The following is a 115343-nucleotide window of genomic DNA, read 5'->3' as shown; positions in this document are numbered from 1 at the left end:
ATGACGAAGCCTGGCCGGCTTTCAACGCTGGTGGCCTCACCCTCAAAATCTGGGCGCTGTACAAGAAGCATTTCGTCACCTCGCAACACTTTCGCGAGTCCTTGGTGCAGATGGCCGAGCTGTTTGAGCGGATGCTCGACATCGATGACCACGATATCCGGCCCTACATGAATATCGACGAGTTCATGGGATACCTCGGCGCCTGCGGCATTTACGGGACAGTGGTCGGGCCACGGCATAAAGAAATGGCCGAGTGGGTTGTCAGGTACTGGGACTATTTCAACCTCTCCACACAGCGAGCCGTGACGCTTCAGTTCAAAGTTGTGAAGGAAGTAGATGAGACCTTAACGATCTGCGGTTTTGGCCCGCCCCCCTCCGTGTAACCCCTCCCCCAACTCAACAGCCTGCCGGTGTACGGCGGGCGAGGAATCCCCATGCTCGCAACAAAGCTTTTCGCCCTCCTCATGGGCGTACTGACCTACCTGGTCCTATCCGTACTCTGGTTCGTTCGGGCAGCGCCCTGGCTCTTTACCGAGGGCTCCGAGGCATCCCTATTCATCTTCGTCGTTGGCATGGCCATCTGGCTCATCTTCACGGCCTGCTTGTTCATTCACCTCATTCAGAAAGTGCGGCCGGCGTAGAGCTTCCGCTTTATTTCCCCTTCTGCCGCAACGCGCGGCATGGAGCATCACCGCCCAGTCCGGGCAGAGGTAACCGCAATGCCTGGAGAGCCGCAATTTTCATATGCGCCAGACCCCGACAAATTGACCGAGAAACAAATGGCGGAACGCCTGGGTACGACAGTAAAAGCCCTGCAAAGCCGAAGAAGCCGAAACCAAATTCCAGAGGGTGTTTGGAACAAGTTCGGGCATCACATCATGTACAGCGTAAGGAGATACGACGAATGGCTGGAAAGTCTGTGGGTTTGCCCGCCGGGATGGAAATCAGAGGCGACACAATCCGCATCCGTTTTAGTTGGGAGGGTAAGCGTCGATCAGAAACACTCACGCTTCCCACCACGAAAGCGGGGATCCAGGCTGCCACCCGCCTTAGAGATCAAGTAATCAGCCTGATAAAACACGGACTTCTCGACGAGGCCAAATATGCGGAGTTGTTCCCGGGGTCGGTCTTGTCCGGGGGCAAAGAGGTGTTGTTTGGGGAATATGCTCAAGCGTGGCTGAGCGGGAGGGAAATCGAGGAAGGCACGTACCTGAATTACAAAAGCGCGTTGAACCTGTACTGGATGCCGCACCTCGTACTGACTCGCCTGAGCGCAATCAGCACCATGATGTTGCGCAGGATCGTCGCAGAGGTCGAGTGGTCGTCACCTGGGGTGAAGCGCAACGCCCTGGTGCGCCTGAGCACTATTCTGGATGACGCTGTACGCGAGGAGCTCATCCCAAAGAATCCGGCTGAGCTATTGGACGCGCCGAAGCGCAAGAAGGGAGAGCCAGACCCATTCAGCCTGGATGAAGCGAACGAGATCATCGCCGAGCTTTATAAGACGGATCACTGGCCAAGCGGAATCTATGCAGCGTTTTTCGAGTTTGCTTTCTTCACCGGCATGCGCCCGCAGGAGATCATCGCCCTTCGCTGGGATGAGGTGGATCTCAAGAAACGCCAGGCGCATGTCTGTCGCGCCATTGCCCAGGGCGTTATCAAAGAACGCACCAAAACGAAGAAAAACCGCCACGTGCTGCTGAATGACAGAGCACTGCACGCGCTGGAGTTTGCCGCTCAGTACGCGAAACGCAGGAAAGCAGGCACCAGCTCAATCAAGGAATACCCCTACGTATTCCCTCCCTCCAAGATGAGCCAGCACATCAGGCAGACCTCTGACCTGCACAAACAATGGGGCCCGGCCCTGGAGAAGTTGGGAACACGTTATCGGCCGCCGTACAACTGCCGTCATACTTATGCGACAATATGCATAATGTCTGGCATGAATCCCGCCTTTATTGCCCAACAGCTTGGACACAGCGTCCAGATGCTGCTCTCGACTTATGCGCGCTGGTTGAACTCAAGCGGCGACTGGGGAGAGATGGAAAAGCTGCAAAATGCCCCAGGAATGGCCCAAGTGCCAAATGTGCGGCTCGCAACCCATTGATAGGTAAAGTAATTGATCTCCACAGCAAATATCACGATGCAGTTCGGCGCCAAGCCGTTATTCGAGAACGTTTCGGTCAAATTCGGCGCGGGCAACCGCTACGGCCTGATCGGCGCCAATGGTTGCGGCAAGTCGACCTTCATGAAAATCCTCGGTGGTGATCTTGATCCGTCCGGCGGCCAGGTCATGCTTGAGCCGAACGTGCGTCTGGGTAAATTGCGCCAGGACCAGTTCGCCTACGAAGAATTCAGCGTCATCGACACCGTGATCATGGGTCACGAAGAGCTGTGGAAGGTCAAGGCCGAGCGCGACCGCATCTACTCGCTGCCGGAAATGACCGAAGAAGACGGCATGGCTGTGGCTGAGCTGGAAACCGAGTTCGCTGAAATGGACGGCTACACCGCCGAATCCCGTGCCGGCGAGTTGTTGCTGGGCCTGGGTATCGGCATCGAGCAGCACTTCGGTCCGATGAGCGAAGTGTCGCCAGGCTGGAAACTGCGCGTGTTGCTGGCTCAGGCTCTGTTCTCCGATCCGGAAGTGCTGTTGCTCGACGAACCGACCAACCACCTGGACATCAACACCATCCGCTGGCTGGAAAACATTCTGACCCAGCGCTCCAGCCTGATGATCATCATCTCTCACGACCGTCACTTCCTGAACAGCGTGTGCACCCACATGGCTGACCTGGATTACGGCGAATTACGTCTGTTCCCGGGCAACTACGACGAGTACATGACCGTGGCGACTCAGTCCCGCGAGCAACTGCTGTCGGACAACGCCAAGAAAAAAGCACAGATTTCCGAGCTGCAATCGTTCGTCAGCCGCTTCTCGGCCAACGCCTCGAAAGCCAAGCAGGCCACTTCCCGCGCCAAGGCTATCGACAAGATCCAGTTGGCCGAGGTCAAGCCTTCAAGCCGCGTCAGCCCGTTCATCCGTTTCGAACAAAACAAGAAATTGCACCGCCAGGCAGTCATCATCGAGCGCATGGCCAAGGGCTTCGACGGCAAGCCGCTGTTCAAGGACTTCAGCTTCCAGGTTGAAGCTGGCGAGCGCGTGGCGATCATCGGCCCTAACGGCATTGGTAAAACCACCCTGCTGCGTACGCTGGTTAACGAACTGACTCCGGATGCCGGTAGCATCAAGTGGACCGACGCCGCAGAATTGGGCTACTACGCCCAGGATCACGCTCACGACTTCGAAGACGACGTCACGCTGTTCGACTGGATGGGTCAGTGGACTCAGGGCGAGCAAATGATTCGCGGTACGCTGGGCCGCATGCTGTTCTCCAACGACGAGATCCTCAAGTCGGTCAAAGTCATCTCCGGTGGCGAGCAAGGTCGCATGCTGTTCGGCAAGCTGATCCTGCAAAAGCCGAACGTCCTGATAATGGACGAACCGACCAACCACTTGGACATGGAATCGATCGAAGCGCTGAACCTGGCGCTGGAAAACTACCCGGGCACGCTGATCTTCGTCAGCCACGACCGTGAGTTCGTATCATCCCTGGCCACGCGCATCATCGAGCTGAGCCCGGACGGCGTGACCGACTTCAGCGGCACCTATGACGACTACCTGCGTAGTCAGGGTGTGGTGTTCTAAGCACTGCTGCAACATGAAAAAGCCCTGTCCTGTGACGGGGCTTTTTGCATTTCATGGCCCGCATTCTGGATGAGGCTGATACCTTCGCAAGCAGGCTCGCTCCCACAGGGGGATGCATTTCAAATGTGGGAGCGAGCCTGCTCGCGAAGACGCCAGAACTATCACCACAAATCCCGACAAAGAAATCGTTAGCCTGCTTCCTTTTATTCCCCACCCACGCCATGATGCGCTTCTCCCACCGCCGCCCGCGAATGAGCCCTCATGTCTGCGCAGCAATTGCCCCCGCAAAGCTCCATGGCGATCACCCTGCAGATCGTTTCCATTGTTTTCTACACCTTCATTGCCTTCCTGTGCATCGGCCTGCCGATTGCGGTGTTGCCGGGGTATGTCCATGAACAGTTGGGGTTCAGCGCGATTGTTGCGGGGCTGACCATCGGCAGCCAATACCTCGCCACCCTGCTCAGCCGCCCCATGGCCGGGCGGATGTCAGACACCGTGGGCACCAAACAGGCGATTGTTTACGGTTTGTCGGGAATTGTCTTGAGTGGCGCGCTGACGTTGCTGTCCACCCTGCTGCAAGCGTTTCCCCTGCTGAGCCTGGTGATCCTGATCGTTGGCCGGTTGCTGCTGGGGATCGCTCAGGGCCTGATTGGCGTGGGTACGATCAGTTGGTGCATGGGCCAGGTCGGCGCCCAGCACACCGCTCGCTCGATTTCGTGGAACGGTATCGCCTCGTACGGCGCCATTGCCATCGGGGCCCCGTTGGGGGTGGTGATGGTTGATGCCTGTGGCTTCGCCAGCCTGGGGATTACCCTTTCGGTACTGGCCATGGCGGCACTGCTGTTGATTCGCAACAAGCCATCGGTACCGGTGATTCGCGGCGAGCGCCTGCCGTTCTGGGCGGTCTTCGGGCGTATTGCGCCCTTTGGCGCGAGCCTGAGTCTGGCCTCGATCGGCTACGGCACGCTGACCACGTTCATTACGTTGTATTACTTGAATCGTGGCTGGAGCGGTGCCGCGTACTGCCTGACAGTGTTCGGAATCTGTTTCATTGTGTCGCGGCTGCTGTTCATTTCCGCCATCGGCCGGTTCGGCGGTTTCACCTCGGCGATTGCCTGCATGACCATCGAAACCGTGGGCCTGGCACTGTTGTGGCTGGCGCCGACCACCGGTTATGCGCTGCTTGGCGCTGGCCTGACGGGGTTCGGCCTGTCGCTGGTGTACCCGGCGCTGGGAGTCGAGGCGATCAAGCAGGTGCCCAACTCCAGCCGCGGCGCGGGGTTGAGTGCCTATGCGGTGTTCTTTGATCTGGCGCTGGCGATTGCCGGGCCGTTAATGGGGGCGGTGGCGCTGAATCTGGGGTATTCGTGGATATTCTTTTGCGCAGCGTTGTTGTCTGTCACGGCACTGGGCCTGACCTTATTGCTGAAACGCCGCGCATTGTCCTGATATCCATATCCCCAGGAGCTGCCGCAGCCTGCGGCAGCTCCTGGGAGGATCGGGGGCACGGGATAAAATCGACAAGGTCCTTACTGATCGGCCGTCTGCATTCCCGCCCGGCTCGGCTTGTCCAGGGTGCGTGAGAAGAAGCGCCCGGCTTCGGAGATCAGGTTGCGGTGGATGTCTTCACGGTCAACACCGTCCGCATCCGTGCAAATCGCCGGCATCGCGGCAATCTGCTCCTGCGTGCACGGCGCCATGAACACGAAGTGCCCTGCTCCCGCCAGCAACTTGAAGTCCGGCGCCACCGGCAGTTTGCGCGCCAGAGCAGCGGCGTTCTTGTCGAAGGCCACCAGTTTGTCGCCATCACCGCTGTACAGCAGCACCGGCACATGCACGCCCGCAAGGGTGTGGCGACCGAACTTCAGGCTCAGCGGTGCCATCAGCATCAACGCATGCACGCGCGGGTCGGCCACCGGCTGCAAATCATCTCGATCAACAATCAGCTCACCCTGGGTGTTGCAGGCATCGCGGTCATCAGGACGCTCCTGGCAATAACGACGCAGGCGATCCAGATCCGGGGTCGCCCCTGAGAGAATCAACGCCGTTTCACCGCCGGCCGAATAGCCAATCACGCCGACCTGATCGGGATTGACGAACGGCGCAAGCATGGGGTCGCCCAGGGTTGCAGTAATGGCTTCGGATATCTGGATCGGCCGCCCATACAGGTTGCTCAAAGTGCCGAGGCGGCTGTGATCCTTGTAGTTGTCACCGGGATGGAACACCGCCACCACCACAAACCCCTTGCGCGCCAGTGAAGTGACCAGGTCATGCAACGCCAGCGGCGTACCGGTGTTGCCATGGGACAGCATCAATATGGGGAAACGACCCATGGCGATTTTGCTGTCTTCACCCGCCGCAACGGTGTAGCCCTCCAGATTACTGCTGTGGTCGATGTCACTGGAGGGATAAAAGGCGATGGCACGCATGGGTTGCAAGTCCAGCGGATCGAGGAACGTCATCTCGTGATAGCCGACGCTCCAGTGCGGGTGCGGCGCGGGCGCGGCGTGCACTGAATTCAGGCTGCTGAGCAGGCAAATCAGTAACATTGCACAAAGACGCACCATGGCGAGACCCACCTTTGCTACTGGGCTGAAAGGCCCGATCGGCGTCGACTGGCGAAGACGCGGCCTTGTGCCTGTGTTTGCGGCGATCAAGGTCGTTGCAGAGCGGGGGCGTTAACCCTCGATTGCATAACCTGGGCCACAACACGTAAAACAAAAGAAATGACCAGAAACAAAAAACTCCGTATCTGACCATTGCAATGTTCAGAATACAGAGTTTTTTGGGTATTGCCCGAGCAGTTTGACGTCTTTACCAAAGCCTTACGCAGCGGCGAACAACTGCTCGCTGATTTGCGTGTGCGCATCGCTCATCGCCTTGCTGCGCACTTCCTCGCCGTAGGCCAGGCCCTGGGCACGGACGAATTCGATGTCGGTGATGCCAAGGAAGCCAAACAGCAATTTCAAATACTCTTCATGCGCCACGCCGCTTGCCTGACCGGCATGCAAGCCGCCCGAAGTCGATACGATTACCAGCTTCTTGCCACCGCACAGGCCTTCAGGGCCGGCTTCGGTGTAGCGAAAGGTCTGACCGGCGACGGCGATGCGGTCGATCCAGGCCTTGAGCTGGGTTGGAACGGTGAAGTTGTACATCGGAGCGGCAATCACCACGGCATCAGCGGCGATGAATTCGGCCAGGGTCGAAGCGCTCAGGTCCGCTTCATGTCGTTGCGCAGCATTGCGCAGTTCGGCGGTGGTGCCGGCCGCTACCAGGGTAGTCGAGGAAAAGTGGCTGATGGCATCAGCTGCCAGGTCACGGTAAGTCACAATGGCCGACGAATCGGCAGCTTGCCAGGCCTTGACCACTTCGCTGCTCAGCTGACGGGAAGCCGAGTTGTCGCCCAGAATGCTCGAATCGATATGCAACAGTTTCATGTGGGATCTCCAGGTGAGGACCGCCACGGGGCGATCTGATGGGAGTGATCCTACGCATGAAACCAATAGCTGATTAGCCGGCAACAATGCGATAGTTTGTCTCACTGATAGAACAATCGAGTTAAACACGATGCAAGACCTGAACGATCTCTACTATTTTGCCAAAGTGGTCGAAGCCGGCGGCTTCGCGGCTGCCGGACGTTTGCTGGGAATTCCCAAGTCGCGCTTGTCCCGGCGCATCGCGGAACTGGAAGAACGCCTGGGCGCGCGTTTATTGCAACGCACCACCCGACAATTGAAGCTGACAGCGGTGGGCGAGCGCTACTTGCGCCACTGTCAGGCCATGCTGCTGGAAGCCGAAATGGCCGACGAAGCAGTGGCGAGCATGTCCAGCGAGCCACGAGGTCGATTGCGGGTGTCCTGCCCAGTGGGACTGGCCCATGAAATTCTGCCGATGGCAATCAGCGACTTCCTGTCGAAATTTCCCCAGGTGCAACTGGAGGTCATGTTGTTGAACCGCCGGGTTGATCTGGTGACTGAGGGCATCGACGTCGCCCTGCGAGTTCGTGAACTCGGTGATGAAGACCCCTTGCTGGTAACCCGGCGCCTGCGTCAGGCGCAGACCGCTTTGGTGGCCAGCCCTGAATTCCTTCGCGAGCGAAATATCCAGACCCCGGACGACCTGAAGAACGTACCGGTCCTCGGCGCGCTGGAAGCCGACCGAATGGTCCATCTGCGTATGCTCGACGCCAACGGCAAGGCTTGTGACATGAGCCTCGAAGCGCGGCTGGGGATTGACGACTTTATCGTGCGCAAGGCCTGCACCCTATCGGGCCTGGGCTTTACGGTATTACCAATGATGTATTGCGAACAGGAACTGGCCAACGGCACACTGGTGCAACTGCTGCCGGACTGGTCATTGCCCGGCGGCTGGCTGCAAGCGGTCTATCCGCATCGGCGCGGCGTGATGCCGGCAGTGCGGGCGTGGATCGACCATTTGGTGGAATCATTCGAGGCGTGCGGGAATCGTTTGTTATGAAAGCAGGACGCATGAGCGAAGCGCAGGTCGCGCAATTTTGCCTGGCACTGCCAGGAGCGCGCGAGGACTATAAATGGGGCGGCGTGCGGGTGTTCTCTATCGCCGGCAACAAGATGTTTGCCGTGCAGAATCTGCGCGGAGATTCGCTGGCGTTCAAGGTCGACAAGGACCTGTTTCTCGGCCATTGCGACCGACCCGGCGTTCACCCGGCGCCCTATCTGGCCAGGGCACAATGGATCATCATGAACACGCCCTACCCATTGGGTGCCGAGGAGTTGCAAGCGTTGTTACAACGCTCGCATCAACTGGTGGTGAGCAAGCTACCCAAGCGTACTCAGGTCGGTTTGTTGCTCTAGAACAGCGGCAGCAGGTGAGCACCCAGGAACAGTTGATCGACCCAAAACACCTGATGTACTGCCACGATCAGCCAGAACACCAGTTGGAACGAGACTTTGCGGGTCTTGTGCCGAAACACCTGCTGGGCAATCAAGGCCCCCGGCCAGCCACCGGCCAACTCCAGCGCATGCAGGACGTTTTCCGGCGTGCGCCAGGCGTCTGCGCGAGCCTTGCGCTTGTCGCTCCAATACAGGAAAAACGCCAGCACGCTGACGATCCCGTAAGCCGCCAAAGGCAGCCACGACACCCCACGCAGCCACAGTGACAACGCGCCGTACAGCGGCAGCGCGCACAGCGCAGCCAACACCAGCAACTTCGAGCGCAGGTGCTGGACTTCACTCCCTGACTTTCGTCCTGAGCGCTGCCGACTGTCGGCCTCACTCATGGCTTGACTGCCGCCCAGTCAACCCAACCAAACTGCCAGGTGGCCAGAATCAGCAGGCCAAACGCGATGCGGTACCAGGCAAACGCCGCATAACTGTGAGTGGCGATGAACTTGAGCAATGCCTTGACCGCGATCATCGCAAAGATGAAGGCAGTCACAAAGCCGATGGCAAACACCGGAACGTCTGCCGGTACGAACAGATGACGGTATTTGAACCCCGAATACACTGCCGCCGCGACCATGGTTGGCATGGCCAGAAAGAACGAGAACTCGGTCGCGGTTTTGCGCGACAACCCGAACAGCAGGCCACCAATGATCGTCGAACCGGAACGCGAGGTTCCCGGAATCATCGCCAGGCACTGGGCGAAACCGACTTTCAGCGCGTCTTTCCAGGTGATTTCATCGACGGTTTCGGCATGCACTTCGTGTTGGCGCTTCTCGGCCCACAACATGATGACCCCGCCCACCACCAGCGCAGTTGCGACGGTAATCGGATTGAACAGATATTCGTGGATAAGATCGGAAAAAATCACCCCCAGCACCACTGCCGGCATGAAGGCGATCAGCAGATTCGCGGTAAAGCGACGAGCGCCCGGCTGGGTTGGCAAACCGGTGACCACATCGAGAATCTTGCGGCGAAACTCCCAGACCACCGCCAGAATTGCCCCCAACTGAATGATGATGTTGAAGGCGATGGCGCGCTCGCCACCAAAGTTGAGCAAATCGGCGACTATGATCTGGTGGCCGGTACTTGAAATGGGCAAGAACTCCGTCAGCCCCTCCACAACGCCAAGAATTACTGCCTGAAAGGCGGTCCAAAAATCCATCCATCCCCCAAAAAGCGGTGCCCTCGACACCGTTCAGTCAAACCTCGAACCCTGTGGGAGCGGGCTTGAATGACCGGCCTCAAGGCCTGCCCGTTTATATTCTTTTAAATGTTCACTGACGCTCAGCCTGGCTGAACCACCGCGCACAGAATCCACACGAAACGGTAAAAATTCCGTGAAAAATCAACTTGAATTCAGGTTTTTGCGCGCGCGGCCGAAATCTTATCAGACATGCCTGATTAACGCCGCCGCGTAATTGGACTTGCGTCGCATAGGCCCGGCCGCGAAAGCATGGTTGGATGCTGGCGATCGTTTATTACAAGAAAAAGAAACCGGAGTGAAAGCGTTATGAACAGCTTGCGCAGTGTGTCGATCAGCCGACGCTTGTGGCTCATCTTGATTGTGGCGGTGGTGATGTTGCTGACGCTGGGCGTATTGATGCTCAAGCAGATACACGACGATCTTTATCATGCCAAGGCGCAGAAGACCCAGCATGTGGTGCAGGCCGCCAGCGGCATCCTCAGCTACTACCACGACCTGGAAACTGCCGGCACCCTGACCCGCGAAGCCGCGCAGAAACAGGCGCTGACCGTGGTGCGCGGGCTGCGTTATGACCAGAGCGACTATTTCTGGATCAACGACCTGACACCGGTGATGGTCATGCACCCGGCCAACCCGAAACTTGAAGGCCAGAACCTCTCGTCCATCCGCGATCCGGACGGTTTTGCGGTGTTCAACGAGATGGTTGCCATCGCCAAGGCCAAAGGCGCCGGCATGGTCGACTACCGCTGGCCGAAACCTGGCGCCAGCGCGCCGGTGCAGAAAACGTCCTACGTCAAACTGTTCGAGCCTTGGGGCTGGGTCATCGGCTCAGGTGTGTATATCGATGACATGCAGGCCGAGTTCTACGGCCAGGTCTGGGAAGCCTCGTTTATAGGCTTGGCGATTGCACTGATCATGGCGCTGCTGGTGATCATGATCGCCCGCAGCATCGTGCGCCCGTTGCAGGAAACCGTGAACGCCATGGCGAACATTGCCAGCGGTGAAAGCGACCTGACCCGCAGCCTCGATACTCACGGCCAGGACGAAGTCACGCAACTGGCACGGCACTTCAACGCCTTTACCGCCAAGTTGCGGCTGGTCGTGGGGCAGTTGCAGGTTTCGGCCAGTGCCCTCGGCCAATCGTCCAGCGAGCTGGGCAACGATGCCGCACAAGCCCAGCAACGCAGCCAGCAGCAGTCCCAGCAAATGGAACTGGTGGCCACCGCTATCAACGAAGTGACATACGGTGTACAGGACGTGGCCAAGAACGCCGAGCACGCCGCCAGCGAAATGCGCGACGCCGAATCCCAGGCGCAACAGGGGCAGATCAACATCGATGGCAGCTTGCAGCAGATCGACAAGCTGTCCGGCACCATTGATCAGGCGGTGGAAGTGATCCGCACCCTGGCCACCGAAAGCACCCAGATTGGCGGCGTGCTGGAGGTGATTCGCTCGATTGCCGAGCAAACCAACCTGCTGGCCCTCAACGCCGCCATTGAGGCCGCCCGTGCCGGCGAGCAAGGTCGGGGGTTTGCGGTGGTGGCCGATGAAGTACGCCTGCTGGCCCAGCGCACCCAGAAGTCCACGGCAGAGATCCAGTCGATGATCGAACGCCTGCAAAACCACTCCGAAGCCGCCGTGAAAGTGATCGGCGACAGCAGCAAGGCGTCGCAACTGACCATTGAACAGGCTGGCCTGGCGGGTGCCAGCCTGAGCGCCATCGGTCAGGCCTTGCGCAACCTGAACGGGCTGAACGCCTCGATTGCCAGCGCCACGTTGCAACAGGCGCAGGTGGTGGAGGACATCAACCAGAACGTCACTCAGGCAGCCGGCTTGTCTCACAGCACGGCGCTGGCGGCGGAGCAATCGAGCCTGGCCAGCGTTCACCTCAAGGAATTGAGCGAGCAGTTGAACGGGTTGCTCAGGCAGTTCCGGGTCTGAGAGCAACATAAAGAACCCTGTGGGAGCGAGCCTGCTCGCTCCCACAGGGTTTGGTGTTTGACTCACAGGTTTTGCGCAAGCCCCTTCGCAGCAATCTGAGTACAATCCGCTCCCTCTTTCGACTTTCAAAGGAACCACCATGTCCGGGCTTGAACTGTTTGCTGCCGCCCTCGGTGTGATTGCGGTCTGGCTGACGGTCAAACAGAACCCCTGGTGCTGGCCTATCGGGCTGGTCATGGTGCTGCTCTATAGCTGGATCTTTTATGGCGTGAAGTTGTATTCGGACATGTTGCTGCAGGTGATCTACGCTGCGCTGCAAGTCTACGGCTGGTGGCAATGGACCCGTGCCGGCGCCGCCCGTGAAGGTCGCCAGGTGTCCTCGCTCAATACCCGTTCGATCGTCGAAGGCCTGGCCATCGGCGCTGTCGGCAGCGTGCTGCTGGGCGCCGCAATGGCCCACTGGACCGACGCCGCACAACCCTGGCTGGATGCCGCCCTGACCGGTTTCAGCCTGGTGGCGCAATGGTGGATGGCGCAAAAGCGCGTGCAGTGCTGGCCATTGTGGATTGCTTTGGATGTGATTTTCGTCGGGCTGTTCGTCTACAAAGACCTGTACCTGACAGCCGCCCTGTACGGGCTGTTCACCCTGCTGGCCGTGCAGGGCTTTCGTGAATGGCGCGCCGATCCGGCCTTGCGCACATGAAAGTTCTGGTACTGACCGGCCCCGAATCCAGCGGCAAGAGCTGGTTGGCCGCGGCCTTGAAAGAGCGTTTCGGCGGCGAACTGGTGGATGAGTACGTGCGCGGATTCATCGAGCGCAATCCCCGGGACACCTGCCTGGCGGACATTCCCGAAATCGCCCGTGGGCAACTGCAATGGGAGGACGAAGCGCGGACGCGACAGCCACGGCTGTTGATCCTCGACACTCATTTGCTGAGCAATATTCTGTGGAGTCAGACCCTGTTCGGCGATTGCCCGCCCTGGATTGAGCAGGCCCTGCTGAGCCGCCACTACGACTTGCACTTGCTGCTTTCCCCCGAGCAGGTGGACTGGACAGATGATGGCCAACGCTGCCAGCCGGATCTTGATGAGCGCCGGGCATTTTTCAATGCAACCCAGGCCTGGCTTGAACAGCACCGACAACCGTTTCAAGTGCTGCAAGGGGATTGGGCCGCACGCCGAGAGCAGGCACTGGAAGCGGTGACGCAACTGCTCACGTCCTGACAAGCGCCGCATGACGCTGTAGGAGCTGCCGCAGGCTGCGATATTTTGATCTTGTGTAGAAATCCCAAAAACGCAACATCAAAAAATCGCAGCCTGCGGCAGCCCCTACGCGAAATAGTCGATATTCAGGCCTCCTGCGCCTGGGATTCGGGGCAAAGTGTCCAATCCTGTTACACCCGCCTCCCACGAGACATGCCGTTTCAAGGCCCTTGGCCGTTCCCTTACACGGGTTGTTAAGGGAATGAAACACATCGCCGCAAACCCTTGATCCAGAGCTTTGCAACCACTCAGGCCCATTGATGGCCAGGGTGACTGTTTCAGTCGTGAAACAGATTAATGTTCAACCTCCCCACCATTTTTTCCAACCTGTTGAATTAACACGACAATTCAAAACAGGCACGCCTCCTGCTCTCTCCTTCACAACGCTGACAGAAGCCAGCCCACAAGAAGAAGGAATTGCTGCCGTGGGAACTTTCAATAGAAGTTTGACGAATGTACTGCTGATCGGGTGTGCCGTCAGCGCCCTGACCAGTCTGCCCGTCATGGCCGATGGCAATGGTGTGATTGTTCTTGAACGTCAGGTTCAGCCTATCCCGATCGGGCGTAACGGTGGCAAAGACCCCTACCCGACCGCCGTCAGTGCCAACCCTTCAGCAAATGTAGTCCAGGCGACACGCAACGGGGAACTCAGCGACAGTGATTTTGCGGGTGTCGCCAGCGGTTCCTCAATCAGCAACATGATCAACTTCAACGGTGCAGGTCCACAGGGCCTGAACGTTGTAAGCGGTTCCAACGGCATACCCGGTGTGGGCGGAGGCAGCGGTGCCACGGCCGGTGCCGGTGCCGGGGCGTCAATCTCCGGAACCATCAACCGCTCCCTCAGCACCGGTCTCGCCCCGCTGACCAACCTGGGAGGGGCAATGAAATGAAACGCTCCCTGATCTTCATCGCCCTGCTGGCCAGTACCGGCGCCATGGCCGATTCCACTGTGCCAGTGACGGATAACGCCAGCATTCTGAATTCCGGCGCCCAGTACAGCGGCAACATCGGTGTCAACCAGGCAGCCGGCGATCAATCACAGCAAACCAACGCTCGGGTCATCGCCATTGGCAAGAACGCCTCGGCGAGTACCCGCGTGAATCAGAACATCAATACACCCGCCAATTCGCGGATGAATGCAACCGCCAGCATCAGTGGCAACGCTTTCAGCAATGGCAGCGGCGTACTGGGCGTCAACCAGTCGGCCGGCGCCAACAACCAGATGGCCAACGTGATGCGCATCAGCGTCAGCACCGGCCCGCAAAGTATCGACGACAGCGTCCTTTCCCAACAGAACGTGACGCCGTCAACCAGCTCAGGAGCAACTGACGCTTCTAACGGCAGCCGCCAGGTCACGACCAGTGACCAGGCCTTCACCGGCAGCCGCGGAGTGATTCAGGTGAACCAGAGTGCCGGGGTGGGAAACCAGATAGCTAACACCCTGAGCATCCGGGTCGCGAACTGACCCAATTGCAGTGCAGTAGACGTACCAACACTTAACCAACTAATGAGCACGGAGAAATACCATGAAACCTACAATGGCTCTTAAACCACTGGTTTTCGCTCTGGCAGCAGTGATGGCAATGGCAGCACAAGCAGGTGGCGGCGGTAATCAGGGCGGCGACCACGGTCACAACCCTCCACCTCCACCACAAATCATCGCAGGCGCCAGTGCCGCTGCGGTTGACTCACAGGATAGCGACAGCAATGTCGTGAATAACCAGGCTACCCAAAACACCACGATGATGGGCAGTTCGCTGAACGGTTCTAGCGGCAACATGGGCGCCAACGTTGCAGCCGGTGATGGTAACCAACAAGACAACGCCGCCGCGATTGCCTCGGACGAAGCCTTTATCTTCGGCTCGAGCAACGGTGCAAGTTCCTTGTCTACCGTGTCCCAGGTCAACAACAACAACTATGTGAATAACAACTCGACGGCCAACGTTTCCTCGATCAACACCTCAGGTAACGGCAGCTCCGGCAACATCGGCCTGAACTCGACCTCCGGCGACTTCAACCAACAGAAAAACAACATGGCAATTTCCTCGGGCACCAATGGCCAGTCTCAGGCCATCTCGGCATCCACCCAGTCCTCTACTGGCCTGGTGGTGGAAAACCAAGGCGTTCAGACCTTCAAGAAAGACACCCTCACCGGTACTTTCGAAGGTGCGGGTAGCTTCGTGGCAACAGGCATCGCCAAAACCAAAACCGACAGCGATCATGGCAGCCACGGCGGTTATGGCAATAACAACCGTGGTGGCAGCGGCGACAGCACCTCCGGCTTCGTTGCAGTGGGCGCTTTCGACTTGGGTGGCGTGACGACCCAACAAGTGTTGACCCCAACTGGCTGGACAGCGCCTGTAACCAACAGTGCCTACATCTACAACTCGCTAAACGGCTCCTCTGGCAACATGGGCGCCAACTCCTCGGCGGGTGTCGGCAACCAACAAGCCAACAGCCTGTCGATCTCGTCGGTCAGCCACTGATCACGACCGTCTACAAAGCCCCGGCAACGGGGCTTTTCCACACTCCGGAAATAGGCGTATCGATCATGCGTATGGCCGCCCTCACCGTCCTGCTGTGTCTGTGTGGTGTCTCTCAAGCTGCCCAGATGCCGGTCGCCGCGCTTCCTGGCGGCATGCTGGTCTACAAGCATGTGCAGAGCATTCGTGAGCGCAAGTTCAGCGACATTGTCGAGCAAAAAACCGATTTCAGTTGCGGCGCCGCCGCACTGGCGACCGTGTTACGCCAAGCCTATTGGCTCGACGTTGATGAGGACCACATCATCAAAGGCATGCTGGTCAACGCAGACCAGAACCTGGTTCGTACCCAGGGTTTCTCCATGCTGGACATGAAGCACTATGTGGAAAGCATCGGCATGCGCGCCAGGGGTTACAAGATCCCGCCTGAAAAGCTGGGTTCCGTGTCGATTCCGGTCGTGGTCCTGATGGACATTCGGGGCTACAAGCACTTCGTGGTGTTGCAGCGGGCAGACAAGGATTGGGTCTACATCGGCGACCCGGTACTTGGCCATAAACGCTATGCCCACGATGATTTTGTCAAAGGCTGGAACGGCATCGTTTTCGCCATCGTCGGCCCTGGTTACGACAAAGCCAATGTTTTGCTTGATCCTCCGGCACCCCTGACGGCCAAGAACAAACTCGATGAGTTCAGTCCGGTCAGAGATGCGGAACTGATGGATTTCGGTTTTATTCAGAGCGACTTCTTTTAGCGCCTAATAATGAAAAAAAGGGGCTGGATGCCCCGGGAGCATCAGATGAAAACCTCATACTGGCTGGCCGCCGCCTGCCTGGTGGCAAGCGCGTCAAGCTTTGCCAATGAAGGATTCAAACCCATCGCCGTGAGCGACCAGGAGCTCGGTGAGCTACGCGGTCGTTTCGTCATGCCGGGGCGTATCATCAGCTTCGGCATCGTCATGAGCAGCACCTGGCGCAACGCCAGTGGCGACCTGATCGGGGCTGCCACCTCGATGCAGATCCAGTCTTCAACCGTCCAACCCCAATTCTATGTGTCCACCATCAAGCAGACAGGTAGCGGCAATACGCCGACACAAGGCACCGGCACCGTGACCGGTGGCGCCGGCCTCAGCACCACCCAGGGCGTCACCCAGAGCGTACGTGCAGCGGGCGACAGCAACACGGCCAATAACAATGTCGGGATCAATGTCACTCAATCCAGCACCGCGCCAGTATTGGCTACGCCCCAGGGCCAGGTGTTGACGAGTGGTCAAACCATCAGCAGCAGCAATGCCGCCGGCAGTGTCGCCGTATCCGCCATCAGTGGCGGCGTACAACTGGCCATTCAGGCCAGCAACAATCAGGGCACAGCCCTGCAACAGGTAGCGCAAAGCGGTCTACTGCAAAACACCACCTTGCTGGGCAACAGCAACCTGGTCAGCAACCAGACGTTGCTCAATGTGGTGCTTAACAACAACATCAACCCGGCTGCCGGCGCCTCACAGTCGCTCAGTCAACTCAAGGGGCTACGTAATTAAGGAACAGCACTAACAGACTACGCAATTTGGAATATTGAACTACGCTGACCTTCGATCATTGGGCTTAAAGGGACGGCTTTTTCATGTATCGATCGGCATCGCTGCGCGCAGTCGTATGTTTGAGCACACTTTTTCCGGCCGCCGTGTTGCAAGCAGCACCGGATGCGGATGTCCAAGCGTTGAAGCAGGAGCTTCTCGACTTGAAACAACGCTACGAAACACAGCAAAAGGCGCTGGCCGTACTCGAACAACGGGTGCGCCAGGTCGAGGAACAACCGGCCACGCCACAGCCCAAGCGCCTGGCCAAATCGCCAGCGGATCTCAAAGGCAATACGCAGGTCGCCAACCGTGGCACCGGTGCGGCTGCGGCGTCGGGGGGCGCGGCCGGGGGCAGCGGCGCTTCGTACGGTCAATCACTGACTGATGATTCCCAACCGGCACAGAGCGTCACCAACCTGTACGACGAGGCCAGCGGCTTCTTCGGTGGCGGCAAATTCAGCTTCGAAACCGGTGTCACCTATTCGCACTACGACACCCGGCAACTGACCCTCAACGGTTTCCTGGCGCTGGATTCGATCTTCCTTGGCAACATCAACCTGGACCGAATCAAGGCAGACACCTATACCGTGGACCTCACCGGTCGTTACAACTACAACAATCGCTGGCAGTTCGACCTGAACGTGCCCGTGGTCTATCGCGACTCGACCTACCAGTCCGGCGGTGGCAACAACGGGGCAGCAAACGTGACTAGCGAGGGCGACGTCAGTCAGGATCCGACCATCGGCGATATCAACGCCGGGGTGGCCTACAAGTTCCTCGACGAATCGGCCAATCTGCCGGATGCCGTGTTTACCTTTCGCGTCAAGGCACCGACCGGCAAGGACCCGTTCGGGATCAAGCTCGTGCAGTCGCCGACCAACACCAACCTGTTCGTGCCTGAAAGCCTGCCAACCGGTAACGGCGTCTGGTCGATCACACCAGGTATCTCGCTGGTCAAGACCTTCGACCCGGCGGTGCTGTTTGGCACTCTCTCCTACACCCATAACCTGGAGGAGTCTTTCAGCGATATCAGCTCCACGGTCAACCAGACCACCCCAGGCAGAGTCAAGATCGGCGACAGCTTCCAGGTCGGCATGGGCGTAGCCTTTGCATTGAACGAAAAGATGAGTATGTCGTTTTCGATGTCTGACCTGATTCAGCGCAGAAGCTCGCTCAAGCCAGACGGTGGGGATTGGCAGTCGGTTGTCTCCAGTGACGCCAACGCCGGCTACTTCAACATCGGCATGACCATCGCGGCCACACCTAACCTGACCATCGTGCCCAACTTGTCCCTGGGCATGACACCCGATGCGCCGGACTTCACCTTCAGCCTGAAATTCCCGTACTACTTCTGATCCAGGCAAGCAAAAGCCCCGTCGCGACTTCAATTGCGGCGGGGCTTTTTGCACTCTCAGGATCACAGGATCGCAGCCTGCGATTTTTTGATCTTATCGAATCTGGTGTTTATGCAGTAACCGGTAGAACGTGGGCCGTGAAACACCCAGCACTCGGGCGGCGATGCTCAGGTTATCGCTGTGCCGATTCAGCACATCGCACAACGCCTGGCGCTCGGCACGGGTCTTGTAGTCTTCCAGCGTGCCCATGGGCGTCACGATTGCCTGCTGGCTGATCAATCCGAGATCCCGTGCTTCGATCTGACGGCCTTCGGCCAGCACCAGTCCGCGACGCACGCGGTTAGCCAGCTCGCGAACGTTGCCCGGCCAGTCGTGCTTGCCCATGGCAATCAGCGCATCTTCGCTGAAACTGCGCGGCCGACGGCCGGTTTCGTGGCTGTAGAAGTGGGAAAAGTGGTTGGCCAGCATCGACAAGTCGCCGTGGCGCTCACGCAAGGGAGCCGTGACCACTTGCAGCACGTTGAGGCGGTAGTACAGGTCTTCGCGAAAGCGTTTCTTTTCGATGGCGGCCTCAAGGTCTACGTGAGTGGCCGCCAGCACCCGCACATCCACCGGGATCGGTTGACTGCCGCCGACACGCTCGATGTGTTTCTCCTGCAGAAATCTCAGCAAATTGGCTTGCAACTCCAGTGGCAGGTCGCCAATTTCATCGAGAAACAGGGTGCCCCCGTTCGCCGCTTCGATCCGCCCGACCTTGCGCTGATGTGCACCGGTAAAGGCGCCCTTCTCATGGCCGAACAGTTCTGACTGAATCAAATGTTCGGGAATCGCCCCACAATTGATTGCCACAAATGGCTTGCCATGGCGCTGGGATTGCCGATGCAGCGTACGCGCGACCAGTTCCTTGCCGGTGCCACTTTCGCCGCGGATCAATACCGGAGACTCGGTAGGCGCCAGTTTGCTCAAGAGTTTGCGCAGCTCACGAATCGGTTTGCTGTCACCCAACAGCTCGTGCTCAGGCTGATCGATGTGAATCGTACCCTGCCCACGCAGCCGCGCCATGCCGAAGGCCCGACCCAAAGTGACCTGGACCCGGGAGACATCGAACGGCAAGGTGTGGAAGTCGAAAAACCATTCACAGACAAAGTCCCCGACATTCTGCAATCGCAGGACTTCCTGGTTGAGCACCGCAATCCATTCGGTGCCGCTGCGACTGATCAGCTCTTTGACGGCTTCTGGCCGTTCAAGATGAAAAGGCTGCAAACGCAACAGACCGACATCGCAGGTGCGCTCGGCGGCGTTCTCCAGGCTGCAGCTGTCGACGTCCCAGCCAACCGAACGCAAACCGGGCAACAGCCGGTGGCAATCGTCGCAGGGGTCCACTACCAGCAGGCGTCGTAGGGCAGGCGCTTCGATCATGACTGTTCCTTGGCGCCAAATTTAAGGAAATATTATTAGAAACAGTCATTTGGCGGACCTGGCTGTAACATTAGCAAGAATTTGACGGGACCTTGTACCGTTTGACTATAGGGGAAGTGTCTAACTAGTTATAAGAAACAACGTTGTTAGCCGGCAATTGAGCGGAACCTTTCACCAGGCTTTCAAAAAACAACGGAACACTGAGTATATGAAAGAAAGTTGAAATTTCTTCCGATTGGGTGTGACCCGCACCCCGGTTGCGGGCATCAGTACAAGTAACCAGCCGAACGGTAAGCCCAACCATCGGCACATCACTTGATTGGGCATACAGAGAGAAGACCGCCATGACTGCCCCGCTGCGTATCAACGAAGCTCTTTTGATTGCCGACCGCGCATTTAAACCCTTTCAATGCGTGGCCTGGGCGCCACAGGACGGTAACGGTGAACTCAGCCTGACCGTCATCGACCGCACCAATACCCGCATTGGCCGCACGCAGATCCCGAGCAGTGCGTACTCCGACCCGGCACAACTTGAGCTGCTGCTCAAACAGGCACGCGCCGAGTTGAGTCAGGAAGGCCACAAACTGCAATCGTGGTCCATGCCGCACTAAGCGTTTTAGCAACACGCAAAAAGATCGCAGCCTCCGGCCGCGATCTTTTTTATTTACAGGACCGTGTTAATTAGTTGGTCTGCTTGCCACTGGTTCGTAAAGACACTGTTCTGGCCGCGAATGCCGCTCCACCTGTTAGTTATGACAGTTGTGCATGTAACCATTCAGGGATTGAATGGCTCGCTCATGTAGACACCTTCCCCGGTTTCGGGGCTCGGGTCGACTGGCAAGGAGATGCGTGCATGCCTATCCAGGTCGCTACCGCTCACTCGACAAGCCTGAGCGAAGCCGGTCAACTCGACACCCGCTTTGCCGTGGGTGGCAAAACCCAGGTGTATTTCGCCGGTAGCTCGTCAAGCATGGCAAACGATGTTGCCATCGACTCGCAGGGACGGCTGTTGGTCGCGGCAAAAGTCGGGACGCCTTGGGGCAGCTGTTATGGTTTGGCGCGTCTGCTGGAGGACGGTTCGGCGGATCTGTCGTTCGGCAGCCAAGGCAGCCTGATCGGCCAATTCACCCCCGGCTTTGAAGCCATGGCCAACAAGGTACGCGTGCTGGCCGACGGCTCGCTGTTGTTGGCCGGCCTGCACTACGAAAATGCGCACCGAACACAGCCCGGCCTGGCGTTGTTCGATCCCGATGGCCGACCGGTCCCGGGTTTTGGCGATAATGGCCGACTGGTGGTGCAATTGCCCGGCAACCTGTCCCAGGGCTTGCGTGACGACTGGCTGCCGCCGGGCGTACCGGGTGCCGAAGCCTGCGATGTGTGCGTACAGGCAGATGGCCGCATTCTGCTGCTGGCCAACCATCACTTTGAATTGGCTGATCATGTCGGCCTGCTGATCCGCCTCGGCACCGACGGCACGCTGGACACCACCTTCAATGGCCGGGGCTTTGTGCTCGTCAGGCATCTATTGATGAATACATGGCTTGGCAGCGTGATGGTGCAGCGCGACGGTCGAATCATCGCAGGAGGGTCGATCAATTTCCCGGAGGAAGGACTGCTGGCGCGTTACCACCCGGATGGTACGCTGGACAGCAGTTTCGCCGTGGATGGCTTCATGACCTTCAAGGCCCGAGGACACAGCGCTCAAGTGGGCCGGATCGTTCAGCACGAAAATGATGATTTGCACTGTTTCGGCAGCAGCCGCGACCCAATGCATTGCCTGTCACTCAAAGTCCACAGCAATGGCCGTCCGGACAATCATTGCAATGGCGGCCAACCGCACCTGTTGGAAACCGGCCACAGCGGCGGCCAATGGACCGCTGCGCAGATACAGCCGGACGGTCGAATAGTGGTCGCCGGCGCGACCATCGGCGGGTTGGAAGCGGACTTTCTACTGGGCCGTTATTTGCCTGACGGGCAGCTGGATCAAGCTTTCAACCAGGACGCAGGGTGGGTGCGGACCCGCCTGGGGCGCAGCCTGGATACCGCTACGTCGCTGGCAGTGCAGGCCGACGGTGCCATTGTCGTGGGCGGCTATTCGCTGGAGGGCAACTACCGGGCGGTGGTGGCGCGGTACCTGGGCTGAACACAATCCCCTGCTCGCTCCCACAGAGGGGAGCAGTGTAGTTAGCGAAGCAGGACGTACTTCTCGATTGCCTGCGCCGCGCCATCCTCAGTATTGGCAGCCGTTACCACGTCAGCCTGACGCTTCACCGCGTCTTCAGCCTGGCCCATCGCAATCGACAACCCGGCGCGGTGAAACATCGCCGGATCATTGCCGCCATCACCCAGCGCGGCGGTCTGTTCCAGCGGTACACCGAGGTACTCCGCCAGCGTCGCCAAAGCGTCGCCCTTGTTGGCCTGCATCGCCGTCACGTCCAGATAAATCGGCTGTGAACGCGACACCTGCGCCTGGCCTTCGACCTTGGGCGACAACTGTGCTTCCAGTTCGATCAGCAACTGGGCGTTATTGCTGGTGGCAACGATCTTGTCGATCCGTTCCAGATAGGGCTCGAAACTCTCAACCACCACCGGCGGATAACCCAGACCGTGCTGCTCACGCGGTACCATCTCCCCGTTCGGGTCTTTCAACAGCCAGTCGCCGCCGCTGAATACCCAGACTTCGACACCCGGCTGATCGGCAAACAGCGCCAGCGCCGTTAATGCTGCCGTAGCTGGCAAATAATGGGCAACCAGCAAACTGCCATCTGGCTTGACGATGGTGCCGCCGTTGAACGCCGCCGTCGGCACGTCGACGCCCAAGGCTTCGATCTGCTGCAACATGGCCTTGGGCGGGCGCCCGGTGGCCAGGCTGAACAGGACGCCGGCGTCGCGTAAGGCGCGGACCGCCTCGAGGGTGCGTGGGCTCAGGCTATGATCGGGCTGTAACAGGGTGCCGTCCATGTCGCAGAGCAGAAACCGGATGGGTTGTTGCCCCGGGCCGCTCATCCGAGGCCGTGCCAGACGCGACCGTCACGCGCCAGCAGATCCAGCGCCGCCTGTGGGCCGTCCTCCCCCGCCGGATAACTTTGCACGCTCGCATCCTGCTGCCAGGCATCGAGGAATGGCTGCACGGCGCGCCAGCCATTCTCGATGTTGTCGGCGCGCTGAAACAGCGTCTGGTCGCCGGTCAGGCAGTCGTAGATCAAGGTTTCGTAGCCGGTGGAAGGCTGCATTTCGAAGAAATCCTTGTAGGCAAAACCGAGCTCGATGTTGGCCATCTTCAGCGCAGGCCCCGGCCGTTTGGCCAGCAGGTCGAACCACATGCCTTCATTGGGCTGGATCTGGATGCGCAAGTAGGTCGGTTGCAACTCGTCGACCTCGGTGTCGCGGAATTGCGCATACGGTGCCGGTTTGAAACAGATGACAATCTCGGTGTCGCGCACGCTCATGCGCTTGCCGGTACGCAGGTAGAACGGCACGCCGACCCAGCGCCAGTTGTCGATCATCACCTTCAGCGCGACATAGGTTTCAGTGCTGCTGTCGGCGGCGACGTTGTCTTCCTCGCGGTAGCCAGCCAACGGCTTGCCGTCGACTTCGCCCGCTGCGTACTGGCCGCGCACCGAGTTGGCTCGCGCTTCCTCGACGGACCAGGGACGAATCGCGCCGACGACCTTGGCCTTTTCACCGCGCACCGCGTCGGCGCCGAAAGCGGCTGGCGGCTCCATCGCCACCATCGCCAACAGTTGGAACAGGTGATTGGGCACCATGTCCCGCAGGGCGCCGGTGTGTTCGTAGAAACTGCCACGGGTTTCCACGCCGACGGTTTCGGCGGCGGTGATTTGCACGTGGTCGATGTAATGGTTGTTCCAGAAGGCCTCGAACAGGCTGTTGGAGAACCGGCTGATCAAAATGTTCTGTACCGTTTCCTTGCCCAGATAATGATCGATCCGGTAGATCTGCTTTTCCGCCATGACCTTGAGCAGACACGCGTTCAAGGCCTCGGCGGTTTGCAGGTCGGAGCCGAACGGTTTTTCGATCACCACCCTTCTGAACGCTTCGGGGCTTTCTTCCAGCAAACCGGCGCTGCCGAGTCGGCGCACCACTTCACTGAAAAAACGCGGTGCGGTGGCCAGGTAGAACACCGCATTGCCCGTGCCGCTGTCGGCGATTTTCGCCGCCAGCGCCTGATAAGTGCTGTCATCCAGGAAGTCGCCCTGGACGTAGCTGATACCGCTGGCCAGTTTGGCCCACAGCTGCGGATCAAGGGCTTCATCGCCGCCCTTGCCGACTTTGGTTGCCGCTTCAGTGCGAATGAAGTCTTCGAGCTTCTGCGCGAAGGCTTCATCGCTGATGGCGTTGTGGTCAACGCCGATGATCCGCAGTCCATCCCCGAGCAAACCGTCACGGCTCAGGTTGTACAGCGCCGGCATCAGCAGACGCTTGACCAGGTCACCGTGCGCACCGAACAGAAACAACGTGGTCGGCGGCGCGGGTTCTACCTTGGATTTCCTGCGGATCGTGTTGGTCATTTTTTCGGAGTCTCCACATGGCCGCCGAAGCCGAAGCGCTGGGCAGAAAGGATTTTGTCGCCAAAGGTGCCTTGCCCACGCGAACGGTAGCGAGAGAACAGCGAGTTCGACAGCACCGGTACGGGCACCGCTTGCTCCATGGCGGCTTCGATGGTCCAGCGACCTTCACCGCTGTCAGCCACCGAGCCGGAATAACCGTCGAGTTTCGGATCGCTGGCCAACGCATCGGCGGTCAGGTCCAGCAACCACGAGGACACCACGCTGCCACGACGCCAGACTTCGGCGATGTCGCCGACATTCAGGTCAAAGCGCTGGTCTTCAGGCAGGTTTTCGCTGGATTTGGTCTTGAGGATGTCGAAGCCTTCGGCAAAGGCCTGCATCATGCCGTACTCGATGCCGTTGTGGATCATCTTGACGAAGTGACCCGAGCCCGCAGGACCGGCGTGGATGTAGCCGCGTTCGGCACGATCGTCGTCGGACTTGCGATCCTTGGTACGCGGGATGTCGCCCAGGCCCGGGGCCAGGCTTTCGAACAGCGGGTCGAGGCGTTTGACCGTCTCGGCGTCGCCACCGATCATCATGCAGTAACCGCGCTCCAGGCCCCAGACGCCGCCCGAGGTGCCGACGTCGATGTAGTGCAGGCCTTTTTCCGACAGGGTCTTGGCCCGGCGGATGTCGTCCTTGTAGAAGGTGTTGCCGCCGTCGATGATGGTATCGCCGGTTTCGAGCAAGGTGCTCAGGGTGTCGATGGTCTCTTCGGTCGGCGCGCCGGCCGGCAGCATGACCCACACCGCACGCGGCTTGGACAGCCCGGCAACGAGGCCAGCAAGGTCGGCAACGCCAGTTGAGCCTTCAGCGGCCAGGGTGTCGACAAAAGCGGTATTGCGGTCGTAAACAACGGTGGTATGGCCGTTGAGCATCAGGCGCCGCGCAATATTGCCGCCCATGCGGCCCAGTCCAATAATCCCGAGTTGCATGTGCTGATGCTCCTTACTGCAAATAATAGGTGTCAAAGGTTATAGCCCAACGGGACCCATGTGGGTTAGTCCAGAGCGTCGGGATGAAGTTTCCGGGCATTGTGCCCGATTCACACTGATAACGTCGGGAAACGTCACGAAGACACACCGACAATGAAAAATAAAAAAGTTCCAATCAGTGAAAAAAGAAACCAAAATTGATACCGATAGTGAGGATGTCGCTTGAACGAACGACCTCCATCACAGTTGATGCATGCCATTTGCGAGGTGAGCAATGGACACAATCGTTACCGCACGTCCCCCCCAGACACTCTACGTCACGATCCGTCGTGATGAGCTTCGCCAATTGAAAGACGAGCGCGACGCCCTGAAGAAACAAGTAGCGCAGTTGCGTCAAATGTTGCAGCAAACGCAACTGGACGGGCAATCGACTCCCGCGCTAGCCGCTGCCAAGTAACGCGGCAACACACCCCAGATCACCGCCTTCCCTGTGGGAGCGAGCCTGCTCGCGAGCTGGTTTGCACATTCAATGTCGATATTGAATGGCAGGTCGCCTTCGCGAGCAGGCTCGCTCCCACATTGATTACTGGCAGCTGTACCCTCCTGTTGCGCACCCGCTCATTCCTGTCGGCTTCCTGAACGAAACTCACAAAGTTTTCACATTCGTCTGGCGATACTCCCGATCCTTGTGGCTGTCCGGTTCTCGGACAGTGATTCCTTGTGTGGGTTCGCTTGATGACACTGGTGACTGTGTAACGCCGGTGGGAGTAGCTAATTGATGGCAGTGTTCAAACGCAGCAAAACGCCTGCGAAAGGCTTCGATTTGGCCGGGTTTATCTGGCTGTTTGTGTTCTTCTGGTATTTTTCCGGCATCACCCAACTGCTGATCCAGTTGACGGGCACCTCCGGATTTTCCGGCTTTCGCCAAGCTTTTGTGATGAGCGCCATCTGGCTCGCCCCCATGCTGATGTTCCCTCGCCAGACACGCTTGATGGCCGCCGTGATAGGCGTAGTGCTGTGGGCCTGCTCGATGGCCAGCCTGGGCTACTTCTTCATCTACCAGCAGGAATTTTCCCAGAGCGTCATCTTCATCATGTTCGAGTCGAACATCTCTGAAGCTGGCGAGTACATGACCCAGTACTTTGCCTGGTGGATGGTGCTGGCGTTCCTGGCACATACCCTGTTTGCCTATTTCCTCTGGACTCGCCTGCGCCCGGTATACCTGCCGCGCTGGCAGGCGTTCGTTGCCGCCACCGCCATTCTGGTCGCCGTGATCGGTTACCCGCTGGTCAAGCAGACCGCTCGTACCGGCAGCTTTGCCGGCGGTTTCGAGAAGTTCGAAACCCGTATCGAGCCGGCTGTGCCGTGGCAGATGGCGGTGGCTTATCACCGTTACCTGGACACCCTGGCCGGCATGCAGGACATGCTCGACAGTGCGAGCAAAATCCCGCCACTGAAAAACCTCAAGAACACGATGGCCGACCAGCCGGCGACCCTGGTGCTGGTGATTGGAGAGTCGACCAACCGTCAGCGCATGAGCCTGTACGGCTATAACCGCAACACCACCCCGGAACTGGACAAGCTCAAGGATCAACTGGCGGTCTTCAATAACGTCATCACCCCGCGCCCCTACACCATCGAGGCGCTGCAACAGGTGCTGACCTTCGCCGACGAAGACAACCCGGATCTGTACCTGAGCACGCCATCGCTGGTCAGCATGATGAAACAGGCAGGTTACAAGACCTTCTGGATCACCAACCAGCAGACCATGACCAAGCGCAATACCATGCTCACCACGTTCTCCGAACAGGCCGACGAGCAGGTTTACCTGAACAACAATCGCAACCAGAACGCCGCCCAGTACGATGGTGACGTGATCGAGCCGTTCAACAAGGCCCTGGCCGATGCGGCGCCGCACAAGTTGATCGTGGTGCACTTGCTCGGTACGCACATGAGTTACCAGTACCGCTATCCGCCGACCTTCGACAAGTTCAAGGATCGCAACGGTGTGCCGGACGGCGTGAGCGATGCTGAAGTGCCGACCTACAACAGCTACGACAACGCAGTGCTGTACAACGACTTCGTGGTGTCGAGCCTGATCAAGGACTACGCCAAGACAGATCCGAACGGCTTCCTGCTGTATCTGTCCGACCATGGCGAAGACGTCTTCGACTCGGCGGGCCACAACACCCTGGGCCGCAACGAGAACAAGCCGACGGCGCCGATGTACACCATTCCGTTCATGGCCTATGCCACGCCGAAATGGCGCGAAACTCATGACTGGAGCTTTGCCGCCGACTTGAGCCGTCCTTATGTCAGCTCACAGTTGATCCACACCTGGGCCGACCTGGCCGGCTTGAGCTTCGATGAACTGGACCGCACCAAAAGCCTGGTCAGCGACAGCTTCAAGCCACGGCCGCTGATGATCGGCAACCCGTATGAGCGCCAGCAACGGCCGCTGATCGACTTCAGCCTGATCAAACCCAAGACAGCGCCTGCTGCGCAGCCTGCGGTGGTCAAGCAGTAACCGCGCCGCCTCCCACAGTTGTCTGGTGTAAGCACAAATCTCGTGCTCACCGAAGACCTCTGTGGGAGCGGGCTTGGTCCGGGCGGCGTTCCGACGAGAGCGGTGTGTCAGCCAACACGGATTCAAGGCTGCCGGCCTCTTCGCGAGCAAACCCGCTCCCACATGTTTTTCACGCGTTAACCCCGACTTAATGACAGCTGCCGATACTGCGTCCACGACCTTGAATCACGGACGACAAGGCAACCAGACATTCTTAGTGGGACGCCTATCATGAAACGTACAACCCTTATTCTCGCCAGCCTGCTCACCTTCGCCTCTGCCAGTGCTTTTGCCGAAGGCGGCGCTGAACGCATGAATTACTACTGGGCCAACGTGCTGACCAATCAGCAACAGACGCAAAGCAAGACCGAGGCCAGCGTTGCGCTCGACAAGCACCAGAACACCCAGGCACAGGCCCAGACACCTGAAGACCAAACCGCCCAGGTCACCCGCCCCAACGCCTGATAACCGCAACACCGATGGACCTCTGACGACCCGGCTCCGGCGTCAGGGCTGACAGTTGGGCGTCCTGATGGGCGCCCTTTTTTATGGCCGCAGGTTTACAGTGGCTTGGTCCAGAACAGCATGCGCCCGTGCGCCGGGTCGAACATGCCGGCGGCGAAACCGAACTTTTCGTAGGACGCCTGGGCCACGGCATTGCCTTCCAGCACCTCAAGGGTGATCTTGCAGCAACCGCGCTGCCGGGCGATTTCCTCGACCTTGTGCAGCATCTTCTGACTCAACCCCAGACCGCGAAACTTGCTGACCACTGACACGTCGTGGACATTGACCAGCGGCCGGCAGGCGAAGGTGGAAAACCCTTCAAAGCAATTGACCAGCCCTGCCGGCTCACTGCCCACAAAGGCCAGCACGCTGAAGGCATGCGCACGCCTGGCCAGTTCACCCGGCAGTTGCTGCAGGACCTCGGCGGACAACGGCTCGCCGCCGCCCATCGGGTCTTCGGCGTAGTGGTTCAGCACCAGGCTGATGGCCTCGGCATGCACCGGATCGGTGTAGTTGGCTTGCAGTACAAGAATTTCCGCGGATTCCATTTCCATCCCCCCACACATGTCTGCCCCCAACGCGCTTCGTGCACGCTGAAAGGACACTGGACATTAGCGTGAGTGCTGCATCGGCGACAACCCGCTGCCCGTGTTCAGGTGAGACATCATCACGCTCCTGTGACCGGTCAAGGGTGGGCAAAGCGCTGCAACTGCATTTCCTGCAAACGGCTGAGAGTGCGACGAAACGGAAACTCCAGATAACCCTCGGTGTACAACTCGGCCATGGGCACCTGCGCTTCGAGGTACAGCGGCACCTTGCGGTCGTAGCACTCGTCCACCAGGGCAATGAAGCGCCGAACACCGTCATCGTGCACCGACAACTGCGGCAGTTCGCGATCACCGGCCACCACCCGCTCGACGCCGTCTTCAGTGCCCCGGGCGATGCGTCCTTCGCGTTTTTGTGCACTGAGGTTCGGTACTTCACTGAGCAGGATGGCGCTGAAGTTGTCGCACAGGGCCATGAAATCCATGGCGGAAAACGGCTCTTCACACAAGTCCGCGTACCGGCACCAAAGCACCGTGCCACTGGCGCGTACGGGGTTGACGCGACGGTAGCCGATCTCGACCGGTTCGCTGGATACCGATTGGCCGGCAGTCAGTGTCGTGAACACCGGATCGAGTGCACTCGGCTGGCCCGGCGCAGCCACCCAATAACGTTGCAACGCGGTGCCCGGATGCAGACGATGGTCTTCGCCGCCATTCACCGCAATCACCTGCATGTGCTTTTTGATCGCCGCTATCGCCGGCACAAAGCGGTCGCGATTGAAGCCGTCGGCATACAGATCATCGGGTGGCAGATTGGAGGTGCAGACCATCACCACGCCCTCCTCGAACATCACCTCGAACAGGCGTCCGAGGATAATCGCATCGCCAATGTCATTGACGAACAGTTCGTCGAAACACAGCACCCGCACTTCCTGGCTCAACTCACGGGCCAGCGCTTTCAGCGGGTCGGCAATGCCGGTCAACTGAAACGAGCGCTGGTGCACCCAGCCCATGAAGTGATGGAAATGCTGCCGCCGCGCCGGTACCCGCAGGCTCTGGTAGAACTGGTCCATCAACCAGGTCTTGCCCCGGCCAACCGGTCCCCACAGATAAACCCCGCTAATCGACTTTCGCCCCTCGTGCAGGGCTTCGTGGCACTTTTGCAAAGCCCAGACGGCATGCTCCTGGGCCTCATCCTGAACGAAGCCATCCTGTTCGATGGCGTGCTGCCAGGCACTCAAAGGGGAATCGAAAGTCATAAACACCGCACATCAGGGCACAAGACACGCAGTATGCCAGCAAAAAGCCCCTCCGATGGAGGGGCCTTTCGCGTTACACAGAGATGTCCAGCCGGGCGATCTTGCCCTGCTCGTTGAGGCGAAACATGTAGCGCAGTTCCTGCGGGCTGCCGGGAAACGTACCGGAAATCAGGTTGTGCACCAGCACCTTGCCGGTGCGCAATTGAACGTCCAGCACTTCGACCCGAGGCTGATAACGTAGCGCGGCGTCTTGCATCCACTGCGCGATGGCCTGAGTGCCAACCTGATGCTGGCCTTCATCGAATACGTTGGCATCCTCGGCGAAGAAACTGGCGACCCTGGAGGTGTCGCGGGCATTGGCGGCGGCGATGTACGCCGCAATGGCCGGGGCCAGTGAAGAGGCGGGGCTGGACATGGTTATGGCTCCTTGTTTGTCGAGACTGGAGCCATGCTAAAGCAACCGCCTGTCAATTCTTGTCAGGAGTGAAGCGCCCTGCATCATCCACTTGCATCCGCTGGTACCAGGTGCGCAACAGGTCACTGCGCCGGCCCGGATAGCGTTCGCCCTGCTCGCCGACTGCCAAAATCCGGTCGGTGCGAAAGGTACGGTAGGCGCTGCGCAACTCGCACCAGGCGACGATGATTCGCACCTCGTTGAGAAAACCCAGGGCCAACGGCCAGATCCGCCGTTGACTGGGCACTTGATTGGCGTCCGCGTAATCGATGTGCAGCTTGGCCTGATGGCGAATCGCATCGCGAAAAACATTCAACTCCACCGCATTTTGCGGATAACCATAACCCGCTGGCCCCGGCAGCACCGTCGGGTTACGCAAGGCCTCCTGAGCCGCCGGATCCAACACAGCGGAGATTTTCGCCAGTGCATTGGCCGCCGCCTTGCTGAGGAATTCATCGCCACGCTGATCGACATAACGCAAGCCCAGCACAATGGCTTCGGTTTCGTCGGCGCTGAGCATCAGGGGTGGCAGAAACAGGCCGCTGCGCAGCACATAACCCACCCCCGCCTCGCCATGGATCGGCGCGCCAAGCGCAGTCAATTCAGCAATGTCGCGATACAGTGTGCGCTCGGAAATCTCCAGCTCGCTGGCCAGCGTCGCCGCCGTCACCGGCCGGCTTTTACCTCGCAGCACTTGCAACAAGGTCAGTAAACGAGTGGTTCGCGACACGGTGGGCATGCTCCGGGACCAAGGGTGGCGCAGCTTAGCAGAGGTTATTGTCAGAAAATGGCAGGAGCGAAATGGCTGGTGACATGCCGAAAATTCCGGTCGCCTGAAAAAACATCGCGGGCAGGCCCGCGCCCACAGGGACGGCGCAATCCTGTGAGAGCGGGCTTGCCCGCGATGGGGCCATCAAATTCAACTTCCATTGTGAATCTGATGGCCTTCTGAAAAAGTTAGCGGTCGACCTTGTGCCGCGCCGCATACAGGCACAGCATCTCCATTGCCAACGTCGCCGCCGCCAACGAGGTGATGTCCGCACTGTCATACGCTGGCGCCACCTCCACCACATCCATGCCCACCAGGTTGATCCCGCGCAAGCCGCCGAGAATCTCCAGCGCCTGCACCGTGCTCAGACCGCCACACACCGGGGTGCCGGTGCCCGGGGCGAAAGCCGGGTCCAGACAATCTATGTCGAACGTCAAGTACACCGGATGATCGCCAACCCGCGCCCGAATCGCCTCGACAATTGCCTCACAACCTCGACGATGCACCCGCCGCGCATCCAGCACCTCAAACCCCATGTGATCATCATTGGTGGTGCGCAAACCGATCTGCACCGAGCGCGCCGGGTCCACCAGCCCTTCCCTCGCGGCGTGCCAGAACATCGTGCCGTGATCGACACGCTTGCCCTCCTCGTCCGGCCACGTATCGCTGTGGGCATCGAAGTGGATCAGCGACAACGGTCCATGGTGACGGGCGTGCGCCTTGAGCAGCGGATAGGTGATGAAGTGATCACCACCAAACGTCAGCATCGCACTGCCCGCGCCCAGAATCCGCTCAGCGTGAGCCTCGATGCTGTCCGGCACCGAATGGGGTGCGCCGTAATCGAAATCGCAGTCGCCATAGTCGATCACGGCCAGATGGTCGAACGGGTCAAACGTCCACGGCCAGTGCCGTTCCCAGGCGATCCCGGTGGACGCCGCGCGAATACCGCGCGGTCCGAAACGGGCGCCGGGACGGTTGCTGGTGGCGGTGTCAAACGGCACGCCGCTGACCGCCACATCAACCCCGCGCAAGTCGCGGCTGTAGCGACGGCGCATGAAACTGGTGATGCCGGCGTAGGTGCTTTCGGCCGCCGTGCCGTAAAGACTGTCGCGGGTCATCGCCTGATCGTTCTGTGCAGGGACATCCATGGTGAACTCCTTATTGTTCGCGGCTACGGAAGGTGGTCCAGAGCCGGGTGCGCTGACGCATGTCCTTGAGGCTCATGCTGCGGTCGGCGTACAGGCGCTCGCGAACATCGGCCAACGGGAAAATATCCGGATCGTTGCGCACCGCCTCGTCCACCATTGGTGTGGCAGCCTGATTGGCGGTGGCGAAAAACAGCGTGTTGGTCAGCGCCGCGACGGACTCGGGGCGCAACATGAACTCGATAAAGGCCCGGGCGGCTTCAGGGTGCGGCGCATCCTTGGGGATCGCCAGGTTGTCCTGCCACACCAGCGTGCCCTCTTGCGGAATCCGGTAGGCCACCTCGTAAGGCTTGTTGGCCTTACGCGCCTGATCCGCCGCCATGCTGGCGTCACCGTTGTAGGTCAGCGCCAGACACACACTGCCATTGGCCAGATCGCTGATCTGTCGACCCGTGGCGACGTACAGCACATTGGGCTGCAGCTGATGCAATAACGCCTCGGCGGCGGCCAGATCCTGCTGATCAGTGCTGTAGGGATTTTTACCGAGGTAATGCAGGGCCAGACCGATGACTTCTTGCGGCGAGTCGAGAATTGCGATGCCACAGTCTTTGAGCTTGCTGGCGTATTCGGGTTTGAACAGCAGGTCGAGGCTGTTGAGCGGCACATTCGGCAAGCGTTTTTGCACCGCTTCGACATTCATTCCAAGGCCCAGAGTGCCCCAGGTGTAGGGCACGCCGTAACGGTTGCCGGGATCGACGGCGGCGAGTTTGGCCAGCAGGTCCGGGTCGAGGTTGGCATAGCCCTTGAGGCCTTCGTGGGGGATTTCCTTCAATGCGCCGGCGGCCAGCCCGCGGGCCAACACGCTGGACGAAGGCACCACTACGTCATAACCACTGCCACCGGTGAGCAGCTTGGTTTCCAGCACTTCCGAGGAGTCGAACGTGTCATAGCGCACATGAATGCCGGTCTCTCGCTCGAAGCGCTGCAAGGTTTCAGGGGCCACGTAATCAGCCCAGCTATAGAGATTGACGACCTTGTCCTCGGCTTGGGCCGAGACGGCCATCGCCAGTAGCAATGCGGGAAAACTCAGCTTGAACAGAGGAGCCATGACAAACACCTGACCAGTTGGAGTGGTTGCAGCGTGCGCGCCGGGATACATTATAAAAATACAAAGCTTGTTAACCTGACTTTATTACGGAGTAATGTTTGATGCTCGGTCAACTGCACGACCCGGACCTGCAACTGCTGCGCCTGTTCGTCAGCGTGGTCGAGTGCGGCGGCTTCAGTGCGGCTCAGGGTGAACTGGGGTTGAGTCAGTCGAGCATCAGCCAGCAAATGGCCAAACTGGAAACCCGCCTCGGCTATCGCCTGTGCAGCCGTGGCAAGAGCGGCTTTCGGGTCACCGCCAAGGGTGAAGAACTGCTCAGCGCCACGCGCACGCTGTTTCAATCCATCGAACTGTTCCGGCATCAGTCCAACGGCGTGGCGGGACGGCTGATCGGCGAAGTGCGGCTGGGGCTGTCCGAAGCCCTCGATCAATCGGTGCTGCGACGGGTGGCCCAGGCCATTCGGCGTTTTCGCGAGCGGGACGAGTCGGTGCGTATCGAGTTGATCAGTGCCATGCCCGGCGAAATGGAGCGGTTGCTGCTGCAACAGCGGCTGGACCTGGCGATCGGATATTTCTCACAAGTGCAGAGCGCTTTTGACTACCGTGAACTGTTCAGCGAAACCCAGCATTTGTACTGCGCGCCCGGTCATCCACTATTTGCCAACGAGGCGCCGGACGATGAGGCACTACAGGCTTGTGACCGGGTTGATCACCCTTATCGCTTTCTGCGCAGCGACGAACCGTTTCAGGGCAAATTGTGTTCGGCGCGCTCGGAACAGGTCGAGGGCACGTTGGCGTTTATTCTGTCCGGCAAGCACGTGGGGTATTTGCCCAGTCACTTTGCCCGTAGCTGGCAGGACAAGGGCTTGCTCAGGTCAGTGCGTGCAGGTGACATGAGTTTCGAGGTGGCTTTTCACCTGGCCCGGCATCGGGCGCAAGTGCCGGGGGATGCGCATAAGGCATTTGAAGCGGATTTGCTGGCGGCGTTTTCCTGATTTCTTCGTGTTGAACGCAATCCCCCTGTGGGAGCGATGGTCTTACCCATACCATTGCTCAGCCACCATTGCCGTTGACTGACCCACCGCCTTCGCGAGCAAGCCCGCTCCCACCGGGGGATTGTGCTTTCCTGGAAGGTATCGGTGCTGCCTCCCATCACAGGTTTTGTGTGAAGCCCTTGGTTTTTCTGGCATCCTGCGCCTCCATTTTCTGACCTGGCCCCCTGGCGCTTTCCTCGTGACCTCATCCGTACGTGCAAAACCCCAACCCCGCTCCGACCTGATCTATGGTCTCAATGACCGTCCGCACCTGAGCGCGACGATCTTCGCCGCCCTGCAACACGTCCTAGCCAGCTTCGTCGGCATCATCACCCCGACCCTGATCATGGGCGGCGCCCTGGGCTTGCAGAGCGAAATCCCGTACCTGATCAGCATGGCGCTGTTCGTCTCCGGGCTCGGCACGTTTGTCCAGGCTCGGCGCTTCGGCCCCATCGGCTCCGGCCTGCTGTGCCTGCAAGGCACCAGTTTTTCGTTTATCAGCGTGATTCTCAGCGCCGGGTTCATGGTCAAGGCCCGGGGCGGTGGCACCGATGAGATTCTCTCGACGATTTTTGGTGTGTGTTTTTTTGCCGCCTTCATTGAAGTGGTGCTGAGCCAATTCATCGGCAAGCTGCGGATGCTGATCACTCCAGTGGTCACCGGCACCATCATCACCCTCATGGGCCTGTCGCTGATCAAGGTCGCCATGACCGATATCGCCGGCGGTTTTGGCGCCGCGGACCTCGGTGGCGCGAGTCATCTGGCACTCGCGGCGCTGGTATTGGGGACTATCGTGGTGTTGAACCGGGTCGATGTGCCGTTCCTGCGCCTGGGCGCCATCGTGATCGGCCTGACCCTGGGTTATGTCGTGGCCTGGCTGATCGGCGACGTCGATTTCGCCAGCCTGCCGGCGGTACCGCTGATGAGCGTACCGGTGCCGTTCAAGTACGGGTTCAACTTCGACTGGGTGGCGTTCGTGCCGATCGCGGTGATTTTCCTGGTCTCGCCGCTGGAAGCCGCCGGCGACCTGACCGCCAACTCGATGATCTCCCACCAGCCGCTCAAAGGCCCGATCTACATTCGCCGAATCAAGTCCGGGCTGCTGGCCGACGGCCTCAATTCGGCCATGGCGGCGGTGTTCAACAGCATGCCGATGGTGACTTTCGCGCAGAACAACGGGGTGATCCAGCTCACAGGCGTGGCCAGCCGTTACGTGGCGTTTTTCATTGCCGGGTTGCTGGTGTTGCTGGGCCTGTTCCCGATGATCGGCGCGGTGTTGCAACTGATGCCGAAACCAGTGCTCGGCGGTGCCGAACTGGTGATGTTCGGCACCGTGGCGGTGGCCGGGATCAAGATCCTCGCCGAAGCCGGACTGCATCGGCGCAACATGCTGATCGTGGCGATTTCCCTGGGCATGGGACTCGGTATCGCGGCGGTGCCAGAAGTACTGCGTGAATTGCCGATGGCGCTGCACAACATCTTCGAATCGCCGATCACGGTCGGTGCGTTGTGCGCCATTGTGTTGAACATCTTCTTGCCGGAGGAGTTCATGGCGCTTGAAGAAGACGATTTCGATCCCGAAGCGTCAATCCTCCAGGTCATGGAAAACCCCGATATGCCGCCCAAGGGTGAACCCGCCTCCCGCAAGGCGGTCGCATAGTTGAACCGCCAGGGCCGCACCACCGGGTGGTTCGGCCCTTTTTCAGTCGAGAGTATGTCTATGCGCAGCGTCCACGCGGTAATTCTTTCCCTTCTACTCCTCTCCCTGAGCGCCTGCGCCCTGTTCCCCAATCGCGATCCGCTGAACATCAACGTGGTCGGCATCGAGCCCCTGCAAAGCCAGGATCTGGAAGTGCGCTTTGCGGTGAAGATCCGCCTGCAAAACCCCAATGAAACCGCGATTGACTACAGCGGCGTGGCGCTGGACCTGGAAGTCAATGGACGGCCGTTGGCTTCAGGTGTCAGCGATCAATCAGGCACCATCGCACGCTTTTCCGAAGCGGTGCTGACGGTGCCGGTCAGCGTCTCGGCGTTCTCGGTACTGCGTCAGACCCTCGGCCTGAGCCAGACACAAACCCTCGACAACCTGCCCTACGTACTGCGCGGCAAACTGGCGGGCGGCGTGTTTGGGACGATGCGGTTTGTCGATACCGGCAACCTCAGTTTGCCGGGGGCGGCTGCGGGAACCTGGTAACGGCCCACCTCGATAGCGGCCCAGACTGCAAAACCTGTGGGATTGTGTTTAACCGGCTCGCATCATGCGTTAAACCGCACTCCGGGTTTCGCCCGCTCATCCACCACCAGCTCAAACACATCCGGACGCGCATAGTGACCGACCACGTCATAGTCATAACGCGCGCGGACCAACTCGTCAGTGTCGATTTCAGCCGTCAGCAACCCCGCCTCACCCCGTAGCGGACCGGCCAGAATGTCGCCCATCGGGCCGACGATGACGCTGCCACCGGCTATCAACGGTCGGTCCGCCGGCCAGTTGGCGATGTCCACGCCCAACGCCCGAGGCGAATCCTGCACCTGGCAGGCGCTGACCACGAAACAGCGACCTTCATGGGCGATATGACGCATGCTGACCTGCCACATTTCCCGCTCGTCCACGGTCGGCGCGCACCAGACTTCAACGCCTTTGGCGTACATCGCGGTGCGCAGCAGCGGCATCATGTTTTCCCAGCACACCACCGCGCCGACCTTGCCAACCTGCGTCTCGATCACCGGCAGCGTGGAACCGTCGCCCTTGCCCCAGATCAAACGCTCGGTGCCGGTTGGCATCAGTTTGCGGTGTTTGGCCACCAGCCCGGCCTGCGGGTCGAAATACAGCGCGGTGCAGTACAAGGTGCTGCCGGCACGCTCGATGACGCCGATCACCAGATTGGCCCCGGTGCGCGCCGACAACCCGGCCAACGCTTCGGTTTCGGCACCGGGTACATCAATGGCATTGGCGAAGTACCGGGCAAAGGCGTCACGGCCTTCGGGCAGCCGATAACCCAGTTGAGTACCGAAGGCCTCACCCTTTGGATAGCCGCCCAACAGCGCTTCCGGCATCACCACCAGGGCGGCACCGGCCTCGATGATCGCATTCTCCCACGACAGGATCTGTTCCAGGGTCTGCGCCTTGCCGTCGGGCGAGGTACCGATTTGCAGTGCAGCAACGATTGATTTGGGCATCGCATTGGCTCCATTCACGTCAAGTGTTGCGCATTGTCCGGCGCCACTGGATCATGAATAAAGCCCTATCCCCTGCTGAATGATATGAATCAGATGAATATCGCAACCATTGATCTCAACCTGCTCAAAGTCTTTGAAGCCCTGCACGAGGAATCCAGCGCCAGCCGGGCGGCCTTGCGCCTGGGTGTCACGCAGTCGGCGGTCAGTGCGGCGTTGCGCCGGCTGAGGGACGTGTACGGCGACCCATTATTTGTACGCACCGGTCGCGGTCTGTCGCCGACCCTCAAGGCCAATCAGTTGAAACCGGTGGTCAGCGACGCCTTGAACAAATGTCGCCAAAGCCTGGCCATGGTCGATCCGGCGACGGATAACTTTGAAGGGCGCTCGGTCACGGTGGGTTTATCGGACGATTTCGAGATCGCCTACGGCCGGCGACTGATCGAGGAAGTCGCCCGTTGCGCGCCGAAACTGCGGCTGATTTTCCGCCAGACCCACAGCCAGATCGTGGCCCAGGCATTGATGGAGCGCAGCGTCGATCTGGCGATCGCGGCAGGCGGATTTGCCGAGCGCCTGCTCAGCCGTCAGGTACTGGGCGAAGGGAGTTACCTGTGTCTGGCGGACCCGACAACCCTGGCGCCGGGCCAGCAGACCATCAGCCTTGATGAGTTTGTCGCACGCGAGCACATTCTGGTGTCATCAGGCGGCTTTATCGGGATTACCGATGAAGGGCTGGCGGCGCTGGGGCTGAGTCGGCGGGTGTGTGCCTCGACCACGCACTTTGCTGTGCTGGCGCATCTGCTCAAGGGCTCTCAGGCGGTGGCGACCATCCCGGCCCACGCTGCGCAGAGCATCGCGGCAATGACCGGCCTGACGCTGCTGCCCTGCCCTCTGGCGTTGCCGCGCTATCCGATCGAAATGGGCTGGCGCACCAGCACCCAGCTCGATCCGGTGGTACTGAAAGTACGCGAAGCGATTGTCGCGAGTTTTGCCGCTGCCGGGCCGCTTACTTGGCGGCCATCAGCCGATTGACTTCACTGCGTACCATGTTGGCAAATTCCGGAGGAGACATGCCGTCCAGCTCTGAACGCACCCATTCCGCCCATTTGCCCTTGCGCTTGGCGCGCTCGCCGAACAACCGTGCGGCTTCGCCCTTGGATTTGCCCAGGTTGCTCTGCCAGAGGTCGAACAGACGGGATTTCTCATCTTCAAGCGCGGCGCGCTCGGCAAGGGGTTTGTCGGCCAGATTGAAGCTCATGGGAATTACCTGCGGCATAAAATAGGCGACATCTTACACTGTAGGACGAAATGTCCTGCGCTGGATTTTTATTCCGGGTGCAGCGAATGCGCAAACTCGCTGCAACTTTTTCAGTCGCCGCAGACTCCATTGTTCACTCTATCCATCATCAAGGAATACGCCAATGGCCCGCAAAACCGCTGCGCAAAACGCCGAAGACCAGATCAAGGATCAAGCCTTCAGCGAACTCCAAGCGCTGATCGAAGAGTCAGACAAACTGCTGAAAAGCAGTGCATCACTGGTCGGCGAAGAAGCCGAAACCCTGCGCGGGCAAATCGCCCTGAAACTGCAACAGGCGCTGGATTCGGTCTCCAGCGTGCGCGATCGCACCAAGCCTGCGGTGGAAGCCACCGAAACCTATATCGGTGGGCACCCGTGGCAAACCGTGGCCATCTCGGCTGGCTTTGGCCTGGTGGTCGGCTTGTTGTTGGGTCGTCGCTAAACACGTCGTGACGAACACCACTATCTAGGTGAGAGCGAGCTTGCTCGCTCTCACCGTTGATCGGTGCTGCCTGTTCAGCCCCCGGCCAACTCCCGCAATTCAGCCAACACCTGGCCATCCAGCTCGATCCCCTGCTCCAGCGACCTGGCGCGCTGCTGATGACGCCGATCGCCCGGCAAACGCTTGAGCCCCACGCCGTGCATCTGGCGCACCAGTTCCTCGCTGCGTTCGGCAAAACCCTGCCCGGCCGCCTTGCTCGGGTCGATCACGATCAGCAACTGCCCGGTCCATGGGGTCTTGGCCCCCTGATGATTCGACCAATCGAATTCGAATGAAAAATTGCCGCCGGTCAACGCAGCGGCCAACAACTCCACCATCATCGACAATGCCGAACCCTTGTGCCCGCCAAACGGCAGCAGTGCACCGCCCTCCAGAATCGCCTTCGGGTCCTGGGTCGGCTGGCCGAGGCTGTCCACGCCCATGCCCACCGGCAAGCGTTCGCCCTTGCGCGCGGCAATCTGCACATCGCCGTGGGCGATGGCGCTGGTGGCCAGGTCAAACACCAACGGTTCACCACCCGCCCTCGGCGCTGCAAAGGCAATCGGATTGGTGCCAAACAGTGGCCGGTCGGCGCCGTGGGGCACGACACAGGTCATGCTGTTGACCACGCTCAACGCGACCAACCCTTCATTGGCGAACGGCTCGACGTCCGGCCAGAGCGCGGCAAAGTGATGTGAGTTGCGAATCGCCAACACCGCGATCCCGGCGCTGCGGGCCTTGTGCACCAGCAGGTCGCGGGCGGCGGCCAGTGCAGGCTGGGCAAAACCGTTGCCGGCGTCCACCCGTACAAAACCCGACGCCACATCTTCGACCACCGGCACCGCCTTGCCGTTGACCCAGCCACTCGCCAGTGTCGATACGTACCCCGGTATGCGGAACACGCCATGACTGTGGGCGCCGTCACGCTCGGCCCCGGCGCAGTTGCGGGCCAGAATGGCAGCCACCTCGGCGCTGGTGCCATTGCGTTGGAAAACCTGTTCGAGCAATACAACCAGTGAATCGAAATCGAGGGTTTGCGAACCGACGGCCATTTCGGGTGATGCGGTCATCTGAGGCTCCAGTTTTATTATTGAGATCGGGCAACAGGGCAAAACCGGGCCGCTTGGCAACCCGCAAAAGAGGCTTCGATTAAGTGCTTTTTTGCAGGCGTCCTGTCAAGCCTGCAAAGAAATATCGGCCAAGCAATATGTACCGCACCCAGGCCTCGTGACGGTCCTAAAGTTTTTTCTCACCCAATTGGTGGCGACCGCTGTCGCCGCTCTTCGAGGAAAAAACATGACCGACCTCCCCCTGCCGTACTTTTTTGACGAGGCCGAAGCCGCCTCCAGTCGCAAGCAGCCTGGTGAGCGTGAAAAGGCGCTGAATTTCACCCTTGACGACCTCAAATGGCTCAAAGCCGTGTACCTCGCGACCCACGCCGCACGCGCGGCGCACACGCCGGGCATGCGCGTCGATCGACTGGGGCTGACCCCGGCCGGGCAGTCAGCCATCCACCTTGCCGGTGCCTTTGCCATGAGCAAGCCCGACGCTGGTGAGGTGGTGCTTTACACGCCCTGGAAAGGCCTGACCAAATTTGCCGACATGGCCGACCTCAAAGCCAGCCTCAAGCAATGGCTGGGCACGCCTGCCGGGCGGCGCGAGTTGCTGTGCCACCTGTCGATCGAGCAACCCGGTGCGGTGCCGGCAGCAGCGCAGACGAGTGTTTCGACGCAGCAGATCGACGGCGCGGTGTTTCAGGATCAGGAATTCGTCCTGCAAGACAACCAACGACAGAACGCAGCATTGATGCTCGATGAATTGCTCAAGGCCCCGACACTGAACAGCCTGTTGGATGACGCGCTGAACAACGCCCTGGGCAGGCGTTATCCGACACTGGACCGGCAGCGAACCCGGCTGGAGAGTTACATCACCCTCGCCTCCAGCGATGCAGTCGGCAACCGTCGCAGCGTGTCTTCGTTGTCACTGCACGAAGCCGTTCTGTATTACTACTTGACCAACCACTGGCCCCAGGGTGATGTCAGGGAGTTCAGCCACCCCGTACAAGGCGCCAGCAGTCAGACCCACACACTGGCCTGGGAATCCGCCATCAAGGAAATCGCCCAGAGCCTCACACCGCATCTGCAAAGCCTGCTCGAAACGTTCTGGAACGGCACCATGAAACACGGGCAGTCGCGCAGCGAGTTTTTTGCCCAGTGCCTATGCGATCGCTACAGCCTTGAACTGTTGCTCAAACGCCAGCAGAACATTTTGAGCGCCGAGGAGTTCGCGACCCTGCGCAACGTCACGCTGGCTGGCACCGACAACGCTCCGGTTTCGGGTAATCCGCGGCGCATCGACAGGGTATGCATCACCGAACTCTACCGAACGGGGCTGGCGCTGGCAGGCACCTTGATGATCGACACCCACGAGAACTCGGCCTTTATATACAGCCCGACAAGGGGCATCGAAGCGAATCACGACATGGCTGCGATCAAGGCTACAGTCTCCGCGATGATGACGGCCGAGGGGCACGAGGACAACTTGCTCAATGCCCTGGCACATGAGGAGCGCGACCGGTTTCTGGCCATCCCCGCCCAGGAACAGGTGGTGGTCGCCGAGCCGATTGTCGGCTCGGTGTTCCAGCAATTGATGGCCGACATTCTCGCCAAACAGGGACAGAACCTCCGTTACGGCTTGCGCCGTTATCGTGAAAGCGAGGGGAGTCTTGATGCCTACGCATTGATCGACAATATCCTGGACGTACGCGCACTGATCGACCCAGGGTTGCTGACCGTCAATGTGCAAGGACGCTGGAGTACCCGGATGGACCAGCGCTGGCGAGCGCAACCGGCAACCGTGCGCGGGGAGTCGGCCAAACAGCAATTGGCGATCCTGACCAGCATTGATCAGGCACTGGCATCGGAAAAATACCCTGTACTGTCGGCCACCGTCACCACGGTGGCCCAGGCACAAGAAGACATCAGAGACTCGCTGGCGCTGCTGCGCCCGAAACTGACTCATACCCTGACCACCGCGCTGCAGGCGGAACTGAAGCTGCGCACTCTCGCCCGCACCCTGCAAGGCGCCGAGCAAGCTATTGTCAACGCCGTGCTGGACACCCCGGTACGCCTGCAACGGGCGGCCTTGAACGGCTTTCTGCCGGATGTCTTCTCCCTTGCACTCAAGGCCGGTAATACCGGGAAAACGATGCCCCTGGCCAGTTGTTTCGTCCTGACGGAACGAGGTGGTCTTGATCCCGCGCATTCCGGCAAAAGCATTCTGTGGACACCCGCCCTGGGGTTTGAAGCGTTTGCTTCGATACAACCGTTGCTCGCCGAACTCGACAGGCGCCTGCTGAGTGACGATGAACGCAGCGCCCTGATCGAAAACCTGCCACGCAGCCAGCGGCTCGCCGGTCAATCCCTTGCTCTCGCGCCGTTGCAACTGATCCACGAGGATTTCTTCAAACACCTGCAAGAGCCCCACGTTCGACTGGACACAGTGGCCGTTGAACGGATGCTGGACTCCCGCCTGCCCACGACCTTGCGGGCTGATCTGTCAAGCCTGGTAACGGTGGGCAAACCCAAGGCAGGCCTGCAACGGGCGATGGACATTGGCGAAGCACTGATTACCCGGGAAAAACTGCCGACCTGGCTGGCGCTGGCCTCCATTGATGATCAACGGCTACACGCCGAGTTGTTGCAGCAATACCTGAACAACGCGAAAGAAGACAAGGACTACCTGAGCGGCGTACGCACGCTGAGCCGCACCGCACACCACCTGCTGCAACAACAACTCAATACGGACGGCATCGAGGTTGATCCGGACAACGTCCAGGTACGGATCAATCAGCGCCCGACCGCTGCCGCCCTGACGCAGACCTTGACCGAGTTCGCACTGACCCACTTGCATGAACTGGACGGCTTGGCCTTCACGCTGGCATCACTTGCCGCCACCGCGTTACCCATTCAACTGGACATGACTTACGTCAAGGGTCTGATCCGTAACCTCAAACTCGGTGAACGCCAGCGAACCACGCTCAGCCTGGCGTTTGCCGAATCTCTGGCGGACGCACAATTACGCAGAAAACGCTTCGCCGCCCAAGTGCCCTGGCAACTGCTGTGCCACGCCCATTCGGAAAAACTCCAGGAGCGCTTGAGCGAAACCGGGTTCGACTTCATCCAGCAAGTCATGAACATGCCCGATGCCCTGGCCCGCGAAGCCGTGACGGGCGCCAATGCCATTGTCCGCCCGCTGGAGTTCAAGGGCCTCACTGGTGAATCGACCATCAAGGCGCCCGGGATCTACCTGATCGGGCCCAAGCCAGGCACCGAAGGGCCACAGGTCCTGCTGGCACCCTACAGCGCCACCCACGGGTTCAAGGAGTACGACAGTGAAAGCCACCTGCTCAACGAGCTGAAAGGCCACGGCGCCCTGCAAAAATGGGTGCTCGGCAGTATGAGCACGGCGGATCAGCAGCGTTGTAAAACCCGCATCGCCGCCACCGCCAGCAACTCGATCAGCCTGGCATCAACGCCACTGCGGGGAAATCTGCTGAAGACGCTGTTCAACGATAACGTGCACCTTCTGACCCGACTACTCGGCGCCCAGCCAGACGAAAACAGGCAAAGTGAATGGCACACCGTCAAACATGTCCTGGGAGAAGACCTGGATCAGGCCTCGAGCTTGCTGACGGGCAAACTCGCCTACCCCGTCACGGTGGGGCGCAGCTACCGCGAGATCAAGGCATCGGCCGAAGACCTGCAAGGACACAAATGGGGCAGCGCGCTGAAGGCGTTCATCAGCGGCATGGCGCAACTGGTGATGCTGCGCCAGTCGACCGACAGCAGCGAGGTTTCGCCTGCCTCCACGGTCGAGTCCGCAGCGCCAACACCGCCGACCCATACACAATGGAAACACATCGACATTACCGCACCCGAGCGCACGAATCTGCAGCGCCTGGAAAGCACCGGGGTGGATCTGAACTCATTGGCACTGCAACGAACGCTTGGCCTGTACAAGCACCCGACCACTGAACAGCACTACGCGCCCGTCGAAGGCAAGGTGTACCCGGTCGAGAAACGTGGCAGCCAATGGCAGATTCGCATCCCCGGCGACAATGGGCCGCAAGTGCTGCAAAACGCGGCGAAACAATGGGTTCCGACAGCCGACGCGCAGGCGCAGCGCTTCAACCTGGTCGGCAAGCTGCGAACCTGGATAGCGATCAGCGGCGGCATGAACGTTGAAGCCGACGGCATGCCTGAAATCCGCCGGCTGTTTCCGGTCAGGGCGAGACTGATCGACGAAGGCCTCGACCTGGCGACCCACTACGCCTGGAACTGCTTTCGCAACCTGGAACTGCTAAAAGCGCCGAACAGCCAGATCACCCCCGCGCACCAGTTGATCATGGACTTTCTGGATGTGCCCAACGTGCTGCCTGAACACGTCAGCCTGATTGAAAAAACCGTGAGCGATATTTTCGCGGCGCTGCTGGACCCGAGCCTGCGCCAGGAAAAGTCAAAACGCTTTGTGGTTGGACGGCTTATGGAAGACGCGGAAAATTCCTTTGCCTTCGCCATACGCTCGGACCGGCAGCAAAAAATCTATCTGGCCGAGAAGTTCTTCAAACCCGGCTTCGAGCATTACCGCAACTACATGACGGATGCCTCGTTCCCCATCAGTCCCCATGCCCGCGCCGCCACGCTGATCCACGAGCTGTCGCATATCGTCAACAAGACAGAGGACATCAGCTACCTCGACGCCACCCGACCGTTTGTAGACCTGATCGAAACCACCAGTGGCCGCGCAAGGGTGCTCAACAATACCCTGCACAATTTGCAAACGACGGCGTTATCCCACAAAACGCCGCTGAACCAGTTGTTCGCCGTGTACAACGACGACACCCAGCGGTGGGAAGACCTTGGCGACACCACCTACGAAGACACTGACACCGCGTACAGGCATGTGCTGAAAATGACCGGCGAGGCGACCTTGAGCGATGCGCGCAGACGTTTCAGGCAAGATCCGCAGAAAAGACTGGCCGTCATGCTGGGGAACGCGGATACGGTCACCTGGCTGATCACTCACCTGGGGCGTCAACTTCACACCGCCGTACCTTGATCCTTGGATCCGGGCCGCGACGAAGGACCCGGCCCGGCGTTTTTTGATCATATTTTCACGTTGCATCCGGATACTGCAGGTCATGACCTCGTTCAACCACGCGTTTTTCGGGGTTTACACCTGAAAATAAACCCACATTGATGGGCAATTGCCATGACCGATGTTCTCGCACCCTGGCCCTCGGGGTTAGAATGCAGGAAATCAGGATGAGTCAATGACTGAACACACTCTATCGGAAGCCGAATACGACGCGATCACCGATGCCGCCGCGCACTGGTGCATGCGCCTGCACGCCAGCGATTGCACGGGCGAAGAGCGCCAGGCATTCCAGCAGTGGCATGACGCTCATCCGCTGCACGCGTTCGAGTACGAAGCCATGCTGGAGATCTGGGACGTTGCAGGTGATCTGCCACACCCGCAATCACCTGCGCCTGCACCGCCCCCCTCGGTTGGGACACCAGGCAAGTATCCACGCTCATGGCGCACGCTCGGGGTCGTAGCCGCGACGTGTGCCCTGGCGCTGCCGCTGGCCGCCTACACCGGCTGGAATCTGGGTTGGGTACCCAACGCTTATCAGCACTTCGAAGCCACTGACAACCTGCGCCAGGTCACCCTCAATGACGGTACTTTGGTGGAGCTCAATCTGGGCAGCGAACTGACCTACACCCATTACAGGGATGAACGCCGCGTCACGCTGAAAAAGGGCGAAGCGTTCTTCACGGTCAGGCACGACATCACCCAACCCTTCACCGTCAAGGCGGCCGAAGGCAGGATCCGTGTGACCGGCACCCGGTTCAACGTCTGGATGTATGAAGACAAGGTGCGCGTCAACCTGATCGAAGGCTCGGTGCAAGTGACCAGCCAGGGCGACCTGACGCACAACGTTTCGTACCTGCGACCGGGCATGCAGGCCAGCTACCGACAGGGCGACTTCGCGCCTCAGGTCAGTCAGACCAGCGCCAACGACAGCGCCCTGGCCTGGCGCACCGGCAAGCTGGTACTTGATGACCTGCCGCTCAGCGATGCCCTGCCCCTGATCAATCGCTACCTGAGCGCGCCGGTGATGCTGGCCGACAGCAACACCGCCGCCATTCGCATCGGCGGTGTGTACGACACCCGGCAGGTGAAGAATCTGGTGACGTCCCTGCCACGAGTGCTGCCGGTTTACCTGACGCGCAATCAGGATGGCAACCCGGTCATCAACTCAATGCCCCTGCAACCACCAAAAAGCTGAAGGCCGCGTCCCTTGCGGGAGCGGCCTTCATGGTCTGTGCCTGTTGCTAACAGCTTACTGCGCTGCCACTTTTGCCTCTGACTCGCGAATCGTCTGCACCTGATACTGCGGATCGGCCTGGATCTGCTGCTCGGTGAACGGCAACACACTCAACTCCTTGCGCGAAAACGCCTGAGTCTGATCGCTGGCGTATTTCGACGCCGGATCGCTGGACAAGGAAAACGCCAGCACTCCGCGCGCTTGCGGGCCTTTCTCATCGAATGTCACGATTTGCAAGTAACTGGTGCCACTGACCACCTCGCGTTTGCCGTCGGTGCGCGGCTCGCTCTGAATGGCGTTGTAAATGCCCAGCGTGCCCGGCCCACCATGGATCGGTGTTTGCTGCCCGCCACTGCTGACCACCTGAATGTCACCCCAATGACTATCGGCCTTGAGCCCAAGCTTGTTGACCTGCTCAACAGACGCCAGCAATGCCTGGCCAATGGCGGCATTCACCGACGGCCGATCCAACGCCAGACCGCGTGGTGTGTGCTGCGCATCTGCCGGGTCAAACGCTACTCGCCAGAGATCAGGCAACTGCTGCAGCGACTGCATGACATTCTGGAAGTGCACAAAGCCCAGACCGCTGTCCAGATTCGCATGGCCATCCCAGGTCTTCAGGCTGGCACATACCGGTGCAAGGGTGGCGGCATCGGCACCCGCATCGGCACTGCACCATTGCAGCAGATCGGGCATCACTTGCGCGGCCTGATACACCTGATCATCCATCACCATCTGTTGCAGATCAGCCGCCGCCACCGGGCCGGCCTTGGCCAGCGCGCCCAGACGCTCCAGGGCGAAACGCGAACGCAGCCCCAGTGGCTGGCCGTCCTGGCTGATCAATGGCGAGAACCCGGTCAGCGGTTGCGCCGGGTTGGCCAGCCACGCCGAATCGTTGGAGTGCTGCACAAAATCCTTGCGCAACAATTGCGGAAGCTGATCCGACGCATAAATGCCTTTTTGCGCAGCCTTGGGGTCGATGTCCCAGGCACAGGCACTGTGGGCGCCATCGAGCACGATCATCTGCAAACCGGCGCGTGGATCGCTGCACTTGGCGAGTTTCTCGGCATTGACGTTCGGCACCACCGACAGGTTCATGTACAGCGTCTGACCCTGATCGTCGGTGGCCAATGTGTTGACCCATGGAATGCCCTGGATCGTGTGCACCGAATCCTGCAATTGCTTGAGACTGGACGCCTGGTTCATCGCGTACCACTGCTGCAGAACCCGGTCATTCTCCTGGTTGGCATCGCGCAGGCTGTAAGCGAACTGATTGTTCCAGTCCAGCTTGCCAGGCCACTGCACGATCGGGCCGAAACGCGAACTGTAGATCACATGGGAAACCGGCTTGACCTGGCCATCCGCTTGTTTGACGTTGACGGTCAGGGTCTGTTTATCCAGAGGCAGCGACTTGCCGTCGAGCAGGTAACGCGTCGAATCCTTTGGATCGAGTTGCAGGCGATACAGCGTGAAGTGTTTTGACGAGTCGACGGTGTGCGTCCAGGCCACATGCTGGTTGAACCCGATGTTGATCATCGGCAGGCCAGGCAATGCGGCCCCCATCACATCCAGCTTGCCGGGGATGGTCAGGTGCATCTGGTAAAAACGCATGCCGCCGACCCACGGAAAATGCGGGTTGGCCAGCAGCATCCCGCGCCCGTTGAACGAACGCTCGCTGCCAATTGCCACCGCATTGCTGCCGCGGTCCAGGGCGAAACGTTGCTGACGTCCGTCGGCGACCTGGAAGACCTGTGCATCATCCGCACGCCGGGTAACGGCTGCCGGTGGCGTGGCGCCGACCAGGGCCTCGGCGAACTGCCCGACCCCGCCTTCTACCAGCAGGCGCCGCGTCAGTTTTACCAGGTCCTGCGCCGCAATCGGCCGAACCCAGTCACCTGCACATTGTGCTGGCAGGCCCGTGGCCTGACGTTGCGCCAGCGAGCGGTTGTAGCCAGCGACGTAGCCGTCGATCAAGTCGCGCACCTGCGGGGTCTGCGCCTGCAGGAAAACGCCAACCGCCTGAGGCGTGTTCAGCCAGTTGAAGAACAGATCGCTGGCGAGGTTGGCGCGCTGCTCGACCGTAAACTGCTCCGGGCCGAAATAGCGCGAACGCTCGCCATTGACCGTGACGATCTCATTGGCCAGCAGGCACAGATTGTCCTGGGCATAGGCATAACCGATACCGTAACCGAGGCCGCGCTCGTTTTCGGCACGAATGTGCGGCACACCGAAACCGGTACGGCGAATATCCACCGCTGCCGACGAAGGTTCACTGCGAGCGTTCGCCGCAACGCTCAAGCCCAGCAACACACCCGCAAGGCTTAGCCTGGTTAACTGCCTGGAAATAATCACACTCGCTCCTGATCATAAGACGATTGCCAGGTGGGGGGCGCGGCGGGAAGGCAACACAGCCACACCACACCCGACCTGGAAACACACACTGCGCACTTCACGGAATGTGCCTGGCCTTAGGAACGAAAAAGGCATGAGGAAATTTAACGGACGCGAGTTTTTTTGCGCAGGCGAATCACACCGCGCTCACAGGGTTGCGACAAATTTTCCACATTAAAGTATTCATGATTTGTTCAGGTCGTTCGTCTTATTGTTGGAGAGCGCCATCACTTTTCCTGATCCGGCTCTGAAAAGGAGTTTTTGCATGTACAACTCACGACTGCCAACGGACGGTAGCGATGCGCCAACGGGTGTTTCCAGAGCGCCCGACGCCGGAGTTTTCGAACACACCGTTGAACGCCACAGCAATGAACGCATCAGGCTGTTGCTCAAGAGCTTCGGCCTGCGTACCAGCCTGATTCGCCTGAAGGTCATCGATGCCTTGCTGACGGCCGCGGAAAGCGATCGCAGCCTGGGGGTGCGCGGCCTGCACAGCCAGTTGCTGGACCTGAACATTCCCTTGTCCTTCCTCAGCGTGCGGGAAGTGCTCAAGCGTTTGTCCAGCGAGGGCGTGATCACGCTCAACGCGGATAAAAGCTACAGCCTGCATCCACAGGCTGTCGCCATTTTGCACAATGAACCCGGCGCGACGGCCTCGTTCAAGGCTTGACCTTGCGCCGCATCACACCGTTGATCACGACCACGATGACTGCCACGCCGATGGCGATGTACTGGAACAGCTTTTCGCTGATGATCCCTGCGTTTTGCAGATACGAAAGGCCAAACATGGTCCCCAGCACTACCAGGGAAATCAGAATCGAGTATTTCAAACGTTGCGACTGGGTCATTACGGGTTCCTGAACCTTTGAATGTATCTGCTTTGTATCCGCTTGCATGCCAAGCCTCTACCTTCGAACGGGGATGAAGGGCAGCAACCGGAGTCTCATGTTACAGACGATGAAGAGTTTTAGCTTCATTGCGACGTAACCATGAGGATTTTGAAATGCTCCGTCGAATCGCCCTGTTGATTCCCCTTATCGCCCTGCTTTCACTGAGCGGCTGTCTGTTTTTCCCCCATGGAGGCGGCTGGCATGGTGACCGTCACTATGATGGCGGGCATTATGAGGAACGTCGTTGATACCCACTCAGCAGCCTGAATCTTTTCGATAGAAGTCATTACCGGGCTGCCGGCACAACTCCACCAACCAATCGACAAACACCCTCACCCGCCGGGACAACTGGCGGTGTGGCGGGTAAAGGGCCGTCAACGGCAACCCCGGTGGCGGCACCTGCTTGAGCACTTCGCATAAACGCCCCTCCTTCAACTGCCGGGCCACGTGGTAATACGGGGTCTGCACCAGGCCGTATCCCGCCTCACACGCCGCCAGATAACCATCGGCACTGTTGACCGACACTTGCTTGGGCAACGCCTGCGACCGCACCTGCCCCTCGACGACAAACTCCAGCCCGTAGCGCTTGCCACTGCTGGAGAAATATTCGATCACCTGATGCCCCGCCAGATCATCCAGACCTGTGGGAGTCCCGTGCCGCTGCAAGTAATCCGGGCTGGCGCAGGTCACTTGATCCATCATCACCAGCGGCCGTGCCACCAACGAATCATCCAGCGCCAGACCACCGCGCAGCACACAATCGACCCCCTCACGGATCAGGTCCACGGGCCGGTCATTCAGACCGATTTCTAGTTCGATCAACGGAAAGCGTGCGGTGAACTGCGGCAACGCCGGAATCACGATCAAGCGCCCCACCGCTGCCGGCATGTCCACGCGCAACAAACCTTTTGGGTTGTGCCGGGCGGCAGAAAACACCGCTTCAGTCTCCTCCAGATCCGCCAGCAGACGCACGCATCGCGGGTAATAGGCCGCACCGTCGAGGGTCAGGCTGATGTGGCGAGTGGTGCGTTGCAGCAATTGCACGCCCAGGTGCGCCTCCAGTTGCTTGATCAGCACCGTCACCGAGGCGCGGGGCAATTGCAGGCTGTCCGCCGCTTTGGCAAAGCCCCCCAACTCGACGATCCGGGTGAACACCCGCATGGCATTAAAACGGTCCATGGCTTCGGCCTGCCTGTCGATTATTCAGATAATACGAATAGTGATAGTGGATTTAGCCGGTTTATCTGGTTTGTGTCGAGATCAACAATGGCGGTTCACATTTCCAGGGAGCTGAAGTCATGCAAACACGTCAATTGGGCAAGAACGGTCCACAGGTTTCGGCCATCGGTTTGGGCTGCATGGGCATGACCGATTTCTACACCACCGGCACCGACACCCGAGAAGCGACTGCCACCTTGCACCGGGCATTGGAGTTGGGCATCAACCTGCTCGACACCGCCGACATGTATGGCCCGCATACCAACGAAGAACTGATCGGCAAAGCCATCGTCGGCAAACGCGACCAGGTGTTTCTGGCCAGCAAATTCGGCATCGTTCGCGACCCGGCCAATCCTGAATCGCGTGGTGTCAACGGCCGTCCCGACTACATTCGCCAGGCCATCGACGGCACGCTCAAACGCCTTGGCGTGGACACCCTGGACTTGTATTACCAGCACCGGATCGACCCGCAAGTCGCCATCGAGGAAACCGTTGGCGCCATGGCCGAACTGGTTGCCGCTGGCAAGGTGCGTTACCTGGGTTTGAGCGAAGCATCAGCCGCCACCCTGGAACGCGCGAACAAGGTTCATCCGATCAGCGCGCTGCAAAGCGAGTACTCGTTATGGAGTCGCGACCAGGAAGACAACGGCTGCCTGGCGGCCTGTCGGCGCCTGGGCATCGCGTTCGTCCCCTATAGCCCGCTGGGCCGTGGCTTTTTGACCGGCGCGCTGAAAAGCCCGGACGATTTTGCCGCCGACGATTACCGGCGCTTCAGCCCACGTTTTCAAGGGGAAAATTTCGCGAAGAATCTGCTGCTGGTGCAGCAAGTGCAGGCGCTGGCCGCTGACAAGGGTGTCACTGCCGGGCAACTGGCGCTGGCCTGGGTGCTGGCGCAGGGCGACTACCTGATCCCGATTCCGGGCACCAAGCAACGCAAATACCTGGAGGAAAATGTCGCGGCACTCGAGGTAAAACTGAGCGCCGAGGAGTTGCAGGCACTGGAGGCAATCTTTCCCGCCAATGCCACAGCCGGGTTGCGGTATCCGGAAGCGGTGATGCAACTGCTGGATCGCTGACTGGACGTGCGCGCCCGCTCAATCAAATGAGCGGGTCGCCAACAATCGTCAGTCTTTCTTCTTGACCGTCGAGCCGTTGCTCTCGCCATAGGTCTTGAGGTTTTGCAGCACGTAGATCGCTTTCTTGAACTCAGGCACCAGGTAATTGGCGTACTTGTTACCCTTCAGATTGTTGGTCTGGATCGTGTCCAGTTGCACGGCAAAGTACTCCAGGGCGTTGAATTTCGCGTCTGGATCGGACGGCACGCCGAACTTGTCGAACTTGTCGCCAGCGTTATGCAGCGTCAGCGCAGTCACATCACTGATGATGCCTTTCTGCAGCAGGTAGGTACTCATGTTGCCCAACTGCTTGGCCGTGACGCTTTCCGGATTGAATCCCTTGATCTGCTTGAACATCTGCATGGAATCCATTTTTTTCCGGTTCAGCACCAGCGGATCGTTGCCCACCTGCGCCAATATTTGCCGGGCCTTGACGCTCTGGGTAATAGGCTTGGCGTTGGGCGAACCCTGACGAACCAGCAGCCCCGTCTTGGCAGACCAGTTGCCGACCAGACCAATAGTCATGAGCGTTTCCCCGCCAGCGAGACGAAACCTGAATGTCCTTGGAGCCGGAACATAAAAAATCCTTGTTTGAACGAGATTGATACTGGGAAGTATCGGCAGCGTCCGCCCGATGACCAATTATTATTTCCTGTTTTTACAATTTTCGTACATTTAAGATACAAACCATCAAGTGCCTTGTTTCATTGGCTTCCATGACACCTGAACACAGTGACGAGCAACGTGCTGGCGTTTCAAATGCCCCGCGACTGAGACTTTGTATCAGTTGCGACATGAATTCCTCGCAAAACCCGCCTTGCGTTCACCGCTTTGTTGTACGTTCGTACCTCAAGCTGCGACGTTACAAGCCGATACAAATTTGATCCCACCAAGTTCAGAACCCGCCCTCAACAATAAAAACGCAGCACAAGGACCGGTCCCATGCCCGCATTCCGTACCATTCAGGCTCGCTACACGCTGTTTCTGGTCCTGTTTATCCTGCTGCTGTCGGTGTTGACGGTCGTGGGCATCAGCCAGTTGGTCGCACCCAAGCTGCGCCACACCGAAGAACAGGTGGCGCTCAACCGCATTGCCGAAGTCGCCGAGCAGATTCAGGGCGAACTGAACAAGGTGCAGGCGCAACAGCGCAGCATCACCCAGACCATCCCCCTGCTCGACAGCGCCGCCATCGACACGGTCCTGCCCGGTCTAGTGGATCAGTACGGCGAGCTGAAAGTCTTCGGCGGCGGGATCTGGCCGCTGCCCGGCCAGCGTGAAGCCGGTCGCAACAAGTTCAGCACTTTCTGGCACCGCGATGCCTCGGGCAACCTGGCGGTCAACACCTTCTGGAACAGCGACGCTGCGCCCAACTACTACGACCAGAGCTGGTACAAGGGCGGCATGCAGACCCCTCGCGGCCAGTGTGCCTGGGCCGCAGCCTATAAAGATGACGCCAGCGCCGAGCCACGCACCAACTGCGCCATGGCCATCCAGAAGAACGGCGCCGCCTATGGCGTCTCGACCATCGACGTGACGCTGGGTTTCTTCAACGACCTGATCGCCCGCAAGGAAAAAGACCTCGGCGCCGAAATGCTGATCGTCGAAGCCGACGGCAAGATCATCAGCAACAGCTCGCGCATCAGCGGCCCGATCGTGCTGAAAAACATCAGTGAACTGGCCGGCAACTCGCCGTTCGCCAGTCAGGTCAAGGCCGGCCTGCAAAATCGCGATCAGGCGCAACGAGTCGAGTTCGACAACAACGGCGAAGCCAGCACCTTCTTCATGCGCCCGATCGAAGGCTCGCCGTGGTTCCTCGCCACCGCCCTGCCGACCAAACTGATCACTGCCCAGCGTGACGATGTACTGAGCACCCTGAGCCTGCTGCAAATTCCGATGGTGATCCTGCTGGTGCTGTTGCAGGTCTACGCCATTCGCCAGTTGATCCACCGCATGAAAGCGCTCAAGACCAACATCGACGCGCTGTCCGCAGGTGACGCGGACCTGACCAAACGCATCACCATTCGCGCCGAAGACGAACTGGGCGCCATCGGCCACTCAGTGAACACCTTCATCGCCTACCTGCAAAACATGATTGGCGAAGTCACCCAGGCCACTGGCGCCATGGCCTCCGGCCTCGACACCCTGCAACGCACCTCGGCCCACACCAGTCAGATCCTGGTGCGTCACGCCTCGGAAACCGATCAGACCGTTACCGCCATCACCGAGATGAGTTCCACCGCCGAAAGCGTGGCGCAGAACGCAGCGGAAACGGCCGCGTTCACCCAGCGAGCCAATGAAAACGCCGACCGTTCGCGGATCGTCGTCGGCGAAGCGTCCAGCAGCGTTGTGGCATTGATCGGTGAAGTGGCCAGCGCGACCCATAAAGTCGGGAGCATGCAGCAGGATGCGCAGCGCATCACCGAGATTCTCGGCGTGATCGGCGCCATTGCCGGTCAGACCAATCTGCTGGCCTTGAACGCTGCCATCGAAGCGGCCCGAGCCGGCGAACAGGGTCGAGGTTTTGCCGTGGTGGCCGACGAAGTTCGTGCCCTCGCCGCCCGCACCCAGGCCAGCACTTCGGAAATCAACGAGATGCTGGCGCGCCTGACCCAAGGCGTGAGTTCGTCGGTCAGCGCCATGGAAAACACCCAGGCCAGTTGCCAGTCCGCCGCCGACGCCACCGCCCGAGTCAACTCCGGGCTGGATGAAATGGCCGGTTCGGTCAGCCACATCAACAGCCTGAGTACCCAGATCGCCACCGCTGCCGAACAGCAAAGCGCCGTGACCGAAGAGATCAACCGCAGCATGGTGCAGATCCGGCACATGGTTGATGAGCTGGTGCAGAGTGGTCAAGCCAGCGAGCTGAACACCCGGCAACTGCTGGAAGCCAACAGCCGTGTGAGCGCGATCATGGGGCGGTTCAAGGTTCGTTGATACCCTGGCTGTGGCGAGCGAGCTTGCTCCCTCGCCACAGCCAGCGGTGCTCCTGCATCAATTAGAAACACTCCCCCTCCGCCTTATTGGCTAAAGTGGTCAAAATACGTTTTTTGACCACCCCCAATTCGAGCCCCACCATGCGAACCCACCTGCGTCTGCTCGCCCTGAGCGCCCTGTTTATGTCCTCCCTCGCCCAAGCCGCCGACCTGATCCCCATCGAAGTCCATCGCGACGCCAACTGCGGCTGTTGCAAAAAGTGGATCAGCCACTTGGAGGCCAATGGCTTCAAGGTCGAAGATCACATCGAAGCGGACATGAGCCAGTTCAAGCAGCTGCACGGCGTACCGCCGCGCCTGGCGTCCTGCCACACGGCGCTGATCAACGGCAAATTCGTTGAAGGCCATGTGCCGGCCGAACAGATTCTGGCGTTGAACAAACGTGACGACCTGCTGGGTATCGCCGCGCCCGGCATGCCCATGGGCTCGCCCGGCATGGAAATGGACGGTATGAGCGATGCTTATCAGGTGATCGGCCTGAGCAAGATCGGCACGGACGTGGTGGTGGCGCAATACCCGGCCCACTGATGTCCGGCGCGTACATCGGGCTATTTTTTGCGGCATTCGGTGCCGCGACGCTCTTGCCGTTGCAATCAGAAACGGTGCTGGTCGCGCTGTTGCTCAGCGACCGCTATTGGCTCTGGACACTGCTGACGGTGGCGACGTTTGGCAATGTCCTGGGATCGGTGCTGAACTGGTGGCTGGGGCGTGGCATCGAACGGTTTCGTGAACGCCGCTGGTTTCCGGTCAGCCCCGCGCTTCTGGAAAAAGCCCGGTGCCGTTATCAACGCTTCGGACATTGGTCGTTACTACTGAGTTGGGTGCCAATCATTGGGGATCCTCTAACCTTGGTGGCGGGTGTCATGCGCGAACCGCTCTGGCGTTTCCTGCTGCTGGTGACCTTGGCCAAAAGCGTGCGCTATGGCGTACTCGCCGTGGCGACCCTTGGCTGGATGGGTTGAACGATGCGCTGCGCCGATTGCCTGTCATTAATGTCGCCCTAATGATGCCGATCCAGGATCGGCGGATTTCCAATGGAGTTGCCCATGTCCCCCGCCCTCTCCCGCTGGTTGCCCGGTGTTTTGCTCGCCGCTGCGCTACCCGTTGCAGCTTACGCCGATGGCCCGCAGTACGGCCCTGAACTGCAAGGTTTCGACTACCCGTACACAGTCAAGCACTTCAACTTCCAGTCCCAGGGCAAGGCCTTGCAGATGGGTTACATGGACGTCGCCGCGCATGGCAAGGCCAACGGTCGCAGCGTGGTGCTGATGCACGGCAAGAACTTTTGCGGCGCCACCTGGGACACCTCGATCAAGGCGCTGAGCGAAGCCGGCTACCGGGTCATCGCACCCGACCAGATCGGCTTCTGCACCTCCAGCAAACCGGACAACTATCAATACAGCTTCCAGCAACTGGCGACCAACACCCAGCAGTTGCTCAAGGCGCTGGGCATCCAGAAGGCCACCCTGGTCGGTCACTCCACGGGCGGCATGCTCGCCACCCGCTACGCACTGCAATACCCGGAGCAGGTCGAGCAACTGGCGCTGGTCAATCCCATTGGCCTGGAAGACTGGAAAGCCCTTGGCGTGCCGTATCGCACCGTCGATCAATGGAACGAACGAGAGCTGAAAGTCACCGCCGACAACATCCGCGAATACGAGCGCAGCACCTATTACGCAGGCCAATGGAAGCCGGAATTCGAACGCTGGGTGACCATGCTCGCGGGCCTGAACAACGGACCCGGCAAGAAACAGGTAGCGTGGAACTCGGCGCTGATCTACGACATGATCTTCACCCAGCCGGTGTACTACGAGTTCAAGGACCTGAAAATGCCGACGCTCTTGCTGATTGGCACGGCCGACACCACCGCCATCGGCAAGGACCTCGCACCGCCAGCGGTGAAGGCGAAAATCGGCCACTATGAAGTGCTCGGCAAAGCCGTGGCGAAACCGATCCCGCAGTCCACTCTGGTGGAGTTCCCGGGTCTGGGCCACGCACCGCAAATGGAAGAACCGGCAAAATTTCACCAGGCCCTGCTTGCCTGGCTGAGCAAGTCCAACCCCGTACGTTGATGAGGTAAGGCTGATGGCAGTGCAGATCGCGGTAATCGATGACTGGCAGGATGTGGCGCGCGGGGTGGTGGACTGGACGGTACTGGACAGCATCGGCGAGGTGAGTTTTGTGCATGACTTCCCGGCAGACAACGACACCCTGGCCAAACGTCTGGCCGCATACGAGGTGATCTGCGTGATGCGCGAACGTACACGCTTCGACGAAGACCTGCTGCGCCGTTTGCCGAAACTGAAATTGCTGGTGACCGGCGGCATGCGCAATGCCGCACTGGACCTCAAGGCCACCGCAAAGCTGGGCATTCAGGTGTGCGGCACCGACAGCTACAAGCACGCGGCCCCCGAATTGACCTGGGCACTGATCATGGCCGCTACCCGCGATCTGGTGAACGAGGCCAATGCCCTGCGTGCCGACAAGTGGCAGCAAGGGCTGGGTGGTGATCTGCACGGCAAGACCCTGGCGATTCTCGGGCTGGGCAGCATTGGCAAACGGGTGGCGCAGTTCGGTCAGGTGTTCGGCATGCGGGTGATTGCCTGGAGCGAGAATCTGACGGCTGAACGCGCGGCTGAATCGGGCGTCACCTATGTCAGCAAGCAACAATTGTTTGAACAGGCTGATGTGCTGTCGGTGCATCTGGTACTCAGTGACCGCTCCCGCGGGCTGGTGGATGCACAGGCCTTGAGCTGGATGAAACCGACCGCACTGCTGGTCAACACCGCACGCGGGCCGATTGTCGATGAAGCGGCGCTGATCAAGGCATTACAGAAAAACCGCCTGGCAGGTGCAGCGCTTGATGTGTTCGAGCACGAGCCGCTGCCGGCGCAGCACCCGTTCAGGACGCTGGAGAATGTGCTGGCCACACCGCATGTGGGGTACGTGAGCCGGCAGAACTATGAGCAGTTCTTTTCGCAGATGATCGAGGATATCCAAAGCTGGGCGGCGGGGACGCCGGTACGGATTCTGGGCTGATACCGAATTATCGTTCTTCGCGGGCAAGCCCGGCTCCCACAGGGACCTGTGGGAGCCGGGCTTGCCCGCGATGAGGCCCTCTGCATCAGCACATCCATCAAACCATGCGCACCATAGCAGTGCACCCGCGCCACACCCCCACGCACTTTCCTGTGACTCCCAAGTCCCGTTTTGACCCACTCCAAAAAATAATCCTGCCCTTCGTCGGTGCGTTTCCCCATCGATGACGTTCGCTCGTAACCTCTAGAAACCGATTGTCGAACAATTTCGCCACTTGGCCTTCCCCGCTCTAGGTTCTGGCCTAGACTGATTTTCGCGGGGTAAAACCGGTCAGTCATCCGGTTGAAAAAAACTCGAAACTTTTGGTCTCGGCCACGGGTCAGGTTAAAGGTAGGGCTGTTGCCACTGGTGCAATCTTTGCAACGGCCCTTCCACCCAGTCTGCTACAGCGCGTTGGGCAGCGGTTGCCCCCCTTCGCGCGGCGCGTTTGCGTCCGGCCACAGGAATTGGCCACGCACACCAGGTTAGCGGACACGGGTGTCAGGGCTGGAATCAGATCAATAAAACGGGAGATCCACATGGTCAGTGCGGCTTTAGATATTCAGGGAGAACGTGCTCATCAGCAGGTCGGCGAATCGAGCGCCGCAGGTGTCCCGAACGTGCAACCGGTCATTGTGCCGGGCACCAGGACGCTGGCACCGGTTGCCAGTCAGAATCCCAACAAGAAGAAAGTATTGTTTGTCACCTCGGAAATAGCCGACCTGGTCAAGACCGGCGGCCTGGGGGACGTTTCCGCCGCATTGCCACGCGCAATGGCGCATCTGCATGACGTGCGGGTGCTGATTCCCGGCTACCCGCAAGTGCTCAACAGCGAAAACCCGATCCACATCATTGGCGAACTGGGTGGCCACGCCGCACTGCCGCCGTGCAAGATCGGGCGCATGGACATGCCTGACGGCCTGGTCATCTATGTGTTGATCTGCCCCGAACTGTACGAGCGCGAAGGCTCGCCCTACGGCGCCAACAACGGTCGCGACTGGCCGGACAACCACATTCGCTTCGCCCGTCTGGGCCTGGCAGCGGCCGATATCGCCGCCAACCTTGCGCAGATTCACTGGTGCCCGGACCTGGTGCACGCCCATGACTGGCCCGCCGGCCTGGCCCCCGCTTACATGCACTGGCGCGGGCAACGCACCCCGACCCTCTTCACCATCCACAACCTGGCCTATCAAGGCGTGACCAGCCTCGGCTCCTGCCCGGAACTGGGCATCCCGATGCATGCACTGCAACAGGAAGGCATGGAGTTCTACGGCAAGATGTCGTTCCTCAAGGCCGGCATGGCCTATTCGAGCCACATCACCACGGTCAGCGCCACCTACGCCCAGGAAATCACCACCCCGGACTTCGGCTGCGGCCTCGACGGTTTTCTCGCCGCCAAGACCCAGCAGGGCTTGCTCAGCGGGATTCCCAACGGCATCGACGAAAGCTGGGACGCCGCTACCGACCCGCACCTGTTCCGTCCCTTCGCCATCGGCGACTGGGAGGGTAAAGCGGTGAACGCCGCCCACGTCCGTGAATTGTTCGGCCTCAAGGATTCCAAGGGCCCGCTGTTTGCCGTGGTTTCGCGTCTCGTCTACCAGAAAGGCCTGGACCTGACCGAAGCGGTGAGCGAGTACATCGTCGCCAACGGCGGCCAGATTGCGATCATCGGCCGTGGCGAGCCGGAAGAAGAACAGGCGATGCGCGAGCTGGCCCTGCGCTTTCCGGGGCAAGTGGGGGTGCGCATCGGCTTCAATGAAACCGACGCCCGGCGCATGTTTGCCGGCAGCGATTTCCTGCTGATGCCTTCGCGTTACGAACCCTGCGGCCTGAGCCAGATGTACGCCCAGCGCTTCGGCTCGTTGCCGGTGGCGCGCAACACCGGTGGCCTGGCCGACACCATAGAAAATGGCGTCACCGGGTTCCTGTTCGACGAATCCACGGTCGAAAGCTACCGCGAAGCCCTCAGCCGCGCCTTCAAGGTGTTCGCCTTCCCTGACCTGCTCAACGCCATGCGTTGCCGGGCCATGGCCGCGCCGTTCAACTGGTGCAAGGCGGTCGAGCCCTACGCCGAACTGTATGAACAACTGGTGGGCAAAGCCCTGGGCAAATCGGGCAAACAGTAAATAGAGGCTTTCAACGATGCCGTTACGGACCCTTGAAACCTGGCCCCACGGCGCAATCATGCTGGACGCAGAACACACGCGTTTTGCCTTGTGGGCGCCAGATGCGTTTGACGTCAGTGTAGAACTGGAAGATGAACAATCCTTGCCGTTGCTGCCACAGGCCAATGGCTGGTTCGTGCTCAACACCCGCTGTCCGGCGGGCACCCGCTACCGCTACAACATCGATGGCGAACTGCAAGTGCCTGACCCGGCCTCACGGGCTCAGGCGGGTGACATCGGCAGCCACAGCGTGGTGGTCGATCCCCTCGCCTATCAATGGCAACACAATGACTGGCCGGGGCGGCCCTGGACCGAAGCGGTCATCTACGAACTGCATGTGGGTGTACTCGGCGGTTTTGCTGCCGTTGAACAGCACCTGGCGCGCCTCGCCGAACTGGGCATTACCGCCATCGAATTGATGCCCCTGGCGCAGTTCCCCGGCGAGCGCAACTGGGGCTATGACGGGGTCCTGCCCTACGCGCCGCAGTCGTCCTATGGCACGCCCGAACAACTCAAACACCTGATCGACACCGCCCACGGCCATGGTCTGGCAGTGATTCTGGACGTGGTCTACAACCACTTCGGTCCAGACGGCAACTACCTGCATCGCTATGCCAAAGGGTTTTTCCGCGAAGACAAACACACGCCCTGGGGCGCCGCTATCGATTTCCGGCAGCGCGAAGTGCGGGAATTTTTCATCGACAACGCGCTGATGTGGTTACTGGAATACCGCTTCGACGGTCTGCGCCTGGACGCGGTGCATGCCATCGAAGACCCTAATTTTCTCCAGGAGCTGGCGCTGCGGGTGCGCCAGGAAACAGAACCGGCACGCCATGTCTGGCTGACCGTGGAGAACGAACACAATGAGGCCACTCTGCTGGAGCAGGGCTTTGACGCGCAGTGGAACGACGACGGCCACAACGCCCTGCACGTGTTGCTGACCGGAGAAACCGACGCCTATTACGCCGAATACGCCGAGCGTCCCACCGAACAGCTTGCGCGCTGCCTGAACCAGGGCTTTGTGTTCCAGGGTCACTTCACCCTCGATGGCACGCCCCGCGGTGAGCCGAGCGGGCATTTGCCGCCCAGCGCCTTCATCCTGTTTCTGCAAAACCACGATCAGATCGGCAATCGCGCACTCGGCGAACGCCTGCACCAACTGACCCCGCCCGACGCCCTGAAAGCGGCTACCGCACTGTTGCTGCTGTCACCGATGATCCCGCTGCTGTTCATGGGCGATGAGTTCGCCGCCGAGCAACCGTTCCAGTTCTTCACCAGTCACCATGGCGAACTGGCGGGACTGGTGCGCGAAGGTCGACGCAACGAATTCGCCGGGTTCAGCGCCTTCGCCGACCCGCACAAACGCGAGCAGATTCCCGATCCCAATGACCTTCAGACCTTCGAGGCTTCCCGGCCACTGCTGACCGGCAATGCGCATTCGGCCATGCACGATTTCTATCGGCAGCTGTTGCAGATTCGGCGGCGGGAAATCGTTCCACGCCTGCCCGGTACCGAGACGCAGGGCACCGAAGTACTTGGCTTCGGGGCCATCAGCGCGCATTGGCGCATGGGCGATGGCAGCGAGCTGCGCATTGACCTGAACCTCAGCGGCACGCCCGTGGTCCACCATCCACAGGCCGGCGCCACCCTGTTGTTCGCCCAACCGCCGCAGCCTGAACTGTTGACCCAGGGCGTCCTCGCCCCGTATTGCGTGCTCGTCAGTCTCACGCCTGCAACCCCTTTGCACCCTGTCAATGGAGAGCGCCTATGAGCGATGCTCAACTGGAAATACTGGCCAGCCGAGCAGGTCTTGCCGTCGACTGGATCGACGCCAACGGCCGCCCGCAAAAAGTCGCCCCGGCGGTACTGCGCGCCGTCCTGACCGGCCTTGGCCATCCGGCCAGCAGCGCTCAGGAAATCGACGCCAGCCTGCTGCAACTGCAACAGGTACAACACACGCGATTCCTGCCGCCCCTGATCACCGCCGACGTCGGTACGGGCGTCGACCTGGCGCGCTATTTCGCCCCCGAAACCCCCTGTGAAATTCACCTCGAAGATGGTTCGCGCCTCAACCTGAAACTCGACGCCGAGGCGATTTTGCCGGGGTTGATTCCAGTCGGATACCAGCACGTCAGCATCGACAGCCAGAGCTTCACCCTGGCCGTGGCCCCCGAACGCTGCTTCAGCGTCGGCGATGCCGTCGACAGCCCGATCCCGCGCAACTGGGGCCTGAGCGTGCAGTTATACGCCCTGCGCCGCAAAGGCGATGGCGGTTTCGGCGACACCCAGGCCCTGGAAGATCTGGCCCGGGTGGCCGGTGAACGCGGTGCCGATGCGTTGGCGATCAGCCCGCTGCACGCCATGTTCAGCAGCGACACCCAGCGCTACAGCCCTTATTCACCGTCCAGCCGTTTGTTCCTGAACAGCCTGTACGCCGCGCCGGGTGCGATTCTCGGCGAGCGCGCGCTACGCACGGCCATTGACGCCACCGGTCTGGCCGATGAACTCAAACATTTGGAAGCCTTGCCCCTGATCGACTGGCCGGTGGCGGCGCAAGCCAAGTACCGTGTACTGGAAGCGCTGTACGAAGGCTTCGTCCAGGGCGAACACCCGTTGCACGAAGACTTCAGCAGCTATCGCCATGCCGGCGGTGAAGCGCTGGAAAACCACTGCCGATTCGAAGCGATTCAAGAAACCCGCGTGGCCCGTGGCGAAGACCCGGACTGGCGCCACTGGCCCGAACACTGGCGCGATCCGCGCAGCGCCGAACTGGCGGGGTTCGCCGAAGAAAATGCCGGGCGCATCGGTTATTTCGCCTTCTGCCAATGGCTGATCACCCGTTGCCTTGAACGCGCCCAAGCCACCGCCAAAAGCGCCGGCATGGGCATCGGCCTGATCGCTGACCTCGCGGTAGGTGCCGACGGCGGCGGCAGCCAGGCCTGGAGCCGGCAGGACGAATTGCTCGCCTCGCTCACCGTCGGCGCACCACCCGACATCCTCAACCGCTCTGGCCAGGGCTGGGGGATCTCCGCGTTCTCCCCTGAAGGGCTGGTGCGCAACGGCTTTCGCGCCTTTATTGAAATGCTGCGGGCCAATTTCGCCCATGCAGGCGGTCTGCGCATCGATCACGTCATGGGCCTGCAACGGCTGTGGGTGATCCCTAACGATTCGCCACCGAGCGATGGCGCCTACCTGTATTACCCGGTGGACGACCTGCTGCGCCTGCTGACCCTTGAATCGCACCGCCATCAGGCGATCGTTCTCGGCGAAGACCTCGGCACCGTGCCCGACGGCCTGCAGGAAAAGCTCATTGCCCGCTCGATCCTCGGCATGCGCATATTGTTGTTCGAACAGGACAACAGCCATTTCAAGCCAATCCTCGACTGGCCGGACAACGCCTTGGCGACCACCAGCACCCACGATCTGCCAACCCTCAATGGCTGGTGGCACGGGCGTGACATCGACTGGAATGCCCGCCTCGGCCGGACCGATGCCCAGGGCGAGATCGAATGGCGCCATCACCGCGAACGCGAGCGCGAAGGCCTGCGTCGAGCGCTCAGCCAGGACCCGCAGAATTTCCGCGAAGAGTCTCATGAAGCCGATCAAGTGCTGGACGCCAGCGTGCGCTTCCTCGGCCATACCCGCGCGCCACTGGTGCTGCTGCCATTGGAAGATGCGCTCGGTATCGACGAGCAGGCGAACCTGCCCGGTACCACCGACACGCACCCCAACTGGTCCCGGCGCCTGCCGGGCTACAGCGAAGCGCTGCTCAATGACCCGGACGCCGCACGGCGTCTGGAACTGCTCGCCTGCGCGCGACTCCAGGCAGCCGAGCGTGACCGATGAATCAGGCGCTCATCCAACCGTTGCGGGCGACACTGCGGCTGCAATTTCATAAAGGCTTTACCCTCGACGATGCGGTGCCGCTGGTGCCGTATTTCGCTCAACTGGGCATCAGCCACGTCTACGCCTCACCGCTGCTGGCCGCCCGCGCCGGCTCCATGCACGGCTACGACGTGGTGGACCCGACCACGGTCAACCCGGAACTGGGCGGCGAAGCGGCCTTGCGCCGGCTGGTGCAGGCGTTGCGCGCCGAGCAGATGGGGATGATCCTCGACATCGTTTCCAACCACATGGCCGTCGGCGGCAATGACAATCCATGGTGGCTGGACTTGCTGCAATGGGGCCGCCTGAGCCCGTATGGCGAGTTCTTCGACATTCAGTGGCACTCCCCCGACCCGTTGATGGAAGGTCAGTTACTGCTGCCATTTCTGGGCAGTGACTACGGCGTCGCCTTGCAGGAAGGCACCTTGCCTCTGCGGTTCGACGCCCGGCGCGGTGCCTTCTACGTCGAGCATTACGACCATCACTTTCCGATTTGCCCCGCCCACTATGGCGAACTGCTCAAACCCGATGCTGAACTGAACGCCGAAAAGACCGAACAGCTCAAATTCCTCGCCGATCGCTTCACGCAACTGAGCTACCAGTCCGATGCCCACAGCCTGGCAGTGCCGCTGCAAGAAGAATTGCGCAACCTGGCGACCGATCCGTCGCTGCTTCGCGTCATTCAACACAATCTCGGCGCCTACGACTCGCTGACCGCGGACGGTTTCAACAACCTGCACAACCTGCTGGAACGTCAGAGTTATCGCCTGGCCAGCTGGCGCACTGCCGGGGACGACATCAACTGGCGGCGATTTTTCGATGTCAACGAGCTCGGCGGCCTGCGGGTGGAACGCCCCGCAGTGTTCGAGGCAACCCACGCGAAAATCTTCGCGCTGATTGCCGAGGGCCTGGTGGACGGGCTGCGCGTCGATCACATCGACGGCCTCGCCGACCCGCGTGGTTACTGCCGCAAACTACGGCGCCGAGTCGACAGCCTGTCACCGCAACGGCACCTGCCGATCTACGTCGAGAAAATCCTCGGCGAAGGCGAAACCCTGCACCGCGACTGGTCGGTGGATGGCACCACCGGTTATGAATTCATGAACCAGGTGTCGCTGCTGCAACACGATCCCGACGGAGCCGACACCCTCGCTCAACTGTGGAATCAATACAGCGAGCGGCCTGCCGGGTTCATGCAGGAAGCACAACTGGCACGCCAGCAAATCCTCAATGGCTCGCTCGCCGGGGACTTCGAAAGCGTCGCCCAGGCCCTGCTGCAAGTGGCCCGGGATGACCTGATGACCCGCGACCTGACCCTGGGCGCGATTCGCCGGGCGTTGCAGGAACTGATCGTGCATTTCCCGGTGTACCGCACCTACATCAGCCCGCTGGGCCGTTCAGCCGCTGACGACGTGTTTTTCCAGCAGGCCATGAACGGTGCACGGCAGACGTTGGGCGAAGCCGACTGGCCGGTACTCGACTGCCTGGCCAACTGGCTGGGTGGCGAGCCCTGGCGCAAACGTCCGGTCAAGGGCCGCCAGCGCAAGATCCTCAAGCATGCCTGCGTGCGTTTTCAGCAACTGACGTCACCTGCCGCCGCCAAAGCCGTGGAAGACACCGCGTTCTATCGCTCGGCGGTAGTGCTGTCGCGCAATGACGTGGGCTTCAGCACCGAGCAGTTCAGCGCTCCGGTGGCGGACTTTCACGCCGCCTGCGCCAACCGCCTCGACGAATTCCCCAACAATCTGCTGGCCACCGCCACCCACGACCACAAACGCGGCGAAGACACCCGCGCACGCCTGGCGGTACTGAGCGAGCGCAGCGGTTGGTATGCCGAGCAGGTTGCGAACTGGCGAGCCCTTGCCCAGCCGCTGCGCGACGATGAGCAGATGCCCTCGGCTGGCGATGAGTTGATCCTGTATCAGGCGATCCTCGGCAGCTGGCCGCTCGGGCTGCGCAGTGACGATCAGCCTTCGCTTGAGCACTACGCCAAACGCCTGTGGCAATGGCAACGCAAAGCCCTGCGCGAAGCCAAGCTGCAAAGCAGCTGGAGTGCACCGAACGAGGCGTATGAAAAGGCCACCGAGGCATTCGTCCAGCGGCTGTTGCTAAGCCCCGAAGGCGAATTGCTGCGCGCGGCGTTGAGCCAGGCGGTTGAAGCCATCGCCACCCCCGGCGCACTCAATGGCCTGGCGCAAACCTTGCTGCGAATGACCGTGCCAGGTGTGCCGGATCTGTATCAGGGCAACGAGTTCTGGGATTTTTCCCTGGTGGACCCTGACAACCGCCGGCCAGTGGATTACCGCCTTCGGCAGCAGACCTTGCAGGCGCCGCTGGACTTGCCTGCGCTGCTGCACAACTGGCACGACGGGCGAATCAAACAAAGCCTGATCGCCCAGGTGCTGAACCTGCGCACCGAACACGCCGAGCTGTTTCGCCATGGCACCTATCAACCGCTTCAAGTGCTGGGCAGTCAGGCGCATCGGGTGCTCGCCTTTGTTCGACAGCACGAGGGAAAGCGGGCGGTGATTGTCATACCGATCCGATGCGCCGCCCTGCTGGAAAACAGTGCCCGACCGCAGATTGATGCGCTGGCATGGGGCGATACGCGACTGGTATTACCGTTCAGGCCCTCTGAAGAAAATTGGAAGGGACTTTTTTCAAGCGTTGCAGTCACAAAAAACAGGGAGCTGAACATCAGCACCGCGCTTGGGGATTTCCCGGTCAATGTCTTTATCCAACTCTCAACACAAGCATGAGTTCAGTTCAGGAGTATTGCGATGAGTACCGACGATAAACGCATTCGCGAGTTCGCCTATCAGATCTGGGAATCAGAAGGCAAACCCGAGGGCCACGAAGACCGTCACTGGGAAATGGCGCGCAAACTGGCCGAAGCCGAAGCCCTGGCGCCAAGCAAATCGCCCAAGGCCGCTGGCAGCAAAGCGGCGACCAAGGCGCCCGCCGGCAAGGCCGACGCCAAGGCGGTAGACAGCAAAGCCAAGCCAAAAGCCAAGCCGGCCGCTGCCTCAACCGTGGTGCCGCCCGGTGAAAAAGGCGCCGAGAAGAAACCGCGAGCGGCACGCAAGCCACCAGCGTCCTGACGCCTTACTGAATTGTCCTGATTGAACCCGTGGCGAGTCCGCTCGCCACTGCGGGGCTCGTTCGCCCGCAAAAAAGGCCACACGCCGCAGTTCCCCTTGTGGGAGCGGGCTTGTTCGCGAAGACGGACTGACATTCAGCATGGATGTTGACTGATACACCGTATTGGCGAGCAAGCCCGCTCCCACAGGGGTAGTGCAATACCACGTATTACCCGTAATCGTCCCCCATTTGCAGGAGCATCTATGACCAGTCCAAAAAAATCCGCGCCAGAACCTCATGCCGAGGCTTCGCGAATCCGGGAAGGCTTGCCCTTTCCGCTGGGCGCCACCTGGGATGGCCTGGGGGTCAACTTCGCGCTGTTCTCCGCCAACGCCACCAAGGTCGAACTGTGCATTTTCGACGACGCCGGCGAAGTGGAACTGGAGCGCATCGAACTGCCCGAATACACCGACGAGATCTACCATGGCTACCTGCCAGACGCCCATCCGGGGCTGATCTATGGCTACCGTGTCTATGGTCCGTACGACCCGGAAAATGGTCATCGCTTCAACCACAACAAACTGCTGATCGACCCCTATGCCAAACAACTGGTGGGCGAACTCAAATGGTCGGAGGCGCTGTTCGGCTACACCATCGGCCATCCAGACGCCGACCTCAGTTTCGATGAACGTGACAGTGCGCCCTTCGTACCCAAATGCAAGGTGATCGACCCGGCCCACACCTGGGGCCACGACCATCGCGTCAGTGTGCCGTGGGACAAGACCATCATTTATGAGACCCATGTCCGTGGCATCAGCATGCGTCACCCCTCCGTCCCCGAGAACGTGCGTGGCACCTTCGCCGGGTTGATGGTCGATGACGTGCTGGAACACATCCGCAAGCTCGGCGTCTCGACCGTGGAACTGCTGCCGATCCACGCGTTCGTCAACGACCAGCACCTGCTGCACAAAGGCATGACCAACTACTGGGGCTATAACAGCATCGCCTTCTTCGCCCCGGACCCGCGCTATCTGGCCAGCGGCAAGATCGCCGAATTCAAGGAGATGGTCGCGCACCTGCACGAGGCCAATCTGGAAGTGATCCTCGACGTGGTCTACAACCACACCGCCGAGGGCAACGAGCAAGGCCCGACGCTGTCGATGCGCGGCATCGACAATGCCTCGTACTACCGTTTGATGCCTGACGACAAACGCTTCTACATCAACGATTCCGGCACCGGCAACACGCTGGACCTGAGTCACCCGTGCGTGCTGCAAATGGTCACCGACTCCTTGCGCTACTGGGCCACGGAAATGCACGTGGACGGTTTCCGCTTCGACCTGGCGACCATCCTTGGCCGTTATCACGACGGTTTTGATGAGCGCCACAGCTTCCTCGTGGCCTGCCGCCAGGACCCGGTATTGCGTCAGGTGAAGATGATCGCCGAGCCTTGGGACTGCGGCCCCGGCGGTTACCAGGTCGGCAAGTTCCCGCCGGGCTGGGTCGAGTGGAACGACAAGTTCCGCGACACCGTGCGCGCCTTCTGGAAGGGCGACGACGGGCAACTGGCCGACTTTGCCAGCCGCATGACCGCCTCCGGCGAGATGTTCAACCAGCGCGGACGGCGGCCGTATTCATCGGTGAATTTCATCACCGCCCACGACGGTTTCACCCTCAACGACCTGGTGTCGTACAACGACAAACACAACGAAGCCAACGACGAAAACAACCAGGACGGCAGCAACAACAACCTGTCCTGGAACCACGGCGTCGAAGGCCCGACCGATGACCCGGACATCAACGCGCTGCGTCAGCGGCAGATGCGTAATTTCTTCGCCACGCTGTTGCTGTCCCAAGGCACGCCGATGCTGGTGGCCGGCGACGAGTTCGCCCGCACCCAGGACGGCAACAACAACGCCTATTGCCAGGACAGCGACATCGGCTGGGTCAACTGGGACCTGAGCAGCGACGGCAAGGCCTTGCTCAAGTTCGTCAAACGCCTGATCAAGCTGCGCCTGACCTATCCGATCCTGCGCCGCGGGCGTTTCCTGGTGGGCAATTACAACGAGGATATCGGCGTCAAGGACGTCACCTGGCTGGCGCCGGACGGCAACGAGATGTCCATCGAGCAATGGGAAGACAGCCATGGCCGTTGCCTGGGCATGCTGCTCGATGGCCGTGCACAGGAAACCGGCATTCGCCGCAAGGGCGGTGATGCGACGTTGCTGCTGGTGGTCAACGCGCACCACGACATCGTCAATTTCACCTTGCCGGAAGTGCCCGACGGCGGTTTCTGGACCTGCATGATCGACACCAATCAGCCGTCTATCCGTGGTCAGGAGCGCTTCGAGTTCGGCCATGAATATTCAGTCACCGGCCGCTCGCTGCTGCTGTTCGAACTTCAGCACGAGGAAGAAGAGTGAAATGGACCTGCAGACTTTTCTTCAACGTGAGCCCGCCGACTACGCCGACACCGCAGCGTTAGGACGCTGCCTGCGGGCGCTGGTGGAAGCCGGGCTCGACCAGTTGCCGTTGCCTGGCAGTGGCCAGACGCTGGAGCGTTTGCGGCGCCTGGCCGAGGTGGCCGGGCATGATCTGGGGCTGTGCAAATTGTACGAAGGTCATACCGACGCGCTGGCGATTCTCCAGCAACTCGGTGGTTCGTCAGCCTCCGGCAGCACCTGGGGCATGTGGGCCGCTGAACCGCCCCAGGCGCGGGTGCGCGTGAGCACGCAGGGCTCGCGGGTGGTGCTCGACGGGCTCAAGGCCTGGTGCTCGGGCGCGTCAGTCGTGAGCCACGGTTTGCTGACCGCCTGGGATGAGCAGGACCGTCAGCAACTGGTGGCAGTGGCGATGGATCAGCCGGGCGTCAAGGTGACGGGCAATGGCTGGCAAGCCGTGGGCATGGGCGCCACTGGCAGCGTCGAAGTGCTGTTTGAACGCGCCGAGGCTGACGCCATTGGCCAACCCGGCGACTACCTGCAACGTCCCGGTTTCTGGCAAGGCGGGATTGGCATTGCGGCGTGCTGGTATGGCGCCGCGCAGAGTATCGCCGAGCGCTTGAGCAAACACTGCGCCCAGCACGAAGAGCCCCATGCGCTCGCCCACCTCGGTGCGGTCGATGGCGCCTTGCAGGCCGCCGCCCAAGTGTTGCGGGCCAGCGCCCAGAGTATCGATGCCCACCCGACAGACAATGCCGAGCTGTTGGCCCGGCGCGCACGTGCCGTGGTCGAACACAGCGCCGAACAGGTGATCCTGCATGTCGGCCATGCTCTCGGTGCCGGCCCTTATTGCAAGGACCGCCCGTTCGCCCGCCTGCTCGCCGACCTGCCGGTGTTTCTGCGCCAAAGCCATGCCGAGCGGGATCTCGCGGCCCTCGGACAAAAAGTCGCCAGCGGAGCATGGACGTTATGAAAACCAACCCCATCGTCGGCCAGGGCACGCCCCTGCACCAGTGGCAAACCTCCAGCCACTTGGCGAACATGGCTGCAATCGACATCCTCAGCCTGGTGCCCGAAGGCGCCCGCGCCGTGGTCATCGCGCCGCACCCGGACGATGAAGTGCTGGGCTGCGGCGGCTTCCTGCAAGTGCTCGCTGACGCTGGCCGGCCGCTGCAACTGATCTCGGTCACCGACGGCAGCGCCAGCCATCCCGGCTCCGAACGCTGGCCGGTGGAGCGCCTGAGCGCGGTACGACCGCAAGAGTCTGCCGAAGCACTGCGCCGTCTCGGCCTGCCATTGCACAGCCTGAAATGGCTGCGCGGCGGTTTCGCCGACAGCCAGGTCGCGGCGCGTGAAGCAGAGCTGAGTGCCTTTATCGAACGCCACCTTCGCCCCGGCGACGTGGTCTTCACCACCTGGCGTGAAGACGGCCATTGCGATCATGAAGCCGTGGGCCGCGCCAGTGCCGAGGCCGCCCGGCGTGTGGGCGCGACCCTGCATGAATTGCCGGTCTGGACCTGGCACTGGGCAACCCCCGAGAACAGTCTGGTGCCTTGGGAGCGCGCCCGAAAAATCCTCTTGAGCCCGACCCAGGTAGCCCGCAAGCGCCATGCCATTCACGCGTTCGCCAGCCAGTTGGAAGGCGATCCGCGCATCGGCCTGCCACCGGTGCTGGCGCCCTACGTCATCGAGCGTTTACTGCAACCCTTCGAAGTGGTGTTTTTATGAGCGTCGAGGATCGTTACTTCGACGGTTTGTTTTGCGGCAACGATGATCCCTGGGCGTTTCGCCAACGCTGGTACGAGCAGCGCAAACGGGCGATCACGCTGGCCGCACTGCCCCGCCCGCACTACCGGGCGATCTTCGAACCCGGCTGCGCCAATGGCGAGTTGGCCGCCGAACTGGCGAGCCGCTGTGATCGCCTGCTGTGTTGCGACACCGCCGCCGCAGCCGTGGCGCTCGCCCGTACACGGCTCAGCCTGTTCGATCACGCCGAAGTCCGGCAAAGCCGTTTGCCACAGGACTGGCCGCCTGAAAAATTCGACCTGATCGTGCTCAGTGAACTCTGTTACTACCTGGACGCCGATGACCTCAAGCAACTGATCGGGCACGCGTTGCAATCGCTGACCGCCGACGGTCAATTGCTCGCCTGTCATTGGCGCCCGTCTATTGAGGGTTGCCCGCTCAATGCCCGGCAAGTGCACGACCTGCTGCATGAACAGCTGCACCTGCCGCGTCTGGTATTGCATCAGGAAGCGGATTTCCTGCTGGAACTCTGGAGCCGCGAACCGCGCTCCGTCGCGGCACTGGAGGGGTTGCGATAAAACCGGTGGGGAGGCCAATTTGCGGACCTTCGCGCAGTTCGAATAAAAAAAACCATATCAGCCGCATCTACGACGCGACGAATGGCCAACCATGAGCAATACTCTGGTCGCGGCAATCCAGGATTCGGAGCGCCGCACATTGCTATCCATCAGCCCTCAAGGGTCTGCCAGTGCTGCCTGATGCAAGCGCTGTGCACGACGAGTGGCGAGACAACACAAGGACGTGGCCCATGAAACCGTTTTCCATCAGCGAAAGCAGTCCGCCTGCACAAATCTGGAACAGTGCACCGCAACTGGACAATATCCCCGTCATCAGCATCCAAAGCCTGGTTCCCGAAGGCGCCCGGGCCGTGGTGATTGCACCGCATCCCGGCGATGAAGTAGCGATTGGCGGCGGCTTGCTGCAGTTGTTGAGCAATCTGGGGCATCCTCTGCAACTGATCTCGATGACGGACGGCAGCGCCAGCCACCCCGGCTCCCGGCAATGGTCGGAAAAACGCTTGAGCGTGTTTCGCCCCCAGGAAAGTGTTGAAGCCCTGCGCCGGCTCGGGTTGCCGTTGCACAGCCTGAAATGGATTCGTGGCGGCTTCAGTGACAGCTGTCTGGCCGAACGCGAACTGCAACTGGTGCAGTTTCTGCTGCGCTACCTGCGCCCCGGCGACGTGGTGTTCAGCACCTGGTGTGAAGACGGCAACGATGACCATGACGCGGTCGGCCGCGCGGGCGCCAAAGCGGCGGCGATGGTCGGTGCAACGTTCAACGAAGTGCCCGTCTGGGCCTGGCACTGGCCCAAACGCGATCAGTCGCAATTCCCTTGGCACCGCGCCCGCAAGATCCGCCTCGATACCTGGACCGTCGCCCGCAAGAGCCACGCCACCCACGCCTACGCCAGCCAGCTCAACGGGGAACCGGGCATGGGTATCGCACCGATGATGCCCAAGGTGCTGCTGGAACGGATGCGCTTGCCGTACGAAATCGTGTTCGTCTAAGCCCCCAATCCAATGTAGGAATCCAATGTGGGAGCGAGCCTGCTCGCGAAGAGGGCGTGTCAGTCGACATCAATGTTGGCTGATACACCGCCTTCGCGAGCAGGCTCGCTCCCACCCTTGTCTTGTGGTGGATTCATGCCCGCGTTCCAACTGAACTAGCCCGCCGCCGCATCAGTCGCATGCATAAGTCCCCCCGATTCACAGGAGTCCCCGTGACCCGCGATGCCAAGCGACAGGCCGACGAATCCGTACCCTTGAACACCCCTACGGCGATCCATTGCCTGCGGATCCTGACGGTCAACACGCACAAGGGTTTCACCGCTTTCAACCGGCGCTTCATTCTTCCGGAACTGCGTGAAGCGGTACGCAGCACGGCAGCCGACCTGGTGTTTTTGCAGGAAGTGGTCGGCGAACATGACCGGCATTCTTCACGCTACGACGACTGGCCGCAGACCTCGCAATACGAGTTTCTGGCTGACAGCATGTGGAGCGATTTCGCCTATGGCCGCAACGCGGTCTACCCCGACGGTCACCATGGCAACGCCCTCCTGTCGAAATACCCGATCCGTGAATTTCGCAACCTCGACGTCTCGATCACCGGCCCGGAACGCCGCGGGCTGTTGCACTGTGTGCTGGACGTACCGGGCCACGCCGAAGTGCATGCGATCTGTGTGCACCTGAGCCTGCTGGAAAGCCATCGCCAACTTCAGCTCAAACTGCTCTGCCAACTGCTCGAATCGCTTCCCGATACGGCGCCTGTGATCATTGCCGGTGATTTCAACGACTGGAAGCTGCACGGCAACGCCGCGCTCGCCCTGCGCGCCGACCTGCACGAGGCGTTTGAGCGTCATCACGGCCGTCCCGCCAAAACCTACCCGGCAAGGTTTCCGCTGCTGCGACTGGACCGCATCTACCTGCGCAACGCCACCAGCCACGCCCCGCGCATCCTCGGCAACAAGCCGTGGACGCACCTCTCGGATCACCTGCCACTGGCGGTGGAAGTCCATCTTTGAGGCATTAGCCATCAGTGGCGCAGGGATGTGGGAGTGCGGATGAGTGGGTGAGTTTCAAGAGATGTGTTGTTTGGGTGGACGCCATCGCGGGCAAGCCCGCTCCCACAGTTGACCGTATTCCTGTGTGGGAGCGGGCTTGCCCGCGATGGCCGCAACCCGGTTCCGGATCAGCCCTCGGGACGAAGAATCAACACCGCCAACGGCGGCAGATTCAGCACCAGTGACAGCGCCTGCCCATGGCTCGGCGTCTCTTCGGTAAACGCCCCGCCGCCATTGCCGTAATTGGAACCGGCATAAGTGTCGGCATCGCTGTTGACCATCTCGTTCCAGCGCCCGGCAAACGGCACGCCGATGCGATAGGACTGACGCGGCACCGGGGTGAAGTTGGCCACCACCAGCACCGGACGCCCCTCCTTGCTCCAGCGCAAAAACGCATAAACGCTGTTGATCGCGTCATCGCCGATCAACCACTGAAAGCCCTGAGGTGCGTCGTCCTGATCGTGCAGCGCCGGTTCTTCACGGTACAAGCGGTTGAGGTCGCCCACCAGTTTCTGTACGCCCTGGTGTTCCGGGTATTGCAGCAAGTACCAGTCCAACTGCTGATCATGATTCCACTCACGCCACTGGCCGAACTCGCACCCCATGAACAGCAGCTTCTTGCCCGGATGCGCCCACATGAAGCTCAGGTAGGCGCGCAGGTTGGCGAATTTCTGCCAGCGGTCGCCGGGCATCTTGTCGATCAGCGAGTGCTTGCCGTGGACCACTTCATCATGGGAAATCGGCAGGATAAAGCGCTCGGACCAGGCGTACACCAGGCCGAAACTCAGCTCGTTGTGGTGATGGGCGCGGTACACCGGGTCTTGCTGGATGTAGTGCAGCGAGTCGTGCATCCAGCCCATGTTCCATTTGTAATTGAAGCCCAGCCCACCCTGCTGGGTGCTCTGGCTGACACCCGGCCAGGCCGTGGATTCTTCGGCGATCACCAGCGCGCCCGGTGCTTCCAGCGCAACGACATCGTTGAGGTGGCGCAGGAAGTCGATGGCCTCCAGGTTCTCGCGACCGCCGTGGCGATTGGGCACCCATTCGCCAGCCTTGCGCGAATAGTCGCGGTACAGCATGGAGGCCACCGCATCGACCCGCAGACCATCGACGTGAAAGTGCTTGAGCCAGTGCAGCGCCGAAGCGAGCATGTAGCCGTGCACCTCGGTGCGGCCCAGGTTGTAGATCAGCGTGTCCCAGTCCTGATGAAAGCCTTCCAGCGGATTGCCGTACTCATACAAAGCTGTGCCATCGAACTGCGCCAGGCCGTGGGTATCGGTCGGAAAATGCGCCGGCACCCAGTCAAGAATCACCCCGATATCGGCCTGATGGCAGGCGTTGACGAAGGCGGCAAAGTCATCCGGCGTGCCGTAACGGGCGCTCGGGGCGAACTGTGATAGCAACTGATAACCCCACGAACCACCAAACGGGTGCTCCATGATCGGCATCAGTTCGATGTGGGTGAAACCCAGCTGTTTCACATACGGAATCAGCCGTTCGCCCAGTTCGTGCCAGGTGTATTGGCGAGCCACTTCACCCAGATCGTCCAGCTCGCATTGCCAGGAACCGGCGTGCAACTCGTAGATCGACAGCGGCGCAGCAGGTTTCTGGCGCTCGCCACGCGATTGCATCCACTCGTGGTCCTGCCAGTCGATGCGCAGCGGCGAGGCGACTTTCGAGGCGGTGTCCGGCGGCAAGGTGGTCGCCAGTGCCATCGGGTCAGCCTTGAGCGGCAGGATGCCGTGGGCGCCGAGAATTTCGTATTTGTAGGCCTCGCCCGCTTGCAGGCGCGGGATGAACAACTCCCAGACGCCCGAAGGATGACGCAGGCGCATCGGGTGCCGACGACCGTCCCAGACGTTGAAATCGCCGACCACCGACACCCGTCGGGCATTCGGTGCCCACACGGCAAAACGCACACCGTCCACACCGTCGACCGTCTTCAACTGCGCGCCGAGACAACTGCTCAGGTCGCGGTGATTGCCCTCGGCAAACAGGTACAGGTCCATCTCGCCCAACAGCGGCCCGAAGCTGTACGGGTCTTCCGCCACCTGCTCGCCCCCGGCCCAGCGCGTGCGCAACAGATAGGGTTGCAGGTGTTCGAAATGCCCGACAAACAGCCCTGCCGTTTGCGTGGCCTCCAGAGTACCGAGCTCTTGGCCGGTGTCCTTGGCCAGCACATGAACGCTCAGGGCGTCCGGCAGGTAAGCGCGAATGAATTGCCCGTTGGCGCCGTCGCCATGCGGGCCGAGGATGGCAAACGGGTCAGGATGTTCGGCGCGCACCAGGGCATCGATGTCCCGTGCCCTGGGCAGTAGCGCCTCTTTGTGTTGACCCTGTTCCTTGTTCGAGAAACTCATGACTACTCTCCACCAAGATCGGAAAAGGGTTTGAGCCCACTTAATAGTCCATACAAACCGTGCAACGGCACCGGCAGCCAGGTGGGGCGATTTTCCGCCTCATAGGCCACTTCGTAGGCCGCCTTCTCCAGACCGAACAACGCCAGCGCGGCGTCCTCGCCTTCCGGATCTTGCCATGCATGAGCAAGACTAGCTGCCGCCAGCCGATAGGCGTCGATAAATGCCTGACGCGCTTCACTCAAGTAACGGTCCGCCACGCGGTGCCGGGCCGCCTGGGCCTCGGCGGCATGATCGATGTTGTGCACATTGATGGTCATCGCCGCGGCGTAATCGAAGGAGCGCAACACACCACTGACGTCCTTGTACGGACTGTGCTTGCCCCGACGCTCGGCCAGCGGCCGCGCCGGTTCGCCCTCGAAGTCGATCAGATACGCATCGCCCTTGATCACCAGTACTTGGCCCAGGTGCAGGTCGCCATGCACCCGGATCCGCAAACCACCCACTGCTTTTTTGCCCAGATCCTGAACATGGCCGAGGATGGTCTTCTTGTTGTCCAGCAGGTGACTGACCAGCGCCTGGTCCACCGGGTTCAATTCACTTTGATGTTGCTTGAGCAATTTCAGCGCGTGCTCCACTTGCGCCGCGACATCCCTGGCCGATGCCAGTGCATCTTTCTGGCTGGTAACCTGCGGGGCGAAGTCCGGATTGTCGGTCGGCGCCGCCAGCACCTGATGCATTTCACCCAGGCGCTGGCCGAGCATGCTGGCAAAGTCCCTCAGCTCGCCAAGGGCGTTGTAGTGCTGCTCCTGCTCGGACATGGCGTCCGCCAGTTCATCACGCAGTGCCCGCTCGAGGTTGTTCTGCGTCCATTCCCAGGCGTCGCCCTGATTGCTCAGGTAGCCCTGGGCGATCATCAGCAGATTGTCTTCGCCCTCAGCGTCACGGCGAATCACCGAGCCCAGCAACGGCGAGATATTGGCGAAATTGGCCGCAGTCAGGTACGCACTCATTTCCAGTTCCGGGTGCACACCCGAGGCGACTTTACGGATCAGTTTGAGCACCAGGCTGTTGCCGATCACCACCGAGCTGTTGGATTGCTCGGCAGACAGGTAACGCACTTGCGACTCGCCATTGAGGCCAAGCTTTGCCAGCTGCGCCGTCGGCGCGAAACGAATCTCGCCGTCACTGGACGACAACACCGTGCCGGCCTGCATGCCCTGCAGCACCGCGCGAATGTAGCTGTCGAGGCTGAAGGCATCCGTGATCAAGCCCACCTGACGTACGCGGCGTACCCGCGCCAGCGCCAATTGTTGTGGCAACGCGGCGCCGACCTGATCTTCGGCAATGAAACCGAACGGCAGTTGATAACGACTGGTCTGGCCGCCGCTGGTGACCTCGACCTCGCTCAACAGCACCGGGTGCTGGGCATCGCCGAAGCGCACGCCATACGCCAGTTTGACACTGTCGATGGCCGTGTCCTTGCCGGCAAACCAGCGGCGGTTTTGCAGCCAGCTCGGCAGGATGCCCTGCTCCAGCGTCGCCCGTGATGGCGCCTCCAGCAATTCTTCCATGCGTTTTTTCAGCACCAGCGTGGTGAAGTCCGGCAGGCTTTGCGCCGGCTCGACATGCCAGCTCGGCATCTGGTTTTCCGTCGCCAGCACGAACCAATAGAAGCCATAGGGCGCCAGGGTCAGCAGGAAATTCAGCTGGCCAATAGGCGGGAACGCATTACCGCCGAGCATCTCCACCGGGACCATGCCTGAATAGACCGACAGATCCAGTTCCGCCGCTTGCGCACTGCGCGACACGTTGGCCACGCACAGAATGATTTCATGCTTGCCGTCGGCACCGGTGAATTCGCGGGTGTAGGCCAGAATCCGCCGGTTGCTCGGCGACAGCATCTTCAGCGTGCCACGGCCAAACGCCTTGGACTGCTTGCGCACCGCGAGCATACGCCGGGTCCAGTTCAGCAACGAATGCGGATCGCCGGCCTGGGTTTCGACGTTGACCGACAGGTAGCCGTATTGCGGATCCATGATCGGCGGCAGCACCAGGCTGGCCGGGTCGGCGCGGGAGAAACCGCCGTTGCGGTCAATCGACCATTGCATCGGCGTGCGTACGCCGTCGCGGTCGCCGAGATAGATATTGTCGCCCATGCCGATTTCATCGCCGTAATACAAGGTCGGCGTGCCGGGCATCGACAGCAGCAGGCTGTTGAGCAGTTCGACGCGACGGCGGTCACGCTCCATGAGCGGCGCCAGGCGGCGGCGGATCCCCAGGTTGATCCGCGCACGACGGTCAGCGGCGTAGTAGTTCCACAGGTAGTCGCGCTCCTTGTCGGTGACCATCTCCAGCGTCAGCTCATCGTGGTTACGCAGGAAAATCGCCCACTGACAATTAGCGGGAATTTCCGGTGTCTGGCGCAGAATATCGGTGATCGGGAAGCGGTCTTCCTGGGCCAGCGCCATGTACATGCGCGGCATCAGCGGGAAGTGAAACGCCATGTGGCATTCGTCGCCGTTCAGGCCCTTGGCATCGGTGTCGCCGAAGTACAGCTGAGTGTCTTCCGGCCATTGGTTGGCTTCGGCGAGCAACATGCGATCGGGGTAATTGGCGTCGATCTCGGCACGGATCTGCTTGAGGACGTCGTGGGTCTCGGGCAGGTTTTCGTTGTTGGTCCCGTCGCGTTCGATCAGGTATGGGATCGCGTCCAGACGCAGGCCGTCGATGCCCATGTCCAGCCAGTAGCGCATGACCGACAGCACCGCTTTCATGACTTGCGGGTTGTCGAAATTGAGGTCCGGCTGGTGGGAATAGAAGCGGTGCCAGAAGTACTGGCCGGCGACCGGGTCCCAGGTCCAGTTGGATTTTTCGGTGTCGAGGAAAATGATGCGGGTGCCGTCGTATTTTTGATCGTCATCGGACCAGACGTAGAAGTCCCGCGCTGCCGAGCCTTTCTTGGCTTTGCGCGCACGCTGGAACCACGCGTGCTGATCCGAGGTGTGGTTGATGACCAGCTCGGTAATCACCCTCAGCCCGCGTTTGTGCGCCTCGGCGATGAAGCGCTTGGCGTCGGCCATGGTCCCGTAATCGGGGTGCACGCCCCGGTATTCGGCGATGTCATAACCGTCGTCGCGGCGTGGCGAAGGGTAGAACGGCAACAGCCAGATGGTGTTGACGCCCAGATCGGCAATGTAATCGAGTTTGGCAATCAGACCGGGAAAGTCGCCGATCCCGTCGTTATTGGAGTCGAAAAAAGATTTGACGTGAACTTGATAGATCACCGCATCCTTGTACCAGAGCGGGTCATTGATAAAGGTGGCTGACCTGGGTTTCTTCGCCATTTGAAACTCCTGTTGAATTCAATTAACTGCTGAGCCAGAAGCCCCAATGAACGAGACTTGTGTGGTGAGAGGCTTGTGTGGCGAGGGGGCTTGCCCCCGTTGGGTTGCGGAGCATCCCCGCTTTTTTCCAAGGTACCGAGTCGCTCGAATTGACGACTGCTGCGCAGCCGAACGGGGGCAAGCCCCCTCGCCACAAAGGCCCACTCAACCCGTGGTAATCCGCCAGATCCCGAACGGCTGATGCCACGGTTCGATCCGCATGAACTGGTACTTGCCGTACCACGTCCAGCGATGCCCGCTCATCAAGTCTTCGCCCTGGGTCTGGGCGTCGTCCGGCAAGCCCATTTCCCACAGCGGCAATTCGAAATTCGCCTCCTGGGCGTTATGCGGATCAAGGCTGACCGCCACCAGAATGAAGTTGCTGCCATCGGCGCTGCGCTTGCCGAAGTACAGAATGTTGTCGTTCCAGGCGTTGTAGAGCGTCAGCCCCAAGTGCGTGTGCAACGCCGGGTTCTGCCGGCGAATACGGTTGAGCTGGGCGATCTCGGCAATGATGTTGCCCGGCGCCGTGAAGTCCCGTGGGCGGACCTCATACTTCTCGGAATCGAGGTATTCCTCTTTGCCCGGCACTGCTGCGGCTTCACACAGCTCAAACCCGCTATACATGCCCCACAAGCCCGACCCCATGGTCGCCAGCGCCGCGCGGATCAGAAACCCGGCGCGCCCGGACTCGTGCAGAAACGCCGGATTGATGTCCGGTGTATTGACGAAAAAATTCGGCCTGAAGCATTCACGCCACGGCGATTCGTTCAGTTCGGCAAGGTAAGTGGACAACTCGTATTTGGTGTTGCGCCAGGTGAAATAGGTGTAGCTCTGGGAATACCCGACCTTGCCCAGCCGCGCCATCATCGCCGGTGTGGTAAAGGCTTCGGCGAGGAAAATCACCTCGGGGTGCTTGGTCCGAACATCAGCGATCAGCCATTGCCAGAACGGCAGCGGCTTGGTGTGCGGGTTGTCGACACGAAAAATCTTCACGCCCTCCTCGACCCAACCGACCACGATGTCGCGCAATTCCACCCACAGGCCGGGGATTGCATCGGCGGCATAGAAGTCGACGTTGACGATGTCCTGGTATTTCTTCGGCGGGTTTTCCGCGTATTTGATCGTGCCGTCCGGGCGCCAGTTGAACCAGCCCGGATGCTGCTCAAGCCATGGGTGGTCCTGGGAACACTGGATCGCGAAGTCGAGGGCGATTTCCAATCCATAGTCTGCTGCGGCCGCTACCAATCGGCGAAAATCTTCACGACTACCCAGTTCGGAGTGAATCGCTTCATGGCCGCCCTCTTCGCTGCCAATCGCATAGGGGCTGCCCGGATCGTCGGGGCTGGCAGTCAGGGAATTGTTGCGGCCCTTGCGATGGCGTCGGCCAATCGGGTGGATCGGCGGGAAGTACAGCACGTCGAACCCCATGTCCTGGATCATTGGCAGGCGCGAGTGAACGTCGTTGAAAGTGCCGTGACGGGCCGGATCGTCGGTGATCGAGCGCGGAAACAACTCGTACCAGCTGGCGAACTCCGCCAGCTGCCGTTCGACGTCGACCGGGAATTCAGGGCTGACGCTGAGATAGGCGCGGTGATCGGCCTGGGCCATCAGCTCGGCGCTACGCTGGTGCATGAACAATGCGACCTGCTCGGTTTCGAGCAAGCCAGACAATTCATGATGCAGTGCCGCGAGCGCTTCGCTCAGCTGGCCCTCACTGCGTTCGGCAGCTTGTTGCACCTGCGTGCGGCCTTCCTGCAATTCCAGAGTGACCGGGACCCGGGCGGTGTGCTTCTTCTCCAGCTCATAACAGAAGCTGGCGAACTGATCGATCCAGGCTTCGATGCAAAAGGCATATCGCCCCTGGCCCTCGACCCGAAACCGACCCTGCCAGCCGTTGTTGCCCATGTCCTCCATGACCTCGCTCTGCCAGACCTCGCTGCCCTCTGCACGCCAGCGAATGCGTACAGCCAGTTTGTCGTGACCGTCGGCAAATACCTTGCTGGTCACCACCACGTCCTGGCCCTCAACTGCTTTGACGGCAAACTGCCCGCCATCAAGGGTCGGCATGGTGTTTTCGATGGCAATGCGCGGTAGCAGCAAGGCCTGCGACAGCGGCATGTGCGGGTTGTATTCGAATTCTGTCGGTTTTTCAGCCGTCATCGAGCATCTCTCCTTTACGCCCCAAGGACGCTCTAGTGCCAGTTTTTCACTGCCGATGGCCGCTCGGCCCCGGAATAAACTCACTTAGGTTCCGAGCGGCAGGCGCCGGGAAAAGTTCAGAGGGAATTGCCCGAGCGGTCGCGGGAATCAAAACCTGCGCGCGGTGGTCAACCTACTTAAGCACGACTTACGCCATGTGCCACCCAGGAGGCTGCAACGATGAATATTCCAATCCCGGCCGAGACGCCTGATCCGAATATCGACACACCCACCTTGCCACCGACCGAGCCACAACCGGTGCCTGAGCAGGAGCCGCCAGGCACCACACCGCCGCCAAGGGAAGAGCCACCGACGACGATGCCGCCGGTGATCGTCAATCCCTGAAAAGCAGGCTTGAACCGATGACGCCCGTTGCTTGAACGTAATCCCTGCGGGAGAGAGCAGGCTCGCTCCCACAGGGGTCTTGGGTGTATTCAAGGGGTGCGGTCCTTTTCCAGCAGTCGCACAACGACCGGCATCACACTGAACACCCCCAACGCCAACAGCGTACTCAGCACCGCCGTCGCCTCGCGGCCCATGCCCGCGGCGACGCCAATGGCGGCGGTCATCCACAGGCCGGCGGCGGTGGTGAGGCCTTTCACCTGTTGGCCGTCTGCGTCTTCCTTGCCCTTGAGGATCGTCCCGGCGCCGAGAAAGCCGATGCCGGCGATCACGCCCTGCACCACGCGGCTCATCGCGTCCGCCTGGGAACCGGACATCTGTGGCACCAGCACAAACAGCGCCGCGCCCAATGCCACCAGCATGTGGGTCCGCACGCCGGCAGCCTTGCCTTTTTGCTCGCGTTCAAAACCGAGAACACCGCCCAGTACCGCCGCGATCAGCAGGCGCACGGTGATTTGCGTGAGTTGTTTTGCATCGCCGATGTCGGCGAATTCTGATTGCAACGTGACCCATACCTCATGCCACCAGGCGTTCATGGCGCAGTCCTTGTGATGATCGATAGGCGATGGACCGCAGCGACCATTAATCAGTTGCACAGAACGATGGCCGGGCGCTGCGCCCTAACGATCAGTACCCGACAAAAAAAGGACGACACCATGACCGTGCGCATCGAAAACCAGACCTGTTTCTTCACCACGGAAAACGGCGAGGAAATCCGCTTGTGCCCCGACGTCACCATCATCACAGACTCGGAAAAAGCCATGTCAGCGGTGGAGCTTGACGGCGATCGCATCTACATCACCGAAGCAGAAGCCGACGCATTGACCGTAGCAGGCGCCGTGGACGGCCGTAAGCACCTGAAGGCGACCGACAGTGATTCGGTGATTTGACTGACCCGGATCAACAACTGCCGCAAACGCCTGATATAGGCGCGTGCGGCCTGCTTTTGCGAGTGCTTCAACTTGTCGCAGGCCGCTTGAAAAAAGCCATCTGATCCGCTTTTTATTGCAATAGCTGAGTCTGTTATGCAAACAGATCGCCGCGCATAGTGCTCACGCCTGATGGAGGCTGATGAGCGAAAGACCATGAGCGAGAGAATCCCCGTCCGAACCGTAGAACCCAGCGCATTCATAAATCACGAGCCTTTGCGTCCAAAGATAAAGGCCAAGTCCAGCGACAACCTGATCCACACCCGCAGTTTCACCGGTTTGTTCCGCACGCTGCGCATGACCGGCGCGGGGTTTCTGTTCCTGCTGTTTTTCGGCACGGTGTGGCTGAACTGGGGCGGCAGGCAGGCGGTGCTGTGGGATCTGTCCGAGAGCAAATTCCACATCTTTGGCGCGACCTTCTGGCCCCAGGATTTCATCCTGCTGTCGGCGCTGTTGATCATTGCCGCGTTCGGCCTGTTCGCGATCACCGTGTTCGCCGGGCGGGTCTGGTGTGGCTACACCTGCCCGCAGAGTTCGTGGACCTGGATCTTCATGTGGTGCGAGAAAATCACCGAAGGCGAACGCAACCAGCGGATCAAGCTGCAAGCGGCGCCCTGGGGTCTGAACAAACTGATCCGGCGCTCGGCCAAGCACACGCTGTGGCTGGCGATCAGCCTGCTCACCGGCCTGACCTTTGTCGGCTATTTCACGCCGATCCGCCCGTTGGCCGAAGAATTGCTGACCTGGCAAATGGGCGGCGTGAGTCTGTTCTGGGTGCTGTTTTTCACGGGCGCCACTTACATCAACGCCGGTTGGCTGCGTGAAGCGGTGTGCATGCACATGTGCCCTTATGCGCGTTTCCAGAGCGTGATGTTCGACAAAGACACCCTGACCATTTCCTACGACACCGTCCGTGGCGACATCCGTGGTCCGCGCAAACGCGGGGTGAAACCGGCCAACATCGGCCTTGGCGATTGCATCGACTGCCACTTGTGCGTGCAGGTCTGCCCGACCGGCATCGACATCCGCGACGGTCTGCAAATGGAATGCATCGGGTGCGCCGCGTGCATCGACGCCTGCGATTCGATCATGGACAAGATGGGCTACGCCCGTGGCCTGATCAGCTACACCTCCGAACATCAATTGCAGGGCGGCAAGACCCATCTGCTGCGCCCTCGACTGATCGGCTACACCGCTGTGCTGCTGCTGATGATCGGCGCCCTCGCCCTGGCGCTGGTGGAACGGCCGATGGTGTCGCTGGACGTCAGCAAGGACCGTGGCCTGTTCCGCGAGAACAGCGAAGGCCAGATCGAAAACATCTACAGCCTGAAGGTCATCAACAAGACCCAGCAACGCCAGGACTACAAGCTGACGTTGGTAGACGGCGACGGCTTCCAGCTGCAAGGCAAGACCGACCTGAGCCTGGCGCCGGGCGAGATTGTCGATGTGCCGGTGTCGGTGGCGATGACCACGGACCGGCCGAGCAGCAGCTCGCAGACCATTGCGTTCAAGATTGTCGACCGCGATGAGCCGGATGTTTATAGCGTGGCCAAGAGCCGGTTTGTTGCGCCGATGAATCGTTGAGCCTTTACCTTTAGACTGCGGTGCTGCCATGCGCGAGCAGGCTCGCGAAGAAGCCACTCCCGATTTCACTGAACGACACCAACCCGAGTGCACGATGAAACGCTACGAAAAATTCGCCGATGACATCGCTGAACTGATCCGCTCCGGGGTGCTCGGCCCCGGCCAGCGCGTGCCGTCGGTGCGCTATGCCAGCCAGACTTACGGGGTCAGCCCCTCCACCGTGTTCCAGGCCTATTACCTGCTGGAGCGCCGTGGCCTGATCCGCGCCCGGCCGCGCTCCGGGTACTTCGTCAACACCCATGCGCCGAGTCCGTTTTCGGAGCCGGTAATCAGCAGCCAGGTCAACGAGTCCACAGAAGTCGACGTCAGCGAACTGGTGTTCTCGGTACTCGACTCGATCAAGGACCCGACCACCGTGCCGTTCGGCTCGGCATTCCCGAGCCCGACGCTGTTCCCCCTGCAGCGGCTGTCGCGTTCGCTGGCCAGTGCCGCCCGGGAAATGGACCCGCGCATGGTGGTCACCGACATGTCGCCGGGCAATCCGCAGCTGCGGCGGCAAATCGCCCTGCGCTACATGGTCGGCGGGTTGATGCTGCCGATGGAAGAACTGCTGATCACCAACGGCGCTTTGGAGGCACTCAACCTGTGCCTGCAAGCCGTCACTGAGCCCGGCGACCTGGTAGCCATCGAAGCCCCGGCGTTCTACGCCAGCCTGCAAGTGCTGGAGCGGCTGAAGCTCAAAGCCGTGGAAATCCCCGTGCATCCACGGGACGGCATTGACCTTGGCGTGCTGGCACAAACCCTGGAGCGCCACCCGATCAAGGCCTGCTGGTGCATGACCAGTTTCCAGAACCCCATGGGCGCCACCATGCCCGAGGCGAAGAAACAGGAGCTGGTGGCGTTGTTGCGCAGCCATCAGGTGCCGCTGATCGAGGATGACGTCTATGCCGAACTCTATTACGGCCAGCAAGCGCCGAAGCCGGCCAAGGCGTTCGACACCGAAGGGCTGGTGATGCATTGCGGCTCGTTCGCCAAGAGCCTGGCCCCCGGCTACCGCATCGGCTGGGTCGCTGCCGGGCGCTATGCGCAAAAAATCGAACGGCTGAAACTCATGACCTCGCTCTGCGCCTCGATGCCGGCTCAGGCGGCAATCGCCGATTATCTGCAACACGGTGGTTATGACCGGCACCTGCGCAAATTGCGTTATGCGTTGGAAGAACAGCAGAGCGCCATGCTCGCGGCGATTGCCCGCTACTTTCCGGCACAGACCCGCGTCAGCCAGCCGGCAGGCGGCTACTTCCTGTGGCTGGAATTGCCACCGCAGATGGATTCGTTGAAATTGTTTCAGATGGCGCTGGCGCAAGGCATCAGCATTGCACCGGGGCCGATTTTTTCACCGACCCAGCGCTTCAGGAATTGTATTCGGCTGAACTATGGCAGCCCGTGGGATGAGGCGGCCGAAAAGGCGATGGAGACGCTGGGGCGAATTGTGCGCTCGTTCTGACAGATAGGGGGTGTATGTCATGCCGCCTTCGCGAGCCAGCCCGCTCCCACAGGGGATTTGTGAACGCCACAGATCCCCTGTGGAGCGAGCCTGCTCGCGAAGAGGCCCGCACAGACGACGCAAATCTTGAAGGCTAGCGCCCACCCCCCAGATCAACAAAGGTCCCGGTGGCATAAGAAGCCTTGTCCGACAGCAGCCACACAATCGCCTCGGCCACTTCATCCGGCCGTCCGCCGCGGGCCATCGGGATCGCCGACTCCAGCTTGCTCACCCGGTCCGGGTCGCCGCTCAGCGCGTGGAAGTCGGTGTAGATAAAGCCCGGTCGCACCGCATTGACGCGAATCCCTTCACCCGCCACTTCCTTGGACAGGCCGATGGTGAAGCTGTCCAGCGCGCCTTTGGAGGCGGCGTAATCAACATATTCGTTGGGCGACCCCAGGCGCGAAGCCACCGACGAGACGTTGACGATGCTGCCGCCCTGCCCGCCGTGTTTGGGCGACATGCGCAGGATCGCGTGTTTGGCGCAGAGGATCGGTGCCAGCACGTTGGTTTTCAGGGTCTTGAGAATACGAAACTCGGACATCTCGTCGACCCGGGACTTATGCCCCACGGTGCCGGCGTTGTTCACCAGCGCAGTGACCCGGCCGAGTTCGGCGTCCACCCGATGAAACATGGCGATCACTTCGTCTTCGATGCTGACGTCGGCGCGCACAGTGATGGCTTGCACGCCCAGGGCGCGGACTTGCTCCAGCACACTGAGCGCGGCCTGTTCGTCGGCCTGGTAGTTGATGCAGATCCGATAGCCCTGCGCAGCGGCCAATAGCGCCGTGGCGGCGCCGATACCCCGGCCCCCGCCGGTGATGACGATGACTTTATCCATGCTGGCGTTCCCCCATTCCTAGCGTAAGCAATCGAGACCAAGAATAACCGTCATTGGCAGGATTTGCATGGGGTCTGTGTTGTCTTTACCGACGCCATCGCGGGCAAGCCACGCGCCCACACATTACGCAAAACCTGTGGGAGCGTGGCTTGCCCGCGATGAACGATAACGCGGTCTGTCAGCCCGCCGCCAAGCGCTCCCCACGGTGAATATCGGCCATGAAGCGCTCCGCCGGCAGCGGGTACCCGAGCAGATACCCTTGCAGCGAATCGCAGCCCAACTGGGTCAAAAAGTCCTGCTGCACGCCCGTCTCGACGCCTTCGGCAACGATCCGCAGCCCCAGCGCCTGACCCAACGCCACGATCGCCGAGACAATCGCCGCATCATCACTGTCATGTTCCAGATCGCGAACAAAACCCCGGTCGATTTTCAGCTCGTTGGCCGGCAGACGCTTGAGGTACATCAGGCTCGAATAGCCGGTGCCAAAGTCGTCGATGGACAGGTCCACGCCCATTTCCGAGAGTTCCTGAAGCACCGTCATGCTCGCGTCGGCATCGCTCATGGCGGTGGTTTCGGTGATTTCCAGGGTCAGGCTGTTGGCCGGCAAATGGTGAGTGGCCAGCGCCTTGGCGACGCTCTGCACCAACCCCGTGTGGCAGAACTGCAAGGCCGAGAGGTTCACCGCGATGCGCCAATCGGTGTAGCCGAGCACATACCATTCGCGCATCTGTCGGCAGGCTTCGTTCAGCACCCACTCGCCAATCGGGATGATCAGGCCGGTCTTTTCCGCCAGATCGATGAACTTGTCCGGCAGCAACATTCCCTGAGTCGGGTGCTCCCAGCGCAACAAGGCTTCGGCACCGACCGGGCGGCCATTGCCTGCATTGAACTTGGGTTGGTAATGCAGGCTGAACTGCTGCTGATCCAGTGCGGCGCGCAGATCCTGCAACAATTGCAGCTGCTTGCGCGCGTTGCTGTTCATCGAGGCGTCGAAGAAGCTGTAACCGTTCTTGCCCGCGCCCTTGGCGTGGTACATCGCCGCATCGGCGTTCATCAGCAGTTCCTGGGCGGTCTGGCCGTTGCCCGGATACAGCGCGATGCCGACGCTGGCGGAAATCTGCAGGTCATGTTCGGCAACCCGGAACGAGCGCGCTACCAGCGCCACCTGACGCGCTGCCAGGTTCAGGGCGTCGTTCGGCTCGCTGAGGCGCACCAGCAACACAAACTCGTCACCGCCGATCCGCGCCAGGGTGTCCTGGCTGCGCAGATCTTCACGCAGGCGCAGACCCACTTCGCGCAGCAACTGGTCGCCCATGTGGTGGCCGAAGGCATCGTTGACCGGTTTGAAACCGTCCAGATCGATGAACATCAAGGCGAAACACCCGCCCTGCTCCTCGACCTTGGACATGGCCAGTCCAATGCGGTCAGCCAGCAGCATGCGGTTTGGCAAACCGGTCAGGGTGTCGTGCAGCGCCAGTTGCGTGAGTTCGCGGTTGGCTTCGGTCAGCGATTGCGCGAGGTCGGCGGTGCGGGCTTCCATGCGCGCATCAAGAATCGAGGTCAGCAAGGCGATGCTCAACACCGCCAGGGTGGTGATCAGCACCAGATTGTCCAGGCCTTTGCCGCTCAAGCCATTGAGCGCTGCACCGCAGAAACTGCCGTCGGGAAAACGCGCGGCGGCCATGCCGGTGTAGTGCATGCCGACGATGGCGATGCCCATGATCACCGCCGCGCCGCCACGAATCAGGCGTACATAAGGCGTGTGTTTGCGTAACCGGAAAGCGATCCACAGCGCGGCAGCGGATGCGCCCACGGCGATCAGCAAGGACGCGCCGAACAGCGTCGGGTCGTAGTCGATACCCGGTTGCATGCGCATCGCCGCCATACCGGTGTAGTGCATGGCGCTGATGCCGGCGCCCATGATCAGCGCCCCGAAGCAAAGCTGCCAGACTGGCAGTCGCGCCTGACTGACCAGCCACAAGGCGAAACCGCAGGACAGGATGGCGATGATCAGCGACAGCAGGGTGATGTTCAGGTCGTAACCCAGATCGATGGGCAGTTTGAAGGCCAGCATGCCGATGAAATGCATCGACCAGACACCCACGCCCATCGCCAGCGCGCCGCCGGCTGTCCACAGGTGCACGGCCCGGCCCTTGGCGGTGGCGATGCGGCCGGTCAGGTCCAGAGCGGTGTAGGACGCCAGAATGGCTACGCAAAGGGAAATGAAGACCAGCGTGAGGGAATAACTACCGATGAGCATGGGATTTCTCGCGACCGCCCCTCGCCCGACGCGTCCGTTCCAGAGGGGCAAAGCCGGCGATTGTACTGATTGCGCGCAGGAACGCACTCACTAAGTAATCAAATGGCCATCAACCCGATGAAACGCTTGTTTGACGTCAAGATCCCGCTATCTCGGGCCCGCTGAAATCCCCTGTGGGAGCGGGCTTGGTCCGAGGTTATTTATTGTCGCTGACGTCCAGCTGCCCGTCCCAGCCGCCGCCCAGCGCCGCAATCAATTGCACGCTGGCAATCAATCGGCTCTGCAACAACGTCAGCACACTTTGTTCGTTGCTCAATGCCGTGGCTTGCACCACCACGACGTCGATGTAGGCGATCAACCCGGCCTTGTACTGGTTCTGGGTCAGGCGCAGGGAGTCACGCGCCGCGTCCAGGGCTTCCTGGCGTACGCTGGCTTCGTCTTCATACACTTTGAGCTGCACCAGGTAGTTTTCCACCTCGCGGAAGCCGTCGAGTACGGTCTGGCGGTATTTGGCCACCGTTTCGTCGTACAGCGCTTCGTTGCGATCCACTTCCGCCGAGCGGGCGCCGCCGTCGAAGATCGGCAGCGACACCTTCGGCCCTACCGACCAGAAACGGTTCGGCAAGCTGATCAGATTGGAGGACGTACTGCTGCTGTAACCGCCGCTCAGGCTCAGGCTCAAGTCTGGGTAGTAGGCGGCCTTGGCCACGCCGATGTTGGCGTTGGCAGCGATCACCGAGCGTTCGGCCGAGGCGATGTCTGGGCGCCGCTCCAGCAGTTGCGACGGCAGGTTCAGGGGGATTTGCGGCAGCGTCGGGATGTCCTGGGTTTCTGCCAGGTTGAACTCGGCAGGCGCCAGGCCAATCAGCACGGCGATGGCGTTTTCGAACTGCGCCCGTTGCCAGATCAGGTCCACCAGATTCGCTTGCGTGGTTTTGAGCTGGGTCTGCGCCTGCGCCACGGCATCGCGCCCGGAGATTCCGAACTTGTACTGGTTCTGGGTCATTTGCAAGGAGCGCTGATAGGCGTCGACCGTCGCTTCCAGCAGTCGTTTCTGCTGATCGATCACTCGCAACTGCAAGTAGTTCTGCACCAGCTCCGACTGCTGGCTCAGGCGCATCGCCGCCAGATCGGCGAAGCTCGCCTGGGCGCTGGCTTTGTTGGCCTCCAGCCCGCGACGCAACTTGCCCCAGACATCCGCTTCCCAACTGACGCCCAACTGAGTGTTGTAGGTGTCGCGGATGCCGCTGGCAGAACTGCTCAGGCTCGAACTGCTGCTGCCGGCACCCTGACTGGAACGGGTTTTACCGGCGCTCAGGTCGACCGTGGGGTAAAACGCCGCACGGGCACTGCTGACCAGCGCCTGGGACTGGCGATAACGCGCTTCGGCCTGGGCCACGGTCTGGTTGGCGTTGTTGAGTTTTTCGATCAGGCCATTGAGCTGCCGGTCGCCATACAACTCCCACCAGGCACCGCGGGCCAGCGAATCGCTCGGATTGGCCTGACGCCAGCCCTCGGCTTCCTTGTACTGCACAGGCGCCGCCGTTTGCGGGCGATGATAATCCGGGCCGACAGCGCAGGCACTGAGCATGGCCACGCACAACGACAGACTCAACAGGCGCGAACCCCGGGCCATGGCCAGCGGTGCAGTCAGTGTGACAAGTGAACGGTCAGTCATAGCGGAGTTTCCAGAGCTGCATCGGTACGTACCCCACGCCAGTGGTTGAAACGATGGCGCAGTTTATCGAGATAAAGGTAAACCACCGGGGTGGTATAGAGGGTCAGCACCTGGCTGAAGATCAGCCCACCAATGATGGTCAGGCCCAGCGGCTGGCGCATTTCCGCGCCTTCGGCCCGGCTCAGCAGCAATGGCAATGCGCCGAGGATCGCCGCCAGGGTGGTCATCAGGATCGGCCGCAGCCGTTGCAGGCAGGCGCTGCGAATCGACTCCAGCGGGTCCAGCCCCTGATGGCGCTCCAGTTGCAGCGCCAGGTCGATCATCAGAATCGCGTTTTTCTTCACCACGCCAATCAACAGGAACAGCCCCAGCAACGAAATCAGGCTGAACTCCCCGCCCAGCGCGTAGATCGACAGCAACGCGCCGACCCCCGCCGAAGGCAGGGTCGAGAGAATGGTCAGCGGGTGGATATAGCTTTCGTACAACACGCCCAGCACCAGATACACCGCCACCAGCGCACCGAGGATCATCCACGGCTGGCTCTTCTGGGTCGCGGCAAAGGCGTCGGCTGTACCGGCCATTTTCACGATCACGTCTTCCGGCATGCCAAGCTTGGCCACCGCCCGCTCAATGGCGGCGGTGCCCTGCTCCACCGTCACGCCTTCGGCCATGTCGAAGGAAATGCTCTCCGAAGCGAACTGGCCTTCGTGGCTGACCCGGTCGTCTTCCAGGCTGTTTTCATAATGGGCGATGGTCGACAGTGGAATCCGCGCCCCGGTACTGGTAATCACCTGGACCTGCTTGAGGGTAATCGGGTCCTGGGCGTATTTCGGATTGACCTCCATCACCACCTGATACTGGTTGAGGCTGTCGTAGATGGTCGAAATCTGCCGCTGGCTGTAAGCGTTGTTGAGCACCGCCGTGACCATGTCCATGTCCACGCCCAGACGCTTGGCCTGATCGCGGTCCACCACCAACGTCACCTGCGGCGCGCCTCGGCCCTCCCGGGCATCGATGGCGGTCAGCTCTGGCAAGGCCCGGAATGCGGTGATCAATTTCGGATACCACTCACGCAGTGCGCCCAGATCACCGCTTTGCAGGATGTAGGAATATTGCGAGGTGGTCTGTTCACGACCGCCACCAAATTGCAGGTCCTGGTCGGCCATCAGCATCAACTGCGCTCCGGCGACCTTGGGCATTTCCTTGCGGATGCGCTCAATGACTTTCTGCGCGGAAAGATTGCGTTCCTTGATCGGCTTCAGGCGCACCAGCATGAAGGCGTTGTTGGTGCCGTTGGTGCCGCCGATGAAACCGGCAACGCTTTCCACTGCCGGGTCCTTGAGCACGGCGCGGCGGAACGTCTCCATTTTCGGCTGCATCACGCTGAACGACAGGCCGTCGTCGCCACGCACGAAACCGATCAACTGACCGGTGTCCTGCTGCGGCAGAAACGTCTTCGGCACCACCACATACAGCGCAACGTTGACGCCGATGGTCAGCAGCAGCGTGAGCAAGGTCAGGCGCCGGTGACGCAGCACCCAATCGAGGCTGGTGGCGTACTTGCCGACCATCCATTCGTTGGCCCGCTGGCTCCAGCGCTGCAAACGGTTCTCCTGACCTGGCGTGTGCGGCTTGAGCCAGCGGGCACAGAGCATCGGCGTGAGGGTCAACGACACCACCAGCGACACCACGATGGACGCCGCCAGGGTGATGGAAAACTCGCGGAACAGGCTTTCGATGATCCCGCCCATGAACAGGATCGACAGGAACACCGCCACCAGCGAGACGTTCATCGACAGCAAGGTGAAGCCGACTTCCTGCGCGCCGAGGTAGGCGGCTTTCATCGGTGGCACACCCTCGTCGATGTGCCGGGAAATGTTCTCCAGCACCACGATGGCGTCGTCCACCACCAGCCCGGTGGCCAGGATCAACGCCATCAGCGACAGGTTGTTGAGCGAGAACCCATAGAGGTACATCACCGCAAACGTGCCGACCAGCGACACCGGCACCGCCAGGGTCGGAATCAGCGAGGCGCGGAAATTACCGAGGAACAGGAACACCACCAGAATCACCAGCGCCACGGCGATCAGCAGGGTCATTTCCGCTTCGTGCAGCGTCGCCTTGATCACCGGCGAACGGTCCATGGCCAGGTTCAGTTTGACGCTGGCTGGCAGTACGGCCTGCAACGCCGGCAACTGGGCCTTGATCTCGTTCACGGTTTCAATGATGTTGGCGCCAGCCTGCCGGTTGATCACCAGCAACACCGCCGCGTCATCGTTGAAGAAACCGCTGTTGTAACGGTCTTCAACGCTGTCGCTGACCGTGGCCACATCTTTCAGGCGCAGGGCCGCGCCGTTGTTGTAGTGGATGATCAGCGACTCATAGTCCTTGGCTTTTTCCAGCTGGTCGTTGGCCTGCACCTGCCACAAACGCTGGTCGTCCTCGACCGAACCCTTGGGGCGGCGCACGTTGGCGTTGGCAATGGTGTTGCGCACATCGTCCAGGGCCACGCCGTACTGGTTCAGCGCCTGCGGTTCGAGCTCGATACGCACTGCCGGCAGCGAGCTGCCGCCGATCTGCACCTCACCCACGCCCTGCACCTGCGACAGGCTTTGCGACAGAATCGTCGAGGCCAGGTCGTAGAGCTGGCCTTTTTGCAGCACGTCGGAAGTCAGCGACAGCACCATGATCGGCGCCTGGGACGGGTTGACCTTCTTGTAGGTCGGCATGCTGCGCATGCCACTGGGCAGCAGGTTGCGCGAGGCGTTGATCGCTGCCTGCACTTCCCGGGCCGCGCCGTTGATGTCGCGGTCCAGGTCGAATTGCAGAATCACCCGCGTCGAACCCTGACTGGAGCGGCTGCTCATGGTGTTGACCCCGGCGATCGCACCGAAGGAGCGCTCCAGCGGCGTGGCCACGGTCGAGGCCATGACCTCGGGGCTGGCGCCCGGCAGGCTGGCCTGGACCACGATCACCGGGAAATCCATCTGCGGCAGCGGCGACACCGGCAGCAAACCAAAGCACACACCGCCCAGCAGCATGATCGCCAGGCTCAGGAGCATGGTTGCTACCGGGCGCTTGATGAAGGGGCCGGACAGGTTCATGGCTGTTCTACCGCCTCCACACGCGACGGCGCATGCCCCCAGCGCCGACCGAGACGGTCGAAGTACAGGTAAATCACCGGTGTGGTGAACAGCGTCAGTACCTGGCTCACCAGCAACCCGCCGACCATCACCAGACCCAGCGGTTGACGCAATTCAGCGCCGGAGCCGGTGGCCAGCATCAATGGCACTGCACCGAACAGGGCCGCCAGGGTGGTCATCAGAATCGGCCGGAAGCGCAGCAGCGCCGCCTGGTAAATCGCCTGTTCCGGGGCCATGCCCTGGTTGCGCTCAGCGTCCAGGGCGAAGTCGATCATCATGATCGCGTTCTTTTTCACGATGCCGATCAGCAAGATGATGCCGATGATCGCGATCATCCCCAGGTCATTGCCACTGAGCAGCAGCGCCAGCAAGGCGCCAACCGCTGCCGAGGGCAAGGTCGAGAGAATGGTGATCGGGTGAATGTAGCTCTCGTACAACACGCCCAGCACGATGTACATGGTCACCACCGCCGCCAGGATCAGCAGCAAGGTGCTCGACAGCGACGCCTGGAACGCTTCGGCCGCGCCCTGGAATTGCGTCTGCACGCCAATCGGCATGCCGATGTCTTTCTGCACCTGGCCGATGACCTCGACCGCCTTGCCCAACGCCACGCCGGGCGCGAGGTTGAACGACATCATCACCGCCGGGAACTGGCCGATGTGAGTGATCGCCAGTTGCGTCTGCCGCTCCTCGACATGCGCCAGGCTGGACAGGCGAACCTGCCCGCCGCTGGTGGTCTTGACGTGAATCTGGTTCAGCGCGTCCGGGCCGATCTTCTCGCCGGACTGTGATTGCAGAACCACCCGGTACTGGCTGGCCTGGGTGTAGATGGTGGAAATCTGCCGCTGGCCGAAGGCGTCGTACAGCGCATCGGTGATGTTCTGCACCGACACCCCGACCCGCGACGCCGCATCGCGGTCGATCACCAGGTACACCTGCAAGCCCTTGTCCTGCAAATCGCTGGCGACGTCGGTCAGCTCCGGCCGCTTGGCCAGGGCCTCCACCAGGCGCCCGCTCCACAGGCTGAGCAATTCAGAGTCCGGGGATGACATGCTGAACTGGTACTGGGTGCGGCTGACCCGGTCTTCAATGGTCAGGTCCTGCACCGGCTGCATGAACAGGCGGATGCCGATCAGCTTGTCGACTTCCGGTTGCAGACGAGCGATGACCTTGGTTGCGCTCAGGTCGCGGTCACTGTGAGCCTTGAGGTTGATCAACATGCGGCCACTGTTCAACGTCGAGTTGTCGCCGTCCACGCCGATGTAGGACGACAGGCTTTCGACTGCCGGGTCTTGCAGAATGACTTTGGCCAGTTCCTGCTGACGGTCCGCCATGGCCGTGAAGGAAATCGATTGCGGCGCCTCGGAAATGCCCTGGATCACCCCGGTGTCCTGCACCGGGAAGAAGCCCTTGGGCACCACCATATAGAGAAACACCGTCAGCGCCAGCGTGCCGATGGCCACCAGCAAGGTCAGCGGCTGGTGCTTGAGCACCCACTGCAATTTGCGCCCGTAGGCGGCGATCATCCAGTCGATGGTGGCGCCACTGGCACGGTAAAAACGGCCCTGGTCTTCTTCTTTCGGTTCACGCTTGAGCAACCGCGCGCACATCATCGGCGTCAGGGTCAGGGACACCACCAGTGAAATCAGGATCGCCACCGCCAGGGTGATGGCGAACTCGCGGAACAGGCGCCCCACCACATCGGCCATGAACAGCAGCGGAATCAGCACCGCAATCAGCGACAGCGTCAGGGAGATCAGCGTGAAACCGATCTGCTTGGCACCCTTGAGCGCCGCCTGCATGGGGCTGTCGCCCTCTTCGATGAAACGGGAAATGTTTTCCAGCATGACGATGGCATCGTCCACCACAAAACCGGTGGCGATGGTCAGGGCCATCAGGGTCAGGTTGTTGACCGAGAACCCGGCGAGGTACATCACGCCGAAGGTGCCGATCAGCGACAGCGGCACGGCCACCGACGGAATAATGGTAGCGCTGGCGCGACGCAGGAACAGGAACGTCACCATGACCACCAGGGCGATGGCGATCAGCAGTTCGTGTTGCACGTCCTTGACCGAAGCACGAATGGTCTGGGTGCGGTCGGTGAGGACCGTGACGTCGAGGCCGGCCGGCAGGTTGTCGGTGATGCTCGGCAGCAGCGCCTTGATCCGGTCTACCACTTCGATGACGTTGGCACCCGGTTGGCGCTGAATGTTCAGCAACACCGCCTGGTTTTCATTGGCCCATGCGGCCAGCCGTTCGTTCTCGGCACCGTCGACGATCTGCGCCACGTCCTTGAGCCGCAACGGCGCGCCGTTGTTGTAGGCCAGGATCAGGTTGGCGTAGTCCTTGGGCGACGTCAGTTGATCGTTTGCGTCGAGCATCGACACCCGGGTCGGGCCATCAAAGTTGCCCTTGGGCTGGTTGACGTTGGAGGCGCCGACCAGCGTGCGCACGTCTGACAGGTTCAAGCCGTTGGCCGCCAGGGCTTCGGGATTGACCTTGATGCGCACGGCCTGACGCTGACCGCCGGCAATGCTGACCATGCCGACGCCGCTGATCTGGGCGATTTTCTGCGCCATGCGCGTATCGACCAGATCATTGAGTTTGGGCAGGAGCATGGTCTTGGAAGTGATGGCCAGGGTCAGCACGGGCGTATCCGCCGGGTTGACCTTGTTGTACACCGGTGGCGCCGGCAAGTCCTTGGGCAGCAGGTTGGTGGCGGCGTTGATCGCAGCCTGCACCTGTTGCTCGGCGACATCCATATTGATGTCGAGGCTGAAACGCAGGGTCAGCACCGAGGCGCCGCCCGAGCTGGTGGACGCCATCTGGGTCAGGCCGGGCATCTGCCCGAACTGGCGCTCCAGCGGCGCGGTCACCGCGCTGGTCATCACATCCGGACTGGCGCCGGGATAGAGGGTCATGACCCGTATGGTCGGGTAATCGACCTGAGGCAGGGCCGACACCGGCAGCAACCGATAGGCGATCAGGCCGGCCAGGACGATGGCCAGCATGCTCAGGGTAGTGGCTACCGGACGGAGGATGAACAGCCGCGAGATGTTCATTCGCCCTTCTTCGCCTTGTCGTCAGCGCCCGGTTCAGTCTTGCCGGCCGCATGCTTGCCTTGCAGGTGTTCGGTCGGGGTGGTCGGCACGTCCTCGCTGCTGTTGACCACTTCCACTTCGCTGCCTTCTTTCAGGCGGTCAGTGCCTTCGAGGACCACCCGATCACCGGCGGCCAGGCCTTCGGTAATCACCGTGTTATCGCCGTCGCTCGGGCCGACTTTCAACGGGCGAATCTTGACCTTCTTGTCGCCGTCGAGGGCATAGACAAAGGTGCCGTTGGTGCCGAACTGAATCGCCGCCGACGGCGCCAGCACAACGCCCTTGAGAGTATCGGCCAGCAGGTGCACGTTGACGAACTGATTGGGGAACAGCGACTGGTCACGGTTGTCGTAACGCGCCTTGAACTTGAGGGTGCCGGTGGTCACGTCGATCTGGTTGTCCAGGCTTTGCAGCATGCCGCTGGCCTGGATCCTGGTATCGCCACGGTCCCAGGCTTCGGCAGGCAGTTTGGCGCCGCTGTGGTAGCGGGCCAGCACGGTGTCCAGGGTGTTTTCCGGCAACGTGAAGACCACGCTGATCGGCTGGGTCTGGGTGATGATCGCCAGCGCCGTGGTGTCGTTGGCCGCCACCAGGTTGCCGACGTCCAGTTGACGCAGGCCCACGCGACCGGCAATCGGTGCGCGGATTTTGGTGAATTCGAGGTTGAGCTTGGCGTCGTTGACCGCCGCCTGGTTGGTCTTGACCGTGCCCAGGTACTGGCCGACCAGCGCTTCGGCGGTATCGAGGGTCTGCTTGGCAATACTGTCTTCCTTGAACAGGTTGCGATAACGCTCGACATCCACCTGGGCGTTTTTCAGCTGCGCCTGGTTCTGCAACAAGGTGCCTTCGGCCTGGAGCAAGGCGTTCTGGTAAGGCCGTGGATCGATCTCGGCCAGCAAGTCGCCCGCCTTGACCATCTGCCCTTCTTCGAAGGCGACTTTCACCAACTCGCCAGCAACGCGGCTGCGCACGTTGATCGTGTTCAGTGCCGTGACCGTGCCCAGTGCCTTGTAGTACAGCGGGAAATCACCCGTGACCGCCGGCGCCACCCGCACCGGGATCGGCCCGGTCGCCCCGCCAAACCCCGGACGCATCCCCCCGGCCTTGCCTGTGTGCCCGGCGGTGGCCTTTTTCGCTGCGGCGTCTTTATGGCCACTGCCTGCGGGCCAGAATTTCCAGCACACGCCAGCGACAACCAACAGGACAAGCAGGCCAAACAGCCAGCGACGGGGACTACGGGAGGAGGATTGCATTGAATGATCAACCATGGGCGCGGGGGCTTCTTTTACAGGAGGCTGAACGATAAGCACTGGCAAGCATTATGCAAAGCAGCTTTACCGGCTATTTACTTTCGGCGTTGGTAACAGGATGTGTTTCCAAGACACTGAATCACAAATGAAAACGGCCTGGACAGAGCCAGGCCGTTAACAATTGTAAAAGGCGCTTACTTGAGGACGGCCAGCGCCGCTTCGTAGTTAGGCTCTTCTGCAATTTCTTTTACGAGCTCGCTGTGCAGCACGTTGTCGTTTTCGTCCAGTACCACGACGGCACGGGCGGTCAGGCCTTTGAGCGGGCCGTCAGCGATGGCGACGCCGTAGTTCTCGATGAACTCGGCACCACGCAGGGTCGACAGGTTCTGGACGTTTTCCAGGCCCTCAGCGCCGCAGAAACGAGCCTGGGCAAACGGCAGGTCGGCAGAGATGCACAGCACCACGGTGTTGGCGACGTTATTGGCCTGGGCGTTGAACGTGCGCACCGAAGTGGCGCAGGTCGGGGTGTCGACGCTTGGGAAGATGTTCAGCACTTTGCGCTTGCCGGCGAAGCTCGCCAGGGTCACGTCCGACAGATTGCCCGCTACCAGGGAAAAGGCTGGCGCCTTGGAACCGGCTTGTGGCAGTTGGCCGTTGACTTGAACCGGGTTGCCTTTGAGAGTGACTTGAGCCATGAACGGAGTCCTTCTGATGGTAGTGGTGGAGAATTTTGAAGAGGTCGAAGTTAACCACGAAATTGTCCGACGACCTATGGTCAAACACAAATTGTCATACGCTGGTGCGGTGACGGGATACACCACCCACAGGCAACCACAAACCCTGTGGGAGCGTACAGTCTGATTCAGCGCAGCAACCGCAACATATTGCGATGCCGCGCCTCGAAAATCCGCCGCATATAGCCATCCACCAGCAACCACTCCACCACTGCGCCACCGATGGCCGCGTACGTCACCCGGTCGGTGTACAGCGTACCGCCCTCACCCGCCGCCACCCGATGTTCATGACGAAAGGCAGCCATCGGCCCCTTGAGCATCTCATCGATGAAATGCCGCTCGCCCACCTCGCGAATCACCACCGTCCAGTGGGTCGGGATGACATTGAACATCCAGTGCCGAAAACGAAACTGCCGCCCCGCTTCGATGCGCAGGTTGGCCAGGTCTATATCGCCCAGGGGCGTGACCCGCTCGGGGAAGATCTTCGGGAAGTTGACGCCGTCGAGGCAGAAGTCGAGGACCTGATCAGGCGTACGGTCGGGGATGAGCGTGGTGATTTCCAGGGCGGGCATGAACGACGGCATTCCATTGGCCAAGGGGATGGCAGATTAGCACCACTGCCAACCACACACATCCTCCGCAGGCTGTCGTGCATGGATATCATGTGTGGGAGCGAGCCCGCTCGCGAAGAGGCCGTCCCATCCAGCCTCAATGTTGACTGGCCCACCACCTTCGCGAGCAGCCTCGCTCCCACAGGATTTTGAATCGTTCCACAAAACGAATGAATTAATGCCTTCGGCTGGCGAACCCGTGGTTAAGTGCTAGCTTGAACTGACACGTCCTACAGGCTGATCGGAAAGAGATTACGTAGTAACGGCCGAGAAGTGCCGAGTCGTCCAGTGAGCCACCAGGGAATCGGGGAATCATGTCGAAAAATGCGCAAACACACGCCCTGTTGCTGGCGGCCTCAATGGCGTCTGCGGTTTGTGCGTATGCCGATAACGCTGAAGAAGCCAACAAAAGTAACAACCCGCTGAACCTGGCGCCTGGCGCCAATCTGCAGGATTACTACACGCCACGGCTCTACGACAGCAACGTCCACACCAACGATGCGTTGCTGCGCGGCACCCTGCCGATTGCGCCCAACGACTTCATCGGCGTACCGCAATTGCTGCGCGCGACGTTGCCGATCAGCACCCGCCCTGATCCGCACAACGGCTACAGCACTGGCATCGGCGACCTGAACCTGTTCGATATTTTCCTGCTCAAGACCGACGGCGTGCAATTGGGCATCGGTCCGCAAATCACCGCGCCCACCGCCGAGCACGACGAGCTGGGCACCGGCAAGTGGCAGGCGGGTCTGGCGGCCGTGGCGATTGATGCCTCGCCCAGCGGTTTGCTTGGCGCACTGGTGCAGTACCAAAGCGCCTTCGCCGGCGACCGCGATCGCGCTCATGTCGAAAGCGCAACGATGCAGCCCTTCATCATTCATAACCTGGAAAAAGGCTGGTATTTGCGCTCCACCGGCACCTGGACCTTCGACCTCAAGAACGACACCCACTACATCCCCATCGGTTTGGGCGGCGGCAAAGTCTGGAAATCAGGCGGCAACATTTTCAACACCTATATAGAGCCCCAATGGACGGTGGAACGAAAAGGCGATGGCCTGCCGCAGTTCACGCTGTTCGCCGGGATCAACGTCACGTTCGGTAAATAAGGACATTTATATGCACATCTCGCTTCGTGCGGCAGGTTTCAGTGTCATGGCGATGTTTGCCAGTTGCGGCGTGGGCGCTCAGGCCCAGGCGCAGGACCTGGACACCCGCATCGGCAAAATCGCCATGCAAGGCGAGCTGCCGAGCCATGAGTCGATTCCCAAACTGTATGCCGAACTGGACTTCCAACAAGCGACCCAAAGTTATCTGTGGGCCTTGCCACTGGTGTCCTACGCGCAGTGGCAGGAGGAGTTTCGGGACAAGCTTGGCGCCCGCAGCGGCGACCTGATGGTGCTCAACAGTTACGAAGACAAGCTCGGCGTGCTGACCGCCAACGCCACCACGCCGTACATTCTCGGTTTCGTCGATCTCAATGATACCGGCCCGCTGGTCATTGAGCTGCCACCCGGCCCGACTGCTGGCGGCATTGGTGATTTCTGGCAACGTGCGATCATCGACATGGGCCAGACCGGCCCGGACAAAGGCAAGGGTGGCAAGTACCTGGTGTTGCCACCGGGCGCCGAGTTGCCGGCCGACGCCGGTCAGTATTACCTGGCCCGTTCGCAGACCATGAACGTGCTGGTGGGCTTTCGCGTTCTCGATCCGGACCCGGCCAAAGGCAAGGCGCTGGTCGAGCAATTCAAGATGTACCCGTATGCCCAACGCGCCACGCCGGGCCCCACCAAGCTGCTCTCCCCTGGCGGCAAGGCCTGGTCCGGCACCCAGCCACGGGGCATGGCGTATTGGCAGCGTTTGCACCAGATCATCCAGAACGAACCGGTCAACGAACGGGATGTAGCCTAATATTCGAATTAACCGTTTAAAATCATTAACTTACATACGTTTCAGACATATAAACAGCCTATCTTTAAGCGCCTTTCCGGGCCAATAAACATTGGCCCAAACACACGTGTTTTGGGGAAGAAACTCCCAAGCTCCCCCCCCTCCTACGGCGTCCTGCCGACAGCTTCAATTTCCCATATGTGTCACGACATTTCCGCTGCTACGCTGTCCTCAAAACTGAGGACTCGCAATGCCCCATTCAGACCTACTCCCTTCCCTGCTTTACAAGATCAACGAAAACCAACTTGCCCTCGAGGCTGCCATCTTGGAGCTTTCGAACTGGGTCGAGGCACGCGGCTCAGCCGATGTCGCCGACAACGTGCGGGGAGCCCTGGACACTATCGACAAGAACGAGGAAGTCATCAAGCTGACCCTCGCGGTCCTGATGACGCCGGAGTGACGCATTCAGTGCAGTCCCCGGGCTAACCTCAATCGCATGAATATTTTTGGTAAATCAATTGTTGCTCGACTAGGCTTTAGCTCCCAGCAGGAGCTTAATCATGAAAGACAGGGATCAGGTCTACTGTGCGCTCTACAACCTAAATCTGACCCAGCTCGCTATTGGTGCGGCTTTGGAAGATTTGATCGCGATCATTGAACGGATGGGTGATATAGAGCCGCAGACGTCAGAATCGTTAAAACGCCATTTGTCTGCTATTGGGAGAAATTCTGACCGTTCCTGTGAGGCGATCTACTCGTTAGTCAGCTCACTCGCAGCGTCCGAAGATCTGTGGTTCCCTCCTCCTGCTTGGCCGTGAAAGCCCGGACATACACAGCGCACCACCAACGCGCCTCGATTACTGTATGTACACACAGTTATGGATTCGAGGTAGTACCGCGCACCCAGAAGACGACACAGCCGGCTGGCTGGGCGTCCCTCGCCTCTGGAAATGCGCAAGCAGCGCGCCCGCCTCTGGGGAACTAGATCCAGAAACTCAGTTTGCAACTACGAAAGGCTCAGGACGAAGAAAGACAAGTTCGCGGGGCATCTCCGACAGAGGGGGTGCAGAAGCGACGCCCATGCGCCAAGATCAGCGATCTCGACGAGATCAAACAGGAAAGAGACAGATGATCTGCGGTAGATGCTGACTGACTTAAAGCCTCAGCCAAAAACGATTGTCTAGCTATGAACTCAGGTGGGGGCTTAAACATGTGCCATATCGCAGCGCCGGGAACAACCGCGAGGCCCGGAGCTCCGGGCCTCGCGGTAGCAGATCAGTTGTTCGGACCAACATTAATATTGGGCCCTGTAGCCGGAACAGCTTCCGAAGCAATCGGTCCTAGCACGATCGAATCAAGAGTCAAACTATTATTTAGGAGCTCCTGGCCCGTCCCACTATTCATTGTGGATTTCCACTGAACTTTTTTGTATCCTTTAGTGGCAGGCTCACATTGAAGTACTTTGCCAGCAGGAACACTTCCACAAGTGAAACTCATGACATCCTTTGTTTCTAAGCTGTCTGAATCCAGCCATTGCACCGTTGCAATCACATCCTTGGCAGCATTAGACACACTACTGAGACTGATTCTAAAAGCTGCAGATATGACGGTATAGGGCGAATCATTTTTCAGTATTGGAGCAGTTATATACTCCTCATCTCTCCCAAGGTTGAGTTTAAGTATACTGGGCAGAGCTAAAGTGATCGAAATTCCGTTCTGTTCAAAGAGGGTGAAGGGGGTAGCAGCCCCTTGCGATAAGTTTGGAGCTTTCTTGGCTAATTCAGGCATTTCAGTCTCCTTGCTTCCATATAAATTGAAGTTCCGAATAAGAACTTCTCCTTTATGCGAATCCAACCTTAGATACGCGATAGTAACCTTAGTTGATCCGCCCCCTCTGTCAATTCTATAATTATCGAATAGAAATAATAATTTAACATCAAACTTATTCCTAATAGAAATAAAGCTCTGAAGATGGGCTGCATGCCGAAATGGTGCGCCTTCCTTTTGTGCCTCAATCGGTCAACTCCCGACCGGCGACAATACGCCCAGTGGGCATGACGGATTCGTGATCATCACCGCTGACAGCGCCGACAGCATGGTGAACATCCATGACCGGCGGCCGGTGACGCTTTCGCCGGAGCTGGCTCAGGAATGGCTTGACCCGGACACGCCAAAAGAGCGCGCCGAGCAGATAGTGCTGCTCCAGGGCGAGCCAACGGAGTCGTTCGAGTGGTTCAAGGTGGACCGCGCGGTGGGCAACGTCCGCAACCACGGGCCTGAACTGATCGAGCCAATCAGCGAGATTTCCGGCGGCGGCTACAATGAAAATTCTTGAACAATCATTAATATCAAATCCACAGAAATAAGCAAAGGAAGCAGGGAGATGACGCCCGAAAGGATCATGGAGTTATGCGATGGGTTCTGCGTGGAAACGGCTTCAGGCAACTACTCTGCCAAATCTCAGAAATATAGATTACTAGAAAATGGCATAGTGTTTCACGTACTAAGTTATGACGCACTAACGACAGCAATAACCGGCCTATCTGAAGTGCTGTTACGCCCAGGCTTAAACACAATAATTGATTTTGATCACTACGCTCTCTGGGGATGGTGCGGAGAGTTATTGCTAGGCCCAATGGCCCAAATAAAGATCCACAACAACAAACTCATGGATCAAGAAATAAATAACCTTTATCAAATTTGTATTCGAGCAGCGCTTGCTAAGTGCGATCGACCCACGCAACAATTACCAAGAGAAGAGCAAAGAAAAAAAGACAGTCAAGCGTTCCTAAATCCTGACGGCGGACAGCGACTAAAATCGTCTTCGGACGTAATCCTTGCCTATCTTGCCTTCCCTTTACTTGAAGCGCTTCTGAAACAAGCTTGCAACGAATTTATCACGCCAGACTCAAAAGTCATAAAGAGCTTTACGAGAGCGACATTTAACAATCCAAGCCATGTAGAACCTATCGGCAACAAAATCAGCAGCCTGAAAATATTATTGAATCTTTTATATGACCATGTAGCATCCGAAAACCTCAAAAAACTCATTGACCAATATCGATTTCATTTAAGTGAAGTAGGCGAGAAGCTGGATGCATTCGAACTTATCTACGACTGGCGGTGCGATAGCCTTCATGGAAATACAAACTTCCCAACTATAGGTGGAGTTATATTAAATCTATGCCTGCTAATCTCCGTCTACCAAGTTAAAGATCAATTTGAGCTATGGCGTGAGTATGGCAACATATCTTGGTCCGGCTGCGAAAGAAATGGCATAACCATTGACAACTTTTATCCACCAGGATGTTTTTTGCCACCGCTACCAGTCGAGTAAAGAGCAGCGAACCCATGATTTCTCTAAGGCACAACTGATCGTGAAGTAGCTTGTACGTATGCCTGGCACGCTGCCAGCGCAATCAGTCCTTGGTCGCCGGCGTCGGTGATGGCGACAATTCGTTGAGCATGCGCTGGGTCAAGTCGGGCGCGCGCTCCTCCATGAACCACGCCGCCGGCGCCGGGGGTGGCAGGCACTGAACGGCCACCGGCTGAATCCGTGGCGTCGAGGAGGACTGACAGCCGCAAATCAGAAGTGGCAAGACGATCGCGCAGGCGAGCCTGGTCTTTTTGTGCATTGGTCAATACGTCGTGGTGAGTTTGGTCGTTGATCGCCAGCCGCTGCTCGAGTGCCAGGCGCTTGTCTTGCTCAGCCTGGTGCTGTGTGGCGGTGGCCACGGCCAACTGGTTGAGCGTTTCGGCATGTAGCCGGGTTTGCTCGGCGAGCTTGTTGCCTTAGCGCCAGTCCTGCACCTGCCATGTGCCGACGGCCCCATTCAGCCGCTCAGGCCGGACCAATCTCATGATGGCCGCCGCGCGCTTTCCGCTGCATAGCGCCCCTGCGAAGAGCCGATTCTTGCGCTTATGACAAGCTTGAGATAAGCGCAAGGCTTGGCTGTTCAGCGATACGCCCAAGAGCGCCACGGCCAGTGCTCAGATCTATAGCCTGGTCGAGACCGCCAAGGTCAACTGCCAGGAGCCCTATACGTGGCTGCGCCACGAACTGAAACAACTGCCGCATGCCCAGTAGGTGGCCGAGTATGGAGGAGTGTTGCCGTGGATGCTGACCGGAAATACCACGGTAACGCGAAGCGCTCCCAGTGATAGGCGTACTTTGGATCGGATACGGTCAACGAGCCGCGACGAATAATCACAACGCTGCAACATGCGGGCGTCATCTTGCTATCGCTGGAGAATATAGCCTTCGGATAATCTACAAAGTAATGCACCATGCAGAAAGCTACTCGAGATAACGTGCATGGTGCTTAACACCTGGCAAAAAAATGTGGGTTCTGTCGCGCGATATTAATGATGAACTCGTCTGCCGAAACAACCCACATCGAAATTCAATCTAATTAGGCTTAGCCTGGGCACAACAACTAACCACCGGTAATCGAAATGTTATTATTGTCAACCTGCGCGAAAACAAATGTATGTTCACACCCAAAACTATCCGTAATTCGGATACTATTATTAAAACGATCCCAATTCCTTGCGGGATGGCTACGGTTGTAGCTCATGAGCGCCCGCATACTATGCACCCCATTCCGCAATTGAACATTCTGGTTATTGAAATAGGGAAATCGCCAAATCTCACCAACGGACAGCCGTTGCACGTCATGGCCAATTCTAAACATTAGCCGTCGGCCAGAGTCCCCTATCATCAAGAGTCCTGGAGGCCTCCAAGACCCACCCGTTAGCGTGAGTTCAACCAATATTCTCAAAGGTGACGGTAACTGCCAATAAAATATGAAGGTTTCGCGCGTATGGGATCCGCTGCCTGACGAATGCCCAAGTTCAGTAAAATGATGCAGGTCAGTAGCGCGTAGCGTATATGAGGGGATTGAGGTAGCTTCAATCCAGCTAGTAAATCTTGAACCTACATCCGTGCCTACATCTTCATCACTATAAAACCGCCGGAGTCCGGTAATGTCCACTGTAGCCCTGAACGCCCTACTCTGAGCAGGCAGTCTTGCCCTGAGAAATATAGTAACGCTCTGGATTGACGAAGCTTCCTCAGTCGGATTGTTTGGCTCGGCATGATCCTCAGCAAAGCTGTCGGGGCTATCAACCAAGCTTCTAGACCACATACCTTCATCAAATATTCCGCGATTTCTTTCTGAGGTCCAATTGACGGGGATGGACGTACCACTTCGCTCAACCAATTGAAGTGAGCGTAGTTCGTCGTCATTCAGTGGTGTATGAATACCATTCACCGTCTTTGTGTACGTAACCCTAACCGATAGTTGCTGCCTGTTGTTGGCGTACAATGAGAAGTTATTATTCAACACTTCAACGGTAAACCTTGTAAATCCGATGTTGTCAGCCATGACGTTCTCCAGCATTCATAAAATATGGTTAAGAGTAAAGCCATAAAATGGAGCGGCAATCTGCTTAAAGATTGTTACCGCGCAGCGTGCATTTAGATGTTCATCAGCCAACAAAGCCTTTTCTTGAACAAAGCTACCAAACTGCTCGCTGGCTTCAAAAAAATACTGATCAATATTAGGGCTGCTGTGAAAGTAAGCGAAGACAGCACGCTGAAACAACCTGGCGAACTCCAGCGTTTGAAAACCCGCATCCAGCGAACTGGCCTCTGACCATTCGCCTTCAGCATCAGGGCCAGTCCAAACCGAAATACGTCGATGATCAAGCTTAGGAATAAAATAATCCCCTTCTTGGTCTATATAGAGCATTTCTTGAAAAAAGGTTTCGCCCCGTAAAAACGGTGGCGCGACAAATTCAATCAGGAATTTTGCCCCATCTGCCACAAAGGGCACACACTCTCGCCCTAACGACAGAGCCTGCACCCTGCCAACCGGGCCAGGGCTTGTCGCCGACTTGAAGATGGAATCCAACATGCGCTGCTCAACGAATATCATAACATCACCCGACATTTACCAAATGTGCTATTACAGGGAAAACCAAATCGTGACTCTTCAAGTTTGTCTCTAAATCTTAAGGTGATGCACCATGAAGATCACGATTGGCAGTTTTACAAACCAGAAAACCGATGTTACGTCGTACCTCGGTACATCTCTGACAGTGCTGACGTTCGGAGTCGACTTGCACCATCATCAAAACTACTCGAGAAACCATGGACACTGGTAATGGAGTCAGTAACGTTACCTATCGTTGACGTGAACGCCCCATTTTTACTCGATGGATCGCTACCGGACGCCGAGGAGTTGTCGTCAGCTACAGTGATAGATCCAGTTACCACAGCGGTAATTCCGAGAGTCAGGTCCGCACCTCCAGCAAAAACCCCAAACCCCCTCATAAATCTAATATTATTATCGTTAAATCCGAGAGCAGAACGCACTCCTTCTTTTACTGCGACCCAGCGCGCGGCATTAACAGACATACTGGCTCGATGGGCAATGGTAAGCTGAACCGGCACTACCTCATTAGTCCAACCTTGAACTCGTGTAGAAACGTCAATTATTGCATTCGGCCTCAGTGCTTTATTGAATGCCGTATAAGCAGAGCTTCCAGCTGAAGCCAATCCGGCGGCTATGGATGCAACACCGAAAGCTAGTGAGGCTTTATTTAGTCTGCTGACAATCCCACTACGGTGTTTCGATTCTCCATCCTTCGCCTCGATCCCCATTGCGGCCACCCCTAACGTTCCACTGACGATACCAAGAACTCCGGCCACCACGCCTAAAACTGCTGCAACCGTTACGACCGGCACGATAGCTGCAACTGCAAACCCGAATGACAATATCCCAGCTAAAAGTCCCCCAACACCCAGGAGCCAAGACAACCACTTCGGCATAAGTCCACTCGGGTCACTAAAATTAATCGGATCACCATGACAATATGCATAAGCATTGATCCCCCCGGCACCAAAGGGACTCAAAGGATCGGGAGACAGAAAGATCATCAGCTCCGGACTATACGCTCTACGGCCATTGCCGAGATGGTATAAATTGGTTGCGGGGTCGAGCAACTCACCATTGAAGCCAGCGCGAGTCCTATCAACCAACATGGTGGAACTGCCTTGATCACCTACGTTTGATACGCCATAGGGCGTGTAATAAATACGTTTATTCTGCCCACCCTCTGTTATAACACCCCGAACACTGGCTGACTGATCCAGTAAATTAAACTCATCATCGGGCTCACTTCTTTTATTAACTAATACATTTTCTGCGTTGCGTAAAAACTTTGCTGATCTGTTCATCTGGGTGGCATTAACCACCTTTTCATCAGAATAATTTAACGCCATTTCCGGGCGCCCCCCAGGATCGGAGCGAGATATCTGCCGTCCATCGGCATCATATTCGTAACTACTGACGGCTTGTCTATTTAGAACAACATGAATTAATTGTTCAAAGTCATCATAAATATATTCATTGACACCGTCATTCCGCAAGTTTCCTGACTCGTCATAGATCAGCTCAACCGTCCGTGCCGGATTTGAATGAGACAATCGAGTGAGTTGGGTTGGGTCCAAACCCTCAAAGCGTCTTTCACTCACGTCTCTAGAACCATCCAAAAATACAGTAACTACGTGAGTCATGTTATTTAAGTTGTCATAAGTAAATTCTTGACGAACAATACTTCTACCGAGGGGGTCAATAGGATGATTTACCCCTTCACACTGATACAGACTTAAGCGCTGATTAGGATCATAGAAAAAACGCTCGCTGGTCAGTTCGGCGCCGTCGTCGACAAGGTCTGCACTAAGACGATCGTGCACACGGCCATCGACGTAATAATTCGTAAATAGTACGTCCCGAAGTTCACCATTGACAAACGTCTCACGCATTGACTCACGCTCACAGATAGCCTCGTAGGTGATCTTTGTCGTTACTTCATAACTACCTTGACCCGCTGTATAGCTGGCAACTCTGCCATACTGGTCATACTCATAATCAAAAAAGGTATCATCGATAATAATATGGTCAAGCCGACCAATACTGTCATAGCTTCTACTTTCAACACCATCTTGCGGAGAATCTCTCCTTAGCAACCTTCCTGCTGTCGAATACTTATAACTTGAAGTATACCGAGTTTGACCCTGTTGAATTTGACTGTCTGAACTTATCCGACCAAATTTATCATGTTCCTGTAGACGGGTGACCTGAGCATTCGTAGTTGAGCACTCTAGCAAGCCAGAGACATTATTGTATGAGAATTCACTTGCTATATCGTTGGCCAATTTAATCTGTTCGAGTTGTCTCAATTCAGGATTGTATTGAAAATCCTGAGTGATCCCACGTGGAGAGCGCGACGACGTCGGCAGTGTCGTTCCATCCTCATAGAGCCAAGTCGCCGCCTCCCCTACCGATCCTCTTTTTTGTTCTTTCAATCGGCCAACACCATCATAAACACGTGACCCCAGTATCATGCCATTAACATCCTGCGAAACAACCAGCTCATCACTGGTGTGTGGGGCGTACTGCATACGCAGCATTCTAAAGTAATTTATATCCCGCCCAACTGGCATATATTGCTTAGCTGTAATCCGATCAAAAATATCGTATTCGTAGGTAACTTCGGTAGCACTATCCAACACTTCAAAGGTGCACCGACCATAACCATCAAAAGTCCGATCAATCATGTTAATGCCTGGGAAGCGGTTGCTTGTCTGCTTAACTACTTTATTGAAATCATTATAGTAACTCAGAGTTGGGTGTAGACCGACTACCCCCTCGGTTTTCAAACGACTTATGGGGTGATAGTCAGTTATGTATACGCTTCCATCGGGACGAGTAGTACGACTACGCTCACCCCAAGAGTTATATTCATAACTTGTGATTAATGAGAGTTTGCCACTGTCTAGTTGATCCACAGCCTCTTCGGACTTTACCTGATCAAATTCATCGTAAGTCAATTTGAGCAAAGTAAACTCCTCCGCACCCTCCTCCGCACCCTCCTCCGCCTCTCTGATTTCAGCATTAGAGATTTGACGCCCAAACCCATCGTAGTAAGTGACATATTTAACACCTAAGGCGTCTATTGTTGTCATGCTCGCCTGGCTGTCTGAGCTTCCAAACTTATAAGTATACTGGCGAATAGCTTCATTTTCGGTGTCAGGTGAAACAATCTCAGACACCATTCTTTCGGACACGTCATATTTATACGTCAACGTGGTTGAATCTTCTTTTGTGATCGAATAGAGCAACCGACCAATCAGTGAAAGTGATCGGCTTGATTCTAAGTAAGCACCATCAAAACCTATTATTTTACGATTTTCGACAAGCAAGTTGCTTTCCAGCTCATAGGTAAACTCGGTCTTTGTTATGAACTCATTAATGTCGTCCTCTGTTATAAACTCATAAATAGTAGTAGAGGATTCCTGAAGCCGACCATGCAGCGCTGCGCCAGTAATGTCATCATAGTAGGTGAAATCGGTAACAACGGCATCATTCGCTTCAGTATCTGACTTAAGAGCCACATAAAAGCCATTTCCGTCAAGCGTGCTTAACGAAGTATAAGTATAACTGCTTGACTTTGGTGGTATCTCTCCAAAAGCCGGGTATATTGTCTCGTCTTTTTTAAACCTTACAAATTGTCCGTGAGGTTCTGGAGGACAAAGTTCGGACACACCTTCAACGGGATAGTAGATCATATCATGGCGAACACCAGAGGCGTCTGTTCGGCTGGTTTCATTCCCGAACTCATCCGTTTCGCTAAGTATCACTTCCTCTCGACTATCCTCAGCATCGAGCAATTGGTAGCGTGTGGTTATTATTTTTGGTAGTTGTAAATTGGCTGGCTGTTCTGAAAAACTGGCGCCTGGCACATTATTATAAGTGATTTCTTTTGTGATTTTGGCATTGCCGCGTGTCACTTCTTCAGTGACCAGTAGGTGGAAATTATTGAAAATATTTTTGGTGGACTGCAAAACGTTAATATCGCCACTTTCCTCCACCACCTCAACAACGTGTTCTTCGGTGAGGTATTGAAAAGAACCATCTTGCACGAAGTACAGATTGTCAACTCCTTCGCGAAAGCCGCCATTTAATGGGAACCCGGTAAAGTTGTTGCTGCTGTAGGTGTAGGTACGAATGATGTTTTTTTGCCCGGCACCTGGTCGTCTTGTCCAGCCTGTAACATTGGGTATAAATCTATTACGATCGACCTCATGTCCGCGCGGACTATAGTAAATATCTTCTATTCCTCCGCTGGGGGTTTCCAGCTTTGTTATTCCAATGACGTTATCTGCAAACGATTCATATCTAAACACATAACGCGACTGCTCAGGTGCATCATCCCTATCAAAAGGCACTGTGACAGAGATCAGCTCGTCGTTATTATTTATAACATTAAACAACTTCCGCGCAATCCGTCCATCATGAACGAGGGTATCTGCCATACTGATAAAACCTTCACCATAGTGGAGTGATAACAGTTCCTGCCCCGTTTGTACATTGGTAATATTGAGGAGCGTCCCGGCATCGCCACGATGAAATTCGAATCGCTCTCCGTTTTCGAAAACTATTTGATGAAGATGAAAGAGGTACGTGATTGTTGAGTACTGTAAAATCTCGACAGTGCCGTCCATATAAATCACGTGAAGTTCGAAGTCTCCAGCCCGCCGAACAACGAGATCTTTAAGCTTTCTGTCCAGTAAAACCAACTCCTCCCCCACACCAGGCAGACTATCTGCAACAATACTCTCGCCACTCAACAAACTCAGACGGGGAGTGTCCGATGTCGAATCAAATATGGTCTCACTAATCCGCCACCCTTTACCATACCCCACGTTGGTGCCATTCAACATTGAAAATTGTAGATTGATACTGCGACTTGATTCTACTGCACCCTGAGGAGACAACGTCACCAAAGAGATGGTGCTGCCATACAGCCCTGTGCGGGGGTCTACTTGGCCATTCAAAAAGGAGCTAAAATTAAATGCATTGGAATGTATGTTCATTTTTGAATTTCCCTATCTGACTGGCAGCTTATTTTTTGACACCTATCGCTAAATAGATTTTCAAAAATCCGCCAGTATCATATTCCAGTATTAAATAGCGTACTACTGATCAACTTTATCGCTATGTATTTTCACCTCTGAAACGCAGAAATTCTTATACAAACCGAGACCACCTGTACAGGTTTAGCTATTTAGACAAACAACAAGCCACCTATACAAACCAAATATCCTTGTACAATAACGACCATCTACAAGATGTATGTAATGCGTGACAACTGCACCTAGTTGTAGATGCCGAGTTCTGATCTGTCGAATTTTTTTTGTAATAACCCCAATTGAAAAATAATCTTACATAATCATTACGGCTATGATTTAAATCGCACGATCTCTTCGATGTCTTTTTTGCAACCGCTCTAGGATCATATTATTGACAACCGGATGCGCAGTTGGGCGAGCAGCCCTGTCGCATATTTCTGCACGCTTGCGTGCATCACTTATATTTTGTATATCTAAATATATTGCACAATTCAGGAAATAGATCTAAGAGGAATGCCATTTTCTCCCGCTAGAGCAGCTTGGAGCCGATATTGGCGTGGATATATTGGTATCCAGAGGCAGTGAGACCCGTCCTCACTTCTCAAAGATCGCGCCATAACTTCGCTCACAAGCCAATCCGGCTATTCGGGCTTGGTCATAAGCTGCTGCCAGCTCCCCCGCTCTTTTGTCAGCCCGCTGGAACAGGTCGGAGAGCACCATGGCGGCGCGGGTGGCTGACGCGCCTCGCGCGGTAACGCCGGTATCACTAGCATCGTTATTGGCTTGGTACGCCAGTTTTCTAGCCGCGGCGCGCAGCCCGTCACCAACAGCGTTAGCAGCACCGGCATCAGCATTTGCCACCTTGCTCTGTTCCCTCGCATCGCTTCCCACCTTCTCTACTGCCGCTTGGCGGCGTTGTTCTTCGCTCCGAGCTCGATGCTCAGCATTAGCAATATCCTGCGCCCGGGTCTTGGCCAGATCTGATAACTGCTTGCCATAGCGCCAGTCCTGCACCTGCCATGCGCCGGCGGCGGTGACCAGCACCACCACCAGCACACCGGCCAATTTCCATGACAGGAAACTCACGCCAACACCTTCAGCGCCGAGGCATACAGCGCCTGTCGATCAGCGGCCCCGTTCTGCCCGCCATTGATCCGCTGCGTGATCTTGTCGAAGCTCCCGGCATCGGCCAGGGTGTTCAGGCCCTTGGTCGCCCAGAACCACGCCGCCGACAGGCACGCATACTGCGGCTGCTCCAGCAATTCGGGCTGCTTGACCAAGTCAAGGCCCAGGGCTTCGCCGCAGGCCGTGTAATTGGCGCGGCCGGTGATCTGAATCAGGCCCCGGCCACGGTATTTGGAGCCGTCCCCCGCCGCGGTGTTGCCCAGGTCCTTGCGGCCTTCGTACCCGGCCTGCTGCGCGGTTGGCCCCCAGATCTCACGGACGTAAAGGAGCTGGCCAGACTCATGGCCAACCTGCGCAATGAATGCGGCGACCCGCTGCATACCCACGATCTGGTAGCGCTGCATCGCCGTGTTCAAGACAGAAACAAAAACGCCGGCTTTGGCGCCGGCGTTCGGGAGGATCTGCAATAGCTGTTGTTGCGTGATGGGCATACTTTTCTCCAGGCAAAAAAATACCCGCTCGATGGCGGGTGCGTTGTGCGAGTTTCGGCGCGCTACATCAAGTCGGTTGCGTGAACGTCGGGGTCGGCGGCGATCACCGGAACG

93 protein-coding genes and 4 pseudogenes (2 of these 97 only partly in view) are annotated in these 115343 nt (G+C 59.3%); 56 read left to right on the top strand and 41 right to left on the bottom strand.

The features are described from left to right. From POF45_RS00835 to POF45_RS00820, 4 genes are all read left to right on the top strand, one after another. Positions 1 to 383: the 3' portion of a hypothetical protein gene (locus POF45_RS00835; RefSeq protein ID WP_282314775.1), read on the top strand. The gene continues 43 nt to the left of window position 1, outside the view; the window shows 383 of its 426 coding nt (coding positions 44-426); the start codon falls outside the window, past its left edge; it ends in the stop codon at positions 381 to 383. Between the two features lie 521 nt (positions 384 to 904). Then, the gene (locus POF45_RS00830) at positions 905 to 2107 is read left to right on the top strand and encodes a tyrosine-type recombinase/integrase (protein ID WP_282314774.1); all 1203 of its coding nucleotides are present in this window, start codon (positions 905 to 907) and stop codon (positions 2105 to 2107) included. A gap of 12 nt (positions 2108 to 2119) precedes the next feature. Beyond that, entirely contained in the window at positions 2120 to 3706 is a 1587-nt protein-coding gene (locus POF45_RS00825) for an ABC-F family ATPase (RefSeq protein ID WP_259494274.1), read from the top strand. Between the two features lie 261 nt (positions 3707 to 3967). Further along, complete coding sequence (locus POF45_RS00820; protein WP_282314773.1) at positions 3968 to 5155, top strand: MFS transporter; 1188 nt, start codon at positions 3968 to 3970, stop codon at positions 5153 to 5155. 80 nt (positions 5156 to 5235) lie between these two features. On the opposite strand, the gene POF45_RS00815 is transcribed toward POF45_RS00820, so the two are convergent. Together POF45_RS00815 and POF45_RS00810 are read right to left on the bottom strand one after the other, a co-directional pair. Next, the gene (locus POF45_RS00815; RefSeq protein WP_282314772.1) at positions 5236 to 6273 is read right to left on the bottom strand and encodes an alpha/beta hydrolase family protein; all 1038 of its coding nucleotides are present in this window, start codon (positions 6271 to 6273) and stop codon (positions 5236 to 5238) included. Positions 6274 to 6531: 258 nt separating this feature from the next. Next, complete coding sequence (locus POF45_RS00810; protein WP_259494277.1) at positions 6532 to 7143, bottom strand: FMN-dependent NADH-azoreductase; 612 nt, start codon at positions 7141 to 7143, stop codon at positions 6532 to 6534. A gap of 130 nt (positions 7144 to 7273) precedes the next feature. Between POF45_RS00810 and POF45_RS00805 the strand changes: the two genes are divergently transcribed. Further along, positions 7274 to 8182 (top strand): LysR substrate-binding domain-containing protein, encoded by a 909-nt coding sequence (locus POF45_RS00805; RefSeq protein WP_259494278.1) that lies wholly within the window; start codon positions 7274 to 7276, stop codon positions 8180 to 8182. Then, the gene (locus POF45_RS00800; protein ID WP_259494280.1) at positions 8179 to 8538 is read left to right on the top strand and encodes an MmcQ/YjbR family DNA-binding protein; all 360 of its coding nucleotides are present in this window, start codon (positions 8179 to 8181) and stop codon (positions 8536 to 8538) included. Before POF45_RS00805 ends, POF45_RS00800 begins: the two co-directional genes overlap by 4 nt. Here the strand turns inward: POF45_RS00800 and POF45_RS00795 are convergent. Further along, positions 8535 to 8963 carry a DUF1294 domain-containing protein gene (locus POF45_RS00795; RefSeq protein ID WP_282314771.1) on the bottom strand — a complete coding sequence of 143 codons (429 nt, stop codon included), beginning with the start codon at positions 8961 to 8963 and terminating at the stop codon, positions 8535 to 8537. The genes POF45_RS00800 and POF45_RS00795 overlap by 4 nt on opposite strands. After that, entirely contained in the window at positions 8960 to 9790 is an 831-nt protein-coding gene (locus POF45_RS00790) for an undecaprenyl-diphosphate phosphatase (protein ID WP_259494282.1), read from the bottom strand. The genes POF45_RS00795 and POF45_RS00790 overlap by 4 nt, the downstream gene beginning before the upstream one ends. A 348-nt stretch (positions 9791 to 10138) precedes the next feature. Here POF45_RS00790 and POF45_RS00785 point away from each other — a divergent pair, with 348 nt between their 5' ends. From POF45_RS00785 to fapF, 9 genes are all read left to right on the top strand, one after another. Beyond that, complete coding sequence (locus tag POF45_RS00785; protein WP_282314770.1) at positions 10139 to 11773, top strand: methyl-accepting chemotaxis protein; 1635 nt, start codon at positions 10139 to 10141, stop codon at positions 11771 to 11773. Positions 11774 to 11912: 139 nt separating this feature from the next. Further along, positions 11913 to 12476 (top strand): nicotinamide riboside transporter PnuC, encoded by a 564-nt coding sequence (gene pnuC / locus POF45_RS00780; RefSeq protein WP_259494284.1) that lies wholly within the window; start codon positions 11913 to 11915, stop codon positions 12474 to 12476. Next, positions 12473 to 12997: an AAA family ATPase gene (locus POF45_RS00775; protein ID WP_259494285.1), complete on the top strand. Its 525-nt coding sequence runs from the start codon at positions 12473 to 12475 to the stop codon at positions 12995 to 12997. The genes pnuC and POF45_RS00775 overlap by 4 nt, the downstream gene beginning before the upstream one ends. Positions 12998 to 13461: 464 nt before the next feature. Beyond that, complete coding sequence (fapA, locus tag POF45_RS00770) at positions 13462 to 13926, top strand: functional amyloid chaperone FapA (RefSeq protein WP_259503187.1); 465 nt, start codon at positions 13462 to 13464, stop codon at positions 13924 to 13926. Beyond that, positions 13923 to 14501 (top strand): fibril amyloid subunit FapB, encoded by a 579-nt coding sequence (gene fapB / locus POF45_RS00765; protein WP_282314769.1) that lies wholly within the window; start codon positions 13923 to 13925, stop codon positions 14499 to 14501. The genes fapA and fapB overlap by 4 nt, the downstream gene beginning before the upstream one ends. A gap of 61 nt (positions 14502 to 14562) precedes the next feature. Next, positions 14563 to 15522: an amyloid-like fimbrin subunit FapC gene (locus POF45_RS00760; protein ID WP_282314768.1), complete on the top strand. Its 960-nt coding sequence runs from the start codon at positions 14563 to 14565 to the stop codon at positions 15520 to 15522. Positions 15523 to 15587: 65 nt separating this feature from the next. Then, complete coding sequence (locus tag POF45_RS00755) at positions 15588 to 16268, top strand: fibril amyloid maturation endopeptidase FapD (protein ID WP_259494288.1); 681 nt, start codon at positions 15588 to 15590, stop codon at positions 16266 to 16268. Positions 16269 to 16313: 45 nt separating this feature from the next. After that, positions 16314 to 17051 (top strand): fibril amyloid subunit FapE, encoded by a 738-nt coding sequence (gene fapE, locus POF45_RS00750; RefSeq protein ID WP_282314767.1) that lies wholly within the window; start codon positions 16314 to 16316, stop codon positions 17049 to 17051. An 83-nt stretch (positions 17052 to 17134) separates the two neighbouring features. Next, positions 17135 to 18445, top strand: a complete 1311-nt coding sequence (gene fapF, locus POF45_RS00745; protein ID WP_259494291.1) for a fibril amyloid transporter FapF — start codon at positions 17135 to 17137, stop codon at positions 18443 to 18445. 93 nt (positions 18446 to 18538) lie between these two features. On the opposite strand, the gene POF45_RS00740 is transcribed toward fapF, so the two are convergent. Further along, positions 18539 to 19864 carry a sigma-54 dependent transcriptional regulator gene (locus tag POF45_RS00740; RefSeq protein WP_259494293.1) on the bottom strand — a complete coding sequence of 442 codons (1326 nt, stop codon included), beginning with the start codon at positions 19862 to 19864 and terminating at the stop codon, positions 18539 to 18541. 344 nt (positions 19865 to 20208) lie between these two features. Between POF45_RS00740 and POF45_RS00735 the strand changes: the two genes are divergently transcribed. Both POF45_RS00735 and POF45_RS00730 read left to right on the top strand, forming a co-directional pair. Beyond that, entirely contained in the window at positions 20209 to 20475 is a 267-nt protein-coding gene (locus POF45_RS00735) for a hypothetical protein (protein ID WP_259494294.1), read from the top strand. A 242-nt stretch (positions 20476 to 20717) separates the two neighbouring features. Then, positions 20718 to 22007, top strand: a complete 1290-nt coding sequence (locus POF45_RS00730; protein WP_259494295.1) for an NHL repeat-containing protein — start codon at positions 20718 to 20720, stop codon at positions 22005 to 22007. 41 nt (positions 22008 to 22048) lie between these two features. Here the strand turns inward: POF45_RS00730 and POF45_RS00725 are convergent, their stop codons facing one another. Genes POF45_RS00725 through gnd form a run of 3 tightly spaced genes read right to left on the bottom strand, consistent with a single transcriptional unit; the run spans position 22049 to position 25370 of the window. Then, the gene (locus POF45_RS00725) at positions 22049 to 22870 is read right to left on the bottom strand and encodes an HAD family hydrolase (RefSeq protein ID WP_282314766.1); all 822 of its coding nucleotides are present in this window, start codon (positions 22868 to 22870) and stop codon (positions 22049 to 22051) included. Further along, positions 22867 to 24393, bottom strand: a complete 1527-nt coding sequence (gene zwf, locus POF45_RS00720) for a glucose-6-phosphate dehydrogenase (protein ID WP_259494297.1) — start codon at positions 24391 to 24393, stop codon at positions 22867 to 22869. The genes POF45_RS00725 and zwf overlap by 4 nt, the downstream gene beginning before the upstream one ends. After that, positions 24390 to 25370 carry a phosphogluconate dehydrogenase (NAD(+)-dependent, decarboxylating) gene (gnd, locus tag POF45_RS00715; protein ID WP_259494298.1) on the bottom strand — a complete coding sequence of 327 codons (981 nt, stop codon included), beginning with the start codon at positions 25368 to 25370 and terminating at the stop codon, positions 24390 to 24392. The genes zwf and gnd overlap by 4 nt, the downstream gene beginning before the upstream one ends. Positions 25371 to 25644: 274 nt before the next feature. Here gnd and POF45_RS00710 point away from each other — a divergent pair, with 274 nt between their 5' ends. The 3 genes from POF45_RS00710 to POF45_RS00700 all read left to right on the top strand — a co-directional run bounded on the left by POF45_RS00710 (position 25645) and on the right by POF45_RS00700 (position 28401). Next, positions 25645 to 25827 (top strand): DUF6026 family protein, encoded by a 183-nt coding sequence (locus POF45_RS00710; protein WP_282314765.1) that lies wholly within the window; start codon positions 25645 to 25647, stop codon positions 25825 to 25827. 321 nt (positions 25828 to 26148) lie between these two features. Then, positions 26149 to 27897: a phosphoethanolamine transferase CptA gene (locus tag POF45_RS00705; RefSeq protein ID WP_259494300.1), complete on the top strand. Its 1749-nt coding sequence runs from the start codon at positions 26149 to 26151 to the stop codon at positions 27895 to 27897. 270 nt (positions 27898 to 28167) lie between these two features. After that, complete coding sequence (locus tag POF45_RS00700; protein ID WP_259494301.1) at positions 28168 to 28401, top strand: hypothetical protein; 234 nt, start codon at positions 28168 to 28170, stop codon at positions 28399 to 28401. 95 nt (positions 28402 to 28496) lie between these two features. On the opposite strand, the gene POF45_RS00695 is transcribed toward POF45_RS00700, so the two are convergent. The 6 genes from POF45_RS00695 to POF45_RS00670 all read right to left on the bottom strand — a co-directional run bounded on the left by POF45_RS00695 (position 28497) and on the right by POF45_RS00670 (position 33720). Beyond that, the gene (locus POF45_RS00695; protein ID WP_259503188.1) at positions 28497 to 28988 is read right to left on the bottom strand and encodes a GNAT family N-acetyltransferase; all 492 of its coding nucleotides are present in this window, start codon (positions 28986 to 28988) and stop codon (positions 28497 to 28499) included. Positions 28989 to 29125: 137 nt separating this feature from the next. Then, on the bottom strand, positions 29126 to 30244 hold the full coding sequence (gene zapE / locus POF45_RS00690; protein ID WP_282314764.1) for a cell division protein ZapE: 1119 nt from the start codon (positions 30242 to 30244) through the stop codon (positions 29126 to 29128). 73 nt (positions 30245 to 30317) lie between these two features. Beyond that, the gene (locus tag POF45_RS00685; protein WP_282314763.1) at positions 30318 to 30659 is read right to left on the bottom strand and encodes a nuclear transport factor 2 family protein; all 342 of its coding nucleotides are present in this window, start codon (positions 30657 to 30659) and stop codon (positions 30318 to 30320) included. Positions 30660 to 30711: 52 nt separating this feature from the next. Next, the gene (locus POF45_RS00680) at positions 30712 to 31428 is read right to left on the bottom strand and encodes a helix-turn-helix transcriptional regulator (protein ID WP_282314762.1); all 717 of its coding nucleotides are present in this window, start codon (positions 31426 to 31428) and stop codon (positions 30712 to 30714) included. Positions 31429 to 31655: 227 nt separating this feature from the next. Next, positions 31656 to 32615 (bottom strand): agmatinase, encoded by a 960-nt coding sequence (gene speB, locus POF45_RS00675; RefSeq protein ID WP_259494306.1) that lies wholly within the window; start codon positions 32613 to 32615, stop codon positions 31656 to 31658. Between the two features lie 10 nt (positions 32616 to 32625). Then, entirely contained in the window at positions 32626 to 33720 is a 1095-nt protein-coding gene (locus POF45_RS00670) for a polyamine ABC transporter substrate-binding protein (protein WP_282314761.1), read from the bottom strand. Positions 33721 to 33821: 101 nt separating this feature from the next. Between POF45_RS00670 and POF45_RS00665 the strand changes: the two genes are divergently transcribed. The 3 genes from POF45_RS00665 (at position 33822) to POF45_RS00655 (ending at position 36948) form a co-directional block, all read left to right on the top strand. Further along, positions 33822 to 34715, top strand: a complete 894-nt coding sequence (locus POF45_RS00665) for a LysR family transcriptional regulator (RefSeq protein ID WP_282314760.1) — start codon at positions 33822 to 33824, stop codon at positions 34713 to 34715. A gap of 238 nt (positions 34716 to 34953) precedes the next feature. Next, positions 34954 to 36414 (top strand): nucleobase:cation symporter-2 family protein, encoded by a 1461-nt coding sequence (locus POF45_RS00660; protein ID WP_259494309.1) that lies wholly within the window; start codon positions 34954 to 34956, stop codon positions 36412 to 36414. 60 nt (positions 36415 to 36474) lie between these two features. Then, positions 36475 to 36948: an LEA/WHy family protein gene (locus POF45_RS00655; RefSeq protein WP_259494312.1), complete on the top strand. Its 474-nt coding sequence runs from the start codon at positions 36475 to 36477 to the stop codon at positions 36946 to 36948. A 62-nt stretch (positions 36949 to 37010) separates the two neighbouring features. Here POF45_RS00655 and POF45_RS00650 read toward each other — a convergent pair whose 3' ends face one another. After that, positions 37011 to 37934 (bottom strand): carbon-nitrogen hydrolase family protein, encoded by a 924-nt coding sequence (locus POF45_RS00650; protein WP_259494313.1) that lies wholly within the window; start codon positions 37932 to 37934, stop codon positions 37011 to 37013. Positions 37935 to 38018: 84 nt separating this feature from the next. On the opposite strand from POF45_RS00650, the gene POF45_RS00645 reads away from it, so the two are divergent. Beyond that, entirely contained in the window at positions 38019 to 38963 is a 945-nt protein-coding gene (locus tag POF45_RS00645; RefSeq protein WP_282314759.1) for a LysR family transcriptional regulator, read from the top strand. Here POF45_RS00645 and POF45_RS00640 read toward each other — a convergent pair. Further along, the gene (locus POF45_RS00640; RefSeq protein ID WP_131058660.1) at positions 38938 to 39189 is read right to left on the bottom strand and encodes a hypothetical protein; all 252 of its coding nucleotides are present in this window, start codon (positions 39187 to 39189) and stop codon (positions 38938 to 38940) included. The two genes, POF45_RS00645 and POF45_RS00640, sit on opposite strands and share 26 nt — an antisense overlap. A 163-nt stretch (positions 39190 to 39352) precedes the next feature. On the opposite strand from POF45_RS00640, the gene POF45_RS00635 reads away from it, so the two are divergent. After that, complete coding sequence (locus POF45_RS00635; RefSeq protein ID WP_259494316.1) at positions 39353 to 39670, top strand: ElaB/YgaM/YqjD family protein; 318 nt, start codon at positions 39353 to 39355, stop codon at positions 39668 to 39670. Between the two features lie 74 nt (positions 39671 to 39744). On the opposite strand, the gene POF45_RS00630 is transcribed toward POF45_RS00635, so the two are convergent. Then, positions 39745 to 40779, bottom strand: a complete 1035-nt coding sequence (locus tag POF45_RS00630; protein ID WP_259494318.1) for an Ldh family oxidoreductase — start codon at positions 40777 to 40779, stop codon at positions 39745 to 39747. 226 nt (positions 40780 to 41005) lie between these two features. On the opposite strand from POF45_RS00630, the gene POF45_RS00625 reads away from it, so the two are divergent. Next, entirely contained in the window at positions 41006 to 45829 is a 4824-nt protein-coding gene (locus POF45_RS00625) for a dermonecrotic toxin domain-containing protein (RefSeq protein WP_282314758.1), read from the top strand. Positions 45830 to 46043: 214 nt separating this feature from the next. Then, entirely contained in the window at positions 46044 to 47063 is a 1020-nt protein-coding gene (locus POF45_RS00620) for a FecR family protein (protein WP_282314757.1), read from the top strand. Between the two features lie 54 nt (positions 47064 to 47117). Here POF45_RS00620 and pvdQ read toward each other — a convergent pair whose 3' ends face one another. After that, complete coding sequence (gene pvdQ / locus POF45_RS00615) at positions 47118 to 49454, bottom strand: bifunctional acylase PvdQ (RefSeq protein ID WP_282314756.1); 2337 nt, start codon at positions 49452 to 49454, stop codon at positions 47118 to 47120. 304 nt (positions 49455 to 49758) lie between these two features. Here pvdQ and POF45_RS00610 point away from each other — a divergent pair, with 304 nt between their 5' ends. Beyond that, the gene (locus POF45_RS00610) at positions 49759 to 50163 is read left to right on the top strand and encodes a fe2+ zn2+ uptake regulation protein (RefSeq protein ID WP_259494326.1); all 405 of its coding nucleotides are present in this window, start codon (positions 49759 to 49761) and stop codon (positions 50161 to 50163) included. Here the strand turns inward: POF45_RS00610 and POF45_RS00605 are convergent. Both POF45_RS00605 and POF45_RS00600 read right to left on the bottom strand, forming a co-directional pair. After that, positions 50153 to 50341 carry a hypothetical protein gene (locus POF45_RS00605; RefSeq protein WP_259494327.1) on the bottom strand — a complete coding sequence of 63 codons (189 nt, stop codon included), beginning with the start codon at positions 50339 to 50341 and terminating at the stop codon, positions 50153 to 50155. The two genes, POF45_RS00610 and POF45_RS00605, sit on opposite strands and share 11 nt — an antisense overlap. 297 nt (positions 50342 to 50638) lie before the next feature. Then, on the bottom strand, positions 50639 to 51562 hold the full coding sequence (locus POF45_RS00600) for a LysR family transcriptional regulator (RefSeq protein WP_282314755.1): 924 nt from the start codon (positions 51560 to 51562) through the stop codon (positions 50639 to 50641). Between the two features lie 119 nt (positions 51563 to 51681). Here POF45_RS00600 and POF45_RS00595 point away from each other — a divergent pair, with 119 nt between their 5' ends. Continuing rightward, the gene (locus tag POF45_RS00595) at positions 51682 to 52677 is read left to right on the top strand and encodes an aldo/keto reductase (protein WP_259494329.1); all 996 of its coding nucleotides are present in this window, start codon (positions 51682 to 51684) and stop codon (positions 52675 to 52677) included. A 48-nt stretch (positions 52678 to 52725) separates the two neighbouring features. On the opposite strand, the gene POF45_RS00590 is transcribed toward POF45_RS00595, so the two are convergent. Then, positions 52726 to 53241: a hypothetical protein gene (locus POF45_RS00590; RefSeq protein ID WP_259494330.1), complete on the bottom strand. Its 516-nt coding sequence runs from the start codon at positions 53239 to 53241 to the stop codon at positions 52726 to 52728. A 417-nt stretch (positions 53242 to 53658) separates the two neighbouring features. Here POF45_RS00590 and POF45_RS00585 point away from each other — a divergent pair, with 417 nt between their 5' ends. The 16 genes from POF45_RS00585 to POF45_RS00510 all read left to right on the top strand — a co-directional run bounded on the left by POF45_RS00585 (position 53659) and on the right by POF45_RS00510 (position 74685). Next, entirely contained in the window at positions 53659 to 55650 is a 1992-nt protein-coding gene (locus POF45_RS00585; RefSeq protein ID WP_259494332.1) for a methyl-accepting chemotaxis protein, read from the top strand. A gap of 140 nt (positions 55651 to 55790) precedes the next feature. Beyond that, on the top strand, positions 55791 to 56237 hold the full coding sequence (locus tag POF45_RS00580) for a DUF411 domain-containing protein (RefSeq protein ID WP_282314753.1): 447 nt from the start codon (positions 55791 to 55793) through the stop codon (positions 56235 to 56237). Continuing rightward, on the top strand, positions 56237 to 56671 hold the full coding sequence (locus POF45_RS00575) for a YqaA family protein (RefSeq protein ID WP_259494335.1): 435 nt from the start codon (positions 56237 to 56239) through the stop codon (positions 56669 to 56671). Before POF45_RS00580 ends, POF45_RS00575 begins: the two co-directional genes overlap by 1 nt. An 84-nt stretch (positions 56672 to 56755) precedes the next feature. Continuing rightward, entirely contained in the window at positions 56756 to 57781 is a 1026-nt protein-coding gene (locus POF45_RS00570) for an alpha/beta fold hydrolase (protein ID WP_282314752.1), read from the top strand. A gap of 13 nt (positions 57782 to 57794) precedes the next feature. Further along, a complete protein-coding gene (locus tag POF45_RS00565; RefSeq protein ID WP_259494338.1) occupies positions 57795 to 58748 on the top strand; it encodes a D-2-hydroxyacid dehydrogenase family protein in 954 nt (317 codons plus the stop codon). 578 nt (positions 58749 to 59326) lie between these two features. After that, a complete protein-coding gene (glgA, locus tag POF45_RS00560; RefSeq protein WP_259494339.1) occupies positions 59327 to 60913 on the top strand; it encodes a glycogen synthase GlgA in 1587 nt (528 codons plus the stop codon). Positions 60914 to 60929: 16 nt separating this feature from the next. Further along, positions 60930 to 62723, top strand: a complete 1794-nt coding sequence (treZ, locus tag POF45_RS00555; protein ID WP_259494340.1) for a malto-oligosyltrehalose trehalohydrolase — start codon at positions 60930 to 60932, stop codon at positions 62721 to 62723. After that, entirely contained in the window at positions 62720 to 64798 is a 2079-nt protein-coding gene (gene malQ / locus POF45_RS00550) for a 4-alpha-glucanotransferase (protein WP_282314751.1), read from the top strand. Before treZ ends, malQ begins: the two co-directional genes overlap by 4 nt. Beyond that, positions 64795 to 67596, top strand: a complete 2802-nt coding sequence (locus POF45_RS00545; RefSeq protein ID WP_282314749.1) for a malto-oligosyltrehalose synthase — start codon at positions 64795 to 64797, stop codon at positions 67594 to 67596. The genes malQ and POF45_RS00545 overlap by 4 nt, the downstream gene beginning before the upstream one ends. Before the next feature lie 21 nt (positions 67597 to 67617). Next, a complete protein-coding gene (locus POF45_RS00540; protein ID WP_259494344.1) occupies positions 67618 to 67938 on the top strand; it encodes a DUF2934 domain-containing protein in 321 nt (106 codons plus the stop codon). A 243-nt stretch (positions 67939 to 68181) separates the two neighbouring features. Continuing rightward, positions 68182 to 70341 carry a glycogen debranching protein GlgX gene (glgX, locus tag POF45_RS00535; protein WP_259494345.1) on the top strand — a complete coding sequence of 720 codons (2160 nt, stop codon included), beginning with the start codon at positions 68182 to 68184 and terminating at the stop codon, positions 70339 to 70341. 1 nt (position 70342) lies between these two features. Then, positions 70343 to 71332, top strand: a complete 990-nt coding sequence (locus POF45_RS00530) for an acyl-CoA dehydrogenase family protein (protein WP_282314748.1) — start codon at positions 70343 to 70345, stop codon at positions 71330 to 71332. Beyond that, positions 71329 to 72087, top strand: coding sequence for a PIG-L deacetylase family protein (locus POF45_RS00525; RefSeq protein WP_282314747.1), 759 nt, complete (start codon positions 71329 to 71331; stop codon positions 72085 to 72087). The genes POF45_RS00530 and POF45_RS00525 overlap by 4 nt, the downstream gene beginning before the upstream one ends. After that, complete coding sequence (locus tag POF45_RS00520) at positions 72084 to 72683, top strand: SAM-dependent methyltransferase (protein WP_259494348.1); 600 nt, start codon at positions 72084 to 72086, stop codon at positions 72681 to 72683. The genes POF45_RS00525 and POF45_RS00520 overlap by 4 nt, the downstream gene beginning before the upstream one ends. Before the next feature lie 230 nt (positions 72684 to 72913). After that, positions 72914 to 73672 (top strand): PIG-L deacetylase family protein, encoded by a 759-nt coding sequence (locus POF45_RS00515; protein ID WP_259494349.1) that lies wholly within the window; start codon positions 72914 to 72916, stop codon positions 73670 to 73672. 212 nt (positions 73673 to 73884) lie between these two features. Next, positions 73885 to 74685, top strand: a complete 801-nt coding sequence (locus POF45_RS00510) for an endonuclease/exonuclease/phosphatase family protein (protein ID WP_259494350.1) — start codon at positions 73885 to 73887, stop codon at positions 74683 to 74685. Positions 74686 to 74852: 167 nt separating this feature from the next. Here POF45_RS00510 and glgB read toward each other — a convergent pair whose 3' ends face one another. The 3 genes from glgB to POF45_RS00495 all read right to left on the bottom strand — a co-directional run bounded on the left by glgB (position 74853) and on the right by POF45_RS00495 (position 82630). Then, the gene (gene glgB / locus POF45_RS00505) at positions 74853 to 77084 is read right to left on the bottom strand and encodes a 1,4-alpha-glucan branching protein GlgB (RefSeq protein ID WP_282314746.1); all 2232 of its coding nucleotides are present in this window, start codon (positions 77082 to 77084) and stop codon (positions 74853 to 74855) included. Positions 77085 to 77086: 2 nt separating this feature from the next. Then, on the bottom strand, positions 77087 to 80428 hold the full coding sequence (gene treS / locus POF45_RS00500; protein WP_282314745.1) for a maltose alpha-D-glucosyltransferase: 3342 nt from the start codon (positions 80426 to 80428) through the stop codon (positions 77087 to 77089). Positions 80429 to 80632: 204 nt separating this feature from the next. Then, positions 80633 to 82630, bottom strand: coding sequence for an alpha-1,4-glucan--maltose-1-phosphate maltosyltransferase (locus POF45_RS00495; RefSeq protein WP_259494354.1), 1998 nt, complete (start codon positions 82628 to 82630; stop codon positions 80633 to 80635). Positions 82631 to 82849: 219 nt separating this feature from the next. Between POF45_RS00495 and POF45_RS00490 the strand changes: the two genes are divergently transcribed. After that, positions 82850 to 83014 carry a hypothetical protein gene (locus POF45_RS00490; protein ID WP_259494356.1) on the top strand — a complete coding sequence of 55 codons (165 nt, stop codon included), beginning with the start codon at positions 82850 to 82852 and terminating at the stop codon, positions 83012 to 83014. An 89-nt stretch (positions 83015 to 83103) separates the two neighbouring features. Here the strand turns inward: POF45_RS00490 and POF45_RS00485 are convergent, their stop codons facing one another. Further along, complete coding sequence (locus POF45_RS00485; protein WP_259494357.1) at positions 83104 to 83607, bottom strand: MgtC/SapB family protein; 504 nt, start codon at positions 83605 to 83607, stop codon at positions 83104 to 83106. A gap of 120 nt (positions 83608 to 83727) precedes the next feature. On the opposite strand from POF45_RS00485, the gene POF45_RS00480 reads away from it, so the two are divergent. From POF45_RS00480 to mapR, 3 genes are all read left to right on the top strand, one after another. Further along, complete coding sequence (locus tag POF45_RS00480) at positions 83728 to 83961, top strand: DUF3203 family protein (RefSeq protein ID WP_259494358.1); 234 nt, start codon at positions 83728 to 83730, stop codon at positions 83959 to 83961. A 195-nt stretch (positions 83962 to 84156) separates the two neighbouring features. Continuing rightward, positions 84157 to 85584 (top strand): cytochrome c oxidase accessory protein CcoG, encoded by a 1428-nt coding sequence (gene ccoG / locus POF45_RS00475; RefSeq protein WP_282314744.1) that lies wholly within the window; start codon positions 84157 to 84159, stop codon positions 85582 to 85584. A gap of 94 nt (positions 85585 to 85678) precedes the next feature. Beyond that, positions 85679 to 87088: a GntR family transcriptional regulator MpaR gene (mapR, locus tag POF45_RS00470; RefSeq protein ID WP_259494360.1), complete on the top strand. Its 1410-nt coding sequence runs from the start codon at positions 85679 to 85681 to the stop codon at positions 87086 to 87088. Between the two features lie 133 nt (positions 87089 to 87221). Here mapR and POF45_RS00465 read toward each other — a convergent pair whose 3' ends face one another. The 8 genes from POF45_RS00465 to POF45_RS00430 all read right to left on the bottom strand — a co-directional run bounded on the left by POF45_RS00465 (position 87222) and on the right by POF45_RS00430 (position 100706). Beyond that, positions 87222 to 87968 (bottom strand): SDR family oxidoreductase, encoded by a 747-nt coding sequence (locus POF45_RS00465; RefSeq protein WP_259494361.1) that lies wholly within the window; start codon positions 87966 to 87968, stop codon positions 87222 to 87224. A 178-nt stretch (positions 87969 to 88146) separates the two neighbouring features. Next, complete coding sequence (locus tag POF45_RS00460) at positions 88147 to 90228, bottom strand: putative bifunctional diguanylate cyclase/phosphodiesterase (protein ID WP_259494362.1); 2082 nt, start codon at positions 90226 to 90228, stop codon at positions 88147 to 88149. A 196-nt stretch (positions 90229 to 90424) separates the two neighbouring features. Beyond that, the gene (locus POF45_RS00455; protein WP_259494363.1) at positions 90425 to 91906 is read right to left on the bottom strand and encodes an efflux transporter outer membrane subunit; all 1482 of its coding nucleotides are present in this window, start codon (positions 91904 to 91906) and stop codon (positions 90425 to 90427) included. Next, on the bottom strand, positions 91903 to 95010 hold the full coding sequence (locus tag POF45_RS00450) for an efflux RND transporter permease subunit (protein WP_259494364.1): 3108 nt from the start codon (positions 95008 to 95010) through the stop codon (positions 91903 to 91905). The genes POF45_RS00455 and POF45_RS00450 overlap by 4 nt, the downstream gene beginning before the upstream one ends. Continuing rightward, positions 95007 to 98111, bottom strand: coding sequence for an MdtB/MuxB family multidrug efflux RND transporter permease subunit (locus tag POF45_RS00445; RefSeq protein WP_259494365.1), 3105 nt, complete (start codon positions 98109 to 98111; stop codon positions 95007 to 95009). The genes POF45_RS00450 and POF45_RS00445 overlap by 4 nt, the downstream gene beginning before the upstream one ends. Beyond that, positions 98108 to 99418 (bottom strand): MdtA/MuxA family multidrug efflux RND transporter periplasmic adaptor subunit, encoded by a 1311-nt coding sequence (locus POF45_RS00440; RefSeq protein ID WP_259494367.1) that lies wholly within the window; start codon positions 99416 to 99418, stop codon positions 98108 to 98110. The genes POF45_RS00445 and POF45_RS00440 overlap by 4 nt, the downstream gene beginning before the upstream one ends. Positions 99419 to 99594: 176 nt before the next feature. Next, positions 99595 to 100095 (bottom strand): thiol peroxidase, encoded by a 501-nt coding sequence (gene tpx, locus POF45_RS00435; protein ID WP_259494368.1) that lies wholly within the window; start codon positions 100093 to 100095, stop codon positions 99595 to 99597. Positions 100096 to 100262: 167 nt separating this feature from the next. Further along, a complete protein-coding gene (locus POF45_RS00430) occupies positions 100263 to 100706 on the bottom strand; it encodes an SRPBCC family protein (RefSeq protein ID WP_282314742.1) in 444 nt (147 codons plus the stop codon). 353 nt (positions 100707 to 101059) lie between these two features. Here POF45_RS00430 and POF45_RS00425 point away from each other — a divergent pair, with 353 nt between their 5' ends. From POF45_RS00425 to POF45_RS00410, 4 genes and pseudogenes are all read left to right on the top strand, one after another. Continuing rightward, on the top strand, positions 101060 to 101851 hold the full coding sequence (locus tag POF45_RS00425; RefSeq protein WP_409077884.1) for a hypothetical protein: 792 nt from the start codon (positions 101060 to 101062) through the stop codon (positions 101849 to 101851). A 10-nt stretch (positions 101852 to 101861) separates the two neighbouring features. Further along, positions 101862 to 102644 (top strand): annotated as a pseudogene (locus POF45_RS00420) (DUF1254 domain-containing protein); the annotation flags it as partial. 238 nt (positions 102645 to 102882) lie between these two features. Further along, positions 102883 to 103092 (top strand): hypothetical protein, encoded by a 210-nt coding sequence (locus tag POF45_RS00415; RefSeq protein ID WP_282314740.1) that lies wholly within the window; start codon positions 102883 to 102885, stop codon positions 103090 to 103092. Positions 103093 to 103192: 100 nt separating this feature from the next. After that, positions 103193 to 103450: a hypothetical protein gene (locus POF45_RS00410; RefSeq protein WP_282314739.1), complete on the top strand. Its 258-nt coding sequence runs from the start codon at positions 103193 to 103195 to the stop codon at positions 103448 to 103450. Between the two features lie 457 nt (positions 103451 to 103907). Here the strand turns inward: POF45_RS00410 and POF45_RS00405 are convergent, their stop codons facing one another. Next, positions 103908 to 104420 carry a hypothetical protein gene (locus tag POF45_RS00405; RefSeq protein WP_282314738.1) on the bottom strand — a complete coding sequence of 171 codons (513 nt, stop codon included), beginning with the start codon at positions 104418 to 104420 and terminating at the stop codon, positions 103908 to 103910. A gap of 205 nt (positions 104421 to 104625) precedes the next feature. Here POF45_RS00405 and POF45_RS00400 point away from each other — a divergent pair. After that, positions 104626 to 104967: pseudogene (locus POF45_RS00400) on the top strand (SOS response-associated peptidase family protein); the annotation flags it as partial. A gap of 48 nt (positions 104968 to 105015) precedes the next feature. Next, positions 105016 to 105969: a hypothetical protein gene (locus tag POF45_RS00395; protein WP_282314737.1), complete on the top strand. Its 954-nt coding sequence runs from the start codon at positions 105016 to 105018 to the stop codon at positions 105967 to 105969. A 23-nt stretch (positions 105970 to 105992) separates the two neighbouring features. Here the strand turns inward: POF45_RS00395 and POF45_RS00390 are convergent. Further along, positions 105993 to 106487: pseudogene (locus POF45_RS00390) on the bottom strand (lysis protein). Between the two features lie 85 nt (positions 106488 to 106572). Here POF45_RS00390 and POF45_RS00385 point away from each other — a divergent pair. Continuing rightward, positions 106573 to 106719 (top strand): annotated as a pseudogene (locus POF45_RS00385) (transposase domain-containing protein); the annotation flags it as partial. A 349-nt stretch (positions 106720 to 107068) separates the two neighbouring features. Here the strand turns inward: POF45_RS00385 and POF45_RS00380 are convergent. The 6 genes from POF45_RS00380 to POF45_RS00355 all read right to left on the bottom strand — a co-directional run. Then, the gene (locus POF45_RS00380; RefSeq protein ID WP_282314736.1) at positions 107069 to 108019 is read right to left on the bottom strand and encodes a hypothetical protein; all 951 of its coding nucleotides are present in this window, start codon (positions 108017 to 108019) and stop codon (positions 107069 to 107071) included. A gap of 15 nt (positions 108020 to 108034) precedes the next feature. Next, positions 108035 to 108550: a hypothetical protein gene (locus tag POF45_RS00375; protein WP_282314735.1), complete on the bottom strand. Its 516-nt coding sequence runs from the start codon at positions 108548 to 108550 to the stop codon at positions 108035 to 108037. Between the two features lie 155 nt (positions 108551 to 108705). Beyond that, the gene (locus POF45_RS00370) at positions 108706 to 113577 is read right to left on the bottom strand and encodes an RHS repeat-associated core domain-containing protein (protein ID WP_282314734.1); all 4872 of its coding nucleotides are present in this window, start codon (positions 113575 to 113577) and stop codon (positions 108706 to 108708) included. A 630-nt stretch (positions 113578 to 114207) separates the two neighbouring features. Continuing rightward, positions 114208 to 114699 carry a DUF2514 family protein gene (locus tag POF45_RS00365; protein WP_282314733.1) on the bottom strand — a complete coding sequence of 164 codons (492 nt, stop codon included), beginning with the start codon at positions 114697 to 114699 and terminating at the stop codon, positions 114208 to 114210. Then, the gene (locus tag POF45_RS00360) at positions 114696 to 115229 is read right to left on the bottom strand and encodes a glycoside hydrolase family 19 protein (RefSeq protein WP_282314732.1); all 534 of its coding nucleotides are present in this window, start codon (positions 115227 to 115229) and stop codon (positions 114696 to 114698) included. The genes POF45_RS00365 and POF45_RS00360 overlap by 4 nt, the downstream gene beginning before the upstream one ends. A gap of 62 nt (positions 115230 to 115291) precedes the next feature. Continuing rightward, positions 115292 to 115343 carry the end of a phage tail protein gene (locus POF45_RS00355; RefSeq protein ID WP_282315980.1) on the bottom strand. It continues 278 nt past the right edge of the window, so only the last 52 of its 330 coding nucleotides appear in the window; its start codon lies beyond the right edge, outside the window; its stop codon occupies positions 115292 to 115294.

This window comes from Pseudomonas fungipugnans (genome assembly GCF_029955235.1).
GTDB lineage: Bacteria > Pseudomonadota > Gammaproteobacteria > Pseudomonadales > Pseudomonadaceae > Aquipseudomonas > Aquipseudomonas fungipugnans.
Note: the sequence above shows the minus strand (reverse complement) of the source record. Positions and strands in the feature narration are given on the sequence as shown.

Coding starts and splice junctions, on each gene's coding strand:
- pnuC (WP_259494284.1), top strand. CDS start 11,913: ATGTCCGGGCTTGAACTGTTTGCTGCCGCCCTCGGTGTGATTGCGGTC.
- POF45_RS00575 (WP_259494335.1), top strand. CDS start 56,237: ATGTCCGGCGCGTACATCGGGCTATTTTTTGCGGCATTCGGTGCCGCG.
- POF45_RS00415 (WP_282314740.1), top strand. CDS start 102,883: ATGCCCCATTCAGACCTACTCCCTTCCCTGCTTTACAAGATCAACGAA.
- POF45_RS00370 (WP_282314734.1), bottom strand. CDS start 113,577: ATGAACATACATTCCAATGCATTTAATTTTAGCTCCTTTTTGAATGGC.
- POF45_RS00705 (WP_259494300.1), top strand. CDS start 26,149: ATGGCAGTGTTCAAACGCAGCAAAACGCCTGCGAAAGGCTTCGATTTG.
- POF45_RS00450 (WP_259494364.1), bottom strand. CDS start 95,010: ATGAACCTGTCCGGCCCCTTCATCAAGCGCCCGGTAGCAACCATGCTC.
- POF45_RS00795 (WP_282314771.1), bottom strand. CDS start 8,963: ATGAGTGAGGCCGACAGTCGGCAGCGCTCAGGACGAAAGTCAGGGAGT.
- glgX (WP_259494345.1), top strand. CDS start 68,182: ATGACCAGTCCAAAAAAATCCGCGCCAGAACCTCATGCCGAGGCTTCG.
- POF45_RS00605 (WP_259494327.1), bottom strand. CDS start 50,341: ATGACCCAGTCGCAACGTTTGAAATACTCGATTCTGATTTCCCTGGTA.
- POF45_RS00425 (WP_409077884.1), top strand. CDS start 101,060: ATGTCGAAAAATGCGCAAACACACGCCCTGTTGCTGGCGGCCTCAATG.
- POF45_RS00650 (WP_259494313.1), bottom strand. CDS start 37,934: ATGCCCAAATCAATCGTTGCTGCACTGCAAATCGGTACCTCGCCCGAC.
- POF45_RS00625 (WP_282314758.1), top strand. CDS start 41,006: ATGACCGACCTCCCCCTGCCGTACTTTTTTGACGAGGCCGAAGCCGCC.
- POF45_RS00645 (WP_282314759.1), top strand. CDS start 38,019: ATGAATCAGATGAATATCGCAACCATTGATCTCAACCTGCTCAAAGTC.
- tpx (WP_259494368.1), bottom strand. CDS start 100,095: ATGGCTCAAGTCACTCTCAAAGGCAACCCGGTTCAAGTCAACGGCCAA.
- POF45_RS00430 (WP_282314742.1), bottom strand. CDS start 100,706: ATGCCCGCCCTGGAAATCACCACGCTCATCCCCGACCGTACGCCTGAT.
- POF45_RS00440 (WP_259494367.1), bottom strand. CDS start 99,418: ATGGTTGATCATTCAATGCAATCCTCCTCCCGTAGTCCCCGTCGCTGG.
- POF45_RS00405 (WP_282314738.1), bottom strand. CDS start 104,420: ATGCCTGAATTAGCCAAGAAAGCTCCAAACTTATCGCAAGGGGCTGCT.
- fapF (WP_259494291.1), top strand. CDS start 17,135: ATGTATCGATCGGCATCGCTGCGCGCAGTCGTATGTTTGAGCACACTT.
- treZ (WP_259494340.1), top strand. CDS start 60,930: ATGCCGTTACGGACCCTTGAAACCTGGCCCCACGGCGCAATCATGCTG.
- fapB (WP_282314769.1), top strand. CDS start 13,923: ATGAAACGCTCCCTGATCTTCATCGCCCTGCTGGCCAGTACCGGCGCC.
- POF45_RS00820 (WP_282314773.1), top strand. CDS start 3,968: ATGTCTGCGCAGCAATTGCCCCCGCAAAGCTCCATGGCGATCACCCTG.
- glgA (WP_259494339.1), top strand. CDS start 59,327: ATGGTCAGTGCGGCTTTAGATATTCAGGGAGAACGTGCTCATCAGCAG.
- speB (WP_259494306.1), bottom strand. CDS start 32,615: ATGGATGTCCCTGCACAGAACGATCAGGCGATGACCCGCGACAGTCTT.
- POF45_RS00600 (WP_282314755.1), bottom strand. CDS start 51,562: ATGGACCGTTTTAATGCCATGCGGGTGTTCACCCGGATCGTCGAGTTG.
- fapE (WP_282314767.1), top strand. CDS start 16,314: ATGAAAACCTCATACTGGCTGGCCGCCGCCTGCCTGGTGGCAAGCGCG.
- POF45_RS00700 (WP_259494301.1), top strand. CDS start 28,168: ATGAAACGTACAACCCTTATTCTCGCCAGCCTGCTCACCTTCGCCTCT.
- POF45_RS00515 (WP_259494349.1), top strand. CDS start 72,914: ATGAAACCGTTTTCCATCAGCGAAAGCAGTCCGCCTGCACAAATCTGG.
- ccoG (WP_282314744.1), top strand. CDS start 84,157: ATGAGCGAGAGAATCCCCGTCCGAACCGTAGAACCCAGCGCATTCATA.
- POF45_RS00670 (WP_282314761.1), bottom strand. CDS start 33,720: ATGGCTCCTCTGTTCAAGCTGAGTTTTCCCGCATTGCTACTGGCGATG.
- POF45_RS00360 (WP_282314732.1), bottom strand. CDS start 115,229: ATGCCCATCACGCAACAACAGCTATTGCAGATCCTCCCGAACGCCGGC.
- POF45_RS00805 (WP_259494278.1), top strand. CDS start 7,274: ATGCAAGACCTGAACGATCTCTACTATTTTGCCAAAGTGGTCGAAGCC.
- POF45_RS00565 (WP_259494338.1), top strand. CDS start 57,795: ATGGCAGTGCAGATCGCGGTAATCGATGACTGGCAGGATGTGGCGCGC.
- POF45_RS00480 (WP_259494358.1), top strand. CDS start 83,728: ATGACCGTGCGCATCGAAAACCAGACCTGTTTCTTCACCACGGAAAAC.
- POF45_RS00685 (WP_282314763.1), bottom strand. CDS start 30,659: ATGTCCAGCCCCGCCTCTTCACTGGCCCCGGCCATTGCGGCGTACATC.
- malQ (WP_282314751.1), top strand. CDS start 62,720: ATGAGCGATGCTCAACTGGAAATACTGGCCAGCCGAGCAGGTCTTGCC.
- POF45_RS00735 (WP_259494294.1), top strand. CDS start 20,209: ATGACTGCCCCGCTGCGTATCAACGAAGCTCTTTTGATTGCCGACCGC.
- treS (WP_282314745.1), bottom strand. CDS start 80,428: ATGGCGAAGAAACCCAGGTCAGCCACCTTTATCAATGACCCGCTCTGG.
- POF45_RS00460 (WP_259494362.1), bottom strand. CDS start 90,228: ATGCTCATCGGTAGTTATTCCCTCACGCTGGTCTTCATTTCCCTTTGC.
- POF45_RS00580 (WP_282314753.1), top strand. CDS start 55,791: ATGCGAACCCACCTGCGTCTGCTCGCCCTGAGCGCCCTGTTTATGTCC.
- POF45_RS00635 (WP_259494316.1), top strand. CDS start 39,353: ATGGCCCGCAAAACCGCTGCGCAAAACGCCGAAGACCAGATCAAGGAT.
- POF45_RS00590 (WP_259494330.1), bottom strand. CDS start 53,241: ATGACTATTGGTCTGGTCGGCAACTGGTCTGCCAAGACGGGGCTGCTG.
- POF45_RS00495 (WP_259494354.1), bottom strand. CDS start 82,630: ATGACGGCTGAAAAACCGACAGAATTCGAATACAACCCGCACATGCCG.
- POF45_RS00380 (WP_282314736.1), bottom strand. CDS start 108,019: ATGGCTGACAACATCGGATTTACAAGGTTTACCGTTGAAGTGTTGAAT.
- POF45_RS00760 (WP_282314768.1), top strand. CDS start 14,563: ATGAAACCTACAATGGCTCTTAAACCACTGGTTTTCGCTCTGGCAGCA.
- POF45_RS00530 (WP_282314748.1), top strand. CDS start 70,343: ATGGACCTGCAGACTTTTCTTCAACGTGAGCCCGCCGACTACGCCGAC.
- POF45_RS00445 (WP_259494365.1), bottom strand. CDS start 98,111: ATGAACATCTCGCGGCTGTTCATCCTCCGTCCGGTAGCCACTACCCTG.
- mapR (WP_259494360.1), top strand. CDS start 85,679: ATGAAACGCTACGAAAAATTCGCCGATGACATCGCTGAACTGATCCGC.
- POF45_RS00395 (WP_282314737.1), top strand. CDS start 105,016: ATGACGCCCGAAAGGATCATGGAGTTATGCGATGGGTTCTGCGTGGAA.
- POF45_RS00755 (WP_259494288.1), top strand. CDS start 15,588: ATGCGTATGGCCGCCCTCACCGTCCTGCTGTGTCTGTGTGGTGTCTCT.
- POF45_RS00490 (WP_259494356.1), top strand. CDS start 82,850: ATGAATATTCCAATCCCGGCCGAGACGCCTGATCCGAATATCGACACA.
- POF45_RS00785 (WP_282314770.1), top strand. CDS start 10,139: ATGAACAGCTTGCGCAGTGTGTCGATCAGCCGACGCTTGTGGCTCATC.
- POF45_RS00485 (WP_259494357.1), bottom strand. CDS start 83,607: ATGAACGCCTGGTGGCATGAGGTATGGGTCACGTTGCAATCAGAATTC.
- POF45_RS00455 (WP_259494363.1), bottom strand. CDS start 91,906: ATGACTGACCGTTCACTTGTCACACTGACTGCACCGCTGGCCATGGCC.
- gnd (WP_259494298.1), bottom strand. CDS start 25,370: ATGCAACTCGGGATTATTGGACTGGGCCGCATGGGCGGCAATATTGCG.
- POF45_RS00630 (WP_259494318.1), bottom strand. CDS start 40,779: ATGACCGCATCACCCGAAATGGCCGTCGGTTCGCAAACCCTCGATTTC.
- POF45_RS00570 (WP_282314752.1), top strand. CDS start 56,756: ATGTCCCCCGCCCTCTCCCGCTGGTTGCCCGGTGTTTTGCTCGCCGCT.
- POF45_RS00410 (WP_282314739.1), top strand. CDS start 103,193: ATGAAAGACAGGGATCAGGTCTACTGTGCGCTCTACAACCTAAATCTG.
- POF45_RS00520 (WP_259494348.1), top strand. CDS start 72,084: ATGAGCGTCGAGGATCGTTACTTCGACGGTTTGTTTTGCGGCAACGAT.
- POF45_RS00710 (WP_282314765.1), top strand. CDS start 25,645: ATGGACACAATCGTTACCGCACGTCCCCCCCAGACACTCTACGTCACG.
- POF45_RS00800 (WP_259494280.1), top strand. CDS start 8,179: ATGAAAGCAGGACGCATGAGCGAAGCGCAGGTCGCGCAATTTTGCCTG.
- POF45_RS00585 (WP_259494332.1), top strand. CDS start 53,659: ATGCCCGCATTCCGTACCATTCAGGCTCGCTACACGCTGTTTCTGGTC.
- POF45_RS00730 (WP_259494295.1), top strand. CDS start 20,718: ATGCCTATCCAGGTCGCTACCGCTCACTCGACAAGCCTGAGCGAAGCC.
- POF45_RS00465 (WP_259494361.1), bottom strand. CDS start 87,968: ATGGATAAAGTCATCGTCATCACCGGCGGGGGCCGGGGTATCGGCGCC.
- POF45_RS00640 (WP_131058660.1), bottom strand. CDS start 39,189: ATGAGCTTCAATCTGGCCGACAAACCCCTTGCCGAGCGCGCCGCGCTT.
- POF45_RS00545 (WP_282314749.1), top strand. CDS start 64,795: ATGAATCAGGCGCTCATCCAACCGTTGCGGGCGACACTGCGGCTGCAA.
- zwf (WP_259494297.1), bottom strand. CDS start 24,393: ATGACCAACACGATCCGCAGGAAATCCAAGGTAGAACCCGCGCCGCCG.
- POF45_RS00810 (WP_259494277.1), bottom strand. CDS start 7,143: ATGAAACTGTTGCATATCGATTCGAGCATTCTGGGCGACAACTCGGCT.
- POF45_RS00655 (WP_259494312.1), top strand. CDS start 36,475: ATGCGCAGCGTCCACGCGGTAATTCTTTCCCTTCTACTCCTCTCCCTG.
- POF45_RS00695 (WP_259503188.1), bottom strand. CDS start 28,988: ATGGAATCCGCGGAAATTCTTGTACTGCAAGCCAACTACACCGATCCG.
- POF45_RS00375 (WP_282314735.1), bottom strand. CDS start 108,550: ATGTTGGATTCCATCTTCAAGTCGGCGACAAGCCCTGGCCCGGTTGGC.
- POF45_RS00525 (WP_282314747.1), top strand. CDS start 71,329: ATGAAAACCAACCCCATCGTCGGCCAGGGCACGCCCCTGCACCAGTGG.
- zapE (WP_282314764.1), bottom strand. CDS start 30,244: ATGACTTTCGATTCCCCTTTGAGTGCCTGGCAGCACGCCATCGAACAG.
- POF45_RS00830 (WP_282314774.1), top strand. CDS start 905: ATGGCTGGAAAGTCTGTGGGTTTGCCCGCCGGGATGGAAATCAGAGGC.
- POF45_RS00740 (WP_259494293.1), bottom strand. CDS start 19,864: ATGATCGAAGCGCCTGCCCTACGACGCCTGCTGGTAGTGGACCCCTGC.
- POF45_RS00775 (WP_259494285.1), top strand. CDS start 12,473: ATGAAAGTTCTGGTACTGACCGGCCCCGAATCCAGCGGCAAGAGCTGG.
- POF45_RS00665 (WP_282314760.1), top strand. CDS start 33,822: ATGCTCGGTCAACTGCACGACCCGGACCTGCAACTGCTGCGCCTGTTC.
- glgB (WP_282314746.1), bottom strand. CDS start 77,084: ATGAGTTTCTCGAACAAGGAACAGGGTCAACACAAAGAGGCGCTACTG.
- POF45_RS00620 (WP_282314757.1), top strand. CDS start 46,044: ATGACTGAACACACTCTATCGGAAGCCGAATACGACGCGATCACCGAT.
- POF45_RS00725 (WP_282314766.1), bottom strand. CDS start 22,870: ATGAGCGGCCCGGGGCAACAACCCATCCGGTTTCTGCTCTGCGACATG.
- POF45_RS00815 (WP_282314772.1), bottom strand. CDS start 6,273: ATGGTGCGTCTTTGTGCAATGTTACTGATTTGCCTGCTCAGCAGCCTG.
- POF45_RS00540 (WP_259494344.1), top strand. CDS start 67,618: ATGAGTACCGACGATAAACGCATTCGCGAGTTCGCCTATCAGATCTGG.
- POF45_RS00610 (WP_259494326.1), top strand. CDS start 49,759: ATGTACAACTCACGACTGCCAACGGACGGTAGCGATGCGCCAACGGGT.
- POF45_RS00595 (WP_259494329.1), top strand. CDS start 51,682: ATGCAAACACGTCAATTGGGCAAGAACGGTCCACAGGTTTCGGCCATC.
- POF45_RS00790 (WP_259494282.1), bottom strand. CDS start 9,790: ATGGATTTTTGGACCGCCTTTCAGGCAGTAATTCTTGGCGTTGTGGAG.